The following is a 113,996-nucleotide window of genomic DNA, read 5'->3' as shown; positions in this document are numbered from 1 at the left end:
ACGGCCTCGAGCTCTTGAGTCCCCTCGCCCGCTTCGTCGTGGGCCGCCGCGCCGGCTGACGCGCTCCGAGGAAGCCTTTAGAACCGCCAGGTGACGGTGGCCGTTGCGCCGGACTTCTGCGGCTCAAGGCGCAACCGTTCCAGCTCAAGGCCAGCGCGGTGCGGCGCGGGTGCGATCCAAGGAATGCGCGGCAAGAGCGAGCCGATGGCGCCGGCTCCGGCGCTGATCCAGAGCCGTGAGCTCCGCTCGGGGTATTCCCACTGCGTCGAGAGGGGCCCCGTCACGATGCCCACGAGGAGCGGCGCCGTCGCCGCGGAGACGAGCGCGAGGGCGGTGGCCAGCGGCCAGCTCGAGCGCACGTCGCCATCGGGCGGGGCGCTCCAGACGAAATTCGGATCGCAGGTCGGGCGCGAAAGCACGGCTCCGCCGAGCGTCGCGCCCCAGGTGAGCCCGAGCAGCCCAGGCCCCAAGGCACGGACGGCCTGCGAGTCTTCTTGCTTCAACGTCGGGTGAAGCAAAATGGCGCCGACGTCGAGCGCGACGAGTCCGCCGAGGTAGAGCCAGTCGGGGTGCGAGGCCCGTGAACAGAGGTCGCGCTCCTCGTCGGTGCGCGGATGGAGGTCGGTCGGGGCCACCAAGGAGCCCAGTCGCACGTCGCCGTGGGCCTTCGTTGCGTCGGGCGGGAGGGCATCCATCCAAACGCCCTTCTACACCAAGAGGCGGGCCCACGAAACGGTCGCGCCGCCCGGCAGCGGCAGCTCGTGGCGTGACCGCGCAGCTCTAGCCTCGCGGCCCTTGCCGCGGGGCGCGCTGCAGGCGATACGAGCGTGGCCATGAGCATCCCCAAACACGTCTTTCGCGAGTACGACATTCGCGGCGTTGCCGACCGTGATCTGACCGACACCTTCGCCACGCTCCTCGGCCGCGGCCTGGGGAGCACCCTCGCGGTTTCCGGCCGACGCACGCGCCTCGCCGTAGGGCGCGACTGTCGCGTGTCGAGTCCGCGCCTCTTTGCGGCCCTCACCACGGGCCTCCGCAAGGCTGGCATTGACGTCGTTGAGATCGGCGTCGTGCCGACCCCGATGCTCTACTTCGCGGTGCATCACCTCGGCGTCGACGGCGGCGTGATGATCACGGGGAGCCACAACCCGCCCGAGGACAACGGCTTCAAGATCATGCGCGGCAAGGCGAGCTTCTTCGGCGCCGACATTCAGACGCTGCGTGCGCGCCTCGAGGCCGGCGACTTGGGGCCCGAAGGCGACGGCCGCTTGGAGACCGTCGACGTGCTCCCCGCCTATGTCGCTGCGCTCAAGGAGCGCGTATCGCTGGCGCACACCGACATCTCGTTCGTCGTCGACGCTGGCAACGGCTCCGGCGGACCGGCGGCTCTGGCCGTGATGCAGAGCCTCGGCCTCAAGCCAGATCCGCTCTTTTGCGAGATGGACGGCCGCTTCCCCAACCATCACCCTGATCCGACCGTCGTCGACAACGTGGCCACGCTCGTCGACCGCGTGAAGAAGACCGGCGCTCGCGTCGGCATCGCGTACGACGGCGACGCTGATCGACTCGGCGCCGTCGACGAGACAGGCGAAATCATCTGGGGCGACAAGCTCATGATCCTCTTCTCGCGGGCGCTGCTCCGCGAGACCCCCGGCGCGACGATCCTGGGCGAGGTGAAGTGCTCGCAGACGCTCTACGACGACATCGCGAAACACGGCGGCAAGCCCATCCTGTGGAAGACGGGCCACTCGCTCATCAAGACCAAGATGAAGGAGACCGGGGCCCTCTTGGCCGGCGAGATGAGCGGACACCTGTTCTTCGCCGATCGGTACTTCGGCTACGACGACGCCATCTACGCGTCGCTGCGGCTCCTCGAGATCCTCTCGAAGGACCCTCGCTCTTTGAGCGAGATGCTCGCCGACGTGCCCAAGACCTTTACGACCCCCGAGCTGCGCGTCGACTGCCCCGACGCCGTGAAGTTCGACGTCGTGAAGGCCGTGACGGAGCACTACAAGGCCGCGGGACGAAGCGTTATCGACATCGACGGCGCGCGCGTCTCCTTCGGAACGCCCGAAGCGCCTGCCTGGGGGCTCGTTCGCGCATCGAACACGGGGCCGGTCCTCGTCATGCGCTTCGAGGCAGGATCGGCCGCCGAGCGCGATCGCATCCGAGCCGAGGTCGAAGGCCAGGTCAAAGAAGCGCGGAAACGCCACGAACGATGACGGAGGCGACGCAGAGCGACGAGCCGTGGACCATCGAACGGGTCGTGCGTTGGGCCACCGACGACTTCAAGGGCCGGGGCATCGAGTCGCCCCGTCTCGACGCCGAAGTCCTCTTGGCGCACGCCCTCGGCTCGACACGAATCCAGCTCATCGTCGACGCGAAACGTCCGCTCACGGCGCCCGAGCTCGCACGCTTTCGCGAAACGGTGAAGCGTCGTCGTTCGCACGAGCCGGTGGCCTACGTGCTCGGCGAGCGAGAGTTTTGGGGCCGGATGTTCAAGGTCGACCGGCGCGCCCTCATCCCCCGCCCCGACACGGAGGTCCTCGTCGAGGTCGCGCTGCGTCGCACGTCGCAGTTATCCATGTGCACCCTCGCCCTCGATCTCTGCGCCGGCACCGGCTGCGTCGCCATCTCGCTCGCGGCGGCGAGGCCCACGGGGTTTGTCTTCGCGACGGACCTCTCGCGTGACGCGGTGACGCTCGCGCGCGAAAACGCGGCGCGCCTCGGCGCGTACAATCTTTCGGTGCGCGAAGGCGACCTCTTCGCGCCGCTGGCCGATGCGCGGCATCCGTGGGAGCTCGGCGCCCCCCTGCGCTTCGACCTCATCACCGCGAACCCGCCTTACATCGCCACGGGAGAGATCGCGGGCCTCATGAGCGACGTTCGTGATTTCGAGCCCCGCCTCGCGCTCGACGGCGGCGCCGATGGCCTCGAGCTGATGCGACGTCTGGTGGCCGAAGCGCCAAAGCACCTCGCGCCCGGCGGCGTCCTGGCGGTCGAGGTCGGCGCCGGCGAAGCGCCGGACGTACGAGCGCTCTTTGCCGACGCAGGCTTTGGCGACATCGAGCTGCACCGCGACTACGCCCGCATCGAGCGCGTCGTCAGCGGTGTTCATTCGACTTGAGGATGCGAAGCCCGGTGTACCGGCGCGGACTGAAGTACCTTGCAGCATGAGGTGCATGGATGCGCGAAACGACGAGGCGCGATTTGCTCGTGAGCGGTGCGACGTTAGCAGTGGCGGCGTGCACGCCGAAGGCGGCCGGCACGGCGGGCGCGAGCGCCAACGCGACATCGCCATCGGTCCCCGCAAAGGCAAGCGCCGGCACCGAGGTCGCGGCGGGCTCACTCCGCAAGCTCGGGAAGACCGGCGCCCAGGTGGAGCGCGTCTCGCTCGGCGGCGAAGGCATCTTACGAACCTTCGGCCGAGCGCGAGAGGCGGTGCCGATGATCCTCGAAGCGCTCGCCATGGGCGTGCGCTATTGCGACACCGCACCGGCCTACGACGGAAGCCAGGACTACTACGGAGCGGCCTTCCGCGAAGCCGGCGCCGGCGCACGCGACAAGGTGTTCCTCGCGTCAAAGACGCATGAGCGCACCAAGGACGGCGCGCTGCGTCTCTTGGACGACAGCCTCCGGCGCCTCGGCACGCAGCGGCTCGATCTCTGGCAGCTCCATGATCTCCGCACGCTGAGAGATCTCGACGCGATCTTCGCCCCCGGCGGTGCCATCGAAGCCGTCGAGCAAGCGAAACGCGACGGGCGGATCCGCCACGTGGGCATCACGGGCCACCACGATCCGGCGATCTTGATGGAGGCGATGAAGCGCTACGACTTCGACGCGGTCCTCGCGGCCATGAACCCCGCCGACGGTCGACGCCTGCCCTTCCTCACGACGGTCATTCCGGAGGCCCGGCGACGCGGGCTGGGCATCATCGGGATGAAGGCCCTCGCGCACGGCGAGCTGGTGAGCGGCGGCGCTGCCAAGCCCGTCGAGCTCATTCGCTATGCCGCGGCCTTCGCCGACACGGTGATCATCGGATGCAGCACCCCCGCCGAAGTGCGAGAGAACCTCCGCGCTGGTCGTGAGCACGAGCCTCTCACGTTGGAAGAGCAGAGGGCGCTCGAAGCGCGCATCGCCAAGGACGCGAACCGCTACGACACGTTCAAGCGGGCGTAGCCCCCTCTACTGCAACTTGAGCTTCGCGATGTCGCGAAGGTCCATGAGCGCCGGCTGACCGAGGTTGCACCAACTCTTGCACGCGGCGATGACGTCGGCGTCGCTGGTGGCCACGTTCGGTTGCGACTTCAAGGTCGCCTTGGCGTCGGCTGACAGTTCGGTCTCGGCAACGACCTTGGCCTTCTTGGCCAGCTCGTGGATCCGTGAGGCGGTTCGCGGGGCGTCATCGCGCGCGGCCGAGAGGATCCACTTCGTCTTCGAAGGCCGCATCTCACGGAGCGCCGTAAAGAGTCGCGACAACGCTGCGTCGACCTCCGCCTCCGTCGGCTCGAAGGGCTCGAGCGGCGAGAGCGTCTGATCGAGCGTCTCGATGACGACCTTCCCCGCGAGGGCCGCCGCGACCGCGTCGATGACGTCGTGGGCGTCGATGACGAGCGGCCGCTTCGCGATGTCTTCCGGGAGCATCTCCTTGAGCGCGCGCTGTCGGTATTGCGCCTCCGACAAGACAGCGCGTGCCAAGACGGCGTTCTCGTGCGGCGTCACGCGGCGGTGCGCCGACACGAGCGATTGCACAACGAGGGGCGCGTAGCCGCGTCCCACGAGGAACGCCATTTCTTCCGCCGCCAGCTTGAGGCGTTCGAGCGCCTCGCCTTCGAACGAGCTCACCGCGCCATGGTAGTGCGTCGAGGAGGGCTCCGGCGGCCCGATCTTGCCTCGATTGGCGGGAGGGCCGCGTTTGCTCTAAGAATGAGAGGCCGTGCGCAGCGTCTTCGACCTCCTCTTTGCGGGCCTTTGCCACGGCCTGCTCTACGCGTGGCTGGTGCGGGCCTTTCCATGGCTCGCGGCGAGGAGGAAGCGACTCGCCGCGGCGCTCGTCGTTGTCGTCGTGGCGATCCCCGTCGCGCGGCTGGTGGTCTATCGCTTCGACGCCGGCGCGGCCCGCGTGGTGACGGCGCTCGTCATGGCCGAGCTGATCGCGCTCGTGTTGGCGCTCGGACCGCTGACACTCATTCGGCTCGTCGCTCACCTGCACGCGCGACGGGAACAAAGACTCCAGGCGGCCGCGATGGACGCCTCCCTCGCCGGAGGCAAGAGCAGCGCGCCGCTCCCCGAGGCGCCGTCGCATCCTGCGCCACGCGTCTCACGGCGTGTGCTCTTCGAGCGAACCGCTGGTCTCGCCGTCCTCGGCGCCAGCGGCGGCACGGTGGGCTGGGGCGTCGTCCGGGGGCGTCTGGACTTTCAGCTCGAGGAGGTGGTGGTGAAGATCCGCGACCTGCCGCGCGCCCTCGAGGGCTACTCGATCGTGCAGGTCTCGGACCTTCACGTCGGCTTGTTCGTGCGCGAAGCCGAGCTGGCGCGCGGCCTCTCGCTCGTGCGCGGCGCGAAGCCCGATCTCATCGTCGCCACCGGTGATCTCGTCGACTTCGACCCGCGCTACATCGGCCTGATGGCCCGCTCCCTCGGCGATCTCGGCTCGCTCGCGCGAGACGGGGTTGCGGCGATCTTGGGCAACCACGACTACTACACCGACGGCATCGACGTCGCCGAGGGCCTGCGAGCCGCTGGCGTGCGCGCGCTCATCAACGAGCACGCCGTCCTAAGGCCCAAGGATGGCGGCGGCATCGTGCTCGCGGGCGTCGACGACTACGCGGGGCCGCGCTTCGCAGGTGTAGGCCCTGATTTGGCTCGCGCCCTCCGCGACGCGCCCGACGGGCCTCGAATCCTCTTGGCGCACCAGCCGCGCTTCTTCGACGAGGCGGCCGGCAAAGTCGCGCTCCAACTGAGCGGTCATGTGCACGGCGGTCAGGTGAACCCCGGCTTCAGGCCCGCGAGCTACGTGCTTCGTTACGTCGCCGGCCGCTACCAAGCGAGCGGCTCGACGATGTGGGTCAATCGCGGCTTCGGCACTGCGGGTCCGCCGACGCGTGTCGGTGCCCCACCGGAGGTCACCAAGATCGTCCTCGTGGCGGGCTAGGCGATGCGACGTCGAACAACGCTCACGGCGCTGGCCTCACTCTGGTCGCTGCCGGCGCTACTCGCGACGACCGAAGCGCGAGCGGCGCATCCCACCTTCGCGCTGCCGTTGGCGGCGGAGACGGACCTCGAGCGAGCGCGAGAGCTCGATGCGTCGGCCGCGCGAGCCTACGCTGCGGGCCGCATCCGGAGCGCGCTCGCGCTCTTCATCGCCGCCTATCGGCGGGGCGCGCCGCCGGTCGCGCTTTGGAACATTGCGCGATGCCACGAGCGACTCGATGAGCTGGAAGACGCCGCGGAGATGCTCGAGCTCTACCTCGCCGCCCCCGACCTCTCGACCGCTGACCGCGCGGAGGCAACGCGAGCGCTCGCCTCCCTTCGTCGCAGGCCTTCGAGCCTCCTCGTCGACGGCGAAGCCGCCGGCGCCACGGTGTTTGTGGACGAAAGGCGCGTCGGCGTCGCGCCCTTGGCGACGGAGCTCGCGCCGGGGCGCCACACCGTTCGCCTCGTGCGCGAAGGGCAAACGGAGGACGCGCCTCGCGATACCCGAGGGGGTGAGCGCGTCGTTGACGCGCGCTTGGGCCGGCTCGTGCACATCACGGCGACCGATGCGCCGGACCCTTCGCCACGCGCCGCTCGGACCAAGCGACTTGAGCTCGAGGCGCAGGGGGGCCTCGAAGTGCCCTCGCTTGGCGACGCGTCGCAGCGCGTCGCGCCGACGGCCGATGTGGCCTTTCGCGTCGCGTTCGGTCCGCCTCGGATCTCCGCGTCGCTGGGCGCGCGCGCCGAAGTTCGCTCGGTGTCTTGGCGAGGTCTCGCTGAACCCTCACCGGCGGGTTGCGCGCTGCCAGACCGGTTCCGTGCCGTCGGTCTCGCCGGCGCGCTGACGGGCGGCGTCGCGTGGGACCCCACGCGCTCGCTGCGAGCCGCCATCGAGCTGGGCGGAGGCCTCGAGTCGCTCGTGGTCGGTGGCGCAGGCGCCGTCGGTGGCGAGGCCTTCGTAGCCGATTGCGCGCCGTCGCCGGGCTTGGTGCCCTTGGGTCTCGCCCGCGCCTCGGCTTCGTTTCGCGTGGCCAAGGAGCTCCGCGTCGTCTTGACCCCGGTCACCTTCGCGATTCATCCCGCCTATGAGGGCGCACGTTCCTCCCCCACCGACGCGACGGGGCCGTGGATTCGTCTTGGCGCGAGCCTAGGACTTTCCTACGACGTGGGCCTCTGATGCGTCTTCGCCCAAAACGCCCGAGCGCTGCGCTAAGGCCCATCGCGCTCGCAGGCCTCTTCGCGCTTTCGCCTGCGACGCTGCATGCGTTCAACGCGCCGACCGAACCCCGCGAGCGCGGCCTCGCGGCGGTCCGAGGCATGACCATCGGTCCCATCGAGAACGGATACCACCCCGACGTGGGCTACGGCTCCCCGGCGTATGGACGCGCCCTCGACGAATGCCGTCGCGCGGGCGCCGAGTGGATCTCGATCACGCCCTTCGGGCGTGTGGGGTCGCTCGAGGGCCGCGGCGTCGACCCGACCTTCGAGGTCCCCTACGAAGAGAACAAGCGGGCCGTGCGGCGCGCCATCGAGATGGCGCACGAGCGCCAGCTGAAGGTCCTCCTGGTGCCGCACCTTTGGACCGAGTCGCACGAGTGGCGCGCGCTCATCGATCCGAAGACCGACGCCGCCTGGGAGCGCTGGGCAAAGAGCTATGGCCGCTTCGTGAAAGGATGGGCTGCCGTCGCGGCCGAGACCGGCGCAGAGATGTTCTCCGTGGGCGTGGAGCTCCGCTCGTGGGTGACGAGCGGCCGTGCACCGAGCTTCGTCTCCCTGGTGCACGAGGTCCGAACCCTCTATCGGGGCCTCGTGACGTACTCCGCCAACTGGGACGACGTCGACGACACGATCGTGCTCGGCGAGCTCGACGTGATTGGTGTGAACGCGTTCTTCCCCTTGGCGGACAAAGAGGGCGCGTCGTTCGCCGAGCTCGAAAAGGGTGGCGAGCGCGTGCGAGAACGCGTGAAGAAGGTCGCCGACGCGTGGCGCAAGCCGGTGCTGTTCACCGAGATCGGCTACACGACGCGGCCCGATCCGGCGTATCGCCCGTGGGAGTGGCCCGATGGCATGAAGAACGTTCGAGTCGACGAAGCGGCGCAAGCGCTCGCGTACAAGGCGTTGCTCAAGCCGTTGCTCGACGAGCCTCGCTTCTTTGGGTTCTTCGTCTGGCGCGTGTACGCAGACCCCGAGGACGTCTCCCAAGAGCCCGAGTGGGGCTTCTCACCTCGCGGAAAACGCGCCGAGCTCGTCGTTCGGGACGCATTTCGAGCCACTTGGGCCGCCGATGGTGACGGCCGCTGGGGAACGGCCCTCCGGGCGCGCACGCCTGGAATTTACTGAGGTAATCGCCTCGCGAGCTCGGAAGTCGGCGCGGTGCATGTAGTCAAAGGGGCGAGTTTTCTACTACCTGGGTGGGATTTCCACGGGGCCGCAGTTGTGGTGCTGTCTTGAATGGCCCGGGGGGGAGAGAGCCATCGATGGGCCAAAGCTCGGACGGTGACCAGGAGGGCGATCAGGACGCGGCCCGGCGGACCCGCCAGCGCCTCCTCATCGTCGAAGACGAAGATGACGTGCGTAGCGCCTTCGCTCGGTTGCTCAAGGGCACGTGTGAGATCGATCTAGCAGCGTCGTGCGCAGAGGCGCACCAGTTGCTCCTGCGCTTCGGCGCTCCCATCGGTCTCGTCATCGACTTCCAGTTGCCCGACGGCAGCGGCCTCGAGGTCGTGGAGCGCGCCCGGACGCTCGACCCTGCGTTGCCGTCGCTCATGGTCACCGGGCACTTGAACGCGCCTCTCGCCGCGCTCGCCTTCGGCATGGATGTCACGTTCTTGCCGAAGCCCGTCGTGGCCGAGCCCATCCTGCGCTTTGCACGCCGCTGCCTCGTGCGCCCGACGACGATCCAGAACAAGATCGTGCTACGCAGCGACGATTGGGTGACGCGCTTTCGCCTGACGGAGACGGAATGCGAGCTGCTCGTTGCCACGGCGCGCGGCGTCTCGCGCGATGATTTCATGCTCGCGCGCGGCATCGCGGAGACAACGCTCAAAAGACACGTCACGAACCTCCTCGAGAAGCTCGCCGAGACTTCCCTCGATAGAGCCGCCTTGCGATTCTTGCGCGAAGTGCTTGGGGAAGACTAGCGCCCCGTCCTTGTGGCCGAGCTACTCGTCTCTCGGGATGAGCGAGCGCCGAAAGGCTGACGCGGGCGCGCCGTCGTCAAGGACCACGCGCCCGTCGGCGACGCTCACCCCGAGCCTCGACCACAGCGCACCGAGGTCGACGGGCATCGGCCGCTCGCCCATGCGATCGTGAAGCTCGCGCAGCACCGGCACGCCAACGGCCGCGTCGCCAGCGGCCAGCGCGCGGCGAAAATCCCACGACACGGCGACGCTGCCGCCGCTCTTGACGATGCCGCGAAGGGCATCGGCCAAGGATGCGCGCCCCTCCGTGCGACGGCGAATCTCGACGTCCGCGAGGAAGCAGAAGAGCGCCCCTCCCCAGTAGCGGCGACCCCACGTCGGCGTGTGGTCGAGGCCTCGATCGCCTTGGTGCGGCAAGCCCTTCGGAAGCCCCTCGAGTAGCTCTCCCCAGAACGCCTCTTCGGCGACCTCGCCGGCGCTGACGCGCGCCACCTTCTCAACGTAGGTCGCCACCCCCTCTTCGAACCAGCGATGGCTCTCGTCGACCGACGGCAGCGCCATGTGCACAAGCTCGTGGGGAAGCACCCAATCGCGCTCAAGGTCTTCTGCCGACGTGTCTTCGCCAACCCAAACGATCGTCGCCGCGCCGCCGTTGCCCAGCGTGCGCCCGTGCCGCACGCCGGCGCCGGGCCGTGGCGCGACGATCACGAGCGCGTGCCGAACGGGAAATCGCTCGTAGTAGTTTGCGACCACGCGCGCCGAGCGCTCGACCCACTCGCGGAGAACGGCGCGCGACGCCTCGAGCGTTCGCGGCACCACGACCTGAATCGCCGCGCCGTGCTGGTCGGGACGCACAAGCTCGACGCCGAAGCGCCCGAGCACCGTGTAGGGCGAGAGCCCAAGCTGACCGACGTCGCCGGTCCAAGTGTCCTCTTCGAGTGGGAAGAGCCCGGTCACGAAGCGCACGCCGGCCGTGGGCATCACGTGCAAGGTGTAGGGGCCCGACGCGTGACCGATGGGGCGGAGGAGCCAGGTGGAGGGTGGCGCCTCGAAGACCGACGGCGCCAAGACGCGCGCACGGTCAACGTCGCGAAGCGTTCGCGCGGCAGTCTCGAGCGCGAACTGGTAGCGCAAGCGGCAACCTCGCGGGGCGCACTCGGGGATGAAGAAGAACGTGTCGGTCGCCGCGACGCGCGACCACCGCTCGCCGTCGGTCGTCACATGAAGCTCGCGCACGAAGGGAACGGCCCCGCGAGCCATGCCGAAGTACGGAGGCAAGCCGGCGGGCACGGCCGCTTCGACGACGAGGACCGAAGCGTCACCGGGCACCGCGACTTCGTAGCGCAACCCTTCTCCCTCCGAGGGTGCGCGCGCCCGCGGCAAGCTCGCGCACCCCACACCGAGCAGGGCGACGAGGCCAGCGAGCGCGCCGAACTGCATGCGCATCTCAGTTAGTTGTGGCTGGTCCCGCGAACTCGGCAAGGTCTCATTCGCGCGAACGAGCGCGTGCCGCTAGACGCGCGCGATGGGGCGCGACGTCAACCGATGGAAGCGAAGGAAGAGCGCCACGGCCACGAAGCAGAGACCTGCCGAAAGCCCCCACCAGAGCCCCTCGGCTCCCCAGCCGAGACCGAAGGCCAACGCGAGGGCCAACGGAAACGCGAGACCCCAGTAGCCAAGCAGCATGAGTAGAAAGGGGAGGCGCACGTCGCCGGCGCCGCGGAGCGCGCCCGCCAGGACCCCCTGGGTGGCGTCGAAGAGCTGAAACATCGCGGCGATGCGCAGGAGGCGAACCGCGATCCGGTGGACCTCGGCGTCGTTGGTGAAGGGCGCGACCAAGACGTGAGGAAAGAAGAGAAAGGTGAGCGCGCCGAGCGCCATCACCGAGACGCCGAGGGCCGTCGCCGTGTATCCGACGCGCCGCGGCGAGCGCCCCTGGCCGACCGCCGCGCCCACACGAACCGCCGCCGCGCCGCTGATGCCGATGGCGATCATGAAGGTGAGGCTCGCCAACGAAATGGCGACTTGGTGTGCGCCGATGACCTGGGCCCCAAGCCGCCCCGCCACGATGGCCACGACGGAGAAGACGCCGACCTCCGCGAGGAGTTGAAAGCCGATGGGCAACCCGAGCCGCGCCACCCGCAAGACCGGCATCGGCGTCACCTTGCGGGTGGGCTTCAGGAGCCAAGCGGCGCGCAAGGTGAGGCCGGCCAAGAGTAGCGATGCGAGGCTCGACGCCAGGCCCGCGCCGAGGGCGCCCAACTTCGGGGCACCCATGGCCGGAAGGCCAACGGCCGCGAGCGCGTCGTCGCCTCGCACGAGGAGCATGCAGGCGAGGAAGTTGAAGACGTTCGCCACGAGCGCTGCGACGAGCGCAGGCGTGGTGCGACCTTGCGCTTGCAAATACGTCTTCGCCGTCAGAAACACGAGAAAGCCCAGGGCTCCGGGCACGTTGGCCACAAGGAAGAGGAGCGCCCGCTTCGCCACGGGCGCCTCCACGCCGAGCGGCACGAGCACCGCCCCAAGGAGCACCGCGACCAAGCTGATGGGCACCCACACGAGGAGCGACGCTCGGAGGGCGCCCAAGAGCGCGGCCCACGCCGTTTCGCGCTCACCGGCGCCGAAGGCTTGCGTCGCGAGCGCTTCGAGGCTGAGCGGCACGCCCATGCCGAAGGCCACCGTCAGAAACGCGAGCGACCGACCGAGCGCCACGCCGGCGAGATCGTCGACCGAGGTCTTGCCGACGATGGCCGTGTCGACGAGGTGCAAGGACATGAGCCCCACCTGCGCGAGCGTGATGGGATAGGCGAGGACAAAGAGCCGCTTCCATTCCTCGCGGAGCGACATCGGGACGTCCGCGTCGACGTCGGCGTGGACGCGCCCAGTTGCGGGGCCGCCGCTCACGGGCCGGCGTTCTCGAGGATCCTGCGGATCTTGCGCACGACGCGGCCCGCGCTCGCGTCACCGAGGAGGCGCTCCGCCTCTTCGAGGGCGAAGAAGTCGAGGGCCTTCGACTCGCTGTCGTCGTGAACAATCGCCTCCGGCGTGCGGGTACGGAAGAGGAACCGGACGTCGTGGTGCAAGTGCCCGGGCTCCTTCTTGCCCTCAGGGATCGCGTGGACATCGACGTCGAGGATTCCGTCCCAGGCGAGCTCAAGCGACGCGAGGCCCGACTCTTCCGTCGCTTCACGAAGGGCCGTTCGCAGGGGATCGAACTCCCCTTCGTCGTGGCCACCCATCTGGAGCCAACGATCGAGGCGACGATGGTGGTGCAAGAGCAAGCGACCTCGCTCGTCGACGATGAACGCGCTGCCCGTCAGATGGCCCGGAGTGAAGACATCACGGGAGAAACAGCGCGCCTCCGCGCGAACGAGCGCGAGCACGCTCTCCACGTGGCGGCGCTCCTCGTCGTCAGCCGGACTCAGCGCGCACAGTGCATCGAAGAGCCGCTGCCGCGGTGCATCGAGCGAGGCCTCCGTCACCGTTGGCTCCACTTGGGGGCGCTCTCGAGGGCGGCGCGCGTGCGCTTCTCGAGGCGCGCGAAGAACGCCTCGTGCGTCACACGGAGGCCGGCTTGCACGGGGCCAGCCGTCGCCGCCTTCCGAAGCCGCACCGGCAGCGCATCGACGATCTTCGACCATGGTCCGCGGTTCGCCTCGGCCATGCCGCGGAGGGCGCGCAACGGTCCTTGCTGGTCCTCGCCCCGCAAGTGCGTCTCCATGAGCGCATCCACGACCTCAACGCGCTCCGGCTCATCGAGAGCCAACGCGACGCGGCGGCCCCACGGCTCGAAGAACGGTCCGATGGGCAGCAAGAGGTCGCGTGACCGACGGAGCGAGCGCGCCTTTCGCAGGCCGAGAAAACGATGGTTTTCAACGGCCGTGACCGCCTTGTTGACGTGTCCGGCAGCGGCGAAGACGCCGCCGTGGTTCACCGCGCCCTCCGGATGCCCGAGACGCGCGAAGCGGCCGCGAAGGCGGTTGTGCGCCTCCGACTTGGGCCACGCTTCAACCACGCGGGAGAGGTCGCCGGTGTTGTGCGCGACGATGCACGAGACCTCGAGGATCGCCTGGACATCGTTCTCGCGAACGGCGGCGCGGAAGGCCTCCGCTTCACGACCGAGCTCGTCTTCAATTTGTGCTTCGACGCGGGCGGCGAGCTCGCCTTCGCCGAGCGAAAGGGCGCGGCCGAGGGCGCCGGCGCGAACCGAGAACCACTCGCCGTTGTGCCCCGACATCGCGGCGCCGTCGGGCCCCTTCACCGTGCGTGCGGAGACCAAGGAGGCGTCGAGGGCGGCCACCTCGTCGACGAGCGCGACCAAGGTGAGGGCGCGCGCCGAGTCCGCCTCGACCCAGACGTGGTGCCGAATGCGCGCGTCGACGTCGGTCGGGCAGAAGGTCGCCACCGTGAGGTAGTGAGCCGCGAAGAGGAGCCGCGCGTAGTCGGTATGGGCCGGGTCGGCGCGCCACGCCTCCTCGATGGCCGCCGCGGACCGAACGACCTCCGCGGGCCAGAAATCCGAATCGAGGGCCCAGCCGGCGGTCGCTTCGACTTGGCTCTTGAGGACGAGGGGGGCGATGCCGATCACGCCGTCTCGTATAGCGCTCGTGGCGTCCGGCCACCTCCGAATTTCGAGGGATTCGTAGCCGAACGACGCCACCGACGCCCCACCGTCGCCTCGCAAGAGTGAGCCGAAGTTGGCCCCAAGGGGCGCGCCCTACATACGATCCCATCGGAGCTCGATGGCGGGAGTGCTTGTACGTACAGTGGTGCCGATTCTCGCGCTGGTCGCGGGGAGCTGGGTTGGCCTAGGCCGGCCCAGCGGCACTCGTCTAGGCACTGCGACGGTTCACGTCGCTGAGCGAGCGCTCCCGCCCGTCGCTCACGCTCCACTTATCGAAGCGCCGTCGGTGCCCGCGGTGGCGCCGCTCTCGCCGGTGGAGAGCGGCGACCTGCCCGATCCGGTGCCGTGGCCCAGGCTGAACGCGAGCGCGAGGGGGACGCGATCTTGGCTCCTCGCGGAGGGGCCCGCGCGCTCGGAGACGAGCGGTCAGCGCTTCGTGACGCTGACCTTCGACGACGGCCCGTCGCCGGAGACGACCCCGGCGGTGCTCCGCGCCCTCGAGCGCTCCGGCGTTCGTGCCACGTTCTTCCTCATCGGGCGCTACCTCGACGGCGACGAGCCCCGGGCCGTGCAGAACCGAGCGCTGGCCAAGCAGATCGTCCAAGCCGGTCACATCATTGGCAATCACACGCACGACCACTCGCTCTTGACCTCGATGCCCCGCACCGACGCCCTCAAGCAGATCGACGCCGGCGAGCGCTCCATCGAGAGGGCCATCGGCAAGAAGCCGATCCTCTTTCGCCCGCCTTACGGCGGCCTCGACGGCTTCATCGAGAGCACCCTCGCGCGCCGTGGTGACGAGCTCGTCTTGTGGAGCGTCGAGGCCGGCGACATGACCCGCGACGACGAGGCCGGCCTCGCCGAGAGCCTCATCGCGCAGATCGACTACGCCGAGGGCGGAACGGTCCTCCTGCACGACGTTCGCGGGGTGACGGTACGCGCGCTGCCGAAGGTGCTCGCTCACTTGAAGAAGAAGGCCTGGAACCCGGAGAAGCCCGAGAAGCTCGGCTATTCGGTCGTCGACCTGCCCACGTACTTGCGCGAGACGGCCAAGGCGCCACAACCCTTCGCCGACCGCGCGGCCCTCGAGCGTGCGCGCAGCGAACGGTTCACGGCAAAGCGGCGCGGAGCGCAAGCCGCGGATGCGAGGAAGACGGCCGTCGTCGACGCGCCGCCGGGCGTTTAGCGACTCGACGTACTGGTCTCGCCCCGGGCTTTCGCCGTCGGTGCGTCGGCGGTGTCAGTACTCGAACGTCACGTCACCCGTTGCGGCGCCGAGGGACGCGAGAAGCTCCCGGTACCAAACCACGCTCGCTGCGACGTGCCGCTCGTGTCCGCGCGGGGCCCAAACGAGGGAGAGCGTCTGCTGCGTCTCGCCGGAGGTCTTGGTTCGCTGACTGTCCTTCACGGCGTTGGCGCACGGCCCCGCCGCGTCGAAGAGGCACAAGAGACCATCGACGTCGATGGTCTGCCCGGCTGCGTTGAAGACATACGTCTCGCCGTGAGCCACGTCGACGCGCAGCGGGAGCGTGCATCGTGCGAGGTCGACGACGCTGATGGGCAGTCCGCTGTGCAACGAGACGACGTTGCAAGCGTCGACGACGAGGTTGATGGCGCCGAGGGCGCCGCGCTCGGCCGCTTGAACGAGGTACTCGGAGGCGGGCTTGCCGCGCCCCGTGGGCTTGTAGCCGCCCTCCCGGAGCATGTCGCGAACGTCCGCGCGAAGCGTCTCGCTTCGGGCGACCGGCGCCGTCGCGTCACCACGAAGGAGCGACACCAACGACGGCGCAGAGAGCGCCCCCAAGGGGGACGGCAACTCCGTGACGAAGGCCGCCAAGGCGAGGGTCCGATGCGACGCGACGGTGAGGTTCATGGCGCTGCCAAGGTTAGACGGGATCTTGGGACGGCTCGCAAGACGCCGCTCATTCTCTAGTAGCGCCAGGGCGCGCGGCGGTGCGCGTCGACCCGGGTCCGCTCGCGAGGCGACAGATTGGGCACCGCGTCTCGCACGAAGTGAGCGTAGTCGAGCAGCATCACGACGCGCCCACGATGCGGCCGGAACGGCTCGAGCGCCGCGAGCATCGCCTCGTCGGCGTCGGGGCCAAAAGCCGCTTGCCCTTGGAGCGCGGCCGTCACGATGCGCGGCGCATGGAGATCGCCGACGGGGACCGCGTCAGCGTAGGCGAGCGCGTTTCGCGCGACGCGGTTGGCCGTCCACGGGCCAACGCCAGGCATCGAGCGGAGCTTCTGCATGAAGAGTTCGGGCTCGTCGCGACCGATGCGCTCGAGGGTCGCGCCGCGACGCGCACCTTCACGGAGCGTCTGCGCTCGCCTCGACCCGATGCCCATGGCGTGCATTTGCCACGCCGGCGTGTCACGCACCGCCTCCGGCGTTGGCGCCGCGCGGAGATCGGTGCCCGGAATCAGCGCGCCCGCGTGGGCGAAGAGTCGTCGCGTCGCTTGCTGCGCCTCGACGCTCGTGACGAGCTGAGCGATGACGGCTTCCGCGAAGGCCTCGAAGACCGTCCGCGTTCGCCGCAGGCGACCGTCGAAGCGGCCGTCTTTCGCCAGCGGCCCGAGCACCGGATGCTCGCGCACCTGCTCAAAGAAGGGCGCCGTGTCGTCGTCGACGCCGCTCATGGCTCGGGCCGTGGCGAGCGCCGTGTCGACCTCGTCGCTGTGCACCGCTCCGTGACCCAAGATGGTGATGCCGAGCGCCTCGCCGTCCCAATCGAAAGCCGCGGCGATGCCTTCGGGGCCGCCGCGGAGTGCGACCACCGGGGCTTGCAGGAGCCGGCCCGGCTGAAAGCGCCGTCCCCGCGGCGCCACGGCGATGCGCTGCATTGCGACGAGCGGGGGGGCGACGAGCGGCGCGGCGACGACGGTCATGCGAGCGCTTGACCCATGCGATCCACGAAGCGACCGAGGTTCGGGTGGCGAGCGGCCGCTTCCTTGAGCGGCGTGTCGACCTCGAAGCGAACGATGTTGGCGAGAAAAGCGTACGCCACCAGATCGATGGTGCGGAGCGTGTTCCCCGCGAAGAAGGGCTCCTCCCCCAAGAGCGCCGAGACCGCCGCCAGGTCACGCGCGCCGATGGCGTAGATCTCGTCCCGGGAGTGGCGACCGGTACCTTGCGCCACCGTCGACTTGACGATGACGCCTCTCACGATTGGCGCCACGACGAAGCGAAGCGCCGCCGGCACCGCGTCGAAGGAGCCCTTCATGACGGCCCAGGACGCGTCCTCGGCCCAGCGGCTCCAGAGCATCACGAAGTACAGCCCTTCTTCGAACGTCCGGCGAATCACGTGGGCTCGGGCGCGCGAGACTTCGTCCAGCCCCGCGTCGAGGGCGCCGTCGCTCTTCTCGAAATGCTCGAGGATGGTCGCCGAATCGGCGATCCGTTGGCCGTCGACCTCGATGAACGGGAGCTTCTGCTTGGGGCCCGCGCGTGGGTTTCCGAGGATCGTTCGATAGGGCAGCTTCCGAGCCTTCAGGTAGACCTCGACCTTCATGCAGAACGGGCTGAGGCTCTCGAGGCCCGGTCTCCCGGGGAAGGTGTGCAGTGTGATCACGGCGGCGAGGATTGCCGCCACTTCGCTCCGCGGCAAGAGACACGGCACGATACTAGGGCCTTGCCGCCGGCCGCTGCCTAGGCCGCCGACTCGGGCGGCTGAAGCCACAGGGATGCGACCGCGCCCGCGACCACGGCGATGAGGGCCGCCGACACGTACGCGAGCCAGCTCCAGCCGCGCGCCTCGAGGAGCACGCCCGACGAGAGCGATGAGACGACCATCACGGAGAACGTGCACACCTCACTGATTCCCTGGGCCCGCGCCCGCTCGCTTGGGCGATACGTCTCTGTGAGCAACGTGGTGCCCCCGATGTAGAGGAAGTTCCAGCCCACACCGAGCAGGAAGAGAGCCCACCAGAAGTGCGCGACCGTCACCCCCGAGAGGGCGACGATCACCGTGACGCAATTGAAGAGGACGCCGACAACCATGACGCGAAGCGTGCCGAAGCGTTTTATGAGCGTGCCCGTAAAGAGTGACGGCGCGAACATGCCGATGACGTGAAAGCCAATGACCGACGCCGCCGCGCCGTATGGGTGGCCGCAGTGCGCGGTCATGGCCAGCGGCGTGGACACCATGAGCAGGTTCATCACGGCGTAGCCGAGGGCAATGACAAGCACAGCGATGGCGAACTTGGGCTGCCGGACGAGCGCCCCCGTCGAGCGCGGCGCGTCGTTGGCCTCCGCGAGGGCCACGAGTGGAATGTCGAGGCGCCGGAGGAGCCCTACGACGACGAGCATGAGCGCAACGAGCGCGGCGATGGAGCCAAGAAACTCTCGCCCCGGCCCGAAGAGATCTTTCGTTCGCTGGCTCAAGAGTGGCCCGAGAACGCCGCCCACGAGCCCCCCAGCGAGGACGTACGAGATGGCCTTGGCCTTCAAGTCGTCGGGGGCCGCGTCGGCGGCGGCAAAGCGGTATTGCTGCGCGAAGCCGTTGTAGCCACCGAAGACGAGCGTCCCCAAGCACAAGAGGTAGAAGTTGCTGAAGACGATGGCGCCGCTCACCGTCAGCGCGCCGAGGAGCCCGAGGAGCGGCCCAGCGGTGAAGCCGTTGCGCCGGCCCACACGCTTCATGAGCTGCGCCGCGGGCATGGCTGCGGCAGCCGCGCCGATGACCCAACACATGGCGGGCACGGTGGCAAAAGCCGACGAGAGCCCCGTGGCTTTGGCGAGGCGAGCGCCGAGGAGCGCGTTCACCGAGATCACCGTGGTGTTGTTGATGAAGAGGAGCGCCTGGCACGACGCGAGGAGGGCGACGTTCTTCCTGAAGGTGTTCACGAAGGTGGCGCCCTTCGCGGCTGCGCGGAGTAACAGAGGGCCATCGGAACGGCCGCTTGATAGCCGAAATCAAGGCGGCGTTCGCAGATATCGGCGCGGTTTGGAGCGCGCGTCGCCCTCATTCGTTTCTGTCGCTCCACAGGCGCTGCTAGAACGTGGCGAACGACCCGAGGAGCACCATGACCGATCGCCCGCGAAAGAGCCCCGAGCTAGCTCGACGAGACCTGCTACGCGGGGGCGCGTTGCTGCTCGTCGCACCGGCGGGCGTGCTCTCGGGTTGCGCCAAGGAGGAGGCCCCCGAGGTCGCTCCCAAGCCGAACGCCTTCCTTCACGGCGTCGCGAGCGGCGATCCGCTCCCCGACGCGGTCATCCTCTGGACGCGCGTGACGTTGCCGGGCGAAGGCAAGCCCGTCGTCAAGTGGGAGCTCGCCGACGATGTGACCATGGCGCGCGTCGTCGCCTCCGGCGAAGTCACGACCGACGCCGAGCGTGACTTCACCGTCAAGGTCGACGCGCGCGGCCTCGCGCCAGGGCGCACCTATTTCTACCGATTCCACAGCGGTGGCGCTGCTTCACCGATCGGTCGAACGCGGACCGCGCCGAGCGGCGCAACGCCGCGCCTGAGGCTCGCCGTCGTGTCGTGCGCGAGCATGGCGCACGGCTACTTTCATGGCTACCGAGCGCTCGCGGAGCGCCTCGACCTCGACGCCGTGCTTCACCTCGGCGACTACATCTACGAATACGCCAACGAAGACTACGGAGCCGTACGAAGCTACGAGCCCCCCCACGAGACGTTGTCGCTGGCGGACTACCGAACGCGTCACGGGCACTACAAGCTGGACGCGGATCTGCAAGCGGTCCATCGGCAGCATCCTTTCATCGCCGTTTGGGACGATCACGAGATCGCCAACGACGCCTACAAGGACGGCGCCCAGAACCACACGGAATCGGTGGAAGGCGCTTGGGTCGACCGAAAGGCGGGCGCAAAGCGGGCGTACCGCGAGTGGATGCCTATCCGCGAGGAAGCGGACGGCCACGTGTACCGCAAGCTGGCCTTCGGAGACCTCGCGGACCTCGTGATGCTCGACACGCGTCACTGGGGTCGCACGAAGCAAGCCGGCGGGGCCGTCGGTGCGGTCCCCGACCCCGATCCTTCGCGGACTCTCTTGGGCGACGACCAGGCCGCCTGGATGGAAGACACCCTGAAGAAGTCGACCGCCAAGTGGAAGCTGGTGGGGCAGCAAGTGATGCTCGGCAACCTGATCTTGGCGCCGGGCCAGATCGCCAACCTCGACCAGTGGCACGGGTACCCCGAGTCGCGAACGCGCTTTCTCTCCTTCTTGAAGGACTCGGCCATCGCGAACGTCGTGGTCCTAACGGGGGACATCCACTCGTCGTGGGCCAACGAGATCGTCACGAACCCGGAAGACCCGAACGCTTACGATCCGGCGACGAGCCGCGGCTCGCTCGCCGTCGAGTTCGTCGCGCCGGGCATCACGTCACCGGGAATTCCGCCCCAACTCTTGCCGCTCGTCCAGTCGGCGCGACCTCGGAACCCGCACATTCGATGGTTCGACACGACCAAGCGCGGCTTTGTCATCCTCGACGTAACGCCCGAGCGCGTCCAAGCGGCGTGGTTTCACTTCGAGGCCGTCGACAAGCCGGAGCCCACGGCGCCGACGTTCGCAGCAGCGTGGGCGGTCCCGAGCGGCCAGACGCGGCTCGTGGAGGAGGCGGCCGCCGCCGCCGATCGTCCCGACGCGCCACCGGCGGCCAAGTAGCGAAAGAGGGCTTCCGTTCGTCTTCGCGCGCCGCCGGGCCCGCCGCTTCGCGTGGGAGATCAAGTCCTGAAATTTTGGTCGCCGTGACTATGCTCGCGCGCATGACCACGGCAGCGCCCCTCATCCATCAGTTCTTGGAGCAGCTCGAGCGCGAGGGGGTGACGCACATCTTCGGTGTTCCCGGCGGCCCGTTGACGGCGTTTTTCGGTGCGCTCCGCGCGCGCAACCGCATCCGTTACGTGCTGGCGCGCCACGAAGAGGGCGCTGCGTTCATGGCCAACGCGTATGCGCGCGTGCGCGGCGGCCTAGGCGTCTGCTGCGTCACGTCGGGGCCCGGTGCGACCAACGCCTTGACCGGCGTGGCTGGCGCGTTCGCCGATTCGTTGCCGGTGCTGTACCTGACGGGGCAGGTCGCGACGCGCATGTTTGGTCTCGGCGCGATTCAAGAGAGCACGTGGCACGGCATCGACGTCGTCGACATCTTCCGCCCCGTCACCAAGCTCTCGACGATGATCGTCGCGCCAGAGACCGGGATGCGCATCTTGCGACACGCTCTCCGCGCCGCGACAAGCGGACGCTCAGGCCCCGTGCACATCAACGTGCCGGCCGACTTGGCGAGGGCCGTCGTTCCCTTCGACGTGCAAGACCCGGAAGGGTACCGGCCCGGCGCGCTCTCGGTTCCCGACGCAGGGGCCATCGAAAGGGCGACGGCGCTCCTGAGGGGCTCGAAACGCCCGACGATATTTGCTGGGCACGGCGTCGCCCTTGCGCGAGCGGAGGGGCAGCTCTTGCGCCTCGCCGAGCAGCTCGACGCAGCCGTGGTGACCTCTCCGAAAGGCAAGTCCGTCTTTCCCGAGAACCATCGCCTGTCGCTCGGAGCCTTCGGCATGGGCGGCCACGCTCGCGCGGACCGTTACCTCGACGACGACGACGTGATCCTCGTCGTGGGTTCTAGCTTGAACGAGTTCGCCTCGAGCGCATGGAGCCAACGCTTGCGCGCCACAGGGGCGTTCATTCAAATCGACGTCGACCCGGGCGAAATCGGAAAGAACTACCCGGTGACCGTCGGCCTCGCGGGCGACGCACGACTGACGCTCGAGCTCTTGTCGGAGGCGCTTCGCAAGAGTGCGCCGGTGAAGCGTGAGACGGCTCAGGTCCTCGACGCCATCGCAAGAGAGGTCCCACGGCACGAGCAGGCCGCCGAGCTCTTGTCGGAGGCGTCACCGGTCTCGCCACCACGCGTCATGGCCGAGCTTCGCGCGGCGATGCCCGAAGACGCCATGCTCTTCGTCGACACGGGCAACTCTTCGCTATGGGCGGGGCACTACTTCGAAGCGCGCGCGCCGGGCACGTACTTCATCGACATGGGACTCGCCTCCATGGGCAGCTCGGTCGCCGGCGTCGTGGGCGGTGCGCTCGCGGCGCCGGGCCGTAAGGCCGTCGCGCTCACAGGCGACGCGGCCTTCGCGATGCACGGCTTCGAGGTGCACGTCGCCGTCGAGATGAAGGTGCCCGTGGTCTGGGTGGTGCTCGACAACGCGGGCCACGGCATGATTCAGCAGGGCGAGCGCCTTGCCTTCGGCAAAGACGAGGGCTTCTACGCCTTCACGCACCGCATCGACTCGGCGGCGGTGGCCCGCGGCCTCGGCGCCCGCGGCGCCACGGTCTCTACGGTGGCCCAGCTCCAGGCGGCGCTCAAGGACGCGCTCGACGCCGAGGGGCCGACGGTGATCAACGTCTTGGTCGACGAGTCCGTCGTGGCGCCAACGCTCGGACGGCGCGCCAAGTCGGTCGCCGAGTTCTTTGGCAAGCCTGACGCGACGCGCGGGCCCGCAGGAGCCGGTTGAGCGTGAGCGGCATCGGCATCGTCGGCGTCGGCCACGCGGTTCCCGAGCTGATTCGAAGGAACGACGACCCGCTCTTCTCGGGCGAACAGGTCGCGCTCGCGCGCGAGCTCTTTGTGGGCTTTCGCGAGCGCCGCGTCCTTGCGCCTGGTGAGAGGGTGGAGGACCTGGGAACGAGGGCCGCGCGCGCCGCCCTCGCCGACGCCGCGCTCGAAGCCGGCCAGATCGATCGCCTCTACGGCGCTGTCTCGCCGAGCGAGCACGCGCTCCCAAGCGGCCTCTTCGCCATTCACGAGGCGCTGGGCCTCGCTCGCGAGACGCGCGTCATTCCCATCCAATCGGAGTTTACGAACTTCGTCGACGCCCTCGGCGCCGCTGTCGACGCGGTCCGGGCGGGCCGAGCGGAGCGCGCCCTCGTCGTGGTGGCCACGGGCTGGAGCCGCGTCGTCGACTACGCCGACGCCGGAGCCGCCGGCATCGGCGACGGCGCCGGAGCTGTGGTCGTCTCGCGCGGCCCGCGCCTCGAGTTCATCGATGACGTGGGTGAGACGCACGCGATGTGGCGACAGGCGATGACCGTCCAGATGCGCGTCGCGAGGCGTTCGACGCCGGGAGCTCCCGAAGGAAGTCGCCCCACCTTCGTGTTCGGCGAGGAAGGCGCCGTCGCGTTCCGCGAGCTCGCCACGTCGGTGCCCGAGCGTCTCGTGCGGCGGCTCTGCGAGCGCAACAAGCTCGCGCCCGCGGACCTCGCGCTGATTGGGCATCAACCCAGCGGCGCGTTGCTCGAGGCCTGGCGACGAACGCTCGCCGTCGCCGAAGTCCCGAGCGTCCTCGAAGACCTCGGCAACTCGACCATCGCGACGGCGGTCATCACGCTCGCGCTTCACGAGCGTTCGCTCAGGAGCCGACACATCGTCCTGCTCGGGCTGGGTCTCGGCCAGAACTTCTCGGCGGCGCTCCTAAGGCGAACGGACGCGTAAGCCTCAGGGCTCGAGCGTCTTCGTCTTCCAGCGGCCGCGCCGAAAGAGGACGGCCGCCGCGGTGGCCTGCACGGAGTACGCGACGGTGATGGCGAGAAAGACGCCGGCCGGCCCCAGGCCGAAGCCGCGCGCGAGCAGGTACGCGACGGGGATCTTGAACAGCCAGAAACAAATGGCGTTCACGTAGAGCGGCGTCCTTGTGTCGCCGGCGCCGTTAAAGGCCTGCACCGCCACCATCCCGAAGGCGAAGAAGACGAAGCCGACGGCGACGATGCGCAGGCACGTGGTCGCGTAGCCCGCGACCGCGGCGTCGCTCGTGACGAGCCCCACGACGGGCGCCGGCAGGAGCACGAAGATCGCGCCGACGACCGAGAGGAAGAGGACGTTGTACTTGGCGATGGTCATGGCCGACCGTTCGGCGCGCTCGGGCTCGCCAGCGCCGAGGTTCTGCCCCACGAGCGTCGCCGCTGCTCCCGCGAGCCCCCACGAGGGCAAGATGGCAAAGATGGCGATGCGCATCGCCACCGTGTAGCCCGCGAGCGCGACGCTCCCGTAGCCGGAGAGGATTCGCACGAGACCGAGCCAGCTCGCCGTCTCGACGAGGACCTGTCCCGTCGCGCTCGTGGCGATGCGAGCGACCTGCCGCAAGACCGCGAGGCTCCGGAGCGAGGTGCCGCGCGCCGACGGGCAGGCGATCGCGGCCGCGCGCGAGGGCGGCGAATTGGTAGAGGACGCCCACGGCGCGGCTCGCCGTCGTGGCGACGGCTGCGCCAAGGACGCCAAGCTTGGGGCACGGGCCGAGGCCGAAGATGAGGCAAGGCGCGACGAGCATGTTGAGGAGGTTGGCGAGCCAGAGCGAGCGCATCGCCACCGCCGCGTCGCCGGCGGAGCGAAAGACAGCGTTGACGACGAACAGGAGGAAGATGGTCACGTTGCCGCCAAGCATCACGGCCGCGTAGCTAGAGCCGTAGGCAACGACCTCGGGCGTGGCGCCCACGAGGCTCAAGAGGCGAGGCGCGAGCAGCGCACCGACGACGCCGAGCGCGCCGGCCGCCACCGTGGCGACGGCGATGACTTGCACAGCGGCGGTGGCGGCGCCCTCGAGGTCTTTCTCGCCGACATGCCTTGAGACGAGGGCCGTCGCTGCTGCCGCGAGCCCCATCGCCAAGGCGTACACGATGGAGAGCATCGACTCGGTCAGGCCGACGGTCGCGATGGCGTTCGGGCCGAGCTTGGAGACAAAGATGATGTCGACGATCGTAAGGAGCGACTCCATCGACATCTCGAGCACCGTGGGGACGGCCAACAGAATCACAGCGCGCCGAATGGGGATCGACGTCAGATCCTGTTCGCTGCCGCGGACGGCTTCGCGCACCGTGGACCAGAGGCTCGGCTCTTGGGCGGGGGCTTCCACACCGCTTCATTGTCTGAGCGACCGCCGGCGGCAAGGCCGCCGCGAGCGACGGCGCAGACTCGAAAGTCTTCACCGAAATCGACCGCGCCTCGCACGCCGACACCGACCTCGTTTGGCGCGAGCGCGTGACGCGGACCGGGCGCCGCTGCAAACGACTGCACCAAGGCCCACGGCGTTGCCCAGAGGTTCAAGGCACGTGGTCTCGGCGCGGAGACACGCAAGCTGGGGGGCCTCGCCCAGCGCTCGATTCGCCTGAAATTGCAGCGCGAGGCGCACCGAGCTGTCGCCGCGCGGCGACACGCGAAGACGGGCGAAGGGCACGGCCGGTGCACATCCGCGGGCATGGCCAATCCGTGGGAAGCGCCGCCGAAACCCGTCCCCGCCGCTCCATGCGCAAGCTGCGCCCCGAAAGAGGAGGAAGAGGAAGAAGAGGAGAAGGAAGACGAGGGTGACGGCGAGAACTCCGACTCCGACTCCGACGGCGACGGCGACGGCGACGGCGACGGCGACGGCGACGGCGACGGCGACGCGAGCGGCAAGGGCGATGGCGACACGCGCGAGCCCGCGAACGACACCAAACCCGGCGACGAGCCAATGGCCGCCCGCAGCGACCAAGCGCTGGCGGAAGAGCGAACGCAGCGTTTCGACGACGGCAGTACGCTAACGACGCGCCCCGACGGCACCACGTCGGCCACGCCGCGGCCGGCGGAGGTCGTCGGACGTGACGTACAGCGTTTTGATGACGGCACCTCGCTCACGACCACACGCTTCGACGATGGCACCTCGATCTCGTACGCACGCGAACAGAACGTTCAAGTCTTCGACGACGGCAGCAAGCTCGTGACGGACACGTCGACGTATCCATCGGGCCGGACCTACACGGACATCTCATCGGTCGACAGCTTGGAGGCGCGACTGGCCGACGAGCCCTTCTTGAACGATCCGCGCACGGCGACGCCTGCTGACGTGGAGCTTGCCCGAGACATCCTAGACAACATGGGACCGGACCTCATGCCGCATCACCGGGAGGCCCTCGAGGGGTTCATCAACGACTACTACCTCGGCAAGAGCGAGATCTTCGGCAACGAGCCGCCGACGCCGACCAACTACCCCGACTCGGGACGACGCGTGCTCTGACCTCCCATCGGGCGCGTCGTTGGGCAGAGGTTCGAACGCGACGTCACTGGAGATCGAGCACGACGTTGTCGAACTGCGCGCGCGTCGCCGGCGACGGGGCGTTGAAGCCGGACAACCCGATGGTGAGGCCGAGGCGAGGCGAGGCGCCGAGCGTGACGGCGGGAAACGGCTTCGTCCCCGTGACTCCGTCGATGGAATAGGAGAACGTGCCGCTGACCGAAAAGTCGAAGCGCACGTGGAACCAGCGATCGAAGGGCACCGCTTGGGCATCGAAATACGTCGGCGAGACGGAGTCCTCGATGGAGAGGTAGGAGGGACCTTTGTTCATGAAGAAGACAGTCCCTGTGCGCGTCGTTTCCGAGTTGAACGAAAGGACCGCCAGCGCTGTCCCCACGTCGCCGCCAAGCCACGTGGTGGACTCGACGTAGGCGTCAAACTCGAGCACCGCGCGCTGAAAACTGCCGGAAACGGTGCCCGACGCGATCGCGTGGACGTTGTTGCTGCTGCGACGCGGCAGCTCCGCGCGAAGCGACCGCGGCGGTGACGCTGCGCGCGATGGGTCGAGCGCGAGCACCCCGGCCGGATCGACGATGAGCTCGGTCCACCCCGCGTCGACAAGCCCTTGGTCGAAGTCGAAACACAGCGCGTGAGCCCCCGCGTCACAAGGACTCGTGGCCGACGGTTGGCCGCCGTCACGAGAGGCCTCGAACGACGGCGCGTCGGCCACCGACGACCCATCCGGTGTCGCTCCACCCTCGCCGCCGCGGGCATCGCCGGGAGCCGCGCCGTCGAGCTCGCCGCGCGTGGTCGCCGATCCCTCGGAGAGCTCGTCGAGCGAGCGAAAGAACATGCACGCCCCGAGCGTCGAGACCCAGCACGCCAACGCCACAGGGGGCACGAGACGCGAAACGACCTTCATCCGAGCGTTCGATGCTAGCGGACTCGGGTGGCGCGCGAAGCGCTCCCTGAGCCGCGGTCTCTTACGCTAGGGCATCACCGCCGGCGTCTCCGCCGGGATCGCCGGCGTAGTCGTTGCCGCCAGCGTCGGGCTCGGGCTGCTGGGCGCCCATGCCCAGCGAGTCGTCACCGGAGGGCTGGTCGCCGGCAGGCTGCTCACCACCGTACGGCTGATCGCCAGCCCCACCATTCGCGCCGCCTTGAGGGCTGTTCGATGCGAAGTCCTGCGACCGGTCCTGCTCGCCCATCGACGAAGAGCCGGGCCGCGGCTCATTCTGCTCCTGCTTGTTGTCGGGCAGATCGGCGGGACGACGCCCGTACTCTTGCTGGTAGTCGTCGATACGCTGCTGAACGTCACGAAGAGCGGGCGTGCTCGGCTCGTAGGGTTTGCTGAAGTCGCCTCGATCCAAGTACGAGTTGTAGTCGCGCTCCATCTGCCGCTCCCATCCGCGGGGCAGGCCCGTGAGCGGAGGCGCGCCGCTCATGTCGATGACGTTCTCCGAACGACGAAAGTCCTCCCACTTGAATCCGCCGTGAACGGCGTCGAGCGCGTGGGAGTCGAGGGCGGCAGCTTTGAACCTGTGCATGCCGGCGAACTCTGCAAAACTTCGTCCAGGACGGAACCGGGCGAGGGAACGCGCAAACCACGGGCGATTGACCAGGCCCCTGGTCGTTTGGTGCCCCTCTTCGTTTCACCTCGGCGACGCCGTCGGCGCGACTTGACGAGGTACCGTTACGCCCTAGAGTGAAGCCCATGCGCGCTTCGCCCAGTGCCTGTCCGGAGGTTTGCCTCTGTCGACGGCCGGCGTTGGCGCGCGTGCGGTAGCTCCGCACCGGGTCGGCGTCGGCGTCCCCCGGGAGGTCCGCGGCCGTGTCGCCATCGAGGGCGCGCGGCGTTTGCGCCCGGCTCGGCCGCGCGCGCCCCGAACGAGGAGTCTGGTCATGCGTGTTGGAATCATCGGCGGCGTCGACCGCAGCAAGGAACATTTCGAACAGATCGCGAAAAGGGCGGGGCATGAGCTCGAGTGTCACGACGGCCACGTGGTGGGCCGCGCCGGGAGCGCGCTCGACGCCATGATCGATCGCTCCGATCTCGTGATCATCGTCACCGACGTGAACAGCCACAACGCGGTGACCTACGCGCGGCGCGCCATGCGGGCGCGGGGGCGCACGCCGATGTTGACGCGACGCCTCGGCTCGGCGCGTTTTGCCGCGTTGCTCGTGTCGCTCGCGAAGGGCCCTCTCTCAGCAGCCACGCGGTGAATTGCTCGTGCTAGGTACACGAAGTCTTGGACGCGCCTCGCACACCGCCGTCAACGCTCACGCATGCACGTGGTGAGCGGCCCTTGAACTGCGCTGTCGTACTTCCGGCCATGAACGAAGCGGCGAACATCGCGCCCCTCGTCGCCGCCCTTTCCGCGCTGGGCGTAGCGGCCATCGTCGTCGACAACGGCAGCACGGACGACACGGCGGCCGTCGCACGAGCGGCCGGCGCCACGGTCGTGAGCGAACCCATCGCCGGCTACGGTCGCGCGTGCAAGAGCGGTCTCCAAGCCGCCCTCGAAGCCGACTTCGATGTCATTGCATTCATGGACGCCGACGGCAGCGATCCGCCCCACGAGCTCGTGCGCCTCGTAGAGGCCCTGGAGGGTTACGACGTGGTCCTCGGGACGAGGCCACGCTTTAGCCGCGGCTGGCGCGCCATGCCCCAGGCTCAGAAATTCGGCAACTGGTTGGCGCCGCTCTTGCTGCGCTTGACCACGGGCGCGCGTTACGCCGACATGCCGTCGTTCAAAGTGTTCAGCCGGGAGGCGCTCCTTCGCCTCGCCCCTCAGGACGAGACCTATGGCTTCACCATCGAGCTGCTCGTTCGCGCGCACGCGCTCGGCTTGCGGGTCACGGAAGTGCCCATCGACTATCGGCCACGCGCCGCCGGTGAGTCGAAGGTCTCGGGAGACCTGCGCGCGAGCGCCAAGGCCGCCGTTCGCATCCTCTCCGTCGTGGGCCGCTACGCGTGGGAGGCGAAGCGAAGACGCCGGTAGCCCGCGAGGTCAACGTGACGACCGCCTCCGAAAGGCCATGCGGGGCATCGAATGAAACGTGTCGGGCCGGCCCGTAGGAGTGGTCTCGAAGTTGTGATCCCACGCGTAGACGTCCGAGATTCCCTCCTGCAGCTTGCCCTCCCATTCGACCGACATGTTCGTGAGGATGATCCAGTCGGCCCTTTGCGCGAGAAGGTCCGCCACGAAGCGATCGCGGTCGACCGGCCGACCGGCCGCGCGCGCGTCGATGAACGACAACCACGACGATTGGGCCGGCTGCCCCTTGAGCTGGTGAGCCAAAAACGGATGGACCGGGCAAGCGATGGTGCCGGGGAGCGCCTTGACGGCGGCTAAGTTGGCGAGCACGCCCTGCCGCATGGTCTCGCTGGGTGCGAAGCGACTCGCCTCGAATCGGCCCGCCGCGATCAAGGCGGCGGCGGCAACCGCCATCACCGGCACGAGCCAAACGCGCGGCTGAGCGCGAGCCACGTCGAGGCCCACCGACACCGGCAAGAAGGCAGAAACGACCAACAGCGGGACGAGGTTATTGGGTGCGCCATACATCTTTCCGTACGGCAGAAGGCTCGCTGGGACCGCTGCGAGCCACATAAAGAGGAGCGCCCGACTCGTCGTGCCGAGGCGACCCTGGAGCGCGAGGGCAGCCAGAGGTACGACGACGAGGTGTGGCGACGCCGCCAGGATCTCTCCGATGCCCCCGATCAATCGGCGCCCATCGATCGGATGGCCGCTCGTGGAGAAGATCCACGCGCGAAAGGCGCCGCCGGAGCCGAACTCCAACCATGCGAACGCGATGGTAGAAGGAACGAGCAGCGCGACGACGAGCCGCGCCGCCTCGCGCCGCGATTTGCCCAAGACGAAGACGACGGTCGTGAAGACGAAGAAGACCGCCGTCTGCTTTACGAAGAGCGCCGCGGCGAGGAGGAGCCCCGCAGCGATCGCTCCGCGCCGGTGGCACGCACACGCCGAAGCCGCCGCGACAAGAGCGAGCAGCAACGTGTCGGAGCGCGCGAGATCGAACCACCCGTCGGCGTAGGGGTACGTTCGCAACGCTAGGCCGACGCCGGCGATAGCTGCGCCGACGCCCAACGCGACGCTGTCTCGGCGCGCGACGGCCGCATCGCTTCGCGCGCCGCGCGCCGCGCGGTAGAGGGCGGCGGCACCGAGGGCCAGCGTCAGCAGCCACATGGCGACCGAGACGAGTCGCGCCATCGTGAGGCTGAGGCCGGCGACGCTGCCCACCGCCGCGAGCACGAGGTAGTGGAGCGGCGGGTACGGATGCGGCAGAAACTCCGCGGCACCGTAGATCGGCCGCCCCTCGAGGATGCGAAGGGCGTGCGCGAGCTGCCCGCCCTCGATCCAATCGAGATCGAGGGGGAAGCGCACGCGGGCCCACGAGACGAGCGACACGTCGAGCGCGAGCCTCGCTGTCGCGTAGACGAGCAACGCGAGCGTGGTCGCTGCCGCGAGCCGCTTCAACGGATGAGCCCCTTCTGGCGCAGCTCATCATTGGCGACGTCGGTGAGGTCGTCGGGCGCCTGATGGGCCGCCCAGGCGGCGAGTTCGCGCGCCCCTTCCTCGAACGACACCTGCGCGCTCCAATGGAGGAGCGTCTTGGCAAGGCTCACGTCGGCGTAGCAGTGACGAATGTCGCCAGCGCGAAACTCCCCCGTGATGTGCGGCTCGATGTCGCGACCGAGGGCGCGCGCGAGCGCACGCGCCATGGCGGCGACCGACACGGGCTCGCCGCGTCCGACGTTGATGGCGCGATAGAGGGCGCCCTCGCCCGCGTCGGCGGCGGCGAGGGTGGCGCGGACGATGTCCGAGACGTGGGTGGGATCGCGGAGCTGAGCGCCATCCTCGAAAATCGTAGGCCGTCGACCCGCGAGCATTCGCGTGACCATGAGCGCGCAGACGCCCGTGTACGGGTTCGAGAGCGCCTGACGAGAGCCATAGGTGTTCAAGTAGCGGAGCGCGATCGTTGGAAGCTCGTGCGCGCGTCCCACGACGAGGGCGAGCTCCTCTTGATCGCGCTTGTTGACGCCGTAGACGCTCGTCGGTCTTAGCGGCTGCGACTCGTCGGTAGGCCGCGCGGACACCTCGGCCCCGCACAGCGGGCAGGTCGGTTCCCATTGGCCGCGCGTGAGGCGCGCAACCTCGCGCTCGACGGGAACGCTGAGCGCCCCGTGCTGGGGACACGCGTAGGCGCCGTCTCCGTAGACGACCATCGACGACGCCACGACCAGGCGTCGAAACTGGGCGCGTTTGCCGATCATCGCTTCGAGCAGCGTGGCGGTTCCCACGACGTTGATGTCCGCGTAGCGGCGAACATCGAGCATCGACTGGCCATTGCCGACGATGCCGCCCAAGTGAAAGACCGTGTCGACGCCGTGGAGCGCGACGTCGACGGCGTCGCGATCTCGAAGGTCAGCGACCTGCAGCTCGGCCTCGGGGGCGACGTTTACCGGACGCCCCGTGCGATGCGCCTGAGGCAAGAGGTTGTCGAGCACGCGAACCTCGGCGCCGCCCGCGAGGAGCGCGTCGACGAGGTGCGATCCGATAAAGCCGGCTCCGCCGGTCACGAGCGCGCGCATGCGTCATCCTACGACGGAGTCCGCCCTGATTCGCAGCGCCTCGTGCTGGTCACGGCTTCGCTTTTCGGCGCGCCGCCGTTATGCCAAGAGGACCCATGGCAACCACGCCGCTCCTCGAGGGCAAGGCTCACGACGCGCCGTCGGAATTTCGACCCGAGAACCTCTTGCGTGAGGCGCGAAGGCAGAAGTCCCTCCAGGAACGCCCGATCCCTCGCGTTTGCCTCCTCGACCCCGACGGCGACGTCGTTCGCATGCTCAAGCGGCGCGGCACAGGTCGGGTGAGCGACGCTTGGGCCTGCTACCACACGGAGCTCTACGAGTTCGAGGCCGCCGGCGAGGTCTGCGGCGTGGTCGGTTGCGCCGTCGGGTCCTCGTTTGCGGTCTTGATCGCCGAGCAGATGTTCCAGAGTGGCTGCGAGCTCCTCATCAGCATCACCTCGTCGGGTCAGATCGTCTCCGCCGGGCCGACGCCGTATTTTGTGCTGATCGAGCGCGCGCTCCGCGACGAAGGCACGAGTTACCACTACCTGCCGCCGTCGGAGTTCAGCGAGCTACCCGCCGCCGTCCGAGAGGGCGCCGCGCGACTCTTGGGGACCATGCCGTCGCTCATCCGCGGCGCCACGTGGACGACCGACGCGCCCTTCCGCGAGACGCGCGCGGCCATCGAGCGAGCCGAAGGACTCGGCATCCTGGCCGTCGAGATGGAAGCCGCAGCGCTCTACGCCTTCGGAACCGCCAACCGACGCCGGGTCCTGTGTTTTGCTCATGTGACCAACCAGATGGCGCGAGAGCCGGGCGACTTCGAGAAGGGCGAAGACATGGGAGCGCACGACGCGCTCGAGCTCTTCGCGGCGACCGTTCGTGCGTTTCGCACCGAGGTTGGTGCCTGATGGCCTTCGGTGAACGTGAGGCAAGCGCGTTGCCCACGATCGCGGTGATGGCCAAACGGCCTGCGCTCGGCACCGTCAAGACGCGGCTCGGGCCCCTGCTCTCGGCGGACGAGATACTGCGGCTCTACGAAGCGTTCCTTGGCGACAAGATCGAACAGGTGCGGACGGTGCGCGGCGCGCGCGTCGTCGTCGCCGTCGCGCCGCCGGACCCGCCGGCTTCCGTGACGCCGTGGACCGGCGATGACGTGACGTTGGTTGCGCAGGAGGGTGCGGACCTCGGCGCGCGGCTCTTCCACTTGGCAGAGCGCCACTTCGCGGCCAGCGCGGCGCCGCTCCTGATCGTCGACAGCGACACGCCGACGCTGCCACCGACGTTCTTCGAGGAGGCCTTCGCGGCGCTGGAGACTGGAGGCGCGCACGTCGTCCTCGGGCCCGCAGCCGACGGGGGCTACTACCTGATCGGCCTCCGAGCCCCTTGGAAGGAGCTCTTCGAAGGGGTGGCGTGGAGCACCTCGCGCGTGCTGAGTCAGACGCTCGACCGCGCGAACGCGAACCAGCTCGCGGTTCACCTCCTGCAAAGCTGGCGTGACATCGACACGCCCGCCGACCTAATGGGCCTCGCGCGTGAGCTCGAGCGGCGCCCCGTCGCAACGCCCGGCTTTCCACGGCGCACGGCCGCCGCGCTCCGCTCGATGTCTCTCCCGCCCGCAGGAGACCTCGAACGCAACGAACACTGGCAGACGCTCGCAACGCGCGCGGTCTACGAGAACCGGTGGATGCGGGTCAGCGAGAGCGTTGTGACGCTGCCAAACGGTCACCGAACGCTCTACGGCGTCGTCGAGACGAGTCCCTGCGTCGGCATCCTGCCGTTCGTCGACGAATCGCACGTGCTCCTCGTTCGGCAGTTTCGCTACGTGGCGCGGCGATTCACCTGGGAGATCCCCACGGGCGGCGTCCACCAAGGCGAAGCCGTCGTTGATGCGGCCCGTCGCGAACTGCGTGAAGAAGCCGGCTACGACGCCGCGCGCCTCGTGCCGCTGACGCAGTTCACGCCGAGCAAGAGCATCCTGGACGAAGTCGCACACCTCTTCGTTGCTCGCGACTTGACGGCGGTCGAAGCCCAGCACGACGAGACGGAGTCGATCACGACCCAGGTGTTTAGCTTGGCAGAGGCGATCGCCATGGCGCGAAGCGGTGGATCATCGACAGCATGTCGATCATTGCGCTGCTACTCGCCGCGAAGAGCTGAGCAACCTGGGGCGGCGCGAGGCGAAACGAGGCGGGGGTGGGATCAGAGCGAGCCCGTCGCGGAAGACGCCTGCAGCAGGAGCGCTTCGAGCTCCTCGGCGGACATGAAGCCGACGTGCTTGGCCAGCTCAACGCCGTCGGGGCGCAGCACGATGACGATCGGTGACGCGCCCCCGTAGCGCGCTTCGAGATCGGGGCGCGCGTCGAGATCGGCTTTCGCCGCGAGGAACCGCGCCGCCACGAGGCGCTCGACCCGTGGGCTCCGGTAGGTCAGTCGGTCCATGCGCCGGCAGTGCACGCAATCGCCAGCTTCCAGCGCGAGCAGCACCAAGCGATGCTCCGCGTCGGCGCGCCGAAGCAGCGTTTCAGCGAACGCGTTCCACTTAACCGGCGGCGCCGCAGCCTCACGGAGCTGGACGGGCTGCGCCAGAGGTGCGGCCGGTGCGACGGCCTTGGTGCAGCCCACGATTGCGCCGGCGGCGAGCGCGGCGACGAGGAGCCGCCACGCCGGCACGACCGTGCTCACTTGCTCTTCTGTTCTTTGAAGGTGAGCTTGCGGGTCCACGCGACCTTCTCTGCCGCCACTTTGCCGTCGATTTCGACGTAGGCCTTGGGCAGCGCGTTGACCGGTCCGCCTTCTTGTTTGGGGGACAACGTGAGATCGCGGCCTCGCGACCACGTGACGCGACGCTCGTCGATGTTGCCGAAGTAGTAGTCAACCTTGGCCCGATCGCCGCCTCGGTAGCCGTCGCCGGTGGTCAGCCGAACGGGCTTCTCGTTGTCGGGGGTCGTTTGGAAGTCGCCGGCGAAGATGTCCGCGATGGCCACGTCGTGGGGCACCCAACCGAAGCCCGGCGCGTAGAACTCCGGCCAGCAGTGGTAGCTCTGATCTTCGCTCTGCCCGTCGAGCTCGGCCTTGAAGAAGGAGCCGTAGATCATGCGGGTCGGGATTCCCTGGGCGCGCGCGAGGGACGTCCAGAGCGAGTGGAAGTCCGTGCAGTTGCCCGTCTTGTTGGTCAGGCAGTACGTGGTGCTTCCGATCGGGGAGGCCTTCTTGTTCTTGGGGTCCTTGACCCAATATTCCACGTTGTTGAGGACCCAGTCGTAGAGCTTCCGCGACGCCAGGACCGGGTTCTTCTCCGTTCCGACGATGCTGGCAGACAATTTGCGAATTTCGTCGTCGATGACGACGTTCTCGTTCGGCCCCAAGTGTGCTGCGTATTGGGCGCGCTCTGCGTCGGTGATGGGCCGAGACTTCGACGCATCGACGCCGCTCTTCACTTCACGACGCGTGACCACGAAGGTTTCGCGGACGAGGAGCTCCTTGTCCTTGGGTTCCTTGAACTCGACATAAACAAACTTGTTGCCGTCCTTGTCGCCTTCGACGCGGTGAGGCGCCGGCGCCGTGACCTGGAACTCACGCACGTCTTGAGCGGTGTCTTCTTGTGGCATCGCCATCCAGAGGCGCACAAGCTTGGCGCCCTCGGGCACCTGAATCTTCACCTCATTCTGCGCGGCGAACGTGGCGCTCCTGGCTGGTACCGGAGACGTCGCGATCGCGGGCCCCACGGCCGGGGTCTGGGGCGGCGGCGGCGTGCCTGCACACCCGGCGAGAACGAAGAGAAGCGAAGTCACTGCTTTGCTGGGCGTCATGTTCGGTTGAGTCTCCGTTACTTGAGGTGCGATGAGTCAGTCAGGAAAGGGCGCCGCGGCGCACGTAGTACGTGGCGTACCCGACCTTCCGGTCCACGAAGGCGAGCTCATTGCCGGTCATGCTGCACCACGCGCCAAGATCTTCGCGGGCCGCCGGGTCATCGGTGACGATGCGCAGGACGGCGCCTGTGGCGAGGCCCTTGACGAGCTTGGCCATGGGCAAGAGCAGCTCGACGCACGATTGCCCCATCGCGTCGAAGGTAGCGTCGAAGGCGGGCTCCGCGGTCGCGGGCTGCGCCGGCGTCGGCGTCAGCTTGACTGTCGGCGTCGGCGGAACTACGGGGAGCGCGCGCTTCGGGACCTTGCGCTCGCCGTCGCGACGATGCCTCACGCTGAACAGATCGTCGCTAGGGCCGGCAAGAAGGTCGCCGGCGCGCGTGGCCGCGCGCGCGCGATCTGCGTTCGCACTTTGCGGCCTTCTTCAACGTCCTCCTGAAGGACGCAGGCGCAGTGAAAGCTTCCGACCTCGAAGGCCGCATCGAGCTGGTGCGTCTGGGGTCGCGCGCAGTGCGCGCCCTCGCCCTCCATCGACGCGAGCACACGGGCCGGCCCCTCGACCCGGTGGTCGGCTCGCTCGAGCGCGAGCTCCCAGAGGAGGTCGTAGGTGATGTCCATGAACGTCTCGCAGTAGGGCTCGGCCGCCTGAAGGCTGCCCCGCCCTCGACTCGCGAGGCTGTCAAAGTACGACGAGCAGTTGGTGCCGCCGCCGCAGAGAAACTTCAGGTGGCAGTCGCTGCATCCCTCGCGCTTCTGCACGGAGTTTTGGCGGATGCCTTCCAGAATGGGGGACTCGAGCCAGATGTCTCGGAGAGACCTTTCACGAATCGAGCCGCACGCCATCGTCGGCGCGCCACTGAACCACACGCAAGGGTAGACCTGGCAGTCGCTGAACACGTCGAGGCTCTCGTAGCCGCAGTTGCAAAGGTCGGTCTTTCGGTCGCGCTTGCCGCGTACCCGGACGCGATGACTCGTCTCGTTGTCGACGACGACGCCCACCTCGTCGGCCACGCTCCGGGCTCGCGCATGATGCGCGTCACCGCCGACGGGGCAATGAGGAGCTGGTCGTTGTCGTAGGCGCGACCGCGCTCCTGAAGCCAAAGGATGTGGTGCTCCTTGACGCCGAGGGAGGCCACGAGCCGTGTCGTCGCGGCGATGTGGTCCTGGTTGTCGACGTTGATGGAGGTACTGACGGCCGGCGTGAGGTCGAGGGCGACGAGCGTCTTGATGCCCTCAATCGTCTTGCCGAAGCTATTTGGGCCGCGCACCTGCTCGTGCAGCTCGGCCGTAGGCCCATCGAGCGACACCTGGAAGAACAGGCGGCGTAACTCCGCGTTGGCGCGAGACGCTACGTCTCGAAGACGCTCGACGTTCTTCCCTACGAAGTACATCGCGTTCGACAGAATCACGAGCTCGGCGTCACGGCACACGTAGTCGATGAGCTCGAAGATGTCCTTGCGCATGAACGGCTCGCCGCCCGTGAAGTAGAAGCGCGAGACGCCGAGCTCCTTCGCGTCGTCGATGAGTCTCTTGAGCTCCTCGGTGGTCAGCTCTTCCGGCGGCACGTAGTCGCCGGAGGAGACGTAGCAGTGGGTGCAACGGAGATTGCAGTCGTTCGTGACAAAGACGTAGAGCTCCGACAGCCGGCCGGGCCTGACGGCCTCACCGCGACCGCGGTAGGGCGGCGAGAGGTCTGGTCGCAGCGTGACGAAGGTCTCTGCGTGGGCGGCGTCAAGAAACCCGGCGACCTCTTCGAGCGTCGCCTCGACCGGCTCGCGCCGCTCTCGGGCGAGCTTGTTGGCGACTTCCAGAACCGTCGTGCGCCCATCGAGGAGCCGCAAGACTTCCGCGCCGCGGGCGTTGGTCGCGATCCAGTGCGGGCGCGACGGCGCGATCGCGAGCGAGACGCCGTCGCGCTCGAGCACGACGAGGTTCGGCGCATGGTAGACACGGGACGCTCGCGGCGTTTGACGAAGAAGCCCCTCTTCGAGGAGGTTGCGCGCAGTCGTCCGCGGGTCCATAGCGGCTGACAGTAGGTGCAATGTGAGCCACGGTGAAGGAGAAGAAGAAGAAGAAGTTCCGCTGCCAAAGCTCATGGCCGATCTCGATCGCATTTCCGGCACAAGGTGTTGTCGATGCGCGAACACGATGTGCGGCCACGAGGCGCTCGTGGCTGTGATGATGGGCCACAAACGAGGCCGCTTTGCCTGCGGTGCGTGGCACTGGCGCTCGACACGCCCGTCGCCGATTTGGCGGGCCGCCTCTTCGCGCACATCAAGCGCCGCGACTGTTTTTCGACGGCGTTTCGTATCGCAAGCGAGCGGGAGGGCTTTGGTCGTCAGCTTGCTCCGCAATGTGTCTTCGAAAACGCTCGCTGCCTTGACGCGGCGACGGGGGTCGCCAATGTCCCGCCGCAACGCGCGGAGAGCGCGATGGCAACACCGCACGACGACTGGGACGCCGGTGACATGAGCTGCGGTGACCTCGTCCTCGAGCTCTTTCTCAGGATGAAGCGTTTGCCACCTCACACCGTTCTCCGTGTTCGTGCTACCGACGCTGCGGCGCCGCTGGACATCCCCGCTTGGTGCTCGATGACGGGACACGTGCTGTTGTCGGCGATCCCGCCGATCTATCTCCTACAAACGAAAGAGGGCTAGCGCTCATGGCTGGAAAATTCTGTGTCACGCTCACGCATGCCAAGGATGATGCGGACCGCGCCACCGTCGCGTTCGTAGTCGCCAACGCGGCCGTCGCCTCCGACAAGGAGACGATGATGTTTTTGTCGACGGAAGCCGTTCATCTCGCCGTCGTCGGGTACGCCGACGGCATCCACGAAGAGGGCTTCGCCGCCCTCGCCGATCTGATCAAGAACTTCACCACCGCGGGAGGGAAGATCTTCGTCTGCTCGCCCTGCTTCAAGAAGCGCGGTCTCGACGAGGCCAAGCTCGTTCCCGGCGCCACCATTGTCGGCGGGGCGAAGCTCGTTGAATTTCTCTCGGCGGGCTCGCCAAGCGTTTCCTACTGAGCCGTGGTCCCAGGGCCGGCGCCTCTGATGGGGCGCCGGACTAGCGAACCGAACCGATGAGCGGCGTCGCTCCGTCGACTGCGTGGCAGTGATTGCAGGATGACTCGCTCATCTCGCCTTGCATCGCGCTCTCGTGGCCGTCTCGATAGACGACCTTCGCGCGGAGCGGCGGCTGCGGCGTCGGGCGGTGCCCAAAGAAATTCCCATAGCGGTTGGGCGGAAGAATGAACACTTGCCCGACCCGGTCGACCATCTCGACGTGACTGACGAGCGCGAGGGCTTCCTCGGCGACGGAGCCCGATGCGGAGAATTGAGTGCCATGGCAGCAGGCGCAGTCGGTCCCGTAGCGCTCCTGCGCGGGATCCCCGGGAGGGCACTCGGCGGTGCGTTTCGCCGACGGCGTGAACTCGGGCGCCGGCTCGCGCACGGCGCCGAGCTCTTCGTCGCAACCGAGGAGCGCGCACGCGAGAACGAGCCAGGAGCGCGGCATGAGGGGTCAACGAGCTCGAGGGTGAAGGGTTACGTGCACCGACGCGGCTCGGCATTTGTTGGAAACCACCCAGCGCGTCGCGCGTAGAGTACGCGAATGCGTTTGATGTGGATCCTCGCTTCGTGCGTCGGGCTGGCGTGTGCTTGTTACGAGGCGCCGCCCGAGAAGGGTCCGATCGCCGGTGCACCGGCGCTGACGGCGTCAGGGCCGTTCACCCTGCGCGGCCGGCTCGTGGACGCGGACACCAAGGCGCCCTTGACCGACTCGCTCGTCGTCATCGAGGTCGGCGGGCGATACATCCCCAACCCCGATCCGTCGAAGGGACACCCCGACTATCGCTACGTCGCGGCGACGAGAGCCGACGGCGTCTTCGAGCTCACCGTGCCGCCGGGTGTGAGAGACGGAAAGGTCTCGGCCGAGTGGGGCCTCCACACCTTTCAGAACGGCTACAAATACGGCACCGACCTCGTCAAGCTCGACGCCAACGGCGCTCCGCAGCAGCTCGAGCTCACGGTCAAAGCGATGAAGTCGGATGACGTCAAACCCACGGCCACCGAATTCAAGGTCGAGCCCACCGTCGTCGTGCCGGGCGGCAACATCGTTTTCACCGCGCTCGTGCGCTCGCCGGCCGGCGACTTCCGCCCCGACCGAACCATCGTGGACGGCGAAGGGCGCCCAGCCACTTTTCCTGACGCCGATCCGCTCTCCGAGGAGGTCTTGCTCGCGGAGACCAAGACCGGCTGGGCGCGCGCCATGGCGCCACCTTTCCGCGGGATTCAAGGCAAAGCGTTTCCCAACGGCGTGTGGCGTTACGAGGGCACCGCGCCAACGGAACCTGGAAGCTACACGTTTCACCTCGTCGTCTCGAACGAGAGCTGCAACACGAGTGACCGCGTCAGCATCAAGCTCGACGTCGCGCCCGATGGGGGCCTTGGGCCGTCGCCGGCGGCGCCCGCTTGCAACACAGTGCCGAGCCTCGACGGGCAACTCGTGCTCGAGCAGGTCGCGGCCGCAGCGCCGGTGCCCCAAGGTGGTGTCATCGCCGACGGGACGTACACGCTCTCGGCGTACCGGCTCTACACGGGCGTTGGCGGCCCGAGCGGGCCCAAGGCCGGAGAGACCTTTCACGAGACGGCGATCTACAAGGGCAGCGAGCTGCAAGTGAACTACGGCGACAGCACCTTCAACGTGCAAGAGACCTATCGGCACGAGGTGAGCGGCACCGCGTTCACGCACACGCGAACGTGTCCGGCCGCGCCGCCGGCTGTGTTCCCCGGGACGTACACGGCGAGCGGAGCGTCCTTGAGTTACTTCGAAGATCGCGCCGCCCCCGACGGCGGCGCGCCGTACAAGATCGAGTTCGCGTTAACGCGAGTGAAGTAGTCGACAGCAGACTCAGGCGTCCATGAGCGGCGCCGGGTCGGGCTCTGGCGCCTGGTAGACAGCGTTCTCGACAACGGGAGGTTCGTAGGGCGCAGCCGCAGGCGGGCCGTACGTCTCCGGCGGTGCCGGGGGACCGTAGGGCTCGGGCGGGCCGTACGTCTCCGGCGGTGCCGGGGGACCGTAGGGCTCGGGCGGACCGTACGTCTCCGGCGGTGCCGGGGGACCGTAGGGCTCGGGCGGACCGTACGTCTCCGGCGGTGCCGGGGGACCGTAGGGCTCGGGCGGACCGTACGTCTCCGGCGGTGCCGGGGACCGTAGGGCTCCGGGCGGACCGTACGTCTCCGGCGGTGCCGGGGGACCGTAGGGCTCGGGCGGACCGTATGGTTCGCGCGACGTTGGCGCACCAGGCCTATTGCCGTCCGCGTGAGGCGTGAGGCCCGTGCGCTCGTCGCCTGCGTCGCGTTCGCCGAGGCCCGCGGGCGCGCGATCGTTGCCCTCGTTGCCCCCGACGGGGCTGCGACTCTGCCCTGCGTTTTGCTGACCACCAGCGCGCTGCTGTTGGCCACCACCGCGTTGTCCTTGGCCGAGCATTTGGTTGAACTGACCCAAGAGGCTCGAGAGCTGCGACATCGGGTTCTGAGCCTGCTGCTGCGCCGCGGGTCGAGCTGTCGTCTGGGCCGCCGTCGTGCGTGGGGTGAGCTGATCGAGAATGCTACCGACGGTGCGCGCCGCGTTGGCTTCACTCACCACGCGGCCGTTGCGCAAGAAGTCTTCGGCGGTGATTCGTCCGTCGCCGTTTTCGTGGAACACGATCGCACCTTGCGTGCGGTCCGCGAGCTGGTCAGCCGCAAACGTCGAGTTCGCGGTCGCGGCGACGGCTCGGTGCGTTTGGTTCACGTACGCGTTCGCCTCGCGGCTCATTTGCACGAGATCCCCGAAGGGCGACGCCGGAGCGCCGTACATCGCTTGCGGGTCGGCGAAACCGAACTGCGACGACTGCGTCTGCTGGTGAGGCACGGGGGCGTACACGGCACGGCCGCCGGCCACCGCATCCAAGGCGTCGAGGTCGAGGTTCGCATCCGCGGAGATGGGCTTCTTCATGGCTGTCTCCCAACGAGCAACAGCAATGCCAGCCGGTCATCCCGAACAACTTCGTCGCGTTGACTTTGCCCTACATCGGCGCTTCGACCACGAAAACGCGGTCCATTAGATCGCGTGGGCCTCAGTGGATCAGCGGAGTTGCGCGTGGATCTTAGCGTGAAGGTACGACATCAACGCCGGAGCTCCCGAGAGCTCGACTCCTTTAATGGAGGGCGACGCAAGAGAAGCTCGACCTTGGGCAGGCATGACGCGCCGAGCGGGCGACCAAACGTCCGCGCCTGTTAGGCCAGCGCGAGGCCTCCGTAGAGCGCGAACGGCAAGGCGTCTTCTGAGAGCACGGCTTGATGGTCAGTCGGGCCAGAGGCCGCTAAGCGCAAACTCAATGGCGTCGAACGGCTCACCGCGCACGAGCTCCGCGTCCTTGTAGAAGGCGAGCCGTACCCATCGCTCACCCTCGAGGCGCAAGATTTCCAGGGTGCGGTCGAGCGGGTCGAGGAGCCAGGTATGCGAAACGTGTTCGCGCGCGTAGACCGTGAGCTTGTCGCCCCGATCGAGCTTCGAGGTCGACGGAGAGAGAACTTCGCAAACCCAATCGGGCGCGAGCGTGAAGTGCGCTGCGTCGTAGGGAAACTGCGGCATTCGGGCGCGTCGCCACCCGGCGAGGTCGGGCACGAGCACGTCTTCGCCTAGGTGCAACTCCGGCTCGTCGAGCAAGATCCAACCACCGGGACCGCCGCGCCCACGATCGAAGGGACCGTCGAGCTCCCCGCCGAGTCGCGAAGCCGCACGGGCGTGCCGTGCCGCGGGTCGCGGGTGCGTGTGGAGTACACCGAATACGATCTCGGCGACGTGATGCGCCGGCGCGTTCAGGATGTCTGCGTAGGTCGCGCGGCGCTCGGCGGCATCGGCCATGGGGCTCAGTGTAGCGCGGAAGAGGGCGCGCCGGGGCGGCTCGCCACCCAGACGAAGACATGCCACGCTCGCTGAATGAGCCGTGGGTGGGGACTCGGAGCGAGCGCGACGCTCGCCGTCGTGGCGAGCTGCGGGCGGATGGCGATCCCCGCGGCGCCAACGGACGACGCGGGCGCTGACGCGGCGTCGGAGCCCCCGGACTTTCTGCCGCGGGAGGCGGGCGCCGACCGGTTCAACGTCTTCACGGCAACGTGCGCGACCGAGACCGTCGACCTCTCTCGGACGCCGCCGCAGCTTGTCTTGGTCGTCGACGGCTCGGCTGCGAGCCTCGATGGCGGCGCGAGCGTCGAGTGGTCGGCGGTGCGGGGTGCCATCTCCGACTTCCTGGGCGCGATGATCAGCGACGGCGGTTCGCCGCTCGCCGTTGGCCTCATCGCCTTCGGAGACTCGCAGGACAGCGCGGGAGGAAACTATCCTGCGCCTCTCGACGTCCCCATCAAGGTCGTCGACGACGCGCAGCGCGCCGCTGTCGCCGCTCGCCTCGCGGGTTCGCCGTCGGCAGCTAGTGCAGACGCCTCCGCGGCACTTTCGGCTGCGTACAAGTGGCTGGCTGCTCAGGCGAACGGATGGAACCCGTCGGTCGTCTTCATGAGCCGCAGCGACCGCGGGGCAACCTCGACGAACGAGCAAGCGTCGTGGTCCGCCGTGGCGCTCGCGCAGGGCGGCAAGACGAGCCCGCCGGTGCGCACGTTCGCCATCGGCGTTGGCAGCGGGAGCGATTCGTTTCTTCACGGCATCGCCAAGAGAGGCGATGCGTGCAGCACGAAGTCGCAATGCGCCCTCGCCGTGGACCCGACGGGCAAGAGTGAGGAGGCGCTGCGCGCGGAGCTCTTGCTTTCGCTCTCGGCAGCAGGGCGTCGCGCGACGGGCTGCGTGTTTCACACGGGGCCCCGTGCGCCCGACGCGGGTGCCTGGCCCCATGAAGCGCTCAACCTCGTCGTCCATGACAGGAACGGCGGTCAACGCCTGATTCCGATCGACGACACCGATGGGTGGTTGCCTTGGCCGATCGCGTGGAAGCGTATGCCCGAGGCGACCATCCTCCACGGGCACGCGTGCGCCGATAACGAACGCTCTGCTTCGGCGATCCTCGTGAAGGGTTGTCCAAGCTATGACTGATGACGCGGTCCGTCCTCCCGTTTCGAAGGCCGTGGCGCGACGCGAGTCGCCCTCGCGTCACGGTCCGCGTCGTGGTGAGTCGCTGAATTCTCAAGTCAGGGCGACGAAAACTCCGCAACGTCGCTAGAGACGCAGCGACTGCCTTCCGCCGTGGAGCCTTCCGGACACATCACAGCGCTCGTGGTCGCGGTGGCCGACGTGGCGGGGCGGGCCAGTTGGCTCGAGCAACCGGAGAGGGCGGCGAGGCAAACGGCGACGAGGAGAGTCTTCATGGTTCGTGTGACCTTTCTTGAGGAGCACTACGCGTCATGCGCCCATGGTTACAAACATCGGCGAACTTTCGCTCTTCGAGCCGCGTAGCGACCGACGCGCAAGCCGCGGTACGCTGGCAACGTTGCCTTTGGCGCGCACTCGCGGAGGGGTCATGTCCGGCGGAAAGATCGTTTGTGGTGGCTGCGGGCGTCCGATGAGCGCGGCCGCGGGAGCGCGCAGCCGGTGCATGTACTGCGGCGGGAGTCCCAAGGAAGTGCACGTGATGGTCGGGGGAGCGGAGTCGTCCGATCCCGCCGCGTCGATCACCGCGAAGCTCGACGAGATGAGGCGGCCGGCGCAACCCATGACAGCCGCCGAGCGCGAGCGGCTCTTCGACGCGGCGAAGGCCAAGCTCATTGGGCACATCGACGCAGGACGTCACGAAGAGGCGCTCGTAGCCTTTGACGAGGCGCTGATGCTCGTGCGCGATCCGTACCTGCTCCTTGCCAAGGCTCAGCACTTGAAAGCCCTAAGGCGCCCGGGCCCGGCGCTTCAGTGTCTCGAGGAAGCGCTCGCCGTCGACGGCTCGCTCACGGACGCGTGGTTCGAGAAGGCCGATCTCCTCGAAACGCTCGGGCACCTTCCCCAATCGCTCGTCGCCTACGATCAAGTGCTCCAGCAGGACCCCAAGCGGATCAACGCATGGTGCGATCGCGGGCACGTCTTGGGCCGCATGGGCCAATTGGCGGAGGCGCTCCGATCCTACGAGTCGGCGCTGGCCATCGACGCATATTCACCGCACGCGTGGTTCAACAAGGCGACCGCCGAGATGGCGCTGCAGCGGACGGCGGCAGCAGCCGATTCGTTTCGACGCTTCCTCTCGGTGGACTTGCCGCCCCAGTTTGCGCCGCAGGTCGCGCACGCGCGGGCCATGCTCGCGAAGCTCGGCGGTTGAGGCTCGTTCCAGGTGGCGCGCGTATGCCGCGCATCGCGAACGCGAAGTCGCTACGCTCTTGGAATGCGCATCACCCGCAGCCATCTCTCTTTCCTTGTCCTGGCGGTGGCGTCGTCGATCTTTCCGACCGCCTTCGCCGCCTGCACCGACGACGACGGCACTCCGAAGCTCGGGTCGCCGGACGCAGCCACGATCGACGCACCGCCGTCCACCACGGGCGACGCTGGCCGCGGCGACGCGACGACCGTTGACGCGACAACCTCCGACGCGAAGACCACCGATGCCGGCGATGCGTCAAACTCCGACGGAGCGCCAGACGGGGCCATCCGCTACAGCTGCGGCGCGTTCTCGGAGAGCCCAGGCTGGACCGTCGCGGCGGGCTTCCGTGCCGTCGTGCTCGCGAAAGACAACGGCCTGAACCAGCCGGTCGCGCTGACGTTCGCGCGCGGGCCCTACGCCGGCCTTCTCTACGTGATCAACCAAGGCGACAACGTGCTCCGGCGCATTGATACCAACACAGGCGTCGTGTCGTCGTTCACGGCGGCAGCGCAGTGGGGCGCGAAGGCGCCGGTGGTCCTCACGACCATCACGTGGGACGAAGAGTCGGTCCTCGACGGTCAGCTCTACGTGGGCGACCAAGGCGGCGACGGCGATGGCGACAGCACCATCTACCGTGTCGGGACCTCGGGCACGGCGTCCACGTTCGTGACTGGCCCGGGACCGGGCCTCGACGACATCTTCGGCTTGTCCTTCGCGCCAAAGGGCAGCGCTTACCCCCAAGGCCTCTACGCGACCGGCGACACGGACGGTGTGGGCGTCGACTGGGGTGTGTACCTCTCGACCGTCGATGCCGGTGTCGCGTTCTCGGAGGTCGCCGGCTCAGAGGGGATCAGCTTCGTGAAGCTCCCGTCGTTCGGCGGAACGCTGCTCGCGTCGCGGCCCGCGGGTGGCGGCTACGCCGGTGCCGACGAGGTATCGCGCTTGCTCGCCGATGGCGGGCTCGGCACACCGCTCGCCACGACGCTCCCCGGCATCCACGCCGTGACATACAGCACCGGCGGCGCCTTCGGCGGCAACGTGTATGTTGCAAGTTGGTCAACGGGAAAGCTGACGCGCATCGACTCGGCGGGGGCGCAGACCGAGCTCGCCAGCGGCCTCACGCTCACGAACTACGACGGCAACATCCTCGCGGTCTCGCCCGACGGCAACACGATGATGGTGGCCGATCGCGGGGCAAACCGCGTCGTCTGCATCGAACCGATCTGATCGGAGCGGACCGTTCTTTGCGGGCGCCGTCACGCGCGCCATCCTTGACCACTCGACCGTAGCCGGATGCCTCGCCACCTTCTCGAAGGCATGCCACGCTCCCAGCATGGGGCGCGGGACAGCACTTGGCGCGATCGCGGCGCTCGCCGTGGTGGCGCACTGCGGACGGGTCGAGGCCCCTTCGTCGATCGTCTACGCGGACGCGGGAGAGGACGTGCGACGTGCTCCGCCGATCGTGACAAGTCCCGTGAACGTGCCCCCGCCTCCACCTCCTGAACCTCCGCCCGTCGGCGGCCCGTGCATCGACCTCATAGCCAACCTTTCTCGCGCGGCCGCGCGAATCGTCTTGGTCGTCGACGGCCCGGCGGCGAGCGCCGATGGCGGTGCCGCGACGAGTCTCGAATGGGCGGCGATGCGCGGCGCCATCGCTGACTTCGTGAGCGGCGCGATGAGCGACGGAGGTTCACCGCTCGCGGTTGGCCTCGTCGCTTTCGGAGACGCGCTCGACAGCGCGGCGGGCTATCCCTCGCCCCTCGACGTTCCCATCAAGATCGTCGACGACGCGCAGCGTGCCGCCTTCGCCGCTCGCCTCGCGGGCTCACCAGCGCCGAGCAGCGCAAACGCCACCGCTGCGCTCGCCGGCGCGTACGCGTCGCTCGCTTCCCAACCGAACGCATGGAACCCGTCGGTCATCTTGCTGAGTCGCAGCGGGCGCGGGACGCTCACCACCAACGCACGGCAAGCCTCGTGGGATGTCGTGGCATCGGCGCGAGCGGGCGCGACCTCCCCACCCGTGCGAACCTTTGCCATCGGGGTTGGCGCGGGCACCGATGCGTTCCTTCACGGCATCGCGGAGCGAGGCGAAACGTGCGACGCGGCGGTGCCAGCGCCAGCGCCGAACCCGTGCCATCGCGCGGTTGACCCGACGGGAAAGAGCGAGGCAACCCTCCGCGCGGAGGTTTTCGTCGCGCTCTCGGCGGTCGCCCAACGCGCCGCGGCGTGCGTCTTTCAGCCTGTGCCACGTGCACCCGACGCGGGGGTCTTGCCCTTCGAGTCCCTCAACCTGGTCGCGCAAGACAAGAACGGCGATCCGTCCCTTGTGCCAATCGATGACGTCGACGGGTGGTCGTGGTGGCCCCCTCCTTCGAATCGCATGCCCGAGGCGGTTCTTCTGCACGGTCAGAGCTGCAACGACGACGAGCCGTTCGCGTCCGCGGCGCTCGTCGCGGGTTGTCCAACGGGAGCGGGGCGGTGATGCGACGTTGCGCTGCGCTCTCGGGACTCGCGGCGCTCGGAGCGGCCCTCTTCGCAGTGAGCTGCGGGCAGACGCCGAGCTCACCAACGTCAGCGGCGAACGCGGGGCCGGATGCAGCGCCCTTGCCGCCGACCTTCCTGCCGATCGATGCGTCGACTCCCGAGCGCGTCAACATCTTCGAGACGTACTGCCAGCCCGTCGCCAATCTCGGACTCGTGACTCCATCGGTGGTCCTGCTCGTGGATGGCACGACCACTGCCGGCGACGGCGGCGGCGTCGCGTCGAACCTCGAGTGGGCGGCGATGCGCGGCGCGCTCTCGGACTTCGCGCTGGCGGCGTCCGCCGATGGGGGCGCGCCGCTCTCCGTCGGCCTCGCCGTGTTTGGCGACACGCTCGATCCTCCGGCCGCCGTCTACCCGTCTGCGTTCGACGTGCCGATCAGGGTCGTAGATGGCGCCCAGCGCGCGGCCTTTGATGCTCGCTTGGCCGGATCACCGACGGTCGCCGCCACCAACGCGACCCCGGCCGCACTCGCAGGCGCGTACCAGCTCCTTGCGGCTCAAGCGAACGGCGAAAACCCTTCGGTGGTGCTCCTGAGCCGAAGCGGGCGAGTTGCGCTCACTGCGAACGACGAGCAAGCGACGTGGGGCGCCGTTGTGGCCGCGCAGAAAGCGAAGAAGTCGCCGCCCGTCCGAACCTTCGCCATCAGCGTAGGCGCTGGAGTCGACCCGTTCCTTCACGGCATCGCGGAGCGCGGCGATGCGTGCGTCGGTGCGTCGCCTGGGCCAACGCAATGCCATCGCTCGCTCGATCCAACGGGCAAGGACGAGGCGACCTTGCGAGGGGAAATCTTCGGCGCACTGCAAGCGGCGACGACGCGTGCCGCGGCGTGCGTGTTTCGTTCCACATCGCTCGTGGCCGACGCTGGCGCCATCGACACCGAAGGGCTCAGTGCGTTCGTCCCGCAGAAAGGCGACTGGTTCGGCTTCGACCTCGGGCCCGCCGACGGCTGGACGCCGTGGCCCGCGAGTTCCACCGGCCTGCCGCGAGTCGTCATCTTGCACGGAGAGGCGTGCAACTGGAGCGAACGCGCGGACGCCCCGGTGCAGCTCCGGCAGTGGTGTCACGGCGGAGAGTAGCCCTTCCGCGCACGTCTCGCGGGGTATGGGCCGCCCGGCTCGCTAGACGCCCCGTGCTAGACTTCACCGCGTGAAGGCGCCGCAGACGTCACAAGAACTCCTCCGTGCGCGCCTGGAGGAAGCCTTCGACACCTTCGCCTTTGGCCTCGAGCTAAAGCGCCGGAGCCTTCGACTTAGGCACCCCGAGTGGAGCGCCGAGGCCATCGAGGCCGAGGTCGAACGCTGGGTGCGATCGGACGAGCCGTGACGGGCGACACGCTGGCGCGCGCCCTACGAAGCGCCGCTGCCGATCTCACGGCGTTGGGGGTCCCCTTCGCGCTCGTAGGCGGACTCGCCGTTTCGCTTCGGGGGTATGTCCGCTTCACACGTGACATCGACTTTGCGGTGGCGACGACGAGCGACGCTGCCGTCGAGGCGCTCGTCCGCGAAGCGCGAGCTCGCGGGTATCAAGTCGATGCACTGGTCGAGCAAGACGACGCCGCCCGCATTGCCACGGTACGGCTGGGCTCGCCGCTCGGCGTGACGGTGGACCTGCTGGCGGCGAGCAGCGGGATCGAGGCGGAGATTGTGTCGCGAAGCGAACGCGTGGCGTGGGACGACACCTTCAGCTTGCCCGTCGCTCGCGTGGAGGAGCTCGTGGCGCTCAAGGTCCTCTCCATGACCGACCGTCGGCCGCGGGATCAGGGCGACGCGCTCGCGCTCCTGCGACTTGGCCTCTCCATGCCTGAGCTCGAAGCGAACCTCCGACTCATCGAAGCGCGAGGATTCCACCGCCAGCAGGACCTCCTGCAAAAGCTCGCCGATCTCCGAACCGCGCTAGCGGGCGCCTAGCGCCGTGCCTAACGTGCTCGAATTGCCGTGACCGCTCACCCTTCCCGCCCAAAGCCCCGCTCGTTCATCGCGGCGGCCCTCACGCTCGTCCTCAAGCTCGTCGCGGTCGCGCTCATGCTCGCCGCTCCGCTCTTGGGCGTGTGGATGGCCTCGTCGCTCGCGGCGTTCGCGAACAAGGCCACGTGGCTTCCGCTGGCGGCGGGCGCGCTCCTCTTTCCGGGGTTGCCGCTCGCGTGGGACTTGTGGAGCGAGGCGCGCCGCAAGAAGGGCGCGGCGCGCTTCCTCAAGTTCGTGGACCGACTGGTCTTGCGCACGTTGCTCGTCAACGGCGTGTTCCTCGCGGTGCTGCTCGGCGCGTTTCCTGAGCGCATGTTCGTGGCGTTGTCGGCCCGGGGCGATTGGTTCTTGGACGGCACGAGCGGCCCGTCGAGCGAGCGCGCCCGGTACGCGACGCGCAAAGTCACGGGCGCCTTCGAGTGGCTCTACAAGGCCGCCCGAGAGAACCCGTATCGGCAGGAGAAGACGACGAAGAAGGTGTTGCCCGATGGCGCGGCGGTGGCGAAGCCGGCCAAGCCGGCGGCGACCTCGACCTCGACCTCGACCCCGACCTCGACCTCGACCTCGACCTCGACCGAAACAGGAACAGGAACAGGAACAGGAACAGGAACAGGAACAGGGAACAGAGACGACCACGAAGCTGGAGCCTTCGTTTCCGATGAAGGCGGAGCTTCACCCCGTCGTGGCGGCGATGCCGGCGGATGCGGAGACGAGCATCGAAGCGGTCGGCAAATACATCGCCGAGCGCGAGCATGACCCGGTGCAGCGCGTGAAGGCCCTCCACGATTGGGCCGCCGATCGCATCGCCTACAACGCACCGAGCTTGAAGCTTCCGCGAATTCCCCACGAGGACGGCGATGCCGAGTCCGTGTTTCGACGTCGCACCGGCGTCTGCGCTGGCTACGCCCGCCTCCTCGAGGAGCTCGGCAAGGTGACGGGCGACGAGATCGTTTATGTCGTCGGCGACGCGCGCTCGTACCGTGAGCCGATGAAAGGCGAACCGCACGCGTGGAACGCGGCGAAGATCAACGGGCGCTACTACCTCATCGACGCGACCTGGGACGCCGGCGGCGTAAACAGCGATCGCTTCGAGAAGCGTTACTCCACCGACTACCTCTTCACGCCAGCAGAAACGTTCTCGCTCACGCACTACCCCGACGAGCGGGCCTGGCAGCTCGCGGAGCCGCCCATTGAACGTGAGGAGTTCTTCCGTCGCCCCGCGCTCCGGCCCAACTTCTTCGCAGAAGGCCTGAGCCTCAAGAGTCCCGACCGCGCGCAGGTCGCCGCGGGCGCGTTCCTCGACGTGTTGCTGGACAACCCGCGCGGTCGCTTCGTGATGATCAGCTACGAGCCGACGTACGGTGGACACCAAACCGATTGCCGCGGCGACCGACGGGGGCGCGGCGTTCGCTGCGAGTTTTCGTCGACGGGCACGTACGACGTGCACATCTTCCTCGGCCAAGAGGAATACGGCCGCTACTCGCACGCGGGCTCGGTGCAGGTAAACGCCCGGCTGTGAGCGTCCGAGAAGCGCACCGCTGACGATGAGGCACCCGTTCCGCGGTTTACTTCCGCTCTGGTCGGCCACGGGCGGAGACCGGTTGGGTGCACCCCACCACGCTAACCACGCGAGAACAGGCGCGTGCACTCCTGGCCCGATCCGTGATGAAGGGATCGCACCGCGGGCCAATCGGTCCCCGACCCAAGAGGATCTCCATGCACCACCGTTCCGTCGCTCCTGTTCTCGGCCTCGTACTCAGCGCTCTGCTTCCCGCGTGCTCCGGGGAGGCGCAGCGGGAAGACTCCGCCGCGGACGAGGGTGCGCTCGCGCGCGCGCGCACGCTGGTTCCGGACGCGGCGCGGCTCCAGTTCGAGACCCGAGGCGGCGTCACCACGCTCGGCGCAAAAGCCAAGGTGCAGAAGGCCCTCTCCGCGTTCAAGAAGGCGACGGGCGACGAGGTGCTCCCTCGCTGCAACATCGCCCCCGCAACGAAGGTCACCTTCTTTGACAAGGGCGGTGAGGTCGTCGCCACGGGGAGCTACGTCTGCTTTCGCGGCACCATCAAGCTTGCGGCTTCAGGCGAAGAAACGAGGGTGTACTTTCATCCGGGCGACCTCTCCGTCCTCGACGAGCCGATGGTCCCGGCGGACGTCCTGTTCAACGTCACCAAGATCGGGATCGAGAAGGGCTTCGGCCCGAGCGCGAAGAAGGTTGAGGTCAGCGAAGGGCGCAACCTCGCCAAGGTGCTCGCCGCGTTCGATGCTGAGGCCGAACTCCTGCCGCAAGGCCCCGTCACGCGCTGCCCACCAAACCACCGCGTCACCTTCTACCGCGGCCACGATGACGTCGGCCAGCTCACGTACGTCTGCGGTGACTCGCCCGCCGGCAAGGTGAACGCGACCTTCTCGATCCCGAACCGCGCCGGCGAGCGCGAGGGGGACTACGAGGCCAAGGGTGACGTCCGGCTCGACGCGCCCGCCGTCCAGCGCGTCTTCGATGACGAAGCGCGCGACTTGGTTCCGTGACGCGAGGCCGGCACGCGGGCGGCGGGCGGCGGCGTGCATCGCGCGCCGGCTCGGTGCGGGTGAACGCGCGATGGGTGCCCCCCCCCCCCCCCCCCCGCCGCGCCCCGGGGGGGCGGCCCCCCCTGCCCCGGGGGCCCCCGGCCGGGGGCGGGGGCCCCCCTCCCCCCCCGGGCGGGGGGCCCGTGCCCCCGGGGCCGAAGCAACGACGCGGGGTCGAAGGTCTCGTCGCTCCCGACGGAGCGCGGGTTCATCTGGTCGGGCGTGTCCCAGACGAAAACTCGGGCAAGCGACGTCAGCTCACCGCGCTCCGCGCTCTGCCTCAACGAGCGTGCGAGCCTTTGGGCCGAGCGTGGCGTAGACCGTCCCGTAGGTGCATTCCTCGCCCGGCTTCTGAAAGACCAAAGACGCCACGCCGAGGACTTCGAAGGAACGCCCCTTCTTACGCAGCAAAGGTCCACCAGAGTCGCCTTCGCAGGGCTGCGCGCCGTTGGCTCCGGGCGCGCGCGCAACCGCGAGTTCGTAGCCCTCGAGCAGCGTGGTCGCGTCGTACGCCGAACGGCTTTCAGCCACGTCGCCGCCGAAGGCTTGCTGATACGCCTCGAATGGCACCAGCGACGCGAGCGCGTTGCCCCGCAACGCTTTGATCGTCACCTTGCCAGCGCGGCGGGCGCCCCTCGTTCCGTCTTCTCGCATGCCGTAGCCAACCACGGTCATGGTCTCGCCAAGATCGGTGGGCCGCACATCGGCAACGGGCAGCGGTGCGATGTCCATGATCGCTTGCTTCAATCGCACCACAGCGACATCGCTACCGATGCCAAGGGCGCCGCCCTCGCCAACGGCCGTCACTTCGACAAACGAGTCAGCCTCGATGACGCGGGTCGGCCCGGTTCGCTGAAGCACGTCGGAGCGGGCAATGGGGCCCAGCGCGAAGCCGAACTTGCCTCGCGTAGCCATGGTGCAGTGTTTGGCCGTCAGCACGCGCTTCGGGGCAATCAGCGTGGCGGTACAGAAGTTGTCGTAAAGGGGACCGTCAGCGCCGTTGAAGTAGTGAACGAGGGCGCCCACTGCCGGCGCTGTGGTGGCGTTTTCTTGGCCTCCGATCATCGCGGAGGCTTCGTCGCCGGACGCGTCGTCCACCGTGTTGGTGCAGGCGGCGAGCGCCAACACCGTCGAGGCAAGGCAACGGTGAAGGAGCTGCATAGACCGCCCGACGCAAGCTGCGCGCCAGCGAGATCGACCTGCACAGGGTGCCGGCATCGGCGCGAGTCGCGCTTACGCGCGCACGCTCGATCGAGTCCATGAACAAGCGATCCACGTCGCGGGGCTCGCCGCTCACGGAGCACCGCGACGCGAGCGCGGGGCGTCGCGGTAGGTGAGGACGCCCACTTGATGCGAGTCGTGCCACCGCACCTTCCCTGGAACGCGCGTTGTGCGCCGCTCGACGATCGGGATGCCAGCTTGAATCACAAGCTCTGCAAGACGCCGAGCGCGCGTCACATGTTCCTCCGCTTCGGCGCAGAACCAGAAGCGATCTTTCGCGCGGTCATCGAGGTCGGGCGCGTGGAGGTGCTCGTCGAACCAGCGGTGCAGGTGCGTGATCTCCGCGCACTCTTCCGGCCCCAGCTTCGACCGTGCGTCGTCCAGCCAGAAGAACACGCCGTAGGGCTGGTGCTCATGCTCGAAGCGCACCCACTCGACGGTGACGCGAGCAGGAAGCGGCGAGGGCACGGCCCGGCCAAGGTTTCTCGTGTAGCGCTTTCGGCGTGACATGGCGGACGGGAAACGCTGATTCGAAGCTCACGGAAGCATACCGTGACGTCGCCGTGCGCTGGTCGTCGTCGTCCAGCCGAGCCAACTCAGCGCTTCCGCAGCTCCGGAAAGAACGCCTCGAACGCGGCCATCACGGGGGTGACCGTGGGCGTGTGTTCGAACTTCGCTGCGCCGCCGACCTTGGGCGTCACCTCGAGGCGCGAGCAACCTCCCGGCGCGCATGTGGCCCGTCGCGCCGCGTCGTCGGGACACACGGCGAAGAGCGCGTTGGCGACGCGATCGCGATCGGCGCCTGCGAGCGCGATCGTGCGCCGGGTGACGCGCGGCGGCGAGACCTCCTTGCCGCTGCCGTCGTAGAGATCGGAGTCGTGAACGGAAAGAGCGCCCGTCGCGTCGTCGTACTCGAAGTTGCGAAAGAACGCGCCGTGCCCGCCCTGGTGCCCCGCCTTCACGGCGAAGCCGCGTCCGCCCCACGGCGCGCACGGCGTTGCGGCAGACGCCCCAGATGACGCTGCGGACGCTGCCGGCGGCGCGGCGGAGACCGCAGGCTTAACGACAGCGCCAGACGCACTCGCTGCGGCCTGCGGCTCCGCGCGCGAGCCGGGCGTGCAAGCGGCGAGAACGAACGCAGGGGCGAGAATGGGGACGAGAAGGAGCGCAGGCCTGGGCACGTACATGCCGGGCATCGTATGTGCTCCCCCCGAGTGCGGGGAGCGTTTCGTGGCCGAGCGTCTAGCGCCCACCGTTGAGGCAGACCCGTTTCCCTGCGACCACCGACGCGCCACGAAATCGCTGCCCCACCGCCGCGCTGAACTTGGCTTGAACGCACGTTCGCACGTCCGCGGGCAGCGAGGTTTCACACGTGTCCGAGCGCAGGATGCGACCGTCGCCTGCAAACTCGACGCGCACCTTCAAGCAGCCGACTTCACCCCGCGGTGCACACCCCAAGGCCGTCTTGACCATCGCGCCAAGTGCGTCGGCGGCGAGCGCGGGACTGAACGGTGGACCTTCGTCCCCCGCGTCGAACCTCGGCCAAGTGGCGTTCGAGGCGGCGGTGCAGGGCTCGATGGGCGTCGACGCCGCCGGAGGACCGGTGACTGCACCAGGCTTCGCCGATGGCGCTCCGCATGCCAGGCACAAGAGCCCGACCAGGACGGCGCTAAAGCGCGACATCCGGAGAGGGTACTCGATGCTGGACGAGACCCTCCCGAAGTACGGGGCGGGCCTCCGTCGATTTCTCGCGACCGCTTTCCCTCGTGTGGCTCCAGGTAGGCGAGGAGTCGCCCGATGTTCCGCTTTCGCTCGGTCTCGCCGTCTCGCCAGCTCGTTTTCCTTGGCCTTCTCGTCGGCGCGGCCGGGTGCGCCGTGAACTCGTTTACGCCTGGCGCGAACGACGAAGGCTGCGTCGGCGCCGAATGCGCGCGCGAGCCGGAGGCGCAGGAGCCCGACGACGAGAACGAAGCGGTCGATCCGAAAGCCGATGCGGGCACGAAGAAGGACGGTGGAAAAGAAGCGGGTAAGACGGATGCGTCGGACGCAGGAAAGAAGGACGCCGGGAAGAGCGACGCAGGCGGCAAGAACGACTCCGGTGCGTCCTCCACGGAGGCGGGCGCACCCGACGCCTCGAGCCCGACGAGCGTTGGCGGCGCCACCGTCGGGGAGTGCCAAGGACTGACGACGCTCGCCGCCGACTTGAACGGTGCAAAGCCCACGGTGCAATCGGGGTTCGCCATCTACTCTGGCGGTCAACACGAGGTCTACGCGTATTCGCGCACCACGGTGACGGACTACGCCTACGGCGGCACGGCCGGCGAGACGAAGATCCGCCTTCTCTTGCCGCGCGTCACGGGGCCGGGCCAATACCAAGGCATGATGGGCGTCTTCAAGTGGGACGCGGCGCTCGGGAGCTGGAGCAACTACGCGACGCCAACGCAGACGGTCGTTGTGACGATCGCCGGGTACAACGTCGTGATGCCGACGGGCCTCATGTGCAACGGCACCTTCGTTGGTCGCGCCGAAGCGCTCTTCAGTCCGAACACCGTCGCCATCTTCGACTTCGCTGTGCCGCTCCTCACGCCGAGCTTTCCGAAGTCGAACCCGGGCCCGCCCTGAGGGATCGGGCGCGCGACCATCGGAGTGACGCCCGCGCGCTACCGAGCTGCCACCTCGCGGCGAGTCTCGGTGATGCGTCGCGCACAACGCGCATCGGGTCGCGCTTCGTTGAACGCTCACGCTCGTTGGCCCGTTGCGCTAAGAGCGCATCGCGAGCCAGCTTGGATCGCCTGCCGTGGGCGCTTGCTTGGCGACCTCATCGCAATAGGCCCGACGACCCAGCCGTCCCGCCCGGATTTCCATGCGTTGGCTGGCTGACCGCGTGGCGCGCCCTTTGCGGAGGTCGTGCATTGCGGAGGTCATATGCTCAGGATGCTTCTCACCGTCTCGACCGCTCTCCTCTTCGGCTGCGCATCGGCGTCATCCGACGAGCTCAAGACGGACGAAGAGGCGCTTCGAAGAGGCAAGGCCGGCGAAGGTGAGGCATGTGGAGATGGAGCCTTTGGAAGGCCCATGGTGGAGTGCCGCTCGGGCCTCGAGTGCGTCACGCCGGAAACCGACGGACCGAGCGGTCCGCCTGGCGCTGCGGGCTCCGCGCACGCGGGCCGCTGCGAGGCGCGGGCCGACGAAGGGGACACCTGCGGGGACGGAGCGATGGGCCGGCCGAACATCGCGTGTCGAACCGGTCTCTCGTGCGTGACGCCGCGAGGCGTGAGCGGACCGGCCGGCGCGCACGGGTCTTTGCGCCTCGGACATTGCGAGCCACAAGGATGAGACGGCGGCGTGCGCCGCGCGCGTGAGCTAAGGCAGTCCTCGATCGTTCGCAGCATCAACGCGAGCCGTTCCTCGGTGGGCCGCTGAACACAAACGCGTCCGGACGCGCGCGCGTGCCCATCACGCGCAGCTCGGCGTGCAACGGCGCAGAGTCGTCGACGAACTCCCCCGATACTTCGCGCGTGAGGCGGTCTCCGGCGTATCTCGCGCGGCACGAGCGCGCCCGCCTGCAGTCTCACCGCGGCACGCGCGTTGCTCGAGGCCGCGCGAGGTATCACGATGACTTCCACTCTCCCCTTCGACTCCGCAGCTTGCTTTTCCCAGGTGGGCGCTCTCGCGCTCGTGGGTCTTCTGCTCTTGGCCTCCTGCGGAGGGTCGGTCGGCGAACCTCCTGCCGGTTCGACCTCGTCGACGGACGGCGGCGCCACCTCGGCGGCAACGGCGTCGTCGGCGCCGAAAGACGCGGGCTCCGCCTCTGCGGCGGGCGACGCCTCGCTGGCCGCGTGCGCGAGCCCGGCCGACTGCACCGCGAGCGCGCCCTTGTGTTGCGCGCGACTCGAGACGGGCCCCGGCTCGCCGCCCGCGTGCAGCGTCAAGACTATGGTGAAGGCGTGCGCGGCCGCGTGCCCGACGGAGCTCAACACGAAGTGCGAGACGACGGAGGTCTTGCGCCTCTGCGCCGCGAGCACCGATTGCACAGAGCCCGGCTACCCGTCGTGCTGCCGCTTCAAGCAAGGCGGCACGGAGCTCACCTTCTGCGGCCCAAAGGCGATGGAGGGCCTCGCAGAGAAGTGCTTCTAGCGCGGGCGCTCTGACCGCGGACGTCGGTCGCCGCGCCCTCCGCCTACCGCTTCTTTCGCTTCGTGCGAAACGCGTTGCAGTGGTCGCGGAGGCGCTTTCCGAACTCCTCGCGGCAGAGCACCTGCGTGAGGCCCGACGGCGTGCGCAACTCGGCGAGCACGACGCGATCCGGCGTCTTGGTGCGTGCGCTGGCGGGCGCGTCCACGAGCGTGACCTCGACGGCGCGCGCGAGAAAATCGAAGCTCGCGCGAAGCTTGTCGTCCTTGCGCTTGTAGAACGTGACGACGTCGCCGCTTAGCGCGAGCGCTCCGAAACGCGACGGCTTTGAGAAGACCGGTGTCTCGTTCAGATCCCACGCCCGCACCAACTCGAGCGCGAGCGGCGGCGCCGAGCCGCCTCGCAGGAAGTTCACGCCGTCCTCCACCGCGCCGTACGAGCCCTTCGGGAGCGTCGGCGTGGCCGCCGATGAACCGCGCTTCGGCGCCGTCGGCATGACGAGGCGCGGCGGATCGACGTCGAGCCGGAGGCGCGCGATGGCGCGATACCCGTAGAGCCATACGTCACGTCCGCGAAGTCCAATGGCCGCCACCGAACCGATCGTCTTGAGCGGCCCGAGGAGCCGCGGCACGAGCGAGAAGCCGTCGCACTCTTGGCCGGCGGCGTCGTAGAAGACCATGCGCTTCTTCTTCGGGAGAAATACCATCACGCTCGTCGCGTCAAACGTCGCGCGGCCCGGCGCGACGCGCGCCGCTCGCCCACCGAGGGGCCCGAGCGACGCCTCCGAGTGGCTGCTCGCGTACACAAAGACGCTCTTCGCGGTGGCGGCGCCGATGGCATCGACGGTCATGCCGCCGTGCGAATACGGCGACCACTTGAGCGGTTGCTTCAGCGAACTCCACTTGGCGACCTTGCCGTCCAACGTGACGCTCGCGACGTAGCGCCCTACGGCGCGCATGAACGAGTCACTGAGGAGCGCCCAGGCCTTGTTCGCGTCGGCCGCGAGCGCGACGTTGAGGATGTCGCCCCCTTTGGCGAAGGGCGCGAGCTTCCACGTTCTGCTCTTGACGGCGGGCGCAGCCTTGGGCGCGTCTTCTGGCGGCGCCGTGTGCAACGTCACGCGAGACGACGAGAGCCAGAGCAATCGCTGCCCCTCGCGATCCGCTCGACTCCCCGCAGGGCAAGACCCTACGGAGGCGAAGAGCGGATCGAGCACGGGACTCGAGCCCGGCTTCCCCCACTCGGAAAACGAAGCGACACGTTCGACCTTCATGGAGACCTCGCCCTCGAATGCGTTCGAGGCAAAGTGTCGCATCGATTCGGCGAACGTCGCCGACATCCGACGAGCGCGACCCTCGGCCCGCGGCCGCTTCGCTCACCCGGCCAGTGGCGTCAGCACGAGCGCGAGCAAGAAGGCCACGTATCCGGCCACGAGAAGCGCGCCGACGCGCCTCGTGATCCGCGGCTTTAGCATCGCAATCAGGCCGACCGTAGTGAGCGCGACGAGGGCCGTGAGATCGAGCCAAACCTCGCGGAGCGGCTGGCTGACGCTGCCGACAAGGCCCGCCGCGCCGAGGATGAGCAAGGTATTGAAAATGTTCGAGCCAACGACGTTGCCCACGGCGACGTCCGGGTGGCCGCGGCGCGCGGCGATGACAGATGTCATGAGCTCCGGCACCGACGTCCCCACCGCGACGATCGTCAAGCCAACGACGCGCTCGCTCATCCCGAGAACGCGGGCCACACCGACGGCGCCATCGACGAAGACCTTGCCACCGCCCAGGAGCGCGAGCAAACCGACGACGGTCGTGGCCACAAGGGCGAGCCGCTTGCGTGGCGCAGGACCCCCAGCTCCTTCACTCGCGTCGCGAACGGCCTCGAGTGCGGAGCGATTCTGCGCCTTGGCTGTGATCAGGGTCCACGCCGAGTAGGCGAAGGCGCAGAGGAGCAGCGAGCCGGCTTCCCAGCGGCTCACGCGACCGTCGAGCAACACGACGGGTACCGCCAGCGTCGACGCGGCCAGCACTGGCAAGTCGCGACGTCGCAGGCCCCTTTCCACGGTCGGCGGTGCGATGAGCGCCGTGAGCCCCAGGATCAGGCCAATGTTCGCGATGTTGGAGCCCACCGAGTTGCCGAGCGCGATGGCTCCCTTCTGTGACAACGCGGCGCCGATGCCCACGACGAGTTCCGGAGCCGAGGTCCCGTAGGCGACGACGGTGAGCCCGATCACGAGCGGACGTACGCCCAACATCGCGGCAAGACCCGAGGCACCCCGGACGAGCCACTCGGCCCCGACGTAGAGGCAGAAACCGCCAATCACAAGGAGCAGAGCGTCGTTCACGGCGGCCCGAACTTAGTGGGCAGCCTAAGCGACGCATCTCCCCGTGACCAGTCTGCGTGACCAGTCCGCGTGACCAGAGTGAGAAGGGAGCGGTGAAGGCCCCCTCCTTTGCCAACTCAGCGCACGCCGGCGAGCTTCGCGATGGAGGTGCCGGGCTTGATGAACTGCTTGATCTTCGCGAACGGCACGATGTAGCCGCTGTCGCGAACGGCGCCTTGCATCACGTGGGCGACGTGGTTGTCGAGGCGGAAGCGAAGACCCGTCTTCGCGATGGTGAAGTCTTCGATGACGTTGCTCGACTGCGACATGAGACTCGTCGCAGCTCCGACCCACAGGGCCTTGGTGTCAGCGTCGTCCTTCGTGCGGTTGATGGCAGCGAGGAGCTCGGCCTTGACCGTCTCTTTGCCTTCCGGCGTGATGACGTCCTTGAGCTGGAGGCGCTCGCCGCTCTCGAGGTCGAACGACATGAACGCGCCGTAGCTGTTGGGATGCGCCGCGCCAGACGAATACGAGCCGATCCAGGTGGCGACGCTCAAGAGATTGTCGGCGTTGTATTGCACCTGCGCGCGACCATCCACCTCGAAGGGCTCTTCGCAAGCCCTGATGTTGAAGCCGCTGGCCTTGATGACTGTGCCGAGGGCACGGTTGATCTTCTCCTGCGGCGCGGCGGCGAGGCCGAGCACCTTGACCTCTTGCACGTTGATCACGCACTCGGTCATCATTGCGTTCGGATCGGGCGCGGTCGCCGTCGCGGACCGCCGGTCGGTCGAGAACGTCACGATGGCTTTGCCCGCGGGCGCGCTGCAGCCGGTCTCGCTGGTTCCGCCAACGACGGCGCCTTCGTTCTCACCGGTGGCGGCCTCCTCGCCTTGCGAACACGCCACGGAGAACAGAGCGACCATGGAGCCAAGGATGAGAAGGGAGCGCATCGGAGACCTGCCTTTCGATGCGAGGGTGGCTGCAGCTTCGATGCCACGCCGCTTCGCCGATGAAATGGGCAAATCGCGCCTCATGCGTACACTGTGCGCAGCGGCGCGTGGGCGCGCGATCCAGATCAGCCTGCGGAGCCCCACCCAGGTGCGCGAAAGGCGCAGGAAATAGGCCGCGCTTCTGCGCGCGCTCAGTCGCGGTACGGGAGGCCGACGCTCTCCGAAACCGTGGGACGATGAGCCGATGAGGCGTGCCGCGTTCGCTTTCGCGCTCGTGATGGGCTGCGGCTCCGCGCCGGCGACCGGCGAGACCGGGCCAGCCGTCGGCAAACCGATTCCCTGGCTCGACACGATCAAGACACGCGACGAGGAACTGCTGCACATCGTCTGGCAAGACGCCCACGTCGCGCTCGCCGAGTGCGTGGCTCAAGAGGGCGAGCGCGTGCACCGCGATCCATCGACGGAGATCAATGCGTACGTGACGTTTGACCCGGTGTGCTCCGCCCCACGCGTCCCCGCCGATCGGCCGGCTTCGGTGGAGCTCACGAGATGCATCGTTGAGCGTGCGAGCGCGCTCGTGGCGCCAAGCCGAGAGCTCTGTGAACACCCCAGCACGGGATTCGGCACCGGCAGCAGCCCCGCGAAGAAGATGTACGCGGTCAACGTCGCCAGTCGCGCGGCGCGCTTGGCGCTCGAGAGTTCGGTAGCGCAACGTTGCGCGGCCTTCGACCCAGGCCGCGCGATCATCTTCCGCGCAGAAGCCAGACGGGGCTACCAGGCCGCCAGGCGCCTGCCGGGCCCGGAGCTCTCGGCCGAGGGTGAGCGCTGCCTCGCCGACGCCGTGCGGGCCGTGAATCTTGAGCCGTTCATCGACGCGAGCCCCGACTGGCCGCTGATGCTTCACGTTGCGTTCTTCGACAAGCGGGTCTCGCTGCAAGCGCCCACGCCGTGAGGGGAAGAGCGGAGCCTACCCGCTCTGCGCGGCTCGACAGAGCTCGTCGGCGATTCGCCTCGTCTCGTCGTCCTTGCAGAGCTCGAGACTGAGGCTCCAAAGCTTCTCCTGCATCGCTCGGTCCAACACGGCTCCGTCTTCCGGCTTCTCCACGAAACGCCCCTTGCGAGACGTCATGAACTTGCCGGACCGCCCGAAACTCGTCTCCTGATCTTCCGTGAAGAGCGGCGCCATGAGCTCGCCGCACTCTTCGATGGAAATGAATCCACCGAACCACTTCACGACCGTGGCCATCGCGCGCATCGGGGTCGGGATGATGTTGATCTGGTTGGTCCACACGGTCTTCGGTATCTCGAAGCCGTAGAAGGAGGTCCGCGTCGCCGCGACCTTCCGAGCGAGCTCATGCAGCCGACGGTAGAACATCCTCTTGGCGACCATGGCTTGATGGATGCCGTCTTCAAAGCCCCAGTGTTTCCGCATCTGCAGGTCATCCCAGAAGATGCGGCCTCCCTCGGTGACGTTGAAGACGACTCGGCCGCCGCTCGCGGACCGTTCGAGCGGCTCGAGCAGGTGGAGCGTCAGCATGAACTGGGAGAGGTAGTTCACCTGAAAATGCGGGTCCATTCCGTCTTCGGTCTCTTCCCGCTTCGCCGCGTACCCGAGTCCGGCGTTGACAAAGACGCCGTCCAGGGACTCGTGACCGGCACGAAGCTCCGCGATGACCTTCTTGACGTCGCTGAGCTTGGTGAGGTCGCACTGGACGAAGGAGAGGCTCGGATTCTGGGTGACGCGCCGAAGCTCCGCGACGGTGGACTCGCCTCGCTCTTTCGAGCGGCCCAGAATGATGACGTGGTGGCTCCGGTCGTCGCGCGCGGCGAGCGCTCGCGCGACCCCCTTCCCCATCCCGTTCGTTCCGCCAGTCACGAGCACCTTCATGGCGAGCCTCCCAGCGCCTAGGCGAGCGCGGAGTCTCCGCGTAGTCAATCGCGATAGGGAACGTGTCGTTCGACCAGCACCGAGGACGGTGGCCCCGCGGCTGGGCCCACGATCTCCACCTGCGGCGTCGCGCCCGCCTTGAACCGCGCCGCCTTGAGCGCGTCTTTGGCACCATAGGCGAAGAGCGCGTCGTCCCCGCAGAGGCCGGTGGTGGCCGCGAGCGCGCCGGGCCCGTCGTAGTTCTCCAGGCCTTCGTCGACGCGCGACATGGGGCCGAACGAGCCGTCCGCCTCGACGCCGTAGGTAAGGGCGAAGAGCTGACCGTCGAAGGTGCGAAAGCCGACAACTGCGCCCCGCGATGAGGCCGCCGTCACGGCGAGCTCGACGCTCTCCGGGATCGCGACGCGCGACGGCGCGGTCCACCCGCTGTCGGTCTTCGAAATCGCGACCAGCTTGGTGGGATGCTCGAGAAAGAACACCGACACCATGCCCTCGCGCACGGCGACGACGGGCCCGCCCGTTTCGACTTCGTTGCGCCAGACGCGAAGGTCGCGGATCGGAGACATGGGCAACCACTGAGCTCCGTCGAGCGACGTGTAGAGCAACGCGCCAGAGTCACCCATCGCCGCCACGTGGACGCCGCCGCGGCGATCACGCCCCACGCTCGCGTGCGCTAGCTCGCCTACGTCCGCCGTCGCCACGGGCGCCCAACGGTTCCCAACCTGGCGCGCGGCCGTCAAGGCCACGCCGCCGACGCGCGAGCTCAGCCCGACGAGCGTAGAAGCCCCGGCCCAGAAGACGCTGCGACTCGGCGCCCAAGTGGTCTCATCCCAGCCCATATCCAGGATGCCCGATTCGACGGGTCCGGAGCCGCCGCGGTCCCGTTGTGGGTCCACCGCGAACAGAAAGGGAAACGCGAGCCAGGGGACGAGGTAGAGCGCGAAGGGCCGCGCTGCGGAGCCGAGCGTGGAGCCCGGCGCCCAGGTCCCTCGTTCGTCGCGGTAGTAGGGCGTGAGCTTGCCATCGACCCCCGCGAGCGCGAAGGCGAGCCCGGAGCAATCGAGCAACGGCGCCGGCGCCGGCGGAGGAGAGTCGGGCGGCGTTGGCGCGCGCGGACCCGTCGTCGTCGTCTTCGTCGGTACGAGCGCAGGCGCCTCGGTAGGGGCAATTTCGCCGCACGAAGCGCAGGCCAAGAGCGCGAGAGGCAGAGCTCGATTCCACATGCCGCGACGATGCCGGCGGCCGGACCCGCGCGCACCTTAAGGCACCTTAAAGTTGCCGCGCCGCTATCTTCCGCGGGTGACCCGCGCGGCTTCGAAGACGAATCTCCCGATGCCGCCGCCGCTCTTGGCGCGTGGTCCTGAGGCGTCTGCGCTGGCTGCAGCCTTCGACGGCGGCGCACGACTCGTCACGCTGCTCGGGCCCGGCGGCATCGGCAAGACGCACTTGGCGCTCCACTACGCGCAAACCGAGGTCGACGTGTACGCGTCGAACGGCGGGGGCGGTGCTTGGTTCGTGGACCTGACGGCGGTCCGCGACGCGGAGGGACTCACCGCCGCCGTGGGCGCGGTGCTCGGCCGCGGACGTCGAACCGACGTGCGCGCAGCGCTCACGCGAAGAGGGCACACGTTGGTGCTCCTCGACAACGCTGAACACGTGGCCCTGCTTGCCGGCGAGCTGCTCTCGTCGTGGCTCGCCGCGGCGCCATCGATCCGATTTCTGATCACGTCGCGCGTCGCGTTGGGAATCGGGCCCGAGCACGTCATTAGGCTCGAAGGACTCCCGGTACCGCCCTTGCACGGTGACGACGCAGCGCTGGGCGAGAACCCCTCCGTCACCCTTTTCGTCCAACGCGCCCTCCGCACCGGCGCCGCGCCGCTCGGCACCGAGACCGAGCTTGCCGCTGTGGCGGAGATCGTACGCCGCCTCGACGGCGTGCCATTGGCGATCGAGCTGGTGGCCGCGCGCACCACGGCCCTCGCACCGCAAGAGCTCCTCGCGCGCATGACGCTCGCGCTCGTGGGCCGCGAAGACGACGCCGGCCGACACGGGTCCATGGAGCGCGTCATCGACGAGTCGTTCGCGTCATTGCCAACGGACCTTCAGAGCTTCTACGTCGCGACGGCCGTGTTCCGTGGCGGCTTTTTCGTCGCGGACGCTGAGAGGGTCATCGACCACCCCGACTTGGTCGGCGCGCTCACCGAGCTGGTGCGTCGTTCGCTCTTGCGCGTGGTTGCCACGACACATGGGCAGGGTCGGCGCTTCGCGCACTACGAGACGATCTTCGAACACGCGAGCCGCAAGCTCAAAGTGGACCCCCGAAGCTCCGCGCTCGCGGAGCGCCACAAGAGCACGTTCGCTAGGCACGCGCGCGCCTGCGTCGCGCGGATGGACGCGGGCGACGGCGACGCCGAAGACCTCGTCGCCATCGACATCGACAACCTGATGCTGGCCTACGAGAGCGCTGACGCCAGCGAGCGAATCTCCCTCGCGCTCGCCCTCGAACCCGCGCTTTTGCGCAGGGGGCGCATCGAGGCGGCCGCGAAGCTCTTCAGCGGCGAGCTAGCTCGCGTGGCGGTGCACGATGACGCGCTCGCGCTGGCGCTCGCAGAAGGCCGGGTGCGCGCAGAACGCGGCGACATGCGCGGTGCCACGGTTGTGTTGGAAGGCGCGCGGAGCCGCTTCTCAGACGCCGACGATCACGTTCATCGCGGTCGGCTCTTGGGCAAGCTCGGGGTGCTCATCGAGCTTCGCGGCGAAACGGCCGCCGCCAGAAGCCTCTTCGACGAAGCGCTCCAGGTGCTGGCAACACCGACTCCCTCGGTGCGCGGTGAGCTGGCCGAAGCGGAAGTGCGCGTCGAACGGGCTCACGCGCTTCGGCGCGAGGGAAGGCTCGAAGCCGCGGAGCTCGATCTGCGACGCGCCATGGCGATCTACCGGGGAGCCCAGCGCGACGAGCACCTCGCGACCACGCTCTACGAGCTCGGCGTTCTCGGTCTCTTTCGTGGAGATCCATCGGCGCTCGGGTGTTTTGACGAAGGCCTCGCGTTGGCGCGCGCCCGGGGCGCGCCGGTTGTGGAAGCCGCGCTCACGACGGCACGAGGGACGCTCTTGCAAGAGCAAGGGGAGCCTGAGGTTGCGCTGTCGCTTCACGCCCACGCCGTCGTGCTTTACCGCGACGCGGGCCATCGCTACGGCGAGATCAGCACGCTCTACTACCTCGCCGGCGCCTACTTCGAACGCGGCGATGCGGCAGAGGCCGCGAGCATCGTGATGCGTGCGCTCCCGGCGGCGCGGGAGTTGGGCATCCCGCGCTACGTGGCGCTGTACGAAGGGCTCGGGGCCATCGCGCTCGCCAGCGACGCCATGTTTCGCGATGTTGCCGGCGCCAAGGCGGCGCTCGCACGCGGCGACGCAGCGGCAGCCGCGTGCGCCACGGAGACGTCACTCAGCGCGACGCTGGCGATTCATCGACTGCACGTCGAAGCCCTCGAGAGCCGCGGCAGCGCCGAGGAAGCGATCGCGCGCGCGCGCGCGCTGGCGGAGTCACACGCCAACGACGATCCGCGCTTCGCGCTGCGAGCGTTGAGGGTAGGAACGAGCAAGCCCGCTGGGTCTCGCGCCATGCCGCGCCCCAAGCTCGTTGTGCGCGACGGAGGGAGCACCCTCGACGTCCGACACGGTGATGGTTCGAGGGCGGTGCTCGACCTGTCACGGCGAGCGCCGCTTCGGGCCATCGCACACTTCCTGATCGAGCGTCGCAAGACCGACCCCGGTCAGGGGTGCACGCTCGACGAGCTCGTTGCGGCCGCGTGGCCCGACGAGCGCATGAGCCCGGCGTCGGCCGCCAACCGGGTCTACGTGGCCATCGCGACGCTGAGAAAGGGCGGACTGAAGGACCTGCTCCAGAGCGGCGACGGTGGTTACGCGATCGCACCAACGGTGAACGTGTCGACGGACTGAAGGCGCGGAAGATGACGCCGCGCGAGCGCGTCAGAAAACCTCTCCACGCCCCTCAGTCGTCAACGCGGAACGCTGGCCTCACTCCCGACGGGGCGGCGACGCGCCCGATCGCCACGATGTACGTGGTCCCTGCTTTCACATCGACGTCGATCCTCGCCAACTTGGTCCCCGCGCGCCTGTCGTCGTTGCACGCGACGTACGCCATGTCGCCGCAGTCGGGCGCATCAAAGAGCTCCATGACATAGTCGTCGGTCGTGGGCGCGCCCTGCACCGTAAACCCTACGGACTGGTCGCGTGACGCGGTCCAACGGAACCAACGCGTCGGCACCGCCGCGCCGCTCCCGCAGCGGAACACGTGGTTGTCCGTAAGACCCGCGGGATACCGGAACTCGAGGGCTTCGTCCGTTGGCGCCACGAGCGCGGTCTTGCAGGATGCGCCGTCACCTTTGCCACCGATGCATTGCGACTTCACGCAGATCTCATTGTCGGCACACTCGTTGAAGCAGCTCCCACAGTTGTCGATGCCCGAAAAGGAGAGACACTGTCCGTTGCAGAGCAACTTGAGGCAGCTACCCGCGGGCCGTGCTTCGCAGCGCCCCTCGACGCACCCGGTGTAGCTGGGCGTCCCGCCCGCGTCGACAAGGCCGAAACACGAGTGATTGCAGCCGCCGCAGTGGCGGTTGTCGGTCTGCTCGTCGGCGCACACGGAGCCGCACGCGGAGAAGCCGCTCCGGCAACCGGTCGCCGGTGAGTGCCTTGTGAAGGGCGGCACGGCGCCGCCGCCGTTGCTGCTCGAGTTCGCGCCGGCGTCGCCATTCGATAGAGAGCTCGAGTCGCTCGCGGCAGCGTCGCTCGCGAGGTCGGCGAGCGCGACCGGGCTCCCGGCCCCGCCGCCACTGCACGCGACGACGAGTGCGGCCGACGCTCCAAGCGAGGCCAGCGGGGCGGCGGCGAAGGAGCGGGGGCGAGGGCGAGGCATCGCGGAGGTCATACGCGGTCGCAGCGTGAAGCTCCCGGAGCTCGCTCCGAATTTACGACCGCGTAGCGCCGTAATTTTCGCATACGGCGGCCCGACGACCGGCGGTGGGGCCCGGAGAGTCCATGCGCGAAGGCGCGGTCAGGCCGCACCGCGCGCACTCCTCGTTGCATGCAGGCCACATGCATCGCGTTGCCCAAGACGGCCGGCCCGGTGCGACTTTCGGAGGCTCCGGTGCGTCATCGAGGTCGCAGCGCGAAAACTACAGCGGCGGTGCCCGCGCAACTGCGCGAGACCTCGCAGGTTCGCGGGCAATGGGGCGGCCCGCGCGTGGCGCCGCCATGGAACGAGAGGTGCACTCCCCCGCCCCATGACCGATACGCTCCGCTCCTCCGCGCCGTTCGTCTTCGCATCGGTCCTCGCGGCCACCGCCGCCACCGGCTGCCTCGCCCAAGAGTCACTCGGCACCGCGAGCCGCTACTACGGCGGCGACGCTCCCGCGGCGCTCGGTGCCGCCGCGTCCGGTGGCGGCGCCGACGGCGGAGCCGGTGCGCTCGCGCTTGCCGCGTCCACTCCCAGCGACTGCCCCGCGGGCACCTCCGACGCGCCGATGCGCCTCACGTGCACGGGCCTCTACGCCAACGCGTCGCTCGTGACTGTCGCCCCCGGCGTGGAGTGGTTCGAGCCGGCCCACAAGCTCTTCAGCGACGACGCGAAGAAGGCGCGATGGATCTACCTGCCGGAGGGCGCGCGCATCGACACGTCGAACATCGACGAGTGGGTGTTCCCCGTGGGCACGAAGCTCTGGAAGGAGTTCGCGCTCGACGGCAAGCGCATCGAGACGCGGTTCTCTTGGAAGGTTGCCGCCGACAAATGGCACTTCGCCGTCTACCGATGGGCCGACGACCAGCGAGAGGCCGTTCGCCTCGACACCGGCGAGCGACTAGCCATCGCCGGCCGCACGGGCGCCCAACGCTACGAGGTCCCGTCGCGCGACAAGTGTGCGGGCTGCCACAACGGTCGCGCCGATCACGTGTTGGGCTTCGAGGCCGTCGGCCTTGGGCTACCGGGCGCGGGCGGCCTCACGCTCGATCGCCTTGATCGAAGCGCACTCCTCACGCACCCTCCGGCCGCTCGCGCCGTCACGATCCCCGAAGACGCGACCGGCAAGGCCGAAGCGGCCATCGGGTGGCTGCACGTCAACTGTGGTCTCTCGTGTCACAACGCCAACGCAGGGGCTGGTGCGGCCTACAAGGGGATGGTGCTTCGGCTGCAGTTCGGTGAATTGAACAGCGACAGCCAGCTCGGCGCCGTCACGAACCTCGCGGCGTATCGCACCACCGTCGGTGTGGCCGCCTCCTCCCCCGCGGGTGGGTACTCGCGCATCGCGAAGGGCAACGCAGCCATGAGCGCCATCCCCACGCTCGCCGGGCGCCGCGACGAGGCGAACCCGTATGGGCAAATGCCGCCGGGCCTAAGCCACGTCGTCGACGAGAGCGGCCTCGCCGCGCTTCGCACGTGGATCGACGCGCTGTAGGGGACTCTAGTCGATGGGGAGGCTCGCGCCCCACGCGACGGCGCGCTTACCCTTCGAGCTCTCGCAGTACCGCCTCGATGCGGCGGCGTCGATCAGGCCGCGCGCGCCGCGCCGCGCGCCGCAGAAGCGGGATCGCCTCACGCCCCCATGCGCGAAGCGCGTCGCGGGCACCATCCTGGAGCCGCACGCTCGGTCCCGTGAGGTGGGTGACGAGGAGCGGCAACGCCTCACCATGGCGCCCGTGTCCGAGGCTCGCCATCAGACTGAGCATCACGTCGACCCGCGTCTCCATGGCGAGAACTTCCGTCGCAACGCGGAGCGCTTCTTCGCGCGAGCTGACCGTTTTGAGCACGCGTAGCGCGGCACTACGAACCTCGGGTCGGCGGTCGAGGGCGAGTCGAGCGAGCGGCGCGGCCGCAGCCTCGCCATGGTGACCGAGCGCATGAACAGCGCGAACGGCAAGGCCGCGCTCGGTGTGGCGGTCCGTCGCGAGGCGGACGAGCGCCTCGAAGTCCTGGCCGGCGACGGGATCTTGGGGATCGCCCGAAGGGCGCGAAGGTCGATCCTCCGCCACCGGCGGCAAGAGGTGCGCGATCTCCTTCGGCGCGTGCGCCTTGCCAAGTTCGACAAGGGCGGCGAGCGCCAGCGACGCGTCGCGCACAAGGAGGCGGGCGCCGCGAAAGTCGCCGTCTTTCGCGCGTTCAAAAGCCCACGCGAGGAGCGGCTCGTTTCCGAGAGCGCGGAGCGTGAGCTCAGCCTCGCCGCTGCCGGATTGCCATTCGGCGAGCCACTGAGGCAAGAAGCCGCGCACCTGCGCCGTCGAGAGGTGCGGCACGAGCAGCAACGCACGTCCGTGTCGAGACGGATCGGGCCAAGCGCCAAGACACGATGCGACCTTCGCACGTTGCGAGGGTTCAAGCTCCACGTCCCCGGCAAGAAACGATTCGAGCACGTCGCCCCAAGCGGCGCGCGCGTCTTCCCAAGCGAGAATTCGAGCGGCGGCACGCGTCCGGTCGTCGGCCCCGGCAGACCGCAGCGTGACAACGAGCGCCTCGAGCGACGCGCGCGAGTCGGGCGCGAAGGCTTGTCTTGCGAGAGGCGCGACGGGCGAAGGCGGAAAGGCCACGTCGAGCGGACGCGCTGCTTGCGTTGACAGGAGCCACTCCCCTGCCGCCGCGTCGCTGAGGCGAGCGTACGCGCGGATGCCCTCGCGAAGGCGCACGAGCTCCCCGTGTTCGTCGGGGACCTTTGGCGGGAGGTCGAAGGCCTCCGCGAGAAGGCGCTCGCTCTCCCCCGCAAAGTCCAGCCCCAGCCGGCAAGCCGCAAGGCAAGCCTCGAGATCGGACAGCGTGCGCACGGCTCCCAAAGCTTGGAGCATCCGATAGCGTCGCCGGCCGTCGACCGTTGGCGAAGGCCGTACCGCGCGAAGGACCGCGAGCGCTCGCGCCCTGTGGTGCGGGGCTGCCATCAGAAAGACACGCTCGCAGAGCGCCGCAACATGGGCTGGCTCGACGCCGGCGCCGTCCTTTTGAAGGATGTCGAGGACGTCGTCAAAGAGCTCCGCGTGACTGCGATCGATGGCGTCGACGACGAGCGCAATGGCCGACGGTGTCGGCTCCGCCTTCAGCCACCTTAGCCAGTCGGGTAGGCTTTGGCGGACGGCCGCCAAGAGGCGAGCGTCGAGGTGCGGCCCACGAGCCTCAACGACAGCGCGGGCCCGTTCAGGAGAAAAGCCGAGGGTCCGCAACGCCAGCGTTGGATCAGCATCTTTGGGCGCAGGACGCAGCCCTGCCCGATGAAGCGCCGCGGCCACGTCGTCGGGCGTCGCTCCGACGACGGCGATGCGGCCGTCGATGCATGCCTCCACGACGTCTTGCCGCGCGGGCCGAGGGGATTGGGCGAGCCGCGCGACCGCCACCAGCGTGATGTGCCCGCTCAGCGCGTCATGCAAGAGCTCGCGCTCGCGCGGTTCGCGTCCGTCGGCCTCGAGCGCCTCGACCAAGACGGCCACGAGGGACGGCCCCGCCACGCGGCCGCAAGCCTTCTTGAGGGGCGCGCGAAAGCTCGCGTTGTCGTGCCGCGCTAGCCAGTTCACGATGGCCGCGAGGGACGAGGCCGTTCCGATCTCGGCGAGCGCTTCTGCGGCCTCCTTCTTGACGGCCATTTCGGGCCTCTCGAGCGCGCGCACGACGATGGGCTCGGCCCAGCTAGCGCGGAGAGCGCGCACCGCCGCGAGCGCCTGCACCGTGACCCTCGGCTCACTGGATGCGGCAAGACGGCACAACGAGAGCTCGAGCCCGCGAGCTCCGTCGCCGGCGCCGAGAATCGCCTCGACGGCTGCCCGCTGGACGCTCGCCTTGGGATGGCGCCAGAACGTTTCCAGGGCACGCAGCCAAGCACCGGTGGGCGCGTGGCGGCCCGCCGTTTCGAGGAGCGCGACCGCGATGGCCTCCGAGGGCTCTTCCCTAAGCCAGTCGCAGACGAGCGAGAGCACGAGATCGCGTCCCGTCTCCGCCGCATCGTCATTCCATCGCCGGATGACGCGACCGTCCTTGATGCATTGCCGACCGTAGCGAAACACGAGCTGCTCGAGCTCCGGCATGCGGACGCGCTTCACAGTGAAGTCGCCGGCGAGCGCCAACGTGACGTAGTGGCGAAAGACTTCGCGAAAGAGGCGCGAGACTTCCGGCAGGAGGGTGACATCGCCAGACTCAGCGAGGAGCCGAAGCGCGTCGAGGGGAGAGAGATCGGCATCCAGTCCGAGCTTTAGGCGCTGACAGAGAAGGCGCGCCCCTTCTGCGTCGCGCCGCGCGACGAAGCGGCCGGAGAGGAGGCCACCTTCGCGGGGGCCGAGCGCTCCGACCCAGCCTGCGAGCAGTGCCGGGCGGTCTTCGGCGTGAGCCCAGCATGTGGCCATCGCAAGCGAACGAAGGGGCGAGGGCGTGAACGGGTCTCGCACCAAGCGATCGAGAGGCCCCACCGAGCGAAGGCTGCCCTTGTAGCGCAAGGCCGTGATGGCGGCCGCCGGGACGCGTGGGAGCACCCCCAGCAGCGCTTCTTCGTCGGCGAAAAAGGCGGCGCGACCCGCCGCGTCCACGAAGGCTGAGAGGTTCTCGTCGTCGGTCACTTGGACGAGCTTTTGCCGCAGGAGCTCCGACGCGGCGACCACCGGACTCGCCGCAAGGATCGACGCGCGGCGCCGCCACCGTGGATCATCGGCGTCAAGCGGCTCCATCACGCGGATGAGGTTCGTCCGCGCGATGTGCGTGAGACGCACGAGTTCCTCGCCCGACCACAAGCGATGAGCGTCGAAGGCCGTGAGGACAGCCTCCAGGTGTGACTCACGGAGGAACGTGCCGTGCCGATGAGCCTCGAGGAGGAATAGACGCGCCGGCCCGCCATATCGGAGCGGCTCGGTGTTCATGAGGGCGACGACCCGATCCAGGTCGGTCGCGTCGGCGACCGGCGCGAGACGAGCCATGACTTCGGCGCCCAAAGCGGAGGGCGCGTCGTCGTCGAGAACGGTCGCGAGGAGGTCGTGGAGGCGGAGGTGCCCTGCGGTCACGACGGCCGCGTTGGCGACCGGTGACTCCGCGCTCGTGAGCGCCCGCTCGACGGCGAGGTCGCGATCGCGAGCGCGTTTCGATGAGAGGCGCCGTAGCCAGGGCTCACGCACGAGCTCAAGCGCCGCGATACGGAGGCGCGGCTCAACGTCGTCGACCAACGGGAGCAAGCAATCGAAGGCCTCCTCGGGCGTCACCGCCAAGTGTTCGACGGCCGCCGCCAGCGACGAAAGGAGAGTTTGACGAAGGCGCGCATCCCGAGCGGCGCCGAGGCGACGAAATACGGGAAGCGCCATCGGCAACGCCCCGAGCGAAAAGCCCGCTACCACGGCCAAGAGGCCCGCGTCGTCGAGCGCAACAACCTCGTCGATGGCGCCGCAGACGAGAGCCGTGCGAGCCCACGCGATTCGGAGTCTGGGCACCAGCCGCGCCGTATCCGTTGGCAGGCGAGGCCCATACGGAGCGAGTTCGGCGGCGAGCTCCGAGAAGAGGAGGCTCACTTCGGGCGAAAGGGCGGCGACCCGCTCGGGGAGACGGCGCGCCAACGCACGAGCCGCGTCGGCGTTGGTCCGCAGTTCGCCGCGGAGCGCCACCAAGGCGGCGAGGGCGTCGTGAGGTGCGTGCGGCGCCGCCTTGAGCGCGTCCGCGAGGAGATCTTGGCTCACGCAGCGAGCTTACCCACTTGGAAACGGCTGGCTACGCCGACGCCCGTCGCGCGAGGAGAGCCTTGGCGGCGGACGAGCGCGCTTACCGACTCGGCTGTGCCGCGCTCGCGCGGCTCCGGGGCGCGCGAACGCGCACGGCGAAGTCGGCCTGGTTGTTGTTCGAGTCCTGCGCCGGCGTCGCCGGTGAGTACGCCACGGCGGCGTCGAACGGCTTGCGCGCCACGCTGCTGCCGCTGGCCGTCGTGCCGCTGCTCGGCGCGACGGTGCCACCTTCGCCCGAGCAGGCGAGGCCCGTTCCGTAGGCCACCACGTCGAGCAGCGCCGCGCTCGCTGACTGCACGCGCAAGACGCCGCTGTCGCCGAGGGAGGAAGTCATCGCTCCATCGGCGACGGGCCCCGACGCCGGCGCGACATACCCAGCAGCGTTGGCGATCAAATAGAACTCACCGGGCCAGAGGCGCGTGCCCGCCGGGACGACGTAGCGATTGGACCACGCGCCACACGACGCCGTCTGCTGCTGGACCTTCGCGCCGTCGAGCGTGAGGACCTTGTCGGTCGCGTTGTAGAGCTCGATAAACTCGTCGGTCGCGGCGAGGCGCCCGCGTGACGCGAACTGCGTCACCAAGAGCGCGCCGGCGGTGAGCTCGACAACACCGTACGAGGGCTCGGCTGGCGACGCGCTGCTCCGCGGCGCACGGGCGCTGCGCACGACGAAGTCGACAACGTTGGTGTCCGTGTCGCGAGCGGGCCGAGCGTTCGTGTACGCGTTGGGGGCGCGCCCTACGCTGGCGCCGTTGGCCGTGGTGCCGTGGTTGGGCGCCGCCGTGCCGCCCTCGCCGGTGCACGCCGCGCCGGGCGCGCCGTATCCGAGCCGATCGACCTCGATCGCGCCGTCGAGCAAGCGGAGCGAGCCCGAGTCGGCGAGGCCCGTCGTGAAGGTGCCGTTGGCGAGAGGCCCCGAGGCCGGCGAGACGTAACCGGTCTGGTTCGCGACGAGGAAGAACTGCCCCGGCATGAGCAACGTGCCCGCGCCGATGACAAATCGGTCCGACCAGCCGGAGCAGCTCGCCGCTTGGTACTGGAGACGCATGCCGGCGACATCGAGCGGATGGTCCGTGTTGTTGTAGAGCTCAATGAATTCGTCGGCGGCCGACAGCGGCCCGCGCGTTGCGAGCTGGGTGATGAGCAGCTCGTGCGCGAGGGGCCTCGGGCTCGTCGGGGCAACGAGCGCTCCGACCGACGAAAAGGCCGTCTGGTCGGCCCGCTTGCCCGGCGAGCTCGCTCCCTGGGCCATCGGCACCGCCGAGTGTTCGACCACCACCCCGCCCGGCTCCATGTCGGGTGCGCGGTTCTTGGCCAAGCCCTCGACGGGCGCCGCGCCGAAGGTGAAGGTGTCGACGAGCGCGTTCGCCGCGTCACGAAGCTCCACCGTGCCGCCTGTGTTGGCCAGTGAGAGGTTGCCGCTCGACGAGACCACCGCGCCGGGCACGCCCGCGTGCGCGCCGCGATCAAAGACCGTGGTGACGGCGCCGCCGGGCATCTGGAAGTAAGGGGGAAACTTGTGCCGCAGGGCGCCGCCCGAGAGGAGCGACCAACGCGAGAGATCGGCGGGCCGATACCCGACGTTCAAGAGCTCCACGTATTCCTGTCCGAGATCGGTGCCGACGGGGTTCGGCATGACTTCGTTGACGATGAGCTTGGCGCCGCATCCGGCGTCGCTGGTTCCCACAAAGGCCGGCGACGGCGTCGCGAGCGACACGAGGGAACAGAACTCCTCGGTGAAGAGGCGAGCGGCGCGCGCGCTGTGAAGGACGATCAGGTTCTCGTCGTTGTCGGCGTCGGCCTGCGCGGTCCAGTTGAAGGATCCGGTGATGACCATCGGATCCGAGTCGGTGTCGCCATCGATGATGAGCACCTTGTGGTGCAGGATGCCGCCGTTGTTTCCGTTGTTGTTGCCGTCGAGCCACACGGGGATGCCGGCGGCGGCGAGCGCCTCGTCTTGCGAGAACTGGTTGCCGCCCTGAAAGTTGTCGAAGAGGCCGTACACCGGCACGCCGCCGGTCTTGAGCGAGACCAGCTTGGTCTTCAGATCGTCCCGCGAGAAGGTGAAGATCATGAAGCGCACCGAGCGCTGCGCCGTGTCGAGCTTCGCGAGCACACGGCTCATGAGCTGGTCGTGGGGACCAAAGTAGTACTCGACGTTCGTGCCGTTGATGGTCGTCGTGTTGCTGCTGGCGACGCGCGTTTTCGCTCCGCCAAAGCGTTGACCGACGAACATCTCGTCGAACTCGCCGGTGTACGCCGTGGCCATCTCGGCGCTCTCCAAGAGGAGCGCGTTGTTGTTGTTGCGAACGAAATCGTTGTCCGTGACGTTCGTGCTCCCGGTCCACACGTAGCGTCCATCTACGACGACGAACTTGTTGTGCATGATGTTGGAGCTCGGCGGCCGGAGCACCATCGGGACCCCGGCCGCTTGCATCTGCTGGTAACCGGCCTCCGCGATGTTGTCGCCGTCGCCGACCATGCGAACCGAAACGCCGCGCGACCTCGCGGCGAGCACAGCGTCGATGACGTTTTGCCGATCGAAGTCGAAGAGCGCCATGTCGACGGACGCGGTCGCGGCGCCGATGAGGCTCGCGAGATCATCGTCGCCAACAGGGTCGACGGGCGGCGTCGCGCCGGTACCCGGCAGCGAGAAGTAGATGTCGAACCGCGACGTGCCCGGCAGCGACGAGCGCGGCTCGGTCAGCGTGAGGGCGCCCGAGGCCGATGAGACGACGGGCCCGGCCATGGTGGTGGCCGCCGTGCTTTCTGTCGTCTTGTCCGCGCGGTCTGTCGTCGACGTGCTCGCGCTCGAGGACTCCGACTCCGCTTCACCGAGCGCGAGGGGGTCGATGGCCGCGCCATCGCCGCCGGCACAACCGGCGACCAGAAGCGCGACGGCCAGGAGGTGTCTCCGCGACCTTTGGACGAGCATGGCAGCAGCCTTTCGAAGGAAGTGCTTCGAGCGACTGCACGTTGTGCGCCGCATCGGCGCGGCCAATGGGACTGGGATTTTCCAGCGTCGTGGGCCGCGGCCCGATGCGATGAGGGGTGCTCGCGATCCAGCGCGGGCCGAGGGCGCGAGCCCGCGAAGTGGGCCAATTTCGCGCGCGGAGAAGGCCTCAGCGCGTGGCGCTGCTGGTCTCCACGGAGGTCCACCAGGCGCGGAGTTCAAGCTCGATGGCGTCGAACGGCTCCGCCCGAACGCTCGCGTCGTCGTGCCAGAGACCCACGATGCGATGGGTCGTGTCATCGAGGCGAAGGACCTCGAGGGTCCTTGCGATAGGGTCCACGAACCAGACGTGAGCAACGCGCTCGCGTGCGTGGATGGGCAACTTCTCCGTTCGATCGACCTTCGCGGTCGATGGCGAGAGCACCTCGCAGATCCAATCCGGTGGCACCACGAGGAACGCCGTGTCCGGCAGCTCGGGCAAGCGCTCGCGGCGCCAGCCGGCGAGATCGGGGACAACAACGTCGCTGCCCAGATGAATCTCCGGCTCGTCGAGCAGAATCCATCCGCCAGGGCCGTCACCCCAGTCAAAGGGCGCGCCGAGCTTTCCGCCGATCACGCTCGCGGTGCGGGCGTGGCGAACGGCTGGGCGAGGACTCGCGTGCAGCACGCCACCAATGATCTCGCCCACGACGTGGCGAGGCAGCGCTTCGATGTCCGCATAGGTTGCGACTCGATCGGTGCGCCGGGCGACCATCCTGGGAGCGTAGCTTAGGGCCAGGAGTTGGGCACGCTAGTCACCGGGACTGAAGGTGATGGGGTACACGACGGTCACCACGCCGCCGACCGGCTTCGGGAAGCGTAGCGGCGAGAAGGCCTTCGCGACGCAGGTGGCGGCCTCGTTGTCGGCGAGACCCGTCACGCAGGGATCCTCCGACCACACTTTCGCGTCGAAGACTTGGCCGACGGCGCCGACGCGAAAGCCGACGCAGACCCGGCCTGCGAGCTTTGGATTCCGCCGGAGGCCCTCTTCATAGCAGCGGCGAAAGGCGCCGAAACCGCCACGAACGACCGCCTGGATCAGCTCGGGCAGTAAGACGCCGTTCGTTCCGCCATCACGCTTGGCGGCGTCGATGCGCCACGCCGTCCCGTAGTGCTCCTCCTCGCAGCGAGCCAAGGCGGCGTCGACGTCACCCGCGCTTTGCGCCTCGCGCATGCACTCGAGCGCAGCGTGAGACTCGGCGCCGGCTCGGCGAGCTGAGCCTTCGGCCCCGGCGTCCGTAGGCGCACTGCCGCGAGCGACCGCGGGCGGTGGCCCGTCGGCCTGGCCCGTTGCTGCGGGAACAGAAGCGCCTCCGCACGCCGCTACGCTGACGATTGCCCCAGCCCATCGCAAACGTCGCACGACGTCACTCACGGCTCCCTCCCTGGCGTGCCACCCACCAGAGCCATGTTATGCGGAGCGGCGGCCGCCGCTCGAAACATTCGGAGCGCCTACGGCGTGGTGACGATCCGCGGATCGTTCGGCAGGAGCGCCAATGGACCGTTGTCCACCACCAGCGCGAGGCCGCTCGACACGAGCAACTCGTCGAAGCGTGTTCCCTCGAGGAGCGCGTGTTCGATGGCCCGGTCGTACCAGTCCATGCGCGGCGGCTGACCGGGGAGCGGCGGCAAGAAGAGCGTGAGCTCGGCTTGCGTCACGCGGGGCTCGGCCCACGCGGTGTTGACGGGCCAGGGCCCAAAGAACCCCGTGCGCTTGCCCTCCGTCACGCGGATGAACATCTCCTTGAGACCCGCATCGTACAAGTAGTCGACGAGCTGGCCACCCTTCGCGCGGAGATCCCAGATGCGGTAGCGCTGCATGTGGCGCGCGTTGGCGAGCGTTCCGACGAGCATGTCGGCCGACTGGGACATGCCTCGGCGCAACATGAAGAGGGCCATCTCGCCAGTCGTGGGCGCCACGGCAAAACGTGCCGCTGGGTCGGTGATGGCGGGCATGTTCTCGATGAGCGCCAAGACCTCGAGGCCCGAGGGACCGGCCGGTGTCACGGCGCCTCCCTGGCCTCCGCCGGCACCAGCACCCGACAGCGCTTCCAGCGCATCAACGACCTTGGCGAGGCCTGCTTCCCCTGCCGGCGTTGCACCGCGGTCGCACGCCGAGCGCGCGTCTACGTAACGCGTCACGCTACCGGCGCCTGTGGCAGAGAGCGTCGTCACGGGAACATCCGTAGGACACGAGCGCGGCTTCTTCACCTTGCGGACCTTCGAGAGGGCCAACCGGAGCGACGCCACCTCGGCCGCGGAAAGCGAACGGTTGAGCGTCGTCGCATGACCGTCGATGCAAGCCTCACCGGTCACGCGCGATGTCACGAAGTCCACAAGCCAGTGACCTTGCGGCACGCAGCTTCCAGGCGCGGGGGGCGGCGCGAAGCCCGCCGAGCGCGTGATCTCTGCCGCCGTGAGGCTCCCGCCGCGAAGCTCGCTCGCTTCCTCGTCGGCCGTCGTCGCCTCTTCAGCCCCGCCGCAGGCCGTGGTGATTGAACATGCGAGAGCGAGCGCGAGCCAACGAGTCATGGCGTGGCGGTAGCACCGGCCTTCACCCTAGCAACGGGCCTTCTCCGCGCGACCGCCACGTCAACGTTTTGCGCCCCGCATCGTCCCAGTCCGCATCGTCGTGACGCGCGGCGGACGCGAGCGATCGCCTTCAACGCGTTGCGCCGCCGCGTCGGGCCGCTCGCCCGAACGCCGCCGGCGACGGAAGGCCCGCGTTCGCGAAGGCGTGGCACAGCGCGTGAGGCGAGGCGTAGCCGAGCACGCGCGCGAGGAGCTTCGTGCTCACGAGCGGGCTCGAGGCCACGATGGTCCCAACGAGGACGCGATAGAAGTCGCGGACGGCGCGCCAGTGACGGCTGCCAACGCCCGAGAGGCCATAACGCGCGTGGAACAAGGCGGTGCGGCGCGACACGGTACGACGCGACCAACCAAGTCGTGTCTCGAGCTCGACGGCCGCGGGCCCCTCGCCGAGCCGCATGAGCGTTTCGTCGATGGCGTCGAGCAGTCTCTGCTCATCGGCGTCGTGTGCCAGAAGGTCGAGCGTTGCGCCCCGTGGTTCGAGGGGGAGTCCCTCGGCGGCGAGCGCTGCCAGGGCGACCGGCATGGTTCGCGCGAAGCAGGGGCCATCCTCCCGCGAAGACAAGGGCAGCACGGTCACCGAACGCTCCGCGCGAAGCGCATCGGTCATTCGCTTCACCGCCACAGCCGTCGCCGCGCCGAGGCGGCCCTGCTCCACCGACGGAACGGCACCGTTGGCGATGGCCGCGCCAGGCTCCCAATCGAGCTCGAGCGTCTCGTCGTCTCCGCCGCGCGTGAGGCATTCGGCGATGCGGGGCATGAGCAGGAAGTCGCCGGGGCCTAGGTCGAAGCTTCGATCTCCGACGGTGGCCTCGAGGCGCCCGCTCAACATGATCTTGAGTCGGTACCGCTCCGAGGCCGTTCCCCGGCCGAGGCCCTTCGTCAGGTGTTCGTCTTGCGTCACGCCCGAAAGGCGCACGCGCCGCGCGATCCACGTGGGCGTGAGGACGCGGTCGAGCTCGAGTCGCACGTCGCCAAAGGGAGCGTGGTGGCGGTGCGAGACGAGCACCGCTGGACGCTAGCGCAACGGCGACCGCGCGCTACCGGTGCGGCCACGTTCGCGCATCACCTTTTCGGGACGGCGCCGACCTTTGCGATGAAGTCGCTCATCGCGGTGACGGCCGCCGGATGCAGCGGCAGCGCCTTGGCGTAGCTGTCCTTTTGGGCCGCTGCGGTCTTCGCTCGAACCTGACGCAACATGTGCCCCATGTCATCGACGAGCGTGAGCGTGGCGTCGGGCTTGGCGTCAAACAAGAGCTCTGCGTCGAGCTCCTGGACTTGCAGGTCCATCTTGCCCTGAACGATGAGGGTCGGCACCTTGAGCTTCCGAAGCTCGTCTTGCGGGCGCAGGCGCATCCAGGAAATCATGTACGGCTGCTGCTCCACCGGAAGAATCGAGTCGAGCGGGGCCGCGAGCTTGCCGACCAGCTCACCCTTCTAAAGCTTCGCAAGCGCTGCATCCAAGAGGGCAAGCTCCTGCTCGTTGAGCCGCTTCTCCAATTGTTCACGCAGAAGCTGAGCGATGGGTCGTCCGGTGCCAGCCAACGAGATCAAGGCGTCGATGGGCTGCAACTGACTCGCCATGATCCCAGTCAGGGACCCCTGGCTGTGGCCCGCCACTACGACCGCGCCAAAGCGCGCGTCTTTGCGCAGCTCGGCCACGAAACGCGCGGCGTCGGCGATTTCGTGGTCGAACCGAAAGTCTTCGACCTTCGCGGGGGCCCCGCTAACGCTACCGGCGATGCCCGCGTCGTCGTAGCGAAGCACGGCGAAGCCCCCAGCGACGAGCGTCTCCGATAGGACGCGGTAGATGTGCGGCTGCTCGCGCTCGCCGGGGACGTTGCCGTTGCGGTCGCTGGTGCCGGAGCCAGAGAGGATGAGCACCACCGGGAGCGGCCCGCAGCCCTCGGGCACCTCGAGCGTTCCCTCGATGCGGCCGAAGTCGTTGGCGACGCGGACCGTCTCGCTGGCGGCCGCGACGGCAGCGCAAGGCTCGGCCTTGGCTGCGACTCGCCCCGCGCCATCGGAGCTCGGGAGAGGCACCGGTTCGGCGACGCATCCAGCGAGGAGGATCCCGAAAAGGCCGGCGCGTAGGACTGCGTACTTCATTCCGGCGGTTCTAAGGGCGAGAGCCACCTCGCGCCATTGTCATGATGAGCCAGGACGGCTGGCGCCTATGCGGTCAGCCCCTCGTCGCCTGCGGCTTTTCGGAACGGCGCCCTAAACACCGCCGCGTGCAGCGGTCGCGGCGACGCTCTCGGCGCTGATCCGCGGATACAGACCGTTGTTCGTGGGCCCAAGGAGCGCCTGGCCACCGAAGACGCCGCGCGCGTACATGAGCGGGAGCCACGCGTACATGTTGTGTGGCTCCGCGGCGAGGCGCCGCTTGGTCTCCTGCTCGAGCTCCTCGACGGACCCGAGTCGCTCGAGCGTGAGCTTCTTTCCGTGAGCCGCTTCCCAGGTCTTCGCGAACGTGAGGACGTCCATACGATCGCCGGAGACGAAGAGTCGCTCTGGCACCTTGCGGTCGTCGGTAGCCGCCGCAGCGGTGAAGCGAGCCGTGTCTTCCCACGTCGTCCAGTCGATGCGCGTCAGGCCATCGCCCCAGTAGCGCACGATGGCCTTGTCGGCGTCGAGTAGACCGAGAAAGCCGAGCACGTAGCGATCGGTAAAGATGCCCTGCATCACGTGCACGACTTCGAAGGTCTCGGTGACGTGTTCGCGGGCCTTGGTCGCCAGCGTACGCCGCCAATCGGAGTTGATGTTGATGCCCTCGGGCAACGAAAAGACGTTGTACGAATAGTCCGACGGGATGAACCGGCGCGCGCCGGCCGCCTTCGACGCGCGGAGGAGCCCGAGCTGGGCGTCGACGATGATGTCGGGTCCGCCCTGGAGCGTCGAAACCACGGCAAAGGCGCCGCGCACCGCCCCGGCGCGGTCGGCATCGGTGGCGCTCGCGGCGTCAAACGTCCGGAGCTCGACGCCTTCTCGGGCCATGGAGGCTACGTCGGGCTTCTTCGGATCGCGCACGAGCACGCGAACGTTCACGCCCGGTTCCGAGACGAGCGCATCGACCACGAGGCGACCGAGCTTGCCGGCGCCGCCCACCACCACAACGAGTTTGTTTTGCATGCCCGTCATCGTGAGGCGCCGCGGGCGATCCGCCAATACGGGTTCTCGGCGACATATTGTCCTGTTATTCCTGACAGTCGTGGTTTCCCCGTCGGACATGCTCCTTTTTGCGGCCGTCGTTCGCGAAGGAAGCTTCACCGGCGCCGCGCGGCAGCTCGGCATCTCCAAGCAGACAACCAGCGAACGCATCGCCAAGCTCGAAGCCGAGCTCGGCGTCCGGTTGCTCGAACGCACAACACGCCGCCTGCGCGTGACCGGCGCCGGTGGCGCCTACTACGACAAGTGCGCCGCCATCTCCTCGCTCGTCGACGAGGCCAACGTCGAGGTGAAGGAACGGCAAGCGACGCCCGTCGGCCTCCTGCGCGTCTCGGCGCCCGTGCTCTACGGTCGCCGATATCTCGCGCCGGTGGTGGCGAGCTACCTCAGTCAGTACCCGGAAACGCGCGTCGAGATCGTCCTCGCGGACCGGCGCGTCGACCTCATCGAAGAGGGCTTCGACTTGGCGATTCGCATCGGGAAGCTCGACGACTCCTCGCTCGCCGCGAGGAAGCTCGGCGAGGGACACGTCTATTACCTGGCCAGTCCCGCGTTCCTGGCGAGACACCGAACGCCCAGCGTGGCGGAGCTGAGCCTTGGCCGCTGCGTGGGCACCAAGGACCACGAGACGTGGAGCGTCGCCGGTGAGTCGATCAAGATACGTCCGGCGCTGGTGGTGAACGATCTCGAAGTGCTGTGCGAGGCCGCCGTCGCCGGCGTCGGCATCGCGCGCCTTCCAGCGCTCGTTTGTCGAGACGCCGTGCTTTCGGGGCGCCTCAAGGTCCTCTTCGGCCCGTCCGCCGCGGTAAAGAGCGCGGTCTACGCGGTGTTTCCCAGCCGGCAGTACCTCGCGGCGAAGGTTCGGGTCTTCCTCGAGGCGCTCTCGTTGCTCGTGGAGCCGATGCGCCCGCTCGACCTGGACGGTCGTGGACGCGCGGCGCGCAGACCGTCGAGCTAGGAGCGCGCCATCGTCTGGAGGTAGTCGACGAGGCGCTCTTGGCTCGCTTCGATGGGGCGGGTGTAGCCCATCGCCAGGGCGGCTTCGCGCTCCGCCAGCGAGTTCCAGCGAGCGAGCATCGTGAAGCGTGTCTTCTGGCCAACCTCGTCGAGCGTGATGGTGGTGACGGAGGTGGGTGGTCCACTCGTGCGTTGGCCATGGTCCGCGTGTTGCCAGACGAGACGATGCGGTGGGGCAACCTCCACGAAGACGAAGTTCATGACGATCTCCATCCCGTTGGGGAACCGCATCACGTGTTTCCACGCGCCGCCGGGGCGGACGTCCATCTCGCAGACGGGGTTCGTCGTGCCGGGACCTCCCCACCACTCCTTGACGTGGTTTGGATCGGTCACGGCGGCCCACACGAGGGCGCGCGGCGCGTCGTAGATGCGCGTCATGACAACGGTGGGGTCTCTGGGGGCGATCTCGGTTTGCGTGCTCATCGGGTCTTCCTCTTCTTCTTGGGGTTCTGGGGCACGTCCGATTGAAGGGCGTTCAAGTAGCGGCCGAGGCTGTCTAGGTTGGTGTTCCAGAAGCGCTCGTAGCCGAGGGCCCACGCGGCGACGGCCTTGAGCGGCTCACCCTCCAGGTGGCAGTGACGAAACTGCGCCTCCTGCGTGCGCGAGATGAGCCCAGCACCCTCCAGGACCTTCAGATGCTTGGACACGGCTGCGAGGCTCATGGCGTAGGGCTTTGCGAGCTCGCCAACGGTGGCGTCACCGGTCTTGAGGCGCGCAAGAATCCCGCGGCGCGTGGCGTCAGCGAGGGCGGAGAAGGTGGCGTCGAGGCGTTCGGGTGTCATGCATTGAACCTTATGGTTATCAACCATTTGGTTAACTACAGCCCGCGTGAGGCATCGTCAAGGGCGCTCTACGTCGGGCGATGCCCACTGCGGCGGGAGAGCCTCTCGCTAAGTCAGCCTATTTTCCCACGCCCAAGCCTCACGCTGGTCCGCTGCGGCGTGGCCTATGGGTTGCTCTATGGCTCGTCATGAACCATCGCCTCCCGATCTTCGCCGCCATCCTCTCGTCCCTCCTCGCCGCGTGCGGCGAGGCCCCTCCGTCCGGTGGCTCGGACGAAGGCGCTCTTCGCGCCCCGTCGAGCGATTCGCCACACAAGTCGACGTGGGGCTACGCGGCGCCGCTGCCGCTCGCCGGAGCGCGGGACCACGCGTCATACCCGCGAGCGTTGCCACTGTCGGGCGTGGGCGTCGTGAAGGTCGACGCGGCGCCCTTCCGAGCCACGGCGATGTACCTGGGAGTCTTCGCCGGCGAGCACCTCTTCGCCTTCTCCGAACACGTGGGCCTCGGCCGCACGCCGCGCGCCGTCGAGCTTGGACACCTCGACGGCGAAAAGTTTGAGGTGCCCCTCGAGCAAAAGCCGCTCTTCACCAGCGTCGCTGGCGATGTCGCGGTGCATCGAGCGGTGGCAGCGCTCCCCGCTCCCGTGGTGGCGCGCCTCCGCAACGTGACCCCGGTACGTTGGTCCTTCGAGCCCCTCGACGGCCTCATCGCCGCTCACCCTCGCGCGAAGTTCTTCGTCGCCGGGCGCGCCATCTACAGCGGCGCGATGAAGGAGGTCCAAGCGAGGCCCGAGATCTACGGTGATCTCGCCAAGCAACTCTGGGTCGCCGCCCAGGCGGAAGCCGATGCCAACAAGGACGACCGCGCCGACGAGGCCTCGCGAGCGGGTGACGTCTTTGCCATCGCCCCGCTCGAGATTGTCGCCAAGGGCACCGTTGCTCCGCTTCGCGATCCCGACGGGCTCACGCTCGGTGATGGTGTCGCGGCGCCGTTTCTCGCGTCGCGACCCGACTGGTCGCCCGTGTCGATGGCCGCGACCTACCGCTCCATTGGGCGCATGAGCGGGAGTCCGATCGTTCTCGTCGACGACGACGTGGCCGTCGCGGTGGGCGTTCACTGGACCAAGGGCGTCGCCGAAGACCTTCGTCCCATCATGCCGCTCGTCGCGGCGACGCCGGAGCGAGCGTTTGGTCGCGTCGTCGTCCGGACCGGCAGCGACGGCACGCCCAAGTTGGCGCTCGAGCAGACGGCGCCGTTCGCCTACGCGAGCAGTCTGGCGCGCGCTGGAGAAGACATGCGAGAAGCGCTGTCGCGACCTGGCGCGGCAGACGCGGCCCCCTTGCGGGCGCTCTTCACGGCAGCCATGCGACCGACGCGGTAGCTCGCCGCGCCGCCCCGCGAGCCTCGCGAAACAAGGCGACGACGGGGGGCTCGTGTCGCCGCCGGCGGCGTCTCAGAACGACGATACCGGCGGCGGGATCGACAACGTCCCGGTGCCGACACGCGCTCCGTTTTCAAGGAAGAGCGTGTCGGCGGAAACGAAGACGCCGGGGTCCGTCCCGGACGTGGGGACCCGCTCGACCTCATGCAGCGCGGCCGTGCCCTGCGCGTGGACGCCAACGGTGTTCTTGCGGAGGGTCGAGCGCGACACGAGCACGCGCGAGTTGTCGACGACGAGCCCACCGCTGGCGCTGCCTTCGAGGAGCGAGCCGTCGATCGAGACGGCGCCGGCGTCGAGCGCCATGACAGCGTTGCCCAGACGGCCCTCGAAGGTTTCGGCGAGCGTACCCCGCACGACCGACCCTTTGAGCGAGAGTGAGCCGCCGATGGCGGCGTAGAGGCCCGCTTGGCGATTGCCAACGAAGGCGCTCGCGGCCGCCTCGACGCGACCCCCGGAGACCACGAGACCGTCGCCGTATTCACCTGACGCGATGCCCAACGTGTCGGCCACCAGGGACCGCTCAAGGCTGGCCGTGGTCCCTTCGGTCCAACACTCGAGGCCCGCTGACCGGTTGCCGACGACGGCTGAGCGGACGAGCTTCACCGTCGACTGGCTGAACTGATAGACGCCAGTGCCAAGGTTCTTGGTCGGCGCGAGTCGTTGATGCGCCACAACCGAATCCTCCAGCACGACGTCCGTGTCGGGCCGGTTGGCAGCGAGCCCGATGCCCTCGTTTTCGAGGAGCGTAAGCCGCCTGGCGTGCACGCGCCCACCGCTCACGGCGAGCCCCATGCCCGCCTTGAATCGTCCCGCGCGCGTCCGCTCAACGGTGACGTCCTCGAGCTCGAGCTCCGCGCCCGTCTCGGCGTGAAGCCCGAAGCGTGTCGCGTCGGCGGCGGCTACACGAACGAGGCGGGCGTGGCCACCTTGGTCGAGCAACAGGGATGTCCCCGAACCGTTCGCGTCGGGCGTTGTCTTGCGAAGCACGACGTCTTCCAGCGTCAGCTCGCCGCCGGCACCACCGCCGGCGACCTCCGCGCTGGTGTTCGCCGACAGTTCGCTGTCGCGAATCGCAACCGTTCCCGAGAGGAAGATCACGCCATATCCCTGGCGATCAGCCTTCTGCTTCGTGCCGCGAATCACAGAGGCTGCGACGTCGACGCTCGCGCCAGGCCCGACATCGATGGCCGACTGCGTGTTGTCCTCGAAGACGGCGTCGCGCACCGTCGTGGTTCCCGCGTCGACAGAGAGCGCCGGCGTGAACCCGGCGAGGCTCACGCCGGAGACGCCGACGTCAGCCTTTGCGCTAATCCCTACGCCGCTCCCTTCGATGTGCACGCGTGCCGCGCAACGCCCCGCGAGCGTGACGGGCTTCTTGAGAACAAGCGACTCCGCGTAAGTGCCGTCGTCGACGGCGATGACGGCGCCAGCTGGGGCCGCGGCGAGCGCAGCCGCGATGGTCCTGAAGTGCGTCGCGTCCACTGTCACCAGCGGGCCGACAAAGTGCGTGGCCCCGGCGGGAGGAAACGCGGCGTTGCAATCGCCGACGTCGACACACGACGACTCGCCGAGCTTCGCGCGCGTGGCGCCAGCGCACGCCTTCGCGACAACGGGCACGCAGCCCCAGCCGCGAGCGTCGCGGGTGAAGCCTTTGGCGCAAGTGGCGATACCGACCGGGACGCACGACGCGTCGCCAAGGAGCGGCATGGTTCCGGCGTCGCAAGACGGCGCGACCGGTGGAACGCACGACGCATCGGCGCCGGCGCTCGTGCTGGCCGGACAGCTCGCCGGCGACGCGGACGGCGTCGCAGCGGCGCTGGGAGCCCCGTTCGACGGCGATGAGCACGCTGCGAGGAGCCAAAGGGCAACGAGCCAAGGTCGGCGCATCGAGGCGTTCAAGCACCGGGCCCGGGTAGCGGCCAGTAAAATGACGCCGCCCCTGGTGACGCCAGCGTTGTGCCGACACTCGAACGCTTCACATGGTTCCACCGACGGCCATTCCGCCCCACGGCAGGACGCGCACCGAATCGGTGAAGGTCGCGAGCGGCGTCACGCCGACGCGTACGAGGACACTCGTCTTTTCCGGCACGAAGCGGTAGCCGACGAAGGCCGTGGCAGCGGGAAAGAACCCGCTCTCCGCGACCTTCGCCACGAAGACCCGAACCTCGCCGGTGTACCAAACGAGCGTGGCGCCGGCGGCAATCTCCAGCTTGTGCTCGCCGCGCCCGAACGCGATGCCCGCAAGGAGAGGCACCGTTGCGAGCGAGAAGCGGCCTCGACTGAGACCGCTCGCAGCGCCCGCTCCCAGGTACGAGCCACCGGCCCGCAGCGAGACGTCTCCGCGAAAGCGCGCCTCGTAGTTCAGCGAATAGAGGACGCCGTTGCCGAGGAGCTCGAGGAACGCCGAGTGGCGCACGCGTGGCGGCGTGGAGTCGCGCGCTACCTCGCCCTTTTGGGTCGTAACGCCGACGTCATGACGAGGGGGGCTTGGCGGTGCGAGCTGCAGCGCGAGGAGCGTGACGGCCTTGAGGATCACGGAAAGCGAACGTCCGCGTGCCCCGTGAAGGTCTGGTCGCCGTACGACGCCGTCGCGTCCACCGCGGCGCTACCGGCCGTCGCTCGGTAGGTGGAACCGCTCGGACCATAGAGAACATCGAGCGTCGTAGACGACGACCAACCGAGGTCTTCGAAGGTGACCTTCGCGTTCGGTTGCGCCTGCATGCGCACAACGCCCGCGCTTCGAATGGTGCCTGCCATCGTCATCCCGGCGAGCTTCACGTCGCACGCGAGGGTGATCGAAACGGTCGCGGCGCGAGAGGTCATCTCGTAACGAAGGCCCTCGCAGACGACTGCGTCTTTGGAGAACGAGAAGGTCCCATTGATGACGATCCCGCTGGTACCGACGGGCCTGCAGTCGACGTACGTGCACTTGTGCGCGTCGCAAGCGCAGGCGCCGCCGGCGACGACCTCGTTCGGCGCCGCCGATTGGACCGGCGATTCTGGGAGCGGAGCGACCAGGTCCGCTGATGCCGATGGTCCCGCCGTCGCCGACGGCGCGGCCGGCGACGGCGGAGTGATGGCCGGGGCAGGTGCCGGCTTCGAGCCCACGAGCACGATGCTCTGAGCCTGGATGGCGCCCGCGACGAGACGTTCGAGACCGCCGGCAGCGTCGTTCTGGCGTGCCGCGCGAAAGACTCCGCCAAGCACGCTCTCGCTGCTCACCTTCGCCTTGTTCACATCCACCGCGCCCGGCCGCTCGGCAGCGTCGCCACCGCTGCACGCCATCAGCGTCGACGCAACGAAGAGCGCCAAGACCGAGATGCCGCGGCCCCGACACCGCCCGGAACGAGTGGCCTTCATGACGACCTCCCCGTGCGAGAAGAGCGACGACGACCAAGGATGAGCGCGCCGACAAGGACGAGAACTCCCCCGACGTCGCGGCGCTTGTTTGCCTGCATGGCACACGAGAACGTGACGGGCTCCGGTGCGGCGCCGCCGCCGCCTCCTCCTGCGTCCGCGCCAACGCCGCCACCAGCGTCCATGACAGTACCGCCACCGTCTGCTCCGGGCGAAATCGCCGCCGCGTCAGCGCCGGGTTGACCGCCGCCGCCGCCGCCGTCGCCCGGCGGCTCGCCTCCCGTCCCCCCACCGCCCCCGAGCTCAAAGGCGCCGATGTCCGGCACAGCCACCGCGGCGCGCCCCTCTCTGCTTGCAGCATGCACATACTGAAATACGGGCGTGAGCGACACGCCGCTGGCCGTGACCCCGGCGGCCACGGCCTTGTCCACGCAGGGAGAGCCGGGCAGAAGATGGAAGTCGAAGGTCGCCGCGTTGGCGAACATCGCCGCCCCGGTGAAGTTGCCGTCGCGGACGGCGCCAGCCTGGTTCACGAGCGTCCCGCCGCCAACGAAGACGTTGTTCCTCACGACCGCCGGCGCCGCGCCCCCTGCCACATCGATGAACGTCCCCGAGCCGAGGTTGTTCACGAAGGTGTTGTGGACCACGTAGAGGTCCTTGCCTGCGTTCGAGAGGCCCTCGGCGCCGTAAGACACGAGCGACGGGTTTTCCGTGCCGGCGCCCTGCTCGATGATGTTCCCAAGGATGACCGTGGTGCCGCCGTTGGGGACGTCGATGGAGTAGCTGGCCGTGCCGTCGCTCTCGTCGGAGATGCGGTTGTAGAGAATGTAGTTCTCGCGGGCGCGGGTCTTCACTTCGTGACCGCTCCTCGCGCTGTGCGAGTAGCTGAACTGAAGCGTGAACTTCGTCACGTTCGCCGAGAGGTACATGTTGTGGGCGCAACCCGAGGTGTCGGTGCAGTTGCCGTTGCGCGCGAACTCCGAGTGCTCGATGAGCACGACGCCAGCGCCGCCCAGGATGCCTTCTTGGTTGTCGTGGAACGAGCAACCGCGAATCGTCACGTTGCTGCCTTCAAGGCGCAGGCCCGCACCGTTCAGGTCCGGCACCGCTGCACCGGTAAACTCGATGTTCTCGATGACTGTGTCGTCACCGCCCACGACCCAGATGGCCTTCCCTTGCGCGCTTTGCCCCGCTGCATCGATCTTGGCGCGTCCCCCAACGCCGCGAATCGTGAGCTTGTCGGTGGACCATCCGCACACGTCACCGTCGTAGGTCCCCGCAGCGTCGATTTCGACGACGTCACCGGGGCTCGCGGCGGCGATGGCGGCACACGGCTTCGCGTACGTCTTGCCGGGACCTACGGCACGCGTCGCCGCGGAGGCGGGATGGGCCGCGAGAAGCGTTGCGAGGGCGCTGCCGACGGCGACGCCGGCGACCACGAAGGGAGAGACAGACGACTTGCTGATGCGCATCACCTCTCCCCCTTTCGCGTCGTGCGACGCCGAGTGAAGAACGCCGCGCAAGCCAGCCCAAAGACGGCGACCATGCCAAGGCTGCTCTTCGCGCTGCCAGGTGCAACACCGCACGCAAGGACGACACCGGGGCCCGCACCGTCACCGGCGTCACCGCCGCTGGAGCCGCCACCACCTGCGCCCGCATCGACGGGACCGCCACCGGTCGTCGCGTCGGGCGAGCCTGCGTCCGCGACGCCAGACACGCCGCCGTCAGCGGCGGGCGGCGCGGGCGGCATTCCCGCGTCTGCCGCAGTGGCGGGAGGCGGAGAAGGAGGTGTTCCCGGCGGCGGTGGCGGCGGCTGAGGCACGCCGGTGCCGTTCGAGAGTCGGTAGACGAAGACATTGTCGTCGACGCTGTTGACGAGGACGTAGACGTTCTTCGCCGGCGAGTAGCGGAAGCGCCCGAAGGTGCCCTTCTCCTGGGCAGTCGTTGGCACGACGGTGCCGGCGGCAGCGACCTTCGTCCACGTCTTGGTGGGCAAGTCGAGCGTGAAGACCTCCGAGCCGCCCTTCCAACCGACGAGCCTCTTCACGCTGCTGTCCCACGCAAGGCCTGGATTGATGGCGGCTTCGATGTCTTTCGGCCCCGTCGTCACGAGCGTCGTGCGCGCGCCGGTGTTGAGGTTCCACGCCCACGCCGCACCGGCGCCGACGGCGACCATCGTCTTCGAGACGGGATCGATGGCCGCCGTCAGGTAGTAGTCGTACGCGAGGTCCGAGTTGTCGCCGGGCTTCACGTTGTAGGTGTTGGCGGCAGCGTCGAGCCACGCGAGGGCGGTCGCGGCCTGGTACGAGGGTGTGTAGCCCGTGCCCTTGCCCCACATGAAGCCCGTCGATTCGTCGACCGCTGTGATGGTGCCGAGGCCGCCGGACGTCGTGTCGACCATGCGCCTCCACTTGTTCGTTTGGAAGCTGAAGCAGTTGGTGGGCGCCGGGTCGGAGTTGCCGATGCCCCACATCGCGTTGACACCGAAGCCACAGAACGAGTCGATGCTCGGAACGTATTGCACCGAGTTGTACGTGTGGCTCGACGACGGAATGCCGGGCGCCGCGTACGGGACATTGTCGGGCGGCGTTGGCGTGGGGTCCGTGAGCCGCGACCACGCGAGCGCGTTCAGGTCGAACGCGTAGAGCTCGTTGCCGCCGTAGTCGCGATGCCCGCCGCCCCACACGATGAGTCGATCACGGGCCGTGTCGTAGCCTCCACCGCTCCACGCCTCCATGATCCCCGCGATGCCCGACACGCCGCTGTAGCCGCAGTTTCTCGCCGGACAGGGGTCAATGGCGCGCAACTTGGAGTTTGGAATCTCGTACCAGTGACCAGGAGCGAGCGTGTCGATAGGCCCGGCGAGCACGCGTCCTGCGAAGAGCGAGAGCGTGGCCGTGAGCGAAAGGGCGACGAGCTTGTGCATGAGAGTGTCCTCCAGGTTCTTGTCGAGTGAAGAGCCATGGCGCTCGCCCTCGCGACGGACGATGCGCGGTGTCGTTGACGGCGCCGGCGCCGGAGCTAGCGAGTCCGGCGCGGTCGCTCAGAGCTGCGAGTTGCGAGGGACGACGCCCAAGGGCGCGTTCTGTCCCCAGTCGGCTCCGAGGTATTCCTGCCAGTTGCTGGCGCCGCGCAGCCGACTGAAGGCGGCCTGCGCGCCCGGTGCGCCGTGGTCAACGGCGTGCGAGAGGGCCGGCAACATGTTGCCCCAGTAGTTCGTCGACGCCCATGAGGGCTCGAAGCCGAGCGTGTTGGTGCACGGCGTCGTGCCAAAGTTCAGCCGGTAGATGTCGCCCCAGTTGGTGAGCTGCTGACTCAGGTCCGAGATGGCCGCGGGGGCGAGGATGAGGCGGGATTTTCCCGCTTGCGCGAAGCAGTAGCTGCTCGACGAGCCATCGCCCAGCATGCCAACGGGGAGCCGGTACACGTAGTCGCGAAGTCGGTTCCAGTCGGTCATGTCGGCGAGCGGTTCGAGATCGCTCAGGTGACCGATGCTCTGCACTAGGAAGTTCGCTTGCCAGGCTCCGAGGGTGGCGGGGCCGTAGAGGTTCAGGTCGTCTACGTAGACGAGGCCCGTGACGCTCGTCGGCCTCAATTGAGCGGAAGCGAGAAGCGCGGCGCCGTTCTTTTGAACGAGCTCCCGATAATCGTCGGTCACTCCGTCACCGGTCGGACCGATGGCGGCGAGTTGCCCAACGGTACGCAACGACCAGGCCGAGCCGCGCGTCTGCCCACGAAGCTGGCGCGACGTGCCGTAGCCGGTCGACGTCGATTGCACGAGATACACCGTCGACGCTTGGTGCTGCATCGTCTCGAGAAACACGTATTCCCCGGTGATGAGGTAGGCGAGGTAGCCCCCGCTCGGATGGTGGGCCACTTCCCAGTAGAGGCCGCCAAGCTCGACCCCCACTCCGTTCTCCCCACCTTGATCGGGACCATTCACCGTCCAGTGCGCTCGCCCCGACGGGCGCGTCGGCAGCGAATCGGCGGAGTCGCGCCAGACCACCGGAAAGCTGGCGAGCGCCTTTCCGTTGGCCACGACAGAACGAAACGCCCGCGGGTCCGCGTCGGACATGACATAGAGCGCGTCGTGGTTCGGCAGAAGGCCGATCTGCTCTTGGTAGCCCGTGTCAGACATGTGGCGCGAGAACTCTCCGGAGCTCATGGGCTCGTAGGTCTGCGTGAGAGCGTCGAGCTTGCTCGCATCGGCCTTCTTCGTGCGCCAGTAGTTCGGCACGAGGCGCGTGTCGCGGAGGTAGACGGTGTCGTGCCGCGGCGTCACCTCGGGATCGATGCCGAGCCACTTCTCGGCCACCCAGCGCGAGTGAGCGGTGTGAGCGATCGGCTTCGCCGGAAGCGCCGCTGCGCCTCCGATGATGACACTCGGCGTGTAGTTGAGATCGGGGCTCGGTGCATCAAGCCACCCGTTCTCGACGATGACGCGCACGAACGTCGCACCGCCGCGGTGGAGGCGCACGTGAAAGCTCACGAGGAGCGCGCCCGCACGACCGGTGTAGTGACACTCGGCCGCTTGATCGCCACTCAGCCAAGTTCGAGTCGGCTTCGCGAGCAAAGGCGTGAGCGACACGGTGCCGTTGGCGCCGAGCGACACGGTAGCCGTCGGTGCGGCCAACGCGATGTCGTTGCACGTCAAAGGATTGGTGACCGCGTAACTTCCGGCGATCACGTTCAGTCGCTTCGCAGAGCCAGCCGTGAGCGTCGTTGTTCCCGTCACGATGGCGTGTTTCGCGCTGCCGTCAGGCCAGCGTCGCTTCACCTCCACCTGCGCATCGGGCGTATCGAGCGCGAAGGTGCTCGGCACATCGCCCTTCTTGAAGGCGATCCCGAACGAGAAGGGCAACGTGCCCGACTTCGGCGACGAGAGGTCGACCCACGTCGCGGCCTTGAGCGACCCCGACGGATCGATGGTTCCAGGAGCGCCGCCGGTGCCGCTGTCGGTAGGCGCCGCAGCGTCGCCGGCGTCCACGGCAGCGGCTCCCGCGTCTTCCGTACCACCGGCGCCGCCACCACCTGCGCCGCCGTCGCTCCCGAAACCGACAGGCACAAGGGTGCACGCCATGAGCGGCAACGCGAGGAACGGAAGGACGTGCGGACGCATCACTTGGGGTGGGCGGCTGTGCATGCTCGCCCTCCAAGCAAGTCATCGGCCGCGGCGCACACGGCAGCTTTCAGCGCTATTTCCCGCGTTCACGGCCCGCTCCGGCAGGCCGCAAGCCTCCATGGATGTCTCTAGCCTGCCAGTCGCCACGGCCACCGCGTGGTAGCCTCGCTGCCCGTGGATCTCGGTCCCGAACTCCGCTCGTTGCCAACCGTCGGCGAGACCGTTGACCGCTATCGCATCGTGGCCCGCATCGGCCTCGGCGGGATGGCCGTGGTCTACGCCGTTAGGCGCTCCTCCATCGGCGGCTTCGAGAAGCTCCTGGCCATGAAGGTCATGTTGCCGAACCTCGCGCTCGACGCGCGCTTCGTAAACATGTTCCTCGACGAGGCGCGCATCGCGTCGCACATCCAGCACAAGAACGTCGTCGAGGTGCTCGACGTTGGCACCTGGAATGAGCTGCCGTTTCTCGTGATGGAACTCTTGTCGGGTCGAAGCTTCTCGCACCTCCTATCGGCACTCGGCGACACACCAGACGCGCGCGTTCCTGTCGCCTTGGCGGTCCTCGCGCAGGCCGCCGAAGGGCTTCATGCAGCGCACGAAGCGCTCGGCGCCGACGGCCGTTCGCTGGACGTTGTTCACCGAGACGTGAGCCCGCAGAACATCTTTGTCACGACCGACGGAGAGGTGAAGGTCGTCGACTTCGGCGTGGCCGCGGCGCGCGGGCGCCTCAGCGACACGCGCACCGGCGAGCTCAAGGGCAAACTTCGCTACCTCGCGCCTGAACAAGTGACGCTCGCCCACCCGCTAACGCGAGCCGCCGACATTTGGTCGCTTGGCGTCGTCGCTTGGGAGGCGTTCACCGGCCGCCGGTTGTTCACGGAGGCCAACGAAGCGACGGCGCTCTGGAACATCGTCGAAGCGCCCATCGAAGACGTGGCGGCCCTCGCGCCATCGCTCCCGGCGGCCTGCGCCGCCATGGTTCGCCGTTGCCTCGAGCGTGATCCGGCGCGACGCCCGAAGTCGGCGCAAGAGATCGGCGCCGTCTTCGCGAAAGGCGCGCGCGACTTAGCGGGCCCCGGGGGCGTCGACCTCGCTGGCGCCCTCGCGAATCGCTTTGGCGACGCGCTCGCGAGAGAGCGGACCATGTTCGCCGATGTTGCGCGCGACGTCGCAGCGCTCGATGGCGGCGCCGACGCGGAAGGCGACGCCTCGGGAACGGACGCGGCCAAGGCCGACGCGCTCGTGCCGGCAGCTCGCACGGCGCTCACGACGGTTACCGAGGTCGATACGCCGCGAAGCCAAGGAGAGAAGACATCGCGCCGCGGCGTCGTGACCCTGCTCGTCGCTGCGGCGACGGCGACGTTCGCGGCGGTGGTCGCGTTTCGAGGCTCGACCGCGCCTGCGGCGAGTGCGCCCGCGAGCCCGGCGACTCCGGCGAGCACCGAAGCGAAGACGTCGCCGAAGCCCGACGCGCTCCCCGACGAGGACGCGGCGCTGAAGGCGACGTCCGCGCCGCCGTCCTTACTGGCCGCCTCGCCATCTGCGTCCGCCACGACGCGCTCCCGGTCTCCATCGCCCATCAGGCGCGGCCCCAAACCGGCATCGTCCGCGCCGATGAGCAACCCCCTCATCAAGAACCCGTTTTGAGCCATGCCCCTCCTCCGCTCCTCAGCCATGGTTGGCGCGGCCGCCGCGTTCTTCCTTTGCGCGTTTCTGGCGAGCGGAACGGCGCGCGCGGCGCCACAAGATGAGAGCCCCGTTCAGAAGGAGGCCCGCGAGGCCTTCGCCGCGGGCGAGCGCGCCTTCGCGCGAGCCGACTACGCGCAAGCGCTAAGCGAATTCGAGCGTACCTTCGGCCTCGTTCCTCACGACGCGGTGCGATTCAACATCGGGGTCTGCTTGGAGCGCCTTTCGCGCTACCGCGACGCCACGCTGCAATACGAGCGAGCTGCGGAGAGCACGACCCTATCGGCCGCGGAACGTCAACGCGCGAGGACGTTCGCGGAGCGGACGCGCCGAGAACTCGGCACGCTCATCGTGCGCGGCCCTCAGTCGGGCGCGCCGGTCGCCATCAACGGCGAAGTTCGATGCAATGTGCCGTGCCGCCTCGAGCTGGACCCGCGCAGCTACACGGTGGTGCTGGCCCTGGCAGGCGAAAGGGAGCGAACCGTACGCATCGAGCCAGGCGTCGAGCTCGCCATCGATCTCGCGTTGGAAAAGAAGCCGCCGGCCGCCGCGATCGGCGCGAGCAATCCGGCCGCTACGCGCGAGATCGAATCTCGTCGACGCGGGCCCGGATGGCTCACGTGGGCTGGCGGCGCGTTGGCCCTCGGTGGCGCCACCGGCGCCGCTGTCTTCGGCCTTCGAACAGAGGCCATTCACGACGAATACGTGCGAGCGCCAACCATCGCCACGCGCGACGACGGTGTGTTGTCGCGGACGTTGACCAACACATCGATCGTCGTGGCCGCCGTCGGTGCGGCGCTCGCAACGTTCGACTTGGTGGTCTTGGCGAGGAGGCCGCCGTGAGGGCGGGCCTTGTCGCGGCGCCGCTCACGGTCCTCTTGCTCGTCATCGCGGTGGCGAATTGCACGACCGAGTTTGACCCGTCGCTTCTCCAGAGCTTCCGACGCGACGCGGCCGCAGCGGCCGACGCGGCCAACCTCGGTGGCTGCACCGACGGCACGCGAGCGCTGCCGGGGGACACTCCGGAGGCGTGCGGTCAAGGCGGCGCCCAATGCCGGGCGTGTCCGCTGGCAACCCCGTACTGCGCCATGGGTCGGTGTGTCGTTGAGCGAGGCGTGGTGGCGCTCTCGGCAACGGGCACCGTGACGGCCGTTGTCGACCGGGTCGGCGCCTTGTGGACCTTCGGTTCGAATCGGACAGGGCAGCTGGGCTTGGGCCCCGTCTCCGGCGACCGGCAGCTTCCGGGCATTCGCGTTCCCGGCGGCGTGCGCGCCGTGAACGTCGGCGGCGACTTCGATGGCCACGGGTGTCTCATCGGGAGCGACGGAGGGCTCGCGTGTTGGGGCGCGAACTTCAACAACGAGAGCGGCCAGCCAACGAAGGGTCCGGTCTTGTCACCGACGCGCCTGGGCGATGGCAACGACTGGCGCTCTGTGTCACTCGGGACGGCCTTCGGATGTGGTCTCCGTGGCGCGGGGTCGCTGTCGTGTTGGGGTTGGAACGGCTCCGGACGCCTCGCGTCAACGACGGCGGAGTATTCGCCCGAGCCGGTGCCCGTCGGCGCGCCGATCAAGTGGAAGTCCGTCAGCGCCGGCATCGACTTTGCGTGCGCCATCGGAGCCGACGACGCCGTCTACTGCTGGGGTTCGTCGGAAGAGGGAAGGCTCGGCGGCGCCGCCACGTCACCGGCGCCGTCGCCGATCGCTTCGACGGTGCCATTCGCCGCGGTCTCTGCCGGCAGCGCGCATGCGTGCGCCATCGCCATGGACGGGTCCCTGTGGTGTTGGGGGCGCGCCGTCGAAGGGCAACTCGGCACGAGCGGTGGCGCATCCACGCCCACGCGCGTGAGCGCCGAGGGCGCGTGGGCGTCGGTCTCGGCGGGCGGCCAGCACACGTGCGCCCTGAAGAGCGATCGCACGTTGTGGTGCTGGGGGGCCGGCACGGTCGGCCAACTCGGTCTCGACACAGTGACCGGCGCGCCACTGCCGACGCGCGTTGGCGAGCGCAATGACTGGAGCCTCGTCGCCGCCGGCACCAAGCACACCTGCGGCGCCACCGACGACGGGGCGCTCTATTGCTGGGGCGACAACCGCGAAGGAGAGGCGGGCTACGCCACTGGTGAAGCCGAGAAGCGCGTCCCCACTCGCATCGCGCTGACGCCTTAGCTCTCGGGTCGCGTGGTAGTCTCGCTGCCCATGGACGAGGACCGCACACGCCCGCGTCGCGTCGGTGGCCTGCCGGTCAAGAGCCTCCGCGTCACAGTCGTCGAAGGGCCGAACGTGGGCTTGGAGTCGGCGGCCCACGAAGACGTCCTCACGGTCGGCACCGCCGAGGGCAACGACCTTCGCGTCGACGATCCCACCGCGTCGCGATTCCACCTGGAGCTCCGGCGGCGCGGCGCCCGCATCGTCGTTCGCGACGTAGGGTCCACGAACGGAACGAGCATCGGCGCCGCGCTGCTCCACGACAGCGAGGCCACGGTGTCACCGGGAACGGTCGTGCGCCTCGGCGACACGGCGCTCCGCATCGACGACGGCGACGTCGTCATGGTTGAAGCATCGGGCCCCGACCAGGTGGGTGAGCTCCTTGGCCGCTCGCCGGCGATGCGACGATTGTTTGCCAACGTGGCCCGCGTCGCCAAGGGCACCTCGCCGGTCTTGCTCGTCGGCGAATCAGGCACGGGCAAGGAGCTCATCGCGCGAGCCATCCACGCGCTCTGGGACAAGGCGCGCCCCTTCGCGACGGTCGATTGCGCAGCGACGGTGCCAAATCTCTTCGCCAGCGAGCTCTTCGGCCACGAGCGCGGCGCCTTCACCGGCGCCGAGCAGCGCCGCGAGGGCGCCTTCGCAGAGGCCGACGGCGGCATGATCTTTCTCGACGAGATCGGCGAGCTGCCCGTCGAGATTCAGTCGACGTTGCTCGGCGTGCTCGAACGCAAGCGCTTCCGGCGCTTGGGCGCACGAGCCGATCAAGCGGTCGACGTCCGCGTGACGAGCGCCACCAATCGAGACCTGCGAGCCGAGGTCAACACCGGGCGCTTCCGCCTGGACCTCTACTTCCGACTCGCCGTCGTCACGCTGCAGGTGCCACCCTTGCGCGAGCGCAGGGAAGACATTCCTCTTTTGGTGGAGCACTTCCTTCGCGAAGCGGGCTTCGACGGCCCGGTCAGCTCAGTCTTCCCGGACGAGGCCATGGGTCGCCTCGCGGAGCATTCGTGGCCCGGCAACGTCCGTGAGCTCCGGAACGTGGTCGAGTCGATGCTCGTCATGGGGACCTCACCGCTCGAGGCCGACGGCAACGCCAACACTCCGGCGACAGTCTCCGGCGACGAACCGTTCACAGCGCTCTATGGCCTCAGCTACAAAGATGCGCGGCGCACGCTGCTCGACCGCTTCGAACGCGACTACTTGAAGGCCTTGCTGGCCAGAGCCGGCGGCAACATCCGCCAGGCGGCCCGCGTCGCGCAGATGGATCGCTCGTACTTGATGAAGCTCCTCAAGGTGCACGACACCGGCAACTAGACGAGCGCCTCGCCCGACTTGCCACCGCGCCGGCCACATGGCACCAAACGGCCATGCAAAAGATCGGTGTTCTCGGCTCAGGCGTCGTCGGAAAAACTCTCGCCGATGCGTTTCTCGCACTGGGTCACGACGTCATGCGCGGCTCGCGCGACGTGGCCAAGCTGGCGGATTGGAAGGCCACGGCCGGTGCGAAGGCTCAGACCGGCACCTTCGCCGACGCGGCCGCCTTTGGCGACGTGCTCGTGCTCGCCGTCAAAGGCAACGTGGCTGAAGAGGCCCTCCGCCCTTGCGGCGACGCGCTCAAGGGCAAGGTGATCCTCGATGCAACGAACCCCATCGCCGACGCAGCGCCCACCGGCGGCGTCCTCAAGTTCTTCACGAACCTCGACGAGTCGCTCATGGAGCGACTGCAGAAGCGCTTCCCCGAGGCGCGCTTCGTCAAGGCGTTCTCGTGCGTAGGCAACGCGTTCATGTTCAAGCCGGACTTCGGGGGTCAGAAGCCCACGATGTTCATCTGCGGCAACGACGCGAGCGCGAAGGCCGACGCGACGCAGATCCTGACGAGCTTCGGCTGGGACACGGAAGACATGGGCGAGGCGCCCGCGGCGCGCGCCATTGAGCCCTTGTGCATGCTCTGGTGCATCCCGGGCCTCCGCGGCGGAAGCTGGTCGCACGCGTTCAAGCTGCTGAAGAAGTAGCGCGATCGAGGGAGAGAGGAGAACAGCGACGCGGCAGCGCTATCATCGCTGCCGTGCGTGTTCGGGCCCTTGCGTTCGTGTTCTCCGGCGGGTGGCTCGGCTGCGCTGCGGCGCCAACGCCAGCGCCCGACGCGTCACCGGCGATGCATCCGTCGAGCGAACATCGGGGCTTCTTTGGCGCGCCGCTCGACGTCCCGCCAGAGGAACCTCCGCCACGACTGAAGACGCTTGAGGAGCTCATAGCAGAGGCGCCGGGTCTCCCCGTTGTCCGCGACCCGCGATGTGAGCTCCCCGCCGGTGTCGCGGGAGGCGTGGCCATGGCTTCCTTCGTTGGCGATAGCGCCTACGTCCTATCGCAGGGCGGGCAGGTCACGCGCGTCGGTCTAGAAGTCGACCGCTGCGAGGTCGTCGTCGCCGAGCGAGCGCGGTCCATCCACGCGGCAGCCGGTACGCTGTTCGTCCTGACGCGCGAGCCCGACGATACCGGAATCCTTTTGGAGGTCCGGGGCCGGACGCTGAAAATGCGCGCGGCCTGGCCCGGCAGCATCGACTGGAAACACCTCCTCACGGACATGGACGGTCAGCCGGTGATCGTGGAGCGCGGTCGAATTTGGACGGAGCGAACTGGCCTATGGTCACCCACGCCGACGTTTGAGGGTGAGCCGACCGTGGCGCTCGGCGTTGACGGGACGCTCTTTATTGGAACGGCGACCTATCGGACTCGTCGGACCGAAGACCAACCGTCACGCTGGGTCCCGCCGACGATTTTCCGCGTGCGTATCGGGAGCGACAAGGTTCCCGCAACGCCGCTTGACGGAGACGCCATCGAAGGCATTGAGAAGAGCAGCCATGGTTGCGCCGTGGTGACCGTAGACAGGAAGGCTTGCTTCGGCCTCGGCGGCTCCAGCGGGTCCTCGCTTTCAAGGCACCTCGTTTGCGCCGACTCAAGCTGGCAGCGCAACGTGGGAGACTCAAGAGTGGCGAGGAGCGGCGCCCCACCAGTAGAGCGGTGCGCCTGCGGATACTGGATGTCGAAGGAGCCGTCGGGAAAGACTCGGCTAAGCGCGCGCTGAGCTCGCCTTGGCCGCATCCCTCCGCCAAGCTCCTATGAAAGCCCCCATCGCCCCCCTCACCGTCTCCGCCGCAGCCCGTGTCCTTGAAGCCGGTCTCGCCGGCGACGCCGCGCCACGCGAGCGCCCCGCGCCATGGCTCATGTGGCTCATCGTCACGCTTCAACGGCAACGCGTCCGGCAAGCATGGCACCACGAAACGGTGCGCCAGCTTCGACTCGACCTCTCGGCCAGCGAGGATGACGAGTACGAAGACACGGGCGACGTGCCGGCGCTGCCCGGCTGGACCTACGAGTTTCACGGGAGCGGCTGCTGCCTCACGGCGCCCGACGGCGAGATCCTCGACGTCGACGCCAACGACCCCGACGGAGCGGTCATCGACCCCTGGTTCTTCGCGACGCGCGCCCAGAGCCTCTCGAAACGTGAAGGCCCTGAGAAGCGCGTCTTCGAGTTCGTGGCGACGCGCGAGCTCCTCGTTTGGTCGCTCGCAGACCTCAAGGCGTCGGGAATTCTTGAGCCGCCGAAGGGTCACCTCTTCCGCTTGGCGGCGCCCATTGAGGCGCTGGCAGACCGCGTGGCGCGCGAGGATTTCGGCAACGAACAAGTGCGGGCAAGGTGGGGCGTCGCCCTCTCCGACGGCGACGACACGTGTGCTGCCGCGCACCGCGAATGGCTCGCCACGTTGGCACGGAGACGCGAGGGCGGAGTGATCACGGCCCTCGAGGCGCTTCTGCCCGCGGATGACGCGCGGCTTCTGTGGCTCGCCATTCTCGACGGCCCCGTCGATCCGACGTGCGGCCTCGCGCTGGCGCGCTTGCGAAGGTACCCGTCGAGCGCCGTCGACGGCGCCGTTCGCGCGTTTCTGGACCGCGTCGACCCAAACAAGCATCTCCCCTATCCCGCCCACGAAGCTCTGGCCTACCTCTTCGAACGTGACATCGATCGCCCGCACATCCTGGCTCGCCTCGCGACGTTCGCCGCCGTGGAGCACGTGACGGGCTTCGGCGGAAATCCATTCATAGGCTCCTACGCGGTGCTCGCCCTCACGCACGCGCCCTCGCTGGCCATGGGCTTGGTCCGGCGCGCCCTTCGCTCCCCTGTTCCTCTCGCCGTCGGCGAAGTGGCCGCGCTCCTCGCCGCCATCGATCAACCGTGGTGCATCCGCGAGTTCGAGGCCGCCATCAAGGACGCGACGCCCGCCGGTGCCATCACGCTCACGGAAGCGCTTCGCTCGAGCCATAGCGAGTTGGCGCGCCGCCGGGGCGTAGAGCTCGACGTCGCACCGGAGCACGACCCCACGTCGCTCGGCTTTACCTTCGAGGAGGTGCTGCACAACAGCATCGGCGACCTCTTCGCAGGGCCTCTCGAAAAGGCCCGGCCCCTGGCGGACACGTTGCGCGAGCGTTTTCCGCCTGGCTGGGACGGCACGTAGCGGCGACTTCGTGGCGCCTGGCTACGGGCCAATTCTGGAGCGCCTAGCCTTGCGTCGCCGCGGCGCCAGAAGGTCGCGCGATATTGGCGAGCTTTGCCTTAGACGCACGCACGTAGTCGCCGGGCGCGAGGAAGATCTGCAGGCCGCGCACGCCGGCCGAGACCGAGATGATCTCGAAGGCCATGGCGCTCTCATCCACGACCACGGGGAGTTCCTTCTTGGCCGCGAAGACCGTCACGCCGCCGCGGATGTAGCCGGTCAAGGGCTGCACCTCCTTGAGCGAAACGAGCTCGGCACGACGATCACCAGACGCGTGTGCGAGCGCTTTGAGGTCGAGCTCCGCGTCGCCCGGCACCACGGCGAACGCGAGCCCCTTCTTGTCGCCGCGAACGAGGAGGGTCTTGAACACCTGCGCTCTGGGAAGGCCCACCTTCGCGGCGACGGTCGTCGCCGACAGATCGCTCTCGTCGACGTCGTAGGGACGAAGCTCGTAGCGCACGCCGAGCTTGTCGAGGGCGCGAACGGCGTTGGTCTTGGTGATCGCGGGAGGCATGAGCCTGGTCCAACGGCAGGTCTAGAGCGATCTTGGGCCCGGGCCAACGCGAAAGAAGGCGTTGCGGGGCAACAGCCCTGGCGAACGAGGCTGCAGTTTCGCACCGGCGGTCACCGCAGCGACGCAGCAAGCATCCACCACGGCGTCGCCATCCACGTCCACGTTGACGGGCAAGCCGTCGGCGCCGAACCGCACCGTGACCTCCGCCGCACCACTGCGGCCGCAGCGCTCCTCTACGGCCAACCGCAGTCCCGCAGCGAATCGCTCGTCACTGGGAAGCTTGAGCGGCTCCGCGGCTCGCACGCCAGGATCCATCGCGGCTCGATACCGACACTGGGCCACGCGTGCACCATTCCGAGGCGCCGGCGGCGGGAGGGAAGCCGTTGCGACCTCCCACGAGCGCCGGTGCACGTAACCGTGTCCGCGAAAGGGAGCGACCTTGGCTTGAGCCCCCGCCGACGCTGCGCAACAGGCCTCGGTGGCGGTCGACGCATACGCGTTGGCGCGCGCCGCGTGCCCCGTGACTCCGTCAAAGTCGACGGCAACAATGACCCGCGGCTCCGTTCGGTGCGCGCATGGCATCACCGATGCATCGACGACTCGAGTCGCTTCATCTTCATCGAAACATCTCTCTGGCCTGACGAGCGTTGTCGGAACCGCGCTCGTGGTGACGCCGCAGAAGACGAGCTGACGCGTGAGCGCCGCCTCTTCCAACGACACGTCGTTGACTTTGCGCTCTGTGCACCTAGAGACCTCTCGAACCGGAGCCGGAGCCGGAGCCGGAGCCGGAGCCGGAGTTGGCGGCGGCGGTGAAGCGCTAGCGAGCGCCGCCACCGTGGGCGGCGCGATGGGGCCGACCCGCGGCCGCGGCGCGGGCGCGCACGCGCCGCTGAGCAGCAGGCCCACGACGCCACAGACGTGAGCGAACCGCATCACAAGGTGAAACCCGAACGCCGACTACGGCTTGGGTTTCGGCAAGGGCTTCGGCAGCGGTTTCGGAGCAGGCGGTGGCTCCGGCGCCACCCTCGGTGCAACCGAGAGACAAGGCATCGGTCCCGGTCCCTTTCCGGGCTCCACGCGCGGCGGCGGCATCGACAAGCATGGCGCCGGGCTCCCGCCATCGCGCCCCGGGGGCATCGGCGTGGGCGACGGTGGCTTCGGCGGAACCGGCTTCGCGGGCGGAGCTCCGTCGGGGACTTCTTCGTCGGGCTTGGGAGGCGCGGCAGCGTCGACCGTTGTAGCCGACGCGTCGACGGCGCCATCGCTGCGCTCGGCGGCGTCGCGGTCGGGGGCGCCAGTGTTGCCCGGGCTCGGCATGGGCTCGAGGCACGGACGAGGCGTGCACGCGGCCACGACGGCCGCTCCCGCCATGCCGCTCAGCGCAGCCGCCACGAAACGATTGCGCCTCGCGAGGATCGCTTCGCGATCTTCCTTGTCTCTCGTTTCGAGCGTGGCGCGCTTTTTAGGATCGTCCATGTAGGCGTGCGGCAGCACCGCGAAGCAACAGCGTATGGCAGGCCCCGCAACGGCGCCACTGCTCCGGTGGCCCACGACGAACGTGATACGTTGCGCAGACGCCGCGACGAAGAGCCACGGCGGCCATCCCGAGGTGGCCCTTGACGCAAGAAGCGCAGCCCGCGACGACGACGGACAAGGTAGCGGACGCGCCGCGGCGACCGCCTTTTCGGCCCGCGAAGCGACGGAGCGCGAGGCGCATCGTCGCGTCCGTCCTCCTGCTGCTCGCCGTTGGTGGCGGCGTGGCCTACCGGCTGCGGCCCAAAGCTGTCACCACGACCCACGCAACGCGCGGTACGGCCATCGACGCCGTCTACGCCATCGCCACCGTCGAGGCGCGCGATCGCGTCACCGTCAAGGCCAAGGTCCCGGGCTCGGTCCTCGATCTTCGCGTGCGTGAAGGCGACGTCGTCAAAAAAGGCGATCTGCTCGCGACGATCGACAGCCCGGCGATCAAGTTTCAGCTCCAGCGGGGCAAGGCCGATCAGTGGGCCGCATCGCAGCAGGCCTCCTCCTCGTCACCGCAGCTCGCCGTCGTGGAGGCCCAGGCGCGAATGACGGAGGCCACGCTGAAGAACGCCAAGGACGAGCTGGGGCGCCTCCAACAGCTGACGGCCACGGGGGCCACGCCGGCCGCCGAGCTCGACCGCGCCAAGAGCAACGTGCTCGTCTTGGAAGCGCAGCTCGCGTCGCAAAGAGCGCAGAGCCGCGCCCTTCGCATTGATCTGACGGCCAAGGCCAGCGGGTCGAGCGCCGTCTTGTCGGAGCTGACGGCGAAGGTCGCCGACGCGGAGGTCCGCGCGCCCATCGACGGCGTCGTGCTCGCGCGGACCGTGGAGCCCGGGGAGCTGGTGCCGCAGAACGGACCTCTCTTCAAGATCGGCGACGTCAAGACGCTGGTGCTCGAGTGCATGGTCGACGAGGCCGACATTGGTCGCCTCGACGTCGGCAAGAAAGCCGCCGTTTCTCTGTACGCTTTTCCGAAGCAGGTCTTTCGCGGCGAGGTCATCGAGATTTTGCCCGACGCGGACCGCGCCAAGAAGTCGTTCCTCGTCAAGGTGCGCGTCGTGGATGCGCCCTCGGCCATGCGAAGCGGCATGAGCGCCGAAGTGAACATCATCGTCGACGAACACGCCGGCGCGCTCCTCGCACCAACGGAAGCCCTCGACGCCAACGGCAGCGTGTGGGTGATCCGTGGCGGCCGCGCCGCCAAGCAGGCCATCGTGACCGGCGTCCGCGACATGCTCACCGTCGAGGTCCTCTCGGGCCTGAACGATGGCGATGAGATCGTCGTCTTGGGGATGGCCGACCTTGTCGTCGACGCCCGCGTCAAGGCTACCCACAAGGATCCCGACAGCCTGTCGGCGGCCCCGCGGGCGCCGGCCCGCGGCGGAGGCTCCCTGTGACGGCTCCGCCAGACGAGGCTCGAGCAAACGAGACGCGGGCGCCGGCCTACGAGCTCCGGACCATCTGGTTTATCGCCCTCCGGCAACTCTGGGATCGAAAGCTTCTAAACGGCATCGCCATCGGAGGCGTAACGCTCGGCGTCCTCACGCTCATCGCGATGAACGGAATCATGCAGGGCTTCCAACAGAAGTTCACGCAATCGATCCTCAAGATCAGCCCACACGTCACGCTCTACGACACGGAGCTGCACCCTGAGGCGCCGCTCCTCAGCCGCTACGCAGGCCACCTCGTCGCGGCGCGCGTGGCCCACGAAAGCCCGAGCGATCGGCAAGCGCGTATCAAGCGACCCCACGAAATCGTGCGCGCGCTCCGCCAGCTCCGCGAGGTCGAGGCCGCGGCCGCGTCTCTCGCAGGCATGGTGCTCATCGAATACGGAGGAAAGACCAAGTCCATCGACCTTCGCGGCATCGAGATGGCCGCCCAAGAGAAGGTCACGCCCATCAGCCAGTACACCCAGTCGGGCAGCTTCCAGACACTTGGAATCGCGACCGACGGCCTCGCCGTGGGCAGCGGCTTTGCGCAAGACCTCGGCATCAAGGTCGGCGACGTGGTCCACGCCGCCGCCCCCGGAGGTGCGCCGCTCGACCTGAAGGTGGTGGCCGTCTACGAGGCCGGTGTGCCGCCGGTCGACAAGAGCCGCGGCTACGTGCTCCTGCGCACGGCCCAGACGCTCCTCGGTCGCCCCGACACGGTAGGCCGCATCGAGGTGCGCCTCCGAGACCCGGACGACGCCTTCGCAGCCAACGCAAGGGTCGAGCGCATGTTTGGCTACGACGCCGAGAGCTGGCAGGAGGCCAACGCAAACTTCCTCGCGCTCTTCGTCATGCAGAACATGGTCACGAGGTTCGTCATCGGGGCCATCTTGCTCGTCGGCGGCTTCGGCATCTTGGCGGTGCAGATCATGATCGTCCTCCAGAAGCAGCGCGACATCGCCATCATGCGCTCCGTCGGGTTTCGGCGGAGCGACATCCTCCGCATCTTCCTCCTTCAAGGCGTCATCCTCGCGCTGCTCGGTGGCATCCTCGGCGACGGCATCGGCAAGATCGCCCTGGGGCAACTCGCTCGCCTCAAGGTTCACACGGAGGGGCTCGTGAAGAGCGACACCTTCCTCATCTACGAGGACCCGTCCTTCTATGTGTGGGGCATCGTCTTCGCCCTCGTCGTCGGCGTCATCGCGTCGATGATTCCCGCGTGGCGTGGTTCGAAGGTCGAGCCCGTCGACGTCTTGCGAGGGCAAATCGGATGAACGCCCAAGGCGCAACGTCGAGCGATGCCTCAGCGACGTCGCAGAAGCGACGAGGCGATGCCAACGCCGTCGTGGAGACGCGCGGCGTCTTTCGCACGCTCGGCGGCAAGGGCACCACCGAGCAGACGATCCTCCACGACATCTCACTGACCATCGGGGCCGGCGAGTTCGTGGCGCTGACGGGGGCGAGCGGAAGCGGCAAGTCGACGTTGCTGTACCTGGTGGGCGCGCTCGACCGCCCAACGAGCGGCGAGATCTGGCTCGACGGCTGCGAGATCGCGAGCCTCGGCGACGACGAGCGCGCCCAGTTCCGCAACGAGCGCCTGGGCTTCGTCTTCCAATTTCACTTCCTCCTGGCCGAGTTCAACGTCCTCGAAAACGTCACGTTGCCGATGTTGCGACGCGGCGTGCCGCGCGACGGCGCCGAGGAGCGCGCCTACGACGTGTTGTCGTTGCTCGGCCTCGCCGACCTTTGGCGACGGCGGCCGGGCCAGCTCTCCGGCGGCCAGCAGCAACGCGTCTCCATCGCGCGCGCCGTCGCCAACGATCCGGCGCTCATTTTGGCCGATGAACCCACCGGGAACCTCGACTCGAAGAACGGCGCGCTCGTCTTCGATGTCTTCGCCGAGCTCGCGCGTCGCGAAGGACGCACCATCATCATGGTCACCCACGACGTGTCGTTCGCCGAGCGCGCCGACCGGCAGATCGTGCTTCGCGATGGGCGCGTCATCGAGGACGTAACGCGAGCGCGGTAGTCAGCGCTGACTGGTGATACCGCCACTATCCATCGGCGGGGTATTCCCTGCCATCGAGTTCCGCGCTCGCTGAACGATGCCGCGAGGCGAAGCGAGTCGCGCCCGGAATTTGTCCTCACGGAGTCCCACGACGACTCGTCGCGCGCGCCGGCGCACACGATTCGCGGTGTCGTGGACTCGCGACGACACGCACTGTGCGCAAGTCGCGCACCGTGGGCACTGCTTCTGCAGCGTGGGGCCCATGGGCCGCACACGCGTTCGGGGATGGTTGGGAGAGACAGTTCAAGCACGAGAGTCGACCTCTCCTTCTCGCCGCCTCTTCCTCCCGCACCGTCTCGGCCTGCTCGCGCTCATCGTCTCTTGCTTACCGCTCGCGGTCGGCTGCGACGGCGACGACCAACGCGCCAACGAAGCGGCGCTCGGCTCGACCGTTCTCGTTCCCGGCACGAGCTCAGGCCAGCTCGACGTTTCGCCCGCGGGCTCGGTCTCGTACGCGATGCCCGTCACGCTGGCGCCTGGGATCTCCGGCCAGGCGCCGTCGCTCTCGATTCAGTACTCGAGCCACGGCGCCAACGGGATTCTCGGTCAGGGCTTCTCGCTGTTGGGCCTCTCGGTCATTGCGCCGTGCCCGATGACGGTGGCGGAAGACGGCGTGGGCGCCGACGTGACGTTTTCGAGCACCGACCGGTTGTGCCTCGACGGGCAGCGGCTCGTGGGCGTCAACGGCCGGTACAACGTGGACGGCGCCGAATACCGCACGGCGCGCGAGTCGTTCTCGCGCATTCGGCAGGTCGGCGAGACCTTCATCGTCGAGACGATGAGCGGGCAGAAGCTCGAGTACGGCACGACGTCGGACGCGCGCATCGCTGTGGTCGGCGGCGTCGTGGGCGTCGCGGGCCCCATGAAGACGCGCGGCTGGGCGCTCTCACGCTCGAGCGATCGCTTCGGCAACGCGATCAAGTACAGCTACGCGCAAGACCTGGCCAACGGCGACTATTGGCCGACGACGATCGAGTACACGGAGAACCTCGCGGCGGGCATCGCGCCGACGTCGAAGGTGGAGTTTCGGTATCGCCCGCGAGAAGACGCCACGGCCGCGTACGTGGCTGGCGCGACGGTGACGACGACGCAGCTTCTTCAATCGATCGCGTCGTTTGAGGGGGGCTCGGAGTTTCACAGCGTCAACTTCGAATACAGCGCGACGGGCCAACGCGGCCGCGCGCGCCTCGTGTCGGCACAAGAGTGCGCAGCGGAGCGAAGCGGCCCGAACGCAGGCCAGACGACGTGCTTGCCGCCGACGCGCTTCGAGTGGACGGAGCAGCACTCGCTGTGGGCGATGCCGCTCGAGACGGCGCCGAACGTCACGGGCCTCTTGAGCACGGCCATCAGCGGCGACTTCAACGGCGACGGCCTCAGCGACTTGGCGCAGCTCCAAGGGGGCACGGTCTCGGTCAACCTTGGTGTGGCCGATGGGCGGCGATTTCTCGGGTGGACGTCGTGGGGCGCGGGCTTCTTCGGGGAGATGCTTGGCGGCGATTGGAACGGCGACGGCAAGACCGACTTGCTCGATGTGCGCAGCGACGGGTCGGCGTACGCATGGACCTCGGACGGCGCGGGCTTCACGACGTCGCTCTTCGCGAACGGCATCAGCGACACCAAGCGGCTTCGCGTGGCCGACTTCAACGGCGACGGCCGGAGCGATCTGCTCCGCGTGACACCGACGGGCGAAGCGCTCTTTCACCTTTCCGACGGCGGGACGACGCGCGGACCGTTTGGCGGACCGCGCGGCTTGGTGCTCGACAACCTGCGCCTTGGCGATCTCGACGGGGACGGTCGAGCGGATCTGTTGCACGTGAGGGCGGGACAGTTTTGGGTGCATCGCGCCTACCACGCGGTGTCGGCTGTTGAGATTGACAACGAACCTCTTCCCGGACCGCCGGGACGTCGACCGCCGCCGCCGCCACCGGCGCCGACGGGGTTTACGACGGAGCTGTGGGGCACCGACGACGAGGCTGGCTCGGGCGCGGTGCGCATGGGCGACGTGAACGGCGACGGCAAGGCCGATCTGGTGCTCATCACGGGGAGCGGCACGGCGAAGGTGCACCTTGGCACGGGGCGGTCGTTTCTTGCGAAGGCCTCTTGGGGCGGCGGCTACAACGCGACGGCGCAGCTCGCTGACTTGGACAGCGACGGCAAGAGCGATCTCTTTCAATACGACGCGACGGGGACGCGGCTCGACGTTTCGCTCTCGAACGGCAGGAGCGGCTTCGACGCTTTCGTCAAGCTCACGGACCGGAGCAAGGCGCCGACGCGGTACGCGACGACGCGCGTGTATCCGCGCACGCAAAACCCGTGGGGCTACCCGGTGCACACGACGGGCGGTGCGGCGCAGTTTTGCGCGGGGCTCGGCTCGATGACGGCGGCGGCGACGCACAAGCAACAGCTCTTGAGCTATTGCGACAGCAATCAGCCTTGGTGCCGCGTGTACACGAGCGGCGCCGTCGATTGCAGCGAGAGCAGCCGCTGCGTCGTCTGGTCGGATCCGGGCGGCACCGGTGGCGCATCGCTGCGTCCCTTGGACGGCGATGGTGCTGGCGGGCCCAGCGATCCAGGTCCCTCCGATCCGTATGGCGGGCCACCGGGCGCCGAGTGGGAGACCGTGGCGTCGCGGGATACGGGGTATTGGGACGCGTCGGCGCGGCACTTCGATCCGGCCGGCGACGTCATCGATTCGGTCGATTGCCAAACGGCGGATACGTCGGAGCAGCAGGCCATCGACCGCTTCAGCATCCAGCTGGCGGATCTCGATGGCGACGGAGCGACGGATCTTTTGCAGCGTGGCGATGGCGGGACGTTGCTGTTTGCCAAGAACCGCGTGCAGCCGCACTTCGACGTGATTCGCGCGGTCACGAACGGCTTGGGGGCGCGCACGGAGATCGACTACGCGTCGCTTCCTGCATCGCCTGGTGTGTACGCACCGCTCGACGAGGCGCTCACGTACCCGACGGTGGCGGCGAACGGCGCGATGTACCTGGTGCGCGAGGTGCGCGGCTCGGACGGCGCGCGGAGCACCTACCGATACGAGGGGGCGCGCGCGCGGCTCGATGGCCGCGGCTTCTTGGCTTTCGCCGCGTCACGATGCGCGACGAGGTCAACCGCATCGAGCTGATGCAGCAATTCCGCGTGGACCCGCCCTTTGAGGGCGCGTCGAGTACTCGGGCGACGCTGGAGCGCGCCCGATAGCCGCGTCATTCTCATTGGGCGAAGCCGAAACGACGTCGCGTTTCATCCCGGCTACCCGAAGCCGGGCATCGGAGGCTTCGTCGACGCGGTCGTGCAGACGGGCGCGGTGGAGGAGAGCTTGACCTCTCGGGCGGCACGTTGCCGAGCATCACGACGGTGAGCTCAGGGCGCCAAAACGGTAGCCCGAGCACGATGGTGTTGACGACGGCGCTCGGCGCCGAGGCGCTCCGCAAGACCACGTCGGTCACCTTCCAGAGCAACGAGGCGACGTGGGTTTTGAACTCCATCGTCAGGAGCACCACCACCAGCGAGTGGACCGGCGCGCTGCCCATCGTGCACACGGCGGCGACGACGTACTTGCCCAACGGCCTCGTCGAAAACGACACCGTCGAGCCCGGCAACGCGGCCTTCGAGGTCACGACGCACTACGACTACGACGCGCTCGGCCACGTGGTCCGAAAGACCGTCTCGGCCGCCGACGGCACGCCGCCGCGCACGGTAAGCACGCAGTACGCCGATCCGCGCTTCATGACGGCGAGCGTGAACCAGCTCGGTCACGCGACCGGCGGGAGCTACGACGGTCGTTTTGGCAAGGTGACGCGCGCCGTCGACGTCAACGGCCTGGTCAGCGAAGACGAATACGACGCCTTTGGCCGAAAGCGCCGGGGCAAGCTCCCGAGCGGCGTCGAGACCACGACGGAGCTTCGCTTCTGCGACGCGTCGTGCCCGCCCTTTGCGGTGATGTGGGGCGAATCGAAGACCACCGGCGGCGCGACGCAGCGCGCGTACATGGACAACCTCGGCCGCGAGGTCACGACCGAAAGTCGAGGGGTGGGACGGCAAGTGGGTGCGCTCGAGAAGCGCTACGACGCGGCGGGCCGCGTGCGGGCGCAATCGACACCGGCGTACATTGGCGAGCCGGTCTATTGGAGCGAGACCGAATACGACGCGCTGGGGCGCGTGATTCGCGCGACGGCAGCCGATGGCGGTGTCTCGAGCGCTCGATACGACGGTCTGCTCACGGTCTCCACCGACGCGCTTGGTCGCACCGCGCGCTCCGTCAAGAACGCCGCCGGTTGGGTTGCGCGCAACGTCGACGCGGTCAGCAGCGCCATCACGTTTACGTACGACGCCGAGGGCCACGCGGTGGTCGTCACCGATCCGCGGGACGTCAAGCACACGACGACTTTCGACATGCGCGGTCGGCGCATCAAAGAGACGAGCCCCGACTTGGGCGCCGTGACGCTGACGCACAACGCCTTCGGCGAGCTTTGAAGCAGGTCGTGGACGCGACGGGCGCGGCGACGCACTTCGAGTACGACGAATTGGGGCGCGTGAAGAAGCGCATCGAGCCCGAGGGCACGACGCTCTACACGTACGACGTCGGTGTGGGCGCCAAGGGCCTACTTGTCTCCGAACAGCTCATCGCCACCGGCGAGGGCGCCCTCGCGAGCTCGCGCACGACGACCTTCGACGACAAGAGCCGGCCCGTGGCGACGACCCTCGTCACGCCTGCGAAGTCGTTTACGACCACGAGCACCTACGACGCGCTCTCGAGGCCCGAGACGGTGACGTCGCCGAGCGGGCTCGTGCTCGCGTACGGCTACGACGCGCGCGGCGTGCAGACCTCCATCAAGAACGCCAAGACGGGCGCCCTTTATTGGACCGCCTTGGACGTCACCGCCGATGGGCAAGTGAAGGTTGAGCGCGCGGGCAACGGCCTCGTGACGACGAGGCACATCGATCCGAAGACGGGCCGCGTGCTCGGCATCACGACCCCGAACAAGGAGGGCAGCACCTCGTGCGTGCCGGCGGCGTGCACCATGGACATGGCGTCGTACGACACCTCGACGCAGAAAGACGCCACCGGCTGCACCTTCAACAAGGACAACGGTCGCTCCGAACGCGTCCCCAGCGGATGCAACAGCCCCACGGTCCAGAGCTACTTCACGGGCTACGATCTCGTCGGCAACGTCACCGCGCGCCGCGACTTGGTCACGGGCCTCGACGAGACCTTCACCTCGACGAGCTCAACCGCATGAGGGCCGGCGACGCTCGCGGGCCAACGGCACCGCCCTCGAGAAGGCCAACCAGGGCAAGATCGTCTCGTACCACTACGACACCGTCGGTCGCCTCGCCTTCCGCTCCGACCTCGGGCAGTTTTTCTACGACGGGCGCAGCCGCACGCCGTGACGCGCGTCGTCGGGGACGTCAACGCGACCTTCACCTACGACGCGAGCGGCAACATGCGGACCGGCCACGGCCGCACGCTCTCATGGACAAGCTGCAACAAGCCCGTCCGCGTCGAGTCGGCGACCAAAGGCACCTCAGCCAGTGGTCCTACGGCCCCAGTCACGAGCGACTCCGCCACGAGCAATCGAACGGCAAGGTGACGACGCACGTCTCCGCCGACGAAGAGGTCCAGAAACGCGCAGACTTCGATCAGATCCACCGCCGCAGCGCAGGCCACGGCCTCGTCGCGGAGGTGACCCTCGTCGGGCAAGCCGCCGCGAACGAGCGCACCGTCTACTTTGGCACCGACCACCTGGGCTCCGTCACCGTCGTTACCAACGAAGCCGGCGACGTCGTGCAGCGCCTCGGCTTCGACGCCTTCGGCAAAGCGCCGCTTCGCCAGCGGCGGCGACGACGTAAGCGGCATCCTCAGAGCGATCTCACCCAGCGCGGCTTCACCGGCCACGAGATGCTCGACGACCTCGGCCTCGTCCACAGAACGCCAGGCTCTACGATCCGCTCTTCGGCGTCTTCCTCTCGCCCGACTCGGTCACGCAGTTTGCCGGCTCCACGCAAGGCTGGAACCGCTACTCTACGTCGGGCAGAATCCCCTCTCCTCGTCGACCCCAGCGGCCACAAGTGGGGACCATCTTCCGCGTCGTCGTCGCCATCGTCGCCGTCGTGGCCATCGTCATGACCGCGGGCGCCGCCCTCGGCGTCGCGGGCGCCGCGATCTCGGGCCTTACCGGTGGCTTCATCACGGCCGCGGTCGCGACCGCCGCCGTGCAGGCCGCCGTCACGACCTTCGTGTTTACAGCGATAGTCAGCGGCAGCTTACGCGTCGCCGCAAAAGCCGCGCTCATCGCAGGGTATGCGGCGGCCTCGCCAACGCCGCCGGCGGCGGCGCCCTCGGCGGTGCTCTCGAAGGAACGAGTCGCGCAGCGCTTAAGGGGTGACATCAAGCAGGGCTTCATCACCGGCGTCGTTCCATCGCGAGCTATTACTACGCGTACAAGGGCA

At 68.4% G+C, this 113,996-nt stretch carries 105 protein-coding genes and 1 pseudogene (1 of these 106 running past the window's edge); 52 read left to right on the top strand and 54 right to left on the bottom strand.

Annotated elements, in window-relative coordinates; translation table 11 throughout:
• Positions 1-59: the final stretch of a hypothetical protein gene (locus IPG50_33930; protein MBK6697151.1), read on the top strand. Its footprint begins 700 nt before the window's first position; 59 of the gene's 759 nt are visible here — the last part of the coding sequence; its start codon lies off the left edge, out of view; the stop codon is at positions 57-59.
• 18 nt (positions 60-77) lie between these two features.
• Here the strand turns inward: IPG50_33930 and IPG50_33925 are convergent, their stop codons facing one another.
• Complete coding sequence (locus tag IPG50_33925) at positions 78-695, bottom strand: hypothetical protein (protein MBK6697150.1); 618 nt, start codon at positions 693-695, stop codon at positions 78-80.
• 138 nt (positions 696-833) lie between these two features.
• Between IPG50_33925 and IPG50_33920 the strand changes: the two genes are divergently transcribed.
• From IPG50_33920 to IPG50_33910, 3 genes are read left to right on the top strand one after another with little or no spacing between them, the layout of a single operon-like run.
• Complete coding sequence (locus IPG50_33920; protein ID MBK6697149.1) at positions 834-2,222, top strand: phosphomannomutase/phosphoglucomutase; 1,389 nt, start codon at positions 834-836, stop codon at positions 2,220-2,222.
• The gene (prmC, locus tag IPG50_33915; protein ID MBK6697148.1) at positions 2,219-3,127 is read left to right on the top strand and encodes a peptide chain release factor N(5)-glutamine methyltransferase; all 909 of its coding nucleotides are present in this window, start codon (positions 2,219-2,221) and stop codon (positions 3,125-3,127) included. Before IPG50_33920 ends, prmC begins: the two co-directional genes overlap by 4 nt.
• A 59-nt stretch (positions 3,128-3,186) precedes the next feature.
• On the top strand, positions 3,187-4,179 hold the full coding sequence (locus IPG50_33910) for an aldo/keto reductase (GenBank protein MBK6697147.1): 993 nt from the start codon (positions 3,187-3,189) through the stop codon (positions 4,177-4,179).
• A 6-nt stretch (positions 4,180-4,185) separates the two neighbouring features.
• On the opposite strand, the gene IPG50_33905 is transcribed toward IPG50_33910, so the two are convergent.
• Positions 4,186-4,845 (bottom strand): DUF434 domain-containing protein, encoded by a 660-nt coding sequence (locus IPG50_33905; GenBank protein ID MBK6697146.1) that lies wholly within the window; start codon positions 4,843-4,845, stop codon positions 4,186-4,188.
• A gap of 91 nt (positions 4,846-4,936) precedes the next feature.
• Here IPG50_33905 and IPG50_33900 point away from each other — a divergent pair, with 91 nt between their 5' ends.
• The 4 genes from IPG50_33900 (at position 4,937) to IPG50_33885 (ending at position 9,335) form a co-directional block, all read left to right on the top strand.
• Positions 4,937-6,154 (top strand): metallophosphoesterase, encoded by a 1,218-nt coding sequence (locus IPG50_33900; GenBank protein MBK6697145.1) that lies wholly within the window; start codon positions 4,937-4,939, stop codon positions 6,152-6,154.
• A gap of 3 nt (positions 6,155-6,157) precedes the next feature.
• Entirely contained in the window at positions 6,158-7,372 is a 1,215-nt protein-coding gene (locus IPG50_33895) for a PEGA domain-containing protein (protein MBK6697144.1), read from the top strand.
• A gap of 140 nt (positions 7,373-7,512) precedes the next feature.
• Positions 7,513-8,535, top strand: coding sequence for a hypothetical protein (locus tag IPG50_33890; protein MBK6697143.1), 1,023 nt, complete (start codon positions 7,513-7,515; stop codon positions 8,533-8,535).
• Between the two features lie 137 nt (positions 8,536-8,672).
• Positions 8,673-9,335 (top strand): response regulator transcription factor, encoded by a 663-nt coding sequence (locus tag IPG50_33885; GenBank protein MBK6697142.1) that lies wholly within the window; start codon positions 8,673-8,675, stop codon positions 9,333-9,335.
• A gap of 21 nt (positions 9,336-9,356) precedes the next feature.
• Here IPG50_33885 and IPG50_33880 read toward each other — a convergent pair whose 3' ends face one another.
• The 4 genes from IPG50_33880 to IPG50_33865 form a co-directional block, all read right to left on the bottom strand.
• Positions 9,357-10,781, bottom strand: a complete 1,425-nt coding sequence (locus tag IPG50_33880; GenBank protein MBK6697141.1) for a hypothetical protein — start codon at positions 10,779-10,781, stop codon at positions 9,357-9,359.
• 66 nt (positions 10,782-10,847) lie between these two features.
• Complete coding sequence (locus IPG50_33875) at positions 10,848-12,239, bottom strand: MATE family efflux transporter (protein ID MBK6697140.1); 1,392 nt, start codon at positions 12,237-12,239, stop codon at positions 10,848-10,850.
• Positions 12,236-12,817: an NUDIX domain-containing protein gene (locus IPG50_33870; protein MBK6697139.1), complete on the bottom strand. Its 582-nt coding sequence runs from the start codon at positions 12,815-12,817 to the stop codon at positions 12,236-12,238. The genes IPG50_33875 and IPG50_33870 overlap by 4 nt, the downstream gene beginning before the upstream one ends.
• On the bottom strand, positions 12,814-13,923 hold the full coding sequence (locus tag IPG50_33865) for a hypothetical protein (protein MBK6697138.1): 1,110 nt from the start codon (positions 13,921-13,923) through the stop codon (positions 12,814-12,816). The genes IPG50_33870 and IPG50_33865 overlap by 4 nt, the downstream gene beginning before the upstream one ends.
• Before the next feature lie 154 nt (positions 13,924-14,077).
• On the opposite strand from IPG50_33865, the gene IPG50_33860 reads away from it, so the two are divergent.
• Positions 14,078-15,145, top strand: a complete 1,068-nt coding sequence (locus IPG50_33860) for a polysaccharide deacetylase family protein (protein ID MBK6697137.1) — start codon at positions 14,078-14,080, stop codon at positions 15,143-15,145.
• Positions 15,146-15,199: 54 nt separating this feature from the next.
• Here the strand turns inward: IPG50_33860 and IPG50_33855 are convergent, their stop codons facing one another.
• The 4 genes from IPG50_33855 to IPG50_33840 all read right to left on the bottom strand — a co-directional run bounded on the left by IPG50_33855 (position 15,200) and on the right by IPG50_33840 (position 18,805).
• A complete protein-coding gene (locus IPG50_33855; protein ID MBK6697136.1) occupies positions 15,200-15,832 on the bottom strand; it encodes a hypothetical protein in 633 nt (210 codons plus the stop codon).
• Between the two features lie 56 nt (positions 15,833-15,888).
• Positions 15,889-16,848 carry a DNA-3-methyladenine glycosylase 2 family protein gene (locus IPG50_33850; GenBank protein MBK6697135.1) on the bottom strand — a complete coding sequence of 320 codons (960 nt, stop codon included), beginning with the start codon at positions 16,846-16,848 and terminating at the stop codon, positions 15,889-15,891.
• Positions 16,845-17,531 (bottom strand): glutathione S-transferase family protein, encoded by a 687-nt coding sequence (locus tag IPG50_33845; GenBank protein MBK6697134.1) that lies wholly within the window; start codon positions 17,529-17,531, stop codon positions 16,845-16,847. Before IPG50_33845 ends, IPG50_33850 begins: the two co-directional genes overlap by 4 nt.
• A 77-nt stretch (positions 17,532-17,608) precedes the next feature.
• On the bottom strand, positions 17,609-18,805 hold the full coding sequence (locus IPG50_33840; protein ID MBK6697133.1) for an MFS transporter: 1,197 nt from the start codon (positions 18,803-18,805) through the stop codon (positions 17,609-17,611).
• 179 nt (positions 18,806-18,984) lie between these two features.
• Here IPG50_33840 and IPG50_33835 point away from each other — a divergent pair, with 179 nt between their 5' ends.
• From IPG50_33835 to IPG50_33825, 3 genes are all read left to right on the top strand, one after another.
• Complete coding sequence (locus IPG50_33835) at positions 18,985-20,586, top strand: alkaline phosphatase D family protein (GenBank protein MBK6697132.1); 1,602 nt, start codon at positions 18,985-18,987, stop codon at positions 20,584-20,586.
• Positions 20,587-20,687: 101 nt separating this feature from the next.
• Complete coding sequence (locus tag IPG50_33830; protein ID MBK6697131.1) at positions 20,688-22,433, top strand: thiamine pyrophosphate-binding protein; 1,746 nt, start codon at positions 20,688-20,690, stop codon at positions 22,431-22,433.
• Positions 22,434-22,435: 2 nt separating this feature from the next.
• The gene (locus IPG50_33825; protein ID MBK6697130.1) at positions 22,436-23,410 is read left to right on the top strand and encodes a 3-oxoacyl-ACP synthase; all 975 of its coding nucleotides are present in this window, start codon (positions 22,436-22,438) and stop codon (positions 23,408-23,410) included.
• Positions 23,411-23,413: 3 nt separating this feature from the next.
• Here the strand turns inward: IPG50_33825 and IPG50_33820 are convergent.
• Positions 23,414-24,824 (bottom strand): annotated as a pseudogene (locus tag IPG50_33820) (MATE family efflux transporter).
• Positions 24,825-25,166: 342 nt separating this feature from the next.
• Here IPG50_33820 and IPG50_33815 point away from each other — a divergent pair.
• Positions 25,167-25,961: a hypothetical protein gene (locus tag IPG50_33815; protein ID MBK6697129.1), complete on the top strand. Its 795-nt coding sequence runs from the start codon at positions 25,167-25,169 to the stop codon at positions 25,959-25,961.
• A 43-nt stretch (positions 25,962-26,004) separates the two neighbouring features.
• Here the strand turns inward: IPG50_33815 and IPG50_33810 are convergent, their stop codons facing one another.
• Positions 26,005-26,880: a hypothetical protein gene (locus IPG50_33810; protein MBK6697128.1), complete on the bottom strand. Its 876-nt coding sequence runs from the start codon at positions 26,878-26,880 to the stop codon at positions 26,005-26,007.
• A 61-nt stretch (positions 26,881-26,941) separates the two neighbouring features.
• The gene (locus IPG50_33805) at positions 26,942-27,505 is read right to left on the bottom strand and encodes a hypothetical protein (protein MBK6697127.1); all 564 of its coding nucleotides are present in this window, start codon (positions 27,503-27,505) and stop codon (positions 26,942-26,944) included.
• Positions 27,506-27,860: 355 nt separating this feature from the next.
• On the opposite strand from IPG50_33805, the gene IPG50_33800 reads away from it, so the two are divergent.
• Positions 27,861-28,181, top strand: a complete 321-nt coding sequence (locus IPG50_33800; GenBank protein ID MBK6697126.1) for a DUF2325 domain-containing protein — start codon at positions 27,861-27,863, stop codon at positions 28,179-28,181.
• 110 nt (positions 28,182-28,291) lie between these two features.
• The gene (locus tag IPG50_33795) at positions 28,292-28,960 is read left to right on the top strand and encodes a glycosyltransferase family 2 protein (GenBank protein MBK6697125.1); all 669 of its coding nucleotides are present in this window, start codon (positions 28,292-28,294) and stop codon (positions 28,958-28,960) included.
• Between the two features lie 9 nt (positions 28,961-28,969).
• Here IPG50_33795 and IPG50_33790 read toward each other — a convergent pair whose 3' ends face one another.
• Positions 28,970-30,457, bottom strand: a complete 1,488-nt coding sequence (locus IPG50_33790; protein MBK6697124.1) for a hypothetical protein — start codon at positions 30,455-30,457, stop codon at positions 28,970-28,972.
• Positions 30,454-31,572 carry an NAD-dependent epimerase/dehydratase family protein gene (locus IPG50_33785; GenBank protein MBK6697123.1) on the bottom strand — a complete coding sequence of 373 codons (1,119 nt, stop codon included), beginning with the start codon at positions 31,570-31,572 and terminating at the stop codon, positions 30,454-30,456. The genes IPG50_33790 and IPG50_33785 overlap by 4 nt, the downstream gene beginning before the upstream one ends.
• 95 nt (positions 31,573-31,667) lie before the next feature.
• On the opposite strand from IPG50_33785, the gene IPG50_33780 reads away from it, so the two are divergent.
• A complete protein-coding gene (locus tag IPG50_33780) occupies positions 31,668-32,462 on the top strand; it encodes a nucleoside phosphorylase (GenBank protein ID MBK6697122.1) in 795 nt (264 codons plus the stop codon).
• On the top strand, positions 32,462-33,889 hold the full coding sequence (locus tag IPG50_33775; GenBank protein MBK6697121.1) for a TIGR04282 family arsenosugar biosynthesis glycosyltransferase: 1,428 nt from the start codon (positions 32,462-32,464) through the stop codon (positions 33,887-33,889). Before IPG50_33780 ends, IPG50_33775 begins: the two co-directional genes overlap by 1 nt.
• Positions 33,890-34,232: 343 nt before the next feature.
• Here the strand turns inward: IPG50_33775 and IPG50_33770 are convergent, their stop codons facing one another.
• The 4 genes from IPG50_33770 to IPG50_33755 form a co-directional block, all read right to left on the bottom strand.
• Positions 34,233-35,363, bottom strand: a complete 1,131-nt coding sequence (locus IPG50_33770; protein ID MBK6697120.1) for a transglutaminase domain-containing protein — start codon at positions 35,361-35,363, stop codon at positions 34,233-34,235.
• Positions 35,364-35,403: 40 nt separating this feature from the next.
• A complete protein-coding gene (locus tag IPG50_33765; protein MBK6697119.1) occupies positions 35,404-35,613 on the bottom strand; it encodes a sulfurtransferase TusA family protein in 210 nt (69 codons plus the stop codon).
• Positions 35,614-35,750: 137 nt separating this feature from the next.
• Positions 35,751-36,179: a hypothetical protein gene (locus IPG50_33760; GenBank protein MBK6697118.1), complete on the bottom strand. Its 429-nt coding sequence runs from the start codon at positions 36,177-36,179 to the stop codon at positions 35,751-35,753.
• Positions 36,143-37,441, bottom strand: a complete 1,299-nt coding sequence (locus IPG50_33755) for a radical SAM protein (protein MBK6697117.1) — start codon at positions 37,439-37,441, stop codon at positions 36,143-36,145. Before IPG50_33755 ends, IPG50_33760 begins: the two co-directional genes overlap by 37 nt.
• 411 nt (positions 37,442-37,852) lie before the next feature.
• Here IPG50_33755 and IPG50_33750 point away from each other — a divergent pair, with 411 nt between their 5' ends.
• Complete coding sequence (locus tag IPG50_33750; GenBank protein ID MBK6697116.1) at positions 37,853-38,077, top strand: sulfurtransferase TusA family protein; 225 nt, start codon at positions 37,853-37,855, stop codon at positions 38,075-38,077.
• Between the two features lie 5 nt (positions 38,078-38,082).
• Positions 38,083-38,445, top strand: coding sequence for a DsrE family protein (locus IPG50_33745; protein MBK6697115.1), 363 nt, complete (start codon positions 38,083-38,085; stop codon positions 38,443-38,445).
• A 40-nt stretch (positions 38,446-38,485) separates the two neighbouring features.
• On the opposite strand, the gene IPG50_33740 is transcribed toward IPG50_33745, so the two are convergent.
• Positions 38,486-38,935, bottom strand: coding sequence for a hypothetical protein (locus IPG50_33740; GenBank protein MBK6697114.1), 450 nt, complete (start codon positions 38,933-38,935; stop codon positions 38,486-38,488).
• A gap of 96 nt (positions 38,936-39,031) precedes the next feature.
• On the opposite strand from IPG50_33740, the gene IPG50_33735 reads away from it, so the two are divergent.
• Entirely contained in the window at positions 39,032-40,318 is a 1,287-nt protein-coding gene (locus IPG50_33735; protein MBK6697113.1) for a hypothetical protein, read from the top strand.
• 12 nt (positions 40,319-40,330) lie between these two features.
• Here IPG50_33735 and IPG50_33730 read toward each other — a convergent pair whose 3' ends face one another.
• Together IPG50_33730 and IPG50_33725 are read right to left on the bottom strand one after the other, a co-directional pair.
• Complete coding sequence (locus IPG50_33730) at positions 40,331-41,419, bottom strand: hypothetical protein (GenBank protein MBK6697112.1); 1,089 nt, start codon at positions 41,417-41,419, stop codon at positions 40,331-40,333.
• A gap of 348 nt (positions 41,420-41,767) precedes the next feature.
• A complete protein-coding gene (locus IPG50_33725; protein ID MBK6697111.1) occupies positions 41,768-42,331 on the bottom strand; it encodes a Uma2 family endonuclease in 564 nt (187 codons plus the stop codon).
• 75 nt (positions 42,332-42,406) lie between these two features.
• On the opposite strand from IPG50_33725, the gene IPG50_33720 reads away from it, so the two are divergent.
• On the top strand, positions 42,407-43,510 hold the full coding sequence (locus tag IPG50_33720) for a hypothetical protein (protein ID MBK6697110.1): 1,104 nt from the start codon (positions 42,407-42,409) through the stop codon (positions 43,508-43,510).
• Between the two features lie 95 nt (positions 43,511-43,605).
• Here the strand turns inward: IPG50_33720 and IPG50_33715 are convergent, their stop codons facing one another.
• Positions 43,606-43,782: a hypothetical protein gene (locus tag IPG50_33715; protein MBK6697109.1), complete on the bottom strand. Its 177-nt coding sequence runs from the start codon at positions 43,780-43,782 to the stop codon at positions 43,606-43,608.
• A 152-nt stretch (positions 43,783-43,934) separates the two neighbouring features.
• On the opposite strand from IPG50_33715, the gene IPG50_33710 reads away from it, so the two are divergent.
• From IPG50_33710 to IPG50_33670, 9 genes are all read left to right on the top strand, one after another.
• Complete coding sequence (locus tag IPG50_33710; protein ID MBK6697108.1) at positions 43,935-44,717, top strand: tetratricopeptide repeat protein; 783 nt, start codon at positions 43,935-43,937, stop codon at positions 44,715-44,717.
• 63 nt (positions 44,718-44,780) lie between these two features.
• On the top strand, positions 44,781-45,983 hold the full coding sequence (locus IPG50_33705) for a hypothetical protein (protein MBK6697107.1): 1,203 nt from the start codon (positions 44,781-44,783) through the stop codon (positions 45,981-45,983).
• A 106-nt stretch (positions 45,984-46,089) separates the two neighbouring features.
• Positions 46,090-47,238: a hypothetical protein gene (locus tag IPG50_33700; protein MBK6697106.1), complete on the top strand. Its 1,149-nt coding sequence runs from the start codon at positions 46,090-46,092 to the stop codon at positions 47,236-47,238.
• Positions 47,235-48,377, top strand: coding sequence for a hypothetical protein (locus tag IPG50_33695; protein MBK6697105.1), 1,143 nt, complete (start codon positions 47,235-47,237; stop codon positions 48,375-48,377). The genes IPG50_33700 and IPG50_33695 overlap by 4 nt, the downstream gene beginning before the upstream one ends.
• A gap of 70 nt (positions 48,378-48,447) precedes the next feature.
• A complete protein-coding gene (locus tag IPG50_33690; protein MBK6697104.1) occupies positions 48,448-48,624 on the top strand; it encodes a hypothetical protein in 177 nt (58 codons plus the stop codon).
• Positions 48,621-49,208: a nucleotidyl transferase AbiEii/AbiGii toxin family protein gene (locus IPG50_33685; protein ID MBK6697103.1), complete on the top strand. Its 588-nt coding sequence runs from the start codon at positions 48,621-48,623 to the stop codon at positions 49,206-49,208. The genes IPG50_33690 and IPG50_33685 overlap by 4 nt, the downstream gene beginning before the upstream one ends.
• A 27-nt stretch (positions 49,209-49,235) precedes the next feature.
• Positions 49,236-50,021 (top strand): flagellar biosynthetic protein FliQ, encoded by a 786-nt coding sequence (locus tag IPG50_33680; protein MBK6697102.1) that lies wholly within the window; start codon positions 49,236-49,238, stop codon positions 50,019-50,021.
• Complete coding sequence (locus tag IPG50_33675; protein MBK6697101.1) at positions 49,924-50,784, top strand: hypothetical protein; 861 nt, start codon at positions 49,924-49,926, stop codon at positions 50,782-50,784. The genes IPG50_33680 and IPG50_33675 overlap by 98 nt, the downstream gene beginning before the upstream one ends.
• Before the next feature lie 197 nt (positions 50,785-50,981).
• Positions 50,982-51,791, top strand: a complete 810-nt coding sequence (locus tag IPG50_33670; protein MBK6697100.1) for a hypothetical protein — start codon at positions 50,982-50,984, stop codon at positions 51,789-51,791.
• Between the two features lie 297 nt (positions 51,792-52,088).
• Here IPG50_33670 and IPG50_33665 read toward each other — a convergent pair whose 3' ends face one another.
• The 4 genes from IPG50_33665 to IPG50_33650 form a co-directional block, all read right to left on the bottom strand.
• Positions 52,089-52,958, bottom strand: a complete 870-nt coding sequence (locus IPG50_33665) for a trypsin-like serine protease (GenBank protein MBK6697099.1) — start codon at positions 52,956-52,958, stop codon at positions 52,089-52,091.
• A 165-nt stretch (positions 52,959-53,123) separates the two neighbouring features.
• Positions 53,124-53,561, bottom strand: coding sequence for a hypothetical protein (locus IPG50_33660; protein ID MBK6697098.1), 438 nt, complete (start codon positions 53,559-53,561; stop codon positions 53,124-53,126).
• Positions 53,562-53,647: 86 nt separating this feature from the next.
• Positions 53,648-54,238 carry a hypothetical protein gene (locus IPG50_33655; protein MBK6697097.1) on the bottom strand — a complete coding sequence of 197 codons (591 nt, stop codon included), beginning with the start codon at positions 54,236-54,238 and terminating at the stop codon, positions 53,648-53,650.
• Between the two features lie 55 nt (positions 54,239-54,293).
• The gene (locus IPG50_33650) at positions 54,294-54,734 is read right to left on the bottom strand and encodes a hypothetical protein (protein MBK6697096.1); all 441 of its coding nucleotides are present in this window, start codon (positions 54,732-54,734) and stop codon (positions 54,294-54,296) included.
• A 114-nt stretch (positions 54,735-54,848) separates the two neighbouring features.
• Here IPG50_33650 and IPG50_33645 point away from each other — a divergent pair, with 114 nt between their 5' ends.
• The 3 genes from IPG50_33645 (at position 54,849) to IPG50_33635 (ending at position 57,188) form a co-directional block, all read left to right on the top strand.
• Positions 54,849-55,673 carry a hypothetical protein gene (locus tag IPG50_33645; protein ID MBK6697095.1) on the top strand — a complete coding sequence of 275 codons (825 nt, stop codon included), beginning with the start codon at positions 54,849-54,851 and terminating at the stop codon, positions 55,671-55,673.
• 312 nt (positions 55,674-55,985) lie between these two features.
• Positions 55,986-56,387, top strand: coding sequence for a hypothetical protein (locus tag IPG50_33640; GenBank protein MBK6697094.1), 402 nt, complete (start codon positions 55,986-55,988; stop codon positions 56,385-56,387).
• Between the two features lie 279 nt (positions 56,388-56,666).
• Positions 56,667-57,188 carry a hypothetical protein gene (locus tag IPG50_33635; GenBank protein MBK6697093.1) on the top strand — a complete coding sequence of 174 codons (522 nt, stop codon included), beginning with the start codon at positions 56,667-56,669 and terminating at the stop codon, positions 57,186-57,188.
• Positions 57,189-57,231: 43 nt separating this feature from the next.
• On the opposite strand, the gene IPG50_33630 is transcribed toward IPG50_33635, so the two are convergent.
• The 3 genes from IPG50_33630 to IPG50_33620 form a co-directional block, all read right to left on the bottom strand.
• Positions 57,232-58,458 (bottom strand): hypothetical protein, encoded by a 1,227-nt coding sequence (locus IPG50_33630; GenBank protein MBK6697092.1) that lies wholly within the window; start codon positions 58,456-58,458, stop codon positions 57,232-57,234.
• A gap of 102 nt (positions 58,459-58,560) precedes the next feature.
• A complete protein-coding gene (locus tag IPG50_33625) occupies positions 58,561-59,526 on the bottom strand; it encodes a calcium/sodium antiporter (GenBank protein MBK6697091.1) in 966 nt (321 codons plus the stop codon).
• A 116-nt stretch (positions 59,527-59,642) separates the two neighbouring features.
• Entirely contained in the window at positions 59,643-60,455 is an 813-nt protein-coding gene (locus IPG50_33620; GenBank protein ID MBK6697090.1) for a hypothetical protein, read from the bottom strand.
• Positions 60,456-60,699: 244 nt separating this feature from the next.
• Between IPG50_33620 and IPG50_33615 the strand changes: the two genes are divergently transcribed.
• Positions 60,700-61,407 carry a hypothetical protein gene (locus IPG50_33615; GenBank protein ID MBK6697089.1) on the top strand — a complete coding sequence of 236 codons (708 nt, stop codon included), beginning with the start codon at positions 60,700-60,702 and terminating at the stop codon, positions 61,405-61,407.
• Between the two features lie 15 nt (positions 61,408-61,422).
• Here IPG50_33615 and IPG50_33610 read toward each other — a convergent pair whose 3' ends face one another.
• Together IPG50_33610 and IPG50_33605 are read right to left on the bottom strand one after the other, a co-directional pair.
• Positions 61,423-62,343, bottom strand: coding sequence for an SDR family NAD(P)-dependent oxidoreductase (locus tag IPG50_33610; protein MBK6697088.1), 921 nt, complete (start codon positions 62,341-62,343; stop codon positions 61,423-61,425).
• Positions 62,344-62,387: 44 nt separating this feature from the next.
• The gene (locus IPG50_33605) at positions 62,388-63,566 is read right to left on the bottom strand and encodes a hypothetical protein (GenBank protein MBK6697087.1); all 1,179 of its coding nucleotides are present in this window, start codon (positions 63,564-63,566) and stop codon (positions 62,388-62,390) included.
• Between the two features lie 76 nt (positions 63,567-63,642).
• On the opposite strand from IPG50_33605, the gene IPG50_33600 reads away from it, so the two are divergent.
• The gene (locus IPG50_33600; GenBank protein MBK6697086.1) at positions 63,643-66,306 is read left to right on the top strand and encodes a tetratricopeptide repeat protein; all 2,664 of its coding nucleotides are present in this window, start codon (positions 63,643-63,645) and stop codon (positions 66,304-66,306) included.
• Positions 66,307-66,358: 52 nt separating this feature from the next.
• On the opposite strand, the gene IPG50_33595 is transcribed toward IPG50_33600, so the two are convergent.
• Complete coding sequence (locus IPG50_33595) at positions 66,359-67,285, bottom strand: hypothetical protein (GenBank protein ID MBK6697085.1); 927 nt, start codon at positions 67,283-67,285, stop codon at positions 66,359-66,361.
• 367 nt (positions 67,286-67,652) lie between these two features.
• Here IPG50_33595 and IPG50_33590 point away from each other — a divergent pair, with 367 nt between their 5' ends.
• Positions 67,653-68,819, top strand: a complete 1,167-nt coding sequence (locus IPG50_33590; GenBank protein MBK6697084.1) for a hypothetical protein — start codon at positions 67,653-67,655, stop codon at positions 68,817-68,819.
• A gap of 46 nt (positions 68,820-68,865) precedes the next feature.
• Here IPG50_33590 and IPG50_33585 read toward each other — a convergent pair whose 3' ends face one another.
• The 9 genes from IPG50_33585 to IPG50_33545 all read right to left on the bottom strand — a co-directional run bounded on the left by IPG50_33585 (position 68,866) and on the right by IPG50_33545 (position 81,802).
• The gene (locus IPG50_33585; GenBank protein ID MBK6697083.1) at positions 68,866-73,047 is read right to left on the bottom strand and encodes a hypothetical protein; all 4,182 of its coding nucleotides are present in this window, start codon (positions 73,045-73,047) and stop codon (positions 68,866-68,868) included.
• 82 nt (positions 73,048-73,129) lie between these two features.
• Positions 73,130-76,024, bottom strand: a complete 2,895-nt coding sequence (locus IPG50_33580; GenBank protein MBK6697082.1) for a lamin tail domain-containing protein — start codon at positions 76,022-76,024, stop codon at positions 73,130-73,132.
• A gap of 187 nt (positions 76,025-76,211) precedes the next feature.
• Positions 76,212-76,796: a Uma2 family endonuclease gene (locus tag IPG50_33575; GenBank protein ID MBK6697081.1), complete on the bottom strand. Its 585-nt coding sequence runs from the start codon at positions 76,794-76,796 to the stop codon at positions 76,212-76,214.
• A 36-nt stretch (positions 76,797-76,832) separates the two neighbouring features.
• Entirely contained in the window at positions 76,833-77,255 is a 423-nt protein-coding gene (locus IPG50_33570; GenBank protein ID MBK6697080.1) for an AgmX/PglI C-terminal domain-containing protein, read from the bottom strand.
• Positions 77,256-77,533: 278 nt separating this feature from the next.
• Positions 77,534-78,613, bottom strand: a complete 1,080-nt coding sequence (locus tag IPG50_33565) for a hypothetical protein (protein MBK6697079.1) — start codon at positions 78,611-78,613, stop codon at positions 77,534-77,536.
• Positions 78,614-78,743: 130 nt separating this feature from the next.
• Positions 78,744-79,679 (bottom strand): hypothetical protein, encoded by a 936-nt coding sequence (locus tag IPG50_33560; GenBank protein MBK6697078.1) that lies wholly within the window; start codon positions 79,677-79,679, stop codon positions 78,744-78,746.
• A gap of 56 nt (positions 79,680-79,735) precedes the next feature.
• Positions 79,736-80,026: a hypothetical protein gene (locus tag IPG50_33555; GenBank protein ID MBK6697077.1), complete on the bottom strand. Its 291-nt coding sequence runs from the start codon at positions 80,024-80,026 to the stop codon at positions 79,736-79,738.
• 81 nt (positions 80,027-80,107) lie between these two features.
• Positions 80,108-80,779 carry an alpha/beta hydrolase gene (locus IPG50_33550; GenBank protein MBK6697076.1) on the bottom strand — a complete coding sequence of 224 codons (672 nt, stop codon included), beginning with the start codon at positions 80,777-80,779 and terminating at the stop codon, positions 80,108-80,110.
• A 111-nt stretch (positions 80,780-80,890) separates the two neighbouring features.
• Positions 80,891-81,802 (bottom strand): NmrA family NAD(P)-binding protein, encoded by a 912-nt coding sequence (locus IPG50_33545; protein ID MBK6697075.1) that lies wholly within the window; start codon positions 81,800-81,802, stop codon positions 80,891-80,893.
• Positions 81,803-81,881: 79 nt separating this feature from the next.
• Between IPG50_33545 and IPG50_33540 the strand changes: the two genes are divergently transcribed.
• Entirely contained in the window at positions 81,882-82,796 is a 915-nt protein-coding gene (locus tag IPG50_33540) for a LysR family transcriptional regulator (GenBank protein MBK6697074.1), read from the top strand.
• Here IPG50_33540 and IPG50_33535 read toward each other — a convergent pair.
• The gene (locus IPG50_33535; GenBank protein ID MBK6697073.1) at positions 82,793-83,278 is read right to left on the bottom strand and encodes an SRPBCC domain-containing protein; all 486 of its coding nucleotides are present in this window, start codon (positions 83,276-83,278) and stop codon (positions 82,793-82,795) included. The two genes, IPG50_33540 and IPG50_33535, sit on opposite strands and share 4 nt — an antisense overlap.
• Complete coding sequence (locus IPG50_33530) at positions 83,275-83,637, bottom strand: helix-turn-helix transcriptional regulator (protein MBK6697072.1); 363 nt, start codon at positions 83,635-83,637, stop codon at positions 83,275-83,277. Before IPG50_33530 ends, IPG50_33535 begins: the two co-directional genes overlap by 4 nt.
• Positions 83,638-83,825: 188 nt before the next feature.
• On the opposite strand from IPG50_33530, the gene IPG50_33525 reads away from it, so the two are divergent.
• Positions 83,826-85,019 (top strand): hypothetical protein, encoded by a 1,194-nt coding sequence (locus IPG50_33525; GenBank protein MBK6697071.1) that lies wholly within the window; start codon positions 83,826-83,828, stop codon positions 85,017-85,019.
• Positions 85,020-85,091: 72 nt separating this feature from the next.
• Here IPG50_33525 and IPG50_33520 read toward each other — a convergent pair whose 3' ends face one another.
• From IPG50_33520 to IPG50_33495, 6 genes are all read right to left on the bottom strand, one after another.
• Positions 85,092-86,966, bottom strand: coding sequence for a hypothetical protein (locus IPG50_33520; protein ID MBK6697070.1), 1,875 nt, complete (start codon positions 86,964-86,966; stop codon positions 85,092-85,094).
• Positions 86,967-87,054: 88 nt separating this feature from the next.
• On the bottom strand, positions 87,055-87,615 hold the full coding sequence (locus IPG50_33515) for a hypothetical protein (GenBank protein MBK6697069.1): 561 nt from the start codon (positions 87,613-87,615) through the stop codon (positions 87,055-87,057).
• A complete protein-coding gene (locus IPG50_33510) occupies positions 87,612-88,439 on the bottom strand; it encodes a hypothetical protein (GenBank protein ID MBK6697068.1) in 828 nt (275 codons plus the stop codon). The genes IPG50_33515 and IPG50_33510 overlap by 4 nt, the downstream gene beginning before the upstream one ends.
• Positions 88,436-89,908: a right-handed parallel beta-helix repeat-containing protein gene (locus tag IPG50_33505; GenBank protein MBK6697067.1), complete on the bottom strand. Its 1,473-nt coding sequence runs from the start codon at positions 89,906-89,908 to the stop codon at positions 88,436-88,438. The genes IPG50_33510 and IPG50_33505 overlap by 4 nt, the downstream gene beginning before the upstream one ends.
• On the bottom strand, positions 89,908-91,362 hold the full coding sequence (locus IPG50_33500; protein ID MBK6697066.1) for a hypothetical protein: 1,455 nt from the start codon (positions 91,360-91,362) through the stop codon (positions 89,908-89,910). The genes IPG50_33505 and IPG50_33500 overlap by 1 nt, the downstream gene beginning before the upstream one ends.
• A gap of 117 nt (positions 91,363-91,479) precedes the next feature.
• On the bottom strand, positions 91,480-93,579 hold the full coding sequence (locus IPG50_33495; protein ID MBK6697065.1) for a hypothetical protein: 2,100 nt from the start codon (positions 93,577-93,579) through the stop codon (positions 91,480-91,482).
• A 153-nt stretch (positions 93,580-93,732) separates the two neighbouring features.
• Between IPG50_33495 and IPG50_33490 the strand changes: the two genes are divergently transcribed.
• From IPG50_33490 to IPG50_33460, 7 genes are read left to right on the top strand one after another with little or no spacing between them, the layout of a single operon-like run.
• Positions 93,733-95,205 (top strand): protein kinase, encoded by a 1,473-nt coding sequence (locus IPG50_33490; protein ID MBK6697064.1) that lies wholly within the window; start codon positions 93,733-93,735, stop codon positions 95,203-95,205.
• Positions 95,206-95,208: 3 nt separating this feature from the next.
• On the top strand, positions 95,209-96,087 hold the full coding sequence (locus tag IPG50_33485) for a PEGA domain-containing protein (GenBank protein MBK6697063.1): 879 nt from the start codon (positions 95,209-95,211) through the stop codon (positions 96,085-96,087).
• The gene (locus IPG50_33480; protein ID MBK6697062.1) at positions 96,084-97,409 is read left to right on the top strand and encodes a hypothetical protein; all 1,326 of its coding nucleotides are present in this window, start codon (positions 96,084-96,086) and stop codon (positions 97,407-97,409) included. Before IPG50_33485 ends, IPG50_33480 begins: the two co-directional genes overlap by 4 nt.
• Positions 97,410-97,439: 30 nt before the next feature.
• Positions 97,440-98,765: a sigma-54-dependent Fis family transcriptional regulator gene (locus tag IPG50_33475; protein MBK6697061.1), complete on the top strand. Its 1,326-nt coding sequence runs from the start codon at positions 97,440-97,442 to the stop codon at positions 98,763-98,765.
• A 53-nt stretch (positions 98,766-98,818) separates the two neighbouring features.
• Positions 98,819-99,463: an NAD(P)-binding domain-containing protein gene (locus IPG50_33470; protein MBK6697060.1), complete on the top strand. Its 645-nt coding sequence runs from the start codon at positions 98,819-98,821 to the stop codon at positions 99,461-99,463.
• 53 nt (positions 99,464-99,516) lie between these two features.
• Positions 99,517-100,536 carry a hypothetical protein gene (locus tag IPG50_33465; GenBank protein ID MBK6697059.1) on the top strand — a complete coding sequence of 340 codons (1,020 nt, stop codon included), beginning with the start codon at positions 99,517-99,519 and terminating at the stop codon, positions 100,534-100,536.
• Between the two features lie 34 nt (positions 100,537-100,570).
• Entirely contained in the window at positions 100,571-101,965 is a 1,395-nt protein-coding gene (locus IPG50_33460; GenBank protein MBK6697058.1) for a hypothetical protein, read from the top strand.
• A 43-nt stretch (positions 101,966-102,008) separates the two neighbouring features.
• On the opposite strand, the gene ybaK is transcribed toward IPG50_33460, so the two are convergent.
• The 3 genes from ybaK to IPG50_33445 form a co-directional block, all read right to left on the bottom strand.
• Positions 102,009-102,518 carry a Cys-tRNA(Pro) deacylase gene (ybaK, locus tag IPG50_33455; protein MBK6697057.1) on the bottom strand — a complete coding sequence of 170 codons (510 nt, stop codon included), beginning with the start codon at positions 102,516-102,518 and terminating at the stop codon, positions 102,009-102,011.
• Positions 102,519-102,539: 21 nt separating this feature from the next.
• Positions 102,540-103,238 carry a hypothetical protein gene (locus IPG50_33450; protein ID MBK6697056.1) on the bottom strand — a complete coding sequence of 233 codons (699 nt, stop codon included), beginning with the start codon at positions 103,236-103,238 and terminating at the stop codon, positions 102,540-102,542.
• 237 nt (positions 103,239-103,475) lie between these two features.
• A complete protein-coding gene (locus tag IPG50_33445) occupies positions 103,476-103,994 on the bottom strand; it encodes a hypothetical protein (GenBank protein MBK6697055.1) in 519 nt (172 codons plus the stop codon).
• A 140-nt stretch (positions 103,995-104,134) separates the two neighbouring features.
• Between IPG50_33445 and IPG50_33440 the strand changes: the two genes are divergently transcribed.
• The 6 genes from IPG50_33440 to IPG50_33415 all read left to right on the top strand — a co-directional run bounded on the left by IPG50_33440 (position 104,135) and on the right by IPG50_33415 (position 112,786).
• Positions 104,135-105,439 (top strand): efflux RND transporter periplasmic adaptor subunit, encoded by a 1,305-nt coding sequence (locus tag IPG50_33440; GenBank protein ID MBK6697054.1) that lies wholly within the window; start codon positions 104,135-104,137, stop codon positions 105,437-105,439.
• Positions 105,436-106,746, top strand: coding sequence for an ABC transporter permease (locus IPG50_33435; GenBank protein MBK6697053.1), 1,311 nt, complete (start codon positions 105,436-105,438; stop codon positions 106,744-106,746). Before IPG50_33440 ends, IPG50_33435 begins: the two co-directional genes overlap by 4 nt.
• On the top strand, positions 106,743-107,501 hold the full coding sequence (locus IPG50_33430; GenBank protein ID MBK6697052.1) for an ABC transporter ATP-binding protein: 759 nt from the start codon (positions 106,743-106,745) through the stop codon (positions 107,499-107,501). Before IPG50_33435 ends, IPG50_33430 begins: the two co-directional genes overlap by 4 nt.
• Positions 107,502-107,742: 241 nt before the next feature.
• Positions 107,743-110,670, top strand: coding sequence for a VCBS repeat-containing protein (locus tag IPG50_33425; GenBank protein MBK6697051.1), 2,928 nt, complete (start codon positions 107,743-107,745; stop codon positions 110,668-110,670).
• Positions 110,671-110,900: 230 nt separating this feature from the next.
• On the top strand, positions 110,901-112,019 hold the full coding sequence (locus IPG50_33420; protein MBK6697050.1) for an RHS repeat protein: 1,119 nt from the start codon (positions 110,901-110,903) through the stop codon (positions 112,017-112,019).
• 8 nt (positions 112,020-112,027) lie between these two features.
• The gene (locus IPG50_33415) at positions 112,028-112,786 is read left to right on the top strand and encodes a hypothetical protein (GenBank protein ID MBK6697049.1); all 759 of its coding nucleotides are present in this window, start codon (positions 112,028-112,030) and stop codon (positions 112,784-112,786) included.
• Positions 112,787-112,971: 185 nt separating this feature from the next.
• Here the strand turns inward: IPG50_33415 and IPG50_33410 are convergent, their stop codons facing one another.
• Complete coding sequence (locus IPG50_33410; protein ID MBK6697048.1) at positions 112,972-113,472, bottom strand: hypothetical protein; 501 nt, start codon at positions 113,470-113,472, stop codon at positions 112,972-112,974.
• Between the two features lie 143 nt (positions 113,473-113,615).
• On the opposite strand from IPG50_33410, the gene IPG50_33405 reads away from it, so the two are divergent.
• Positions 113,616-113,996: hypothetical protein (locus IPG50_33405; protein ID MBK6697047.1), on the top strand; the 381-nt coding region annotated here is incomplete at its 3' end.

Source organism: Myxococcales bacterium, assembly GCA_016703425.1.
Taxonomy (GTDB): domain Bacteria; phylum Myxococcota_A; class Polyangia; order Polyangiales; family Polyangiaceae; genus JADJCA01.
The sequence above is the reverse complement of the archived record's forward strand: the minus strand, read 5'-3'. Positions and strand labels throughout refer to the sequence as shown.

What these genes read in the sequence shown, in the direction of transcription:
- IPG50_33655 (MBK6697097.1), bottom strand. Translation starts at nt 54,238, where the DNA reads ATGTACGTGCCCAGGCCTGCGCTCCTTCTCGTCCCCATTCTCGCCCCT.
- IPG50_33925 (MBK6697150.1), bottom strand. Translation starts at nt 695, where the DNA reads ATGGATGCCCTCCCGCCCGACGCAACGAAGGCCCACGGCGACGTGCGA.
- IPG50_33595 (MBK6697085.1), bottom strand. Translation starts at nt 67,285, where the DNA reads ATGCCTCGCCCTCGCCCCCGCTCCTTCGCCGCCGCCCCGCTGGCCTCG.
- IPG50_33675 (MBK6697101.1), top strand. Translation starts at nt 49,924, where the DNA reads ATGAAGGCGGAGCTTCACCCCGTCGTGGCGGCGATGCCGGCGGATGCG.
- IPG50_33660 (MBK6697098.1), bottom strand. Translation starts at nt 53,561, where the DNA reads ATGTCACGCCGAAAGCGCTACACGAGAAACCTTGGCCGGGCCGTGCCC.
- IPG50_33740 (MBK6697114.1), bottom strand. Translation starts at nt 38,935, where the DNA reads ATGCCGCGCTCCTGGCTCGTTCTCGCGTGCGCGCTCCTCGGTTGCGAC.
- IPG50_33430 (MBK6697052.1), top strand. Translation starts at nt 106,743, where the DNA reads ATGAACGCCCAAGGCGCAACGTCGAGCGATGCCTCAGCGACGTCGCAG.
- IPG50_33735 (MBK6697113.1), top strand. Translation starts at nt 39,032, where the DNA reads ATGCGTTTGATGTGGATCCTCGCTTCGTGCGTCGGGCTGGCGTGTGCT.
- IPG50_33850 (MBK6697135.1), bottom strand. Translation starts at nt 16,848, where the DNA reads ATGACCGTCGTCGCCGCGCCGCTCGTCGCCCCCCCGCTCGTCGCAATG.
- IPG50_33650 (MBK6697096.1), bottom strand. Translation starts at nt 54,734, where the DNA reads ATGTCGCGCTTTAGCGCCGTCCTGGTCGGGCTCTTGTGCCTGGCATGC.
- IPG50_33545 (MBK6697075.1), bottom strand. Translation starts at nt 81,802, where the DNA reads ATGCAAAACAAACTCGTTGTGGTGGTGGGCGGCGCCGGCAAGCTCGGT.
- IPG50_33785 (MBK6697123.1), bottom strand. Translation starts at nt 31,572, where the DNA reads ATGCGCGCGCTCGTGACCGGCGGAGCCGGCTTTATCGGATCGCACCTC.
- IPG50_33725 (MBK6697111.1), bottom strand. Translation starts at nt 42,331, where the DNA reads ATGGCCGATGCCGCCGAGCGCCGCGCGACCTACGCAGACATCCTGAAC.
- IPG50_33580 (MBK6697082.1), bottom strand. Translation starts at nt 76,024, where the DNA reads ATGCTCGTCCAAAGGTCGCGGAGACACCTCCTGGCCGTCGCGCTTCTG.
- IPG50_33895 (MBK6697144.1), top strand. Translation starts at nt 6,158, where the DNA reads ATGCGACGTCGAACAACGCTCACGGCGCTGGCCTCACTCTGGTCGCTG.
- IPG50_33920 (MBK6697149.1), top strand. Translation starts at nt 834, where the DNA reads ATGAGCATCCCCAAACACGTCTTTCGCGAGTACGACATTCGCGGCGTT.
- IPG50_33460 (MBK6697058.1), top strand. Translation starts at nt 100,571, where the DNA reads ATGAAAGCCCCCATCGCCCCCCTCACCGTCTCCGCCGCAGCCCGTGTC.
- IPG50_33510 (MBK6697068.1), bottom strand. Translation starts at nt 88,439, where the DNA reads ATGAAGGCCACTCGTTCCGGGCGGTGTCGGGGCCGCGGCATCTCGGTC.
- IPG50_33755 (MBK6697117.1), bottom strand. Translation starts at nt 37,441, where the DNA reads ATGGACCCGCGGACGACTGCGCGCAACCTCCTCGAAGAGGGGCTTCTT.
- IPG50_33615 (MBK6697089.1), top strand. Translation starts at nt 60,700, where the DNA reads ATGAGGCGTGCCGCGTTCGCTTTCGCGCTCGTGATGGGCTGCGGCTCC.
- IPG50_33750 (MBK6697116.1), top strand. Translation starts at nt 37,853, where the DNA reads ATGGCAACACCGCACGACGACTGGGACGCCGGTGACATGAGCTGCGGT.
- IPG50_33605 (MBK6697087.1), bottom strand. Translation starts at nt 63,566, where the DNA reads ATGTGGAATCGAGCTCTGCCTCTCGCGCTCTTGGCCTGCGCTTCGTGC.
- IPG50_33720 (MBK6697110.1), top strand. Translation starts at nt 42,407, where the DNA reads ATGAGCCGTGGGTGGGGACTCGGAGCGAGCGCGACGCTCGCCGTCGTG.
- IPG50_33495 (MBK6697065.1), bottom strand. Translation starts at nt 93,579, where the DNA reads ATGCACAGCCGCCCACCCCAAGTGATGCGTCCGCACGTCCTTCCGTTC.
- IPG50_33555 (MBK6697077.1), bottom strand. Translation starts at nt 80,026, where the DNA reads ATGCGCCTGCGCCCGCAAGACGAGCTTCGGAAGCTCAAGGTGCCGACC.
- IPG50_33890 (MBK6697143.1), top strand. Translation starts at nt 7,513, where the DNA reads ATGACCATCGGTCCCATCGAGAACGGATACCACCCCGACGTGGGCTAC.
- IPG50_33765 (MBK6697119.1), bottom strand. Translation starts at nt 35,613, where the DNA reads ATGGGGCAATCGTGCGTCGAGCTGCTCTTGCCCATGGCCAAGCTCGTC.
- IPG50_33805 (MBK6697127.1), bottom strand. Translation starts at nt 27,505, where the DNA reads ATGCACAGGTTCAAAGCTGCCGCCCTCGACTCCCACGCGCTCGACGCC.
- IPG50_33425 (MBK6697051.1), top strand. Translation starts at nt 107,743, where the DNA reads ATGGGCCGCACACGCGTTCGGGGATGGTTGGGAGAGACAGTTCAAGCA.
- IPG50_33535 (MBK6697073.1), bottom strand. Translation starts at nt 83,278, where the DNA reads ATGAGCACGCAAACCGAGATCGCCCCCAGAGACCCCACCGTTGTCATG.
- IPG50_33800 (MBK6697126.1), top strand. Translation starts at nt 27,861, where the DNA reads ATGCGTGTTGGAATCATCGGCGGCGTCGACCGCAGCAAGGAACATTTC.
- IPG50_33640 (MBK6697094.1), top strand. Translation starts at nt 55,986, where the DNA reads ATGCTTCTCACCGTCTCGACCGCTCTCCTCTTCGGCTGCGCATCGGCG.
- IPG50_33910 (MBK6697147.1), top strand. Translation starts at nt 3,187, where the DNA reads ATGCGCGAAACGACGAGGCGCGATTTGCTCGTGAGCGGTGCGACGTTA.
- IPG50_33590 (MBK6697084.1), top strand. Translation starts at nt 67,653, where the DNA reads ATGACCGATACGCTCCGCTCCTCCGCGCCGTTCGTCTTCGCATCGGTC.
- IPG50_33860 (MBK6697137.1), top strand. Translation starts at nt 14,078, where the DNA reads ATGGCGGGAGTGCTTGTACGTACAGTGGTGCCGATTCTCGCGCTGGTC.
- IPG50_33700 (MBK6697106.1), top strand. Translation starts at nt 46,090, where the DNA reads ATGGGGCGCGGGACAGCACTTGGCGCGATCGCGGCGCTCGCCGTGGTG.
- IPG50_33645 (MBK6697095.1), top strand. Translation starts at nt 54,849, where the DNA reads ATGTTCCGCTTTCGCTCGGTCTCGCCGTCTCGCCAGCTCGTTTTCCTT.
- IPG50_33565 (MBK6697079.1), bottom strand. Translation starts at nt 78,613, where the DNA reads ATGACTCGTTGGCTCGCGCTCGCTCTCGCATGTTCAATCACCACGGCC.
- IPG50_33475 (MBK6697061.1), top strand. Translation starts at nt 97,440, where the DNA reads ATGGACGAGGACCGCACACGCCCGCGTCGCGTCGGTGGCCTGCCGGTC.
- IPG50_33710 (MBK6697108.1), top strand. Translation starts at nt 43,935, where the DNA reads ATGTCCGGCGGAAAGATCGTTTGTGGTGGCTGCGGGCGTCCGATGAGC.
- IPG50_33630 (MBK6697092.1), bottom strand. Translation starts at nt 58,458, where the DNA reads ATGAAGGTCGAACGTGTCGCTTCGTTTTCCGAGTGGGGGAAGCCGGGC.
- IPG50_33525 (MBK6697071.1), top strand. Translation starts at nt 83,826, where the DNA reads ATGAACCATCGCCTCCCGATCTTCGCCGCCATCCTCTCGTCCCTCCTC.
- IPG50_33550 (MBK6697076.1), bottom strand. Translation starts at nt 80,779, where the DNA reads ATGAAGTACGCAGTCCTACGCGCCGGCCTTTTCGGGATCCTCCTCGCT.
- IPG50_33575 (MBK6697081.1), bottom strand. Translation starts at nt 76,796, where the DNA reads ATGGTCGCCCGGCGCACCGATCGAGTCGCAACCTATGCGGACATCGAA.
- IPG50_33745 (MBK6697115.1), top strand. Translation starts at nt 38,083, where the DNA reads ATGGCTGGAAAATTCTGTGTCACGCTCACGCATGCCAAGGATGATGCG.
- IPG50_33795 (MBK6697125.1), top strand. Translation starts at nt 28,292, where the DNA reads ATGAACGAAGCGGCGAACATCGCGCCCCTCGTCGCCGCCCTTTCCGCG.
- prmC (MBK6697148.1), top strand. Translation starts at nt 2,219, where the DNA reads ATGACGGAGGCGACGCAGAGCGACGAGCCGTGGACCATCGAACGGGTC.
- IPG50_33815 (MBK6697129.1), top strand. Translation starts at nt 25,167, where the DNA reads ATGGCCAATCCGTGGGAAGCGCCGCCGAAACCCGTCCCCGCCGCTCCA.
- IPG50_33835 (MBK6697132.1), top strand. Translation starts at nt 18,985, where the DNA reads ATGACCGATCGCCCGCGAAAGAGCCCCGAGCTAGCTCGACGAGACCTG.
- IPG50_33620 (MBK6697090.1), bottom strand. Translation starts at nt 60,455, where the DNA reads ATGCGCTCCCTTCTCATCCTTGGCTCCATGGTCGCTCTGTTCTCCGTG.
- IPG50_33500 (MBK6697066.1), bottom strand. Translation starts at nt 91,362, where the DNA reads ATGCACAAGCTCGTCGCCCTTTCGCTCACGGCCACGCTCTCGCTCTTC.
- IPG50_33470 (MBK6697060.1), top strand. Translation starts at nt 98,819, where the DNA reads ATGCAAAAGATCGGTGTTCTCGGCTCAGGCGTCGTCGGAAAAACTCTC.
- IPG50_33810 (MBK6697128.1), bottom strand. Translation starts at nt 26,880, where the DNA reads ATGAAGGTCGTTTCGCGTCTCGTGCCCCCTGTGGCGTTGGCGTGCTGG.
- IPG50_33855 (MBK6697136.1), bottom strand. Translation starts at nt 15,832, where the DNA reads ATGAACCTCACCGTCGCGTCGCATCGGACCCTCGCCTTGGCGGCCTTC.
- IPG50_33775 (MBK6697121.1), top strand. Translation starts at nt 32,462, where the DNA reads ATGGCCTTCGGTGAACGTGAGGCAAGCGCGTTGCCCACGATCGCGGTG.
- IPG50_33780 (MBK6697122.1), top strand. Translation starts at nt 31,668, where the DNA reads ATGGCAACCACGCCGCTCCTCGAGGGCAAGGCTCACGACGCGCCGTCG.
- IPG50_33730 (MBK6697112.1), bottom strand. Translation starts at nt 41,419, where the DNA reads ATGAAGAAGCCCATCTCCGCGGATGCGAACCTCGACCTCGACGCCTTG.
- IPG50_33770 (MBK6697120.1), bottom strand. Translation starts at nt 35,363, where the DNA reads ATGACGCCCAGCAAAGCAGTGACTTCGCTTCTCTTCGTTCTCGCCGGG.
- IPG50_33570 (MBK6697080.1), bottom strand. Translation starts at nt 77,255, where the DNA reads ATGCGCGAGGCGCAAAGCGCGGGTGACGTCGACGCCGCCTTGGCTCGC.
- IPG50_33485 (MBK6697063.1), top strand. Translation starts at nt 95,209, where the DNA reads ATGCCCCTCCTCCGCTCCTCAGCCATGGTTGGCGCGGCCGCCGCGTTC.
- ybaK (MBK6697057.1), bottom strand. Translation starts at nt 102,518, where the DNA reads ATGCCTCCCGCGATCACCAAGACCAACGCCGTTCGCGCCCTCGACAAG.
- IPG50_33885 (MBK6697142.1), top strand. Translation starts at nt 8,673, where the DNA reads ATGGGCCAAAGCTCGGACGGTGACCAGGAGGGCGATCAGGACGCGGCC.
- IPG50_33880 (MBK6697141.1), bottom strand. Translation starts at nt 10,781, where the DNA reads ATGCGCATGCAGTTCGGCGCGCTCGCTGGCCTCGTCGCCCTGCTCGGT.
- IPG50_33830 (MBK6697131.1), top strand. Translation starts at nt 20,688, where the DNA reads ATGACCACGGCAGCGCCCCTCATCCATCAGTTCTTGGAGCAGCTCGAG.
- IPG50_33715 (MBK6697109.1), bottom strand. Translation starts at nt 43,782, where the DNA reads ATGAAGACTCTCCTCGTCGCCGTTTGCCTCGCCGCCCTCTCCGGTTGC.
- IPG50_33505 (MBK6697067.1), bottom strand. Translation starts at nt 89,908, where the DNA reads ATGCGCATCAGCAAGTCGTCTGTCTCTCCCTTCGTGGTCGCCGGCGTC.
- IPG50_33670 (MBK6697100.1), top strand. Translation starts at nt 50,982, where the DNA reads ATGCACCACCGTTCCGTCGCTCCTGTTCTCGGCCTCGTACTCAGCGCT.
- IPG50_33705 (MBK6697107.1), top strand. Translation starts at nt 44,781, where the DNA reads ATGCGCATCACCCGCAGCCATCTCTCTTTCCTTGTCCTGGCGGTGGCG.
- IPG50_33520 (MBK6697070.1), bottom strand. Translation starts at nt 86,966, where the DNA reads ATGCGCCGACCTTGGCTCGTTGCCCTTTGGCTCCTCGCAGCGTGCTCA.
- IPG50_33635 (MBK6697093.1), top strand. Translation starts at nt 56,667, where the DNA reads ATGACTTCCACTCTCCCCTTCGACTCCGCAGCTTGCTTTTCCCAGGTG.
- IPG50_33445 (MBK6697055.1), bottom strand. Translation starts at nt 103,994, where the DNA reads ATGGACGATCCTAAAAAGCGCGCCACGCTCGAAACGAGAGACAAGGAA.
- IPG50_33530 (MBK6697072.1), bottom strand. Translation starts at nt 83,637, where the DNA reads ATGACACCCGAACGCCTCGACGCCACCTTCTCCGCCCTCGCTGACGCC.
- IPG50_33610 (MBK6697088.1), bottom strand. Translation starts at nt 62,343, where the DNA reads ATGAAGGTGCTCGTGACTGGCGGAACGAACGGGATGGGGAAGGGGGTC.